The organism is Rummeliibacillus sp. POC4 (assembly GCF_003576525.1).
Taxonomy (GTDB): domain Bacteria; phylum Bacillota; class Bacilli; order Bacillales_A; family Planococcaceae; genus Rummeliibacillus.
This window is the reverse complement of the sequence record NZ_QWUA01000010.1, coordinates 1-88960: the sequence shown is the minus strand read 5'-3', so window position 1 is coordinate 88960 and position 88960 is coordinate 1. Positions and strand designations below refer to the sequence as shown.

Annotated in this window: 89 protein-coding genes, 4 pseudogenes and 2 other annotated features; of the genes and pseudogenes, 67 read left to right on the top strand and 26 right to left on the bottom strand. The window is 33.7% G+C overall.

Translation table 11 applies throughout. From position 1 onward, the window contains the following. The first annotated feature begins 421 nt into the window (after positions 1–421). A complete protein-coding gene (locus D1606_RS05620) occupies positions 422–1417 on the top strand; it encodes a tetratricopeptide repeat protein (RefSeq protein WP_119415040.1) in 996 nt (331 codons plus the stop codon). A 62-nt stretch (positions 1418–1479) separates the two neighbouring features. Here D1606_RS05620 and D1606_RS05615 read toward each other — a convergent pair whose 3' ends face one another. Together D1606_RS05615 and D1606_RS05610 are read right to left on the bottom strand one after the other, a co-directional pair. Continuing rightward, positions 1480–2508: a DUF4179 domain-containing protein gene (locus D1606_RS05615; protein WP_119415039.1), complete on the bottom strand. Its 1029-nt coding sequence runs from the start codon at positions 2506–2508 to the stop codon at positions 1480–1482. Continuing rightward, entirely contained in the window at positions 2505–3068 is a 564-nt protein-coding gene (locus D1606_RS05610) for a sigma-70 family RNA polymerase sigma factor (protein ID WP_119415038.1), read from the bottom strand. The genes D1606_RS05615 and D1606_RS05610 overlap by 4 nt, the downstream gene beginning before the upstream one ends. Positions 3069–3590: 522 nt before the next feature. Between D1606_RS05610 and D1606_RS05605 the strand changes: the two genes are divergently transcribed. Continuing rightward, a complete protein-coding gene (locus D1606_RS05605) occupies positions 3591–4100 on the top strand; it encodes a DUF4871 domain-containing protein (RefSeq protein WP_158582319.1) in 510 nt (169 codons plus the stop codon). A gap of 176 nt (positions 4101–4276) precedes the next feature. Continuing rightward, on the top strand, positions 4277–4675 hold the full coding sequence (locus D1606_RS05600) for a hypothetical protein (RefSeq protein ID WP_119415036.1): 399 nt from the start codon (positions 4277–4279) through the stop codon (positions 4673–4675). A 224-nt stretch (positions 4676–4899) separates the two neighbouring features. Here the strand turns inward: D1606_RS05600 and D1606_RS05595 are convergent, their stop codons facing one another. Then, the gene (locus D1606_RS05595) at positions 4900–8019 is read right to left on the bottom strand and encodes an MMPL family transporter (protein WP_119415035.1); all 3120 of its coding nucleotides are present in this window, start codon (positions 8017–8019) and stop codon (positions 4900–4902) included. 187 nt (positions 8020–8206) lie between these two features. On the opposite strand from D1606_RS05595, the gene D1606_RS05590 reads away from it, so the two are divergent. Further along, a complete protein-coding gene (locus D1606_RS05590; protein WP_119415034.1) occupies positions 8207–8782 on the top strand; it encodes a TetR/AcrR family transcriptional regulator in 576 nt (191 codons plus the stop codon). A 34-nt stretch (positions 8783–8816) separates the two neighbouring features. On the opposite strand, the gene D1606_RS05585 is transcribed toward D1606_RS05590, so the two are convergent. Then, the gene (locus tag D1606_RS05585) at positions 8817–9221 is read right to left on the bottom strand and encodes a GNAT family N-acetyltransferase (protein ID WP_233548026.1); all 405 of its coding nucleotides are present in this window, start codon (positions 9219–9221) and stop codon (positions 8817–8819) included. Between the two features lie 118 nt (positions 9222–9339). Between D1606_RS05585 and D1606_RS05580 the strand changes: the two genes are divergently transcribed. The 6 genes and pseudogenes from D1606_RS05580 to D1606_RS05555 form a co-directional block, all read left to right on the top strand. After that, complete coding sequence (locus tag D1606_RS05580; RefSeq protein ID WP_119415033.1) at positions 9340–9804, top strand: NUDIX hydrolase; 465 nt, start codon at positions 9340–9342, stop codon at positions 9802–9804. 479 nt (positions 9805–10283) lie between these two features. Further along, positions 10284–11135, top strand: a complete 852-nt coding sequence (locus tag D1606_RS05575; protein WP_119415032.1) for an ABC transporter ATP-binding protein — start codon at positions 10284–10286, stop codon at positions 11133–11135. Further along, a complete protein-coding gene (locus tag D1606_RS05570) occupies positions 11128–11859 on the top strand; it encodes an ABC transporter permease (protein ID WP_119415031.1) in 732 nt (243 codons plus the stop codon). Before D1606_RS05575 ends, D1606_RS05570 begins: the two co-directional genes overlap by 8 nt. A gap of 20 nt (positions 11860–11879) precedes the next feature. After that, the gene (locus tag D1606_RS05565) at positions 11880–12563 is read left to right on the top strand and encodes a response regulator transcription factor (protein ID WP_233548027.1); all 684 of its coding nucleotides are present in this window, start codon (positions 11880–11882) and stop codon (positions 12561–12563) included. 5 nt (positions 12564–12568) lie between these two features. Further along, complete coding sequence (locus D1606_RS05560) at positions 12569–13585, top strand: sensor histidine kinase (RefSeq protein WP_158582318.1); 1017 nt, start codon at positions 12569–12571, stop codon at positions 13583–13585. 189 nt (positions 13586–13774) lie between these two features. Next, positions 13775–13909: pseudogene (locus D1606_RS05555) on the top strand (helix-turn-helix domain-containing protein); the annotation flags it as partial. Between the two features lie 87 nt (positions 13910–13996). Here D1606_RS05555 and D1606_RS05550 read toward each other — a convergent pair. Further along, positions 13997–14311, bottom strand: coding sequence for a MazG nucleotide pyrophosphohydrolase domain-containing protein (locus D1606_RS05550; RefSeq protein WP_119415028.1), 315 nt, complete (start codon positions 14309–14311; stop codon positions 13997–13999). 58 nt (positions 14312–14369) lie between these two features. On the opposite strand from D1606_RS05550, the gene D1606_RS05545 reads away from it, so the two are divergent. Both D1606_RS05545 and D1606_RS05540 read left to right on the top strand, forming a co-directional pair. Further along, positions 14370–14930, top strand: a complete 561-nt coding sequence (locus tag D1606_RS05545; protein WP_119415027.1) for an LOG family protein — start codon at positions 14370–14372, stop codon at positions 14928–14930. Between the two features lie 352 nt (positions 14931–15282). Next, positions 15283–16521 carry an IS110 family RNA-guided transposase gene (locus D1606_RS05540; protein ID WP_119415026.1) on the top strand — a complete coding sequence of 413 codons (1239 nt, stop codon included), beginning with the start codon at positions 15283–15285 and terminating at the stop codon, positions 16519–16521. Between the two features lie 449 nt (positions 16522–16970). Here D1606_RS05540 and D1606_RS05535 read toward each other — a convergent pair. Together D1606_RS05535 and D1606_RS05530 are read right to left on the bottom strand one after the other, a co-directional pair. Then, a pseudogene (locus D1606_RS05535) lies at positions 16971–17483 on the bottom strand (DsbA family oxidoreductase); the annotation flags it as partial. 92 nt (positions 17484–17575) lie between these two features. Further along, on the bottom strand, positions 17576–18202 hold the full coding sequence (locus D1606_RS05530) for an FMN-dependent NADH-azoreductase (RefSeq protein ID WP_119415025.1): 627 nt from the start codon (positions 18200–18202) through the stop codon (positions 17576–17578). 222 nt (positions 18203–18424) lie between these two features. On the opposite strand from D1606_RS05530, the gene D1606_RS05525 reads away from it, so the two are divergent. The 9 genes from D1606_RS05525 (at position 18425) to D1606_RS05490 (ending at position 26499) form a co-directional block, all read left to right on the top strand. Then, positions 18425–19003 carry a TetR/AcrR family transcriptional regulator gene (locus D1606_RS05525; protein WP_119415024.1) on the top strand — a complete coding sequence of 193 codons (579 nt, stop codon included), beginning with the start codon at positions 18425–18427 and terminating at the stop codon, positions 19001–19003. Positions 19004–19341: 338 nt separating this feature from the next. Next, positions 19342–19722, top strand: a complete 381-nt coding sequence (locus D1606_RS05520; RefSeq protein ID WP_119415023.1) for a DUF2283 domain-containing protein — start codon at positions 19342–19344, stop codon at positions 19720–19722. A gap of 413 nt (positions 19723–20135) precedes the next feature. Then, positions 20136–20579, top strand: a complete 444-nt coding sequence (locus D1606_RS05515) for a MarR family winged helix-turn-helix transcriptional regulator (protein ID WP_119415022.1) — start codon at positions 20136–20138, stop codon at positions 20577–20579. 44 nt (positions 20580–20623) lie between these two features. Continuing rightward, on the top strand, positions 20624–21571 hold the full coding sequence (locus D1606_RS05510) for a ring-cleaving dioxygenase (RefSeq protein ID WP_119415021.1): 948 nt from the start codon (positions 20624–20626) through the stop codon (positions 21569–21571). 5 nt (positions 21572–21576) lie between these two features. Then, positions 21577–22635 (top strand): LLM class flavin-dependent oxidoreductase, encoded by a 1059-nt coding sequence (locus tag D1606_RS05505; RefSeq protein ID WP_119415020.1) that lies wholly within the window; start codon positions 21577–21579, stop codon positions 22633–22635. A gap of 195 nt (positions 22636–22830) precedes the next feature. Next, positions 22831–23085 (top strand) — a binding site (T-box leader). Positions 23086–23174: 89 nt separating this feature from the next. Beyond that, on the top strand, positions 23175–24542 hold the full coding sequence (locus D1606_RS05500; protein WP_233548025.1) for an amino acid permease: 1368 nt from the start codon (positions 23175–23177) through the stop codon (positions 24540–24542). A 203-nt stretch (positions 24543–24745) separates the two neighbouring features. Beyond that, complete coding sequence (locus tag D1606_RS18670) at positions 24746–24922, top strand: hypothetical protein (RefSeq protein WP_158582317.1); 177 nt, start codon at positions 24746–24748, stop codon at positions 24920–24922. 196 nt (positions 24923–25118) lie between these two features. Further along, entirely contained in the window at positions 25119–25652 is a 534-nt protein-coding gene (locus D1606_RS05495) for a tubby C-terminal domain-like protein (RefSeq protein ID WP_119415018.1), read from the top strand. A 178-nt stretch (positions 25653–25830) separates the two neighbouring features. After that, entirely contained in the window at positions 25831–26499 is a 669-nt protein-coding gene (locus D1606_RS05490) for a hypothetical protein (RefSeq protein WP_119415017.1), read from the top strand. Positions 26500–26530: 31 nt separating this feature from the next. On the opposite strand, the gene D1606_RS05485 is transcribed toward D1606_RS05490, so the two are convergent. The 3 genes from D1606_RS05485 to D1606_RS05475 form a co-directional block, all read right to left on the bottom strand. Further along, positions 26531–27826, bottom strand: coding sequence for an aminotransferase class I/II-fold pyridoxal phosphate-dependent enzyme (locus D1606_RS05485; RefSeq protein WP_119415016.1), 1296 nt, complete (start codon positions 27824–27826; stop codon positions 26531–26533). A gap of 155 nt (positions 27827–27981) precedes the next feature. Further along, a complete protein-coding gene (locus D1606_RS05480; protein WP_119415015.1) occupies positions 27982–28797 on the bottom strand; it encodes a lipid II flippase Amj family protein in 816 nt (271 codons plus the stop codon). Between the two features lie 19 nt (positions 28798–28816). Continuing rightward, entirely contained in the window at positions 28817–29179 is a 363-nt protein-coding gene (locus tag D1606_RS05475) for a hypothetical protein (RefSeq protein WP_119415014.1), read from the bottom strand. A 253-nt stretch (positions 29180–29432) separates the two neighbouring features. Between D1606_RS05475 and D1606_RS05470 the strand changes: the two genes are divergently transcribed. Both D1606_RS05470 and D1606_RS05465 read left to right on the top strand, forming a co-directional pair. Beyond that, the gene (locus D1606_RS05470; protein WP_119415013.1) at positions 29433–30041 is read left to right on the top strand and encodes a DUF3267 domain-containing protein; all 609 of its coding nucleotides are present in this window, start codon (positions 29433–29435) and stop codon (positions 30039–30041) included. Between the two features lie 77 nt (positions 30042–30118). Further along, on the top strand, positions 30119–30346 hold the full coding sequence (locus tag D1606_RS05465) for a DUF3923 family protein (RefSeq protein ID WP_119415012.1): 228 nt from the start codon (positions 30119–30121) through the stop codon (positions 30344–30346). A 440-nt stretch (positions 30347–30786) separates the two neighbouring features. On the opposite strand, the gene D1606_RS05460 is transcribed toward D1606_RS05465, so the two are convergent. The 5 genes from D1606_RS05460 to D1606_RS05440 form a co-directional block, all read right to left on the bottom strand. Then, a complete protein-coding gene (locus D1606_RS05460) occupies positions 30787–31185 on the bottom strand; it encodes a hypothetical protein (RefSeq protein ID WP_119415011.1) in 399 nt (132 codons plus the stop codon). Between the two features lie 196 nt (positions 31186–31381). Beyond that, the gene (locus D1606_RS05455) at positions 31382–32149 is read right to left on the bottom strand and encodes an ABC transporter permease (RefSeq protein ID WP_119415010.1); all 768 of its coding nucleotides are present in this window, start codon (positions 32147–32149) and stop codon (positions 31382–31384) included. A 1-nt stretch (position 32150) separates the two neighbouring features. Continuing rightward, entirely contained in the window at positions 32151–33059 is a 909-nt protein-coding gene (locus tag D1606_RS05450) for an ABC transporter ATP-binding protein (protein ID WP_119415009.1), read from the bottom strand. After that, positions 33056–33256, bottom strand: a complete 201-nt coding sequence (locus tag D1606_RS05445) for a PLD nuclease N-terminal domain-containing protein (protein ID WP_199670670.1) — start codon at positions 33254–33256, stop codon at positions 33056–33058. The genes D1606_RS05450 and D1606_RS05445 overlap by 4 nt, the downstream gene beginning before the upstream one ends. Before the next feature lies 1 nt (position 33257). Next, on the bottom strand, positions 33258–34370 hold the full coding sequence (locus tag D1606_RS05440) for a helix-turn-helix domain-containing protein (RefSeq protein ID WP_158582316.1): 1113 nt from the start codon (positions 34368–34370) through the stop codon (positions 33258–33260). A 181-nt stretch (positions 34371–34551) separates the two neighbouring features. On the opposite strand from D1606_RS05440, the gene D1606_RS05435 reads away from it, so the two are divergent. Both D1606_RS05435 and D1606_RS05430 read left to right on the top strand, forming a co-directional pair. Next, positions 34552–35094 (top strand): GNAT family N-acetyltransferase, encoded by a 543-nt coding sequence (locus tag D1606_RS05435; RefSeq protein ID WP_369973751.1) that lies wholly within the window; start codon positions 34552–34554, stop codon positions 35092–35094. 5 nt (positions 35095–35099) lie between these two features. Continuing rightward, a complete protein-coding gene (locus D1606_RS05430) occupies positions 35100–35813 on the top strand; it encodes a nucleotidyltransferase domain-containing protein (protein WP_119415006.1) in 714 nt (237 codons plus the stop codon). Between the two features lie 46 nt (positions 35814–35859). Here the strand turns inward: D1606_RS05430 and D1606_RS05425 are convergent, their stop codons facing one another. Continuing rightward, entirely contained in the window at positions 35860–36396 is a 537-nt protein-coding gene (locus D1606_RS05425; protein WP_119415005.1) for a helicase, read from the bottom strand. Positions 36397–36681: 285 nt separating this feature from the next. On the opposite strand from D1606_RS05425, the gene D1606_RS05420 reads away from it, so the two are divergent. The 6 genes from D1606_RS05420 to D1606_RS05390 all read left to right on the top strand — a co-directional run bounded on the left by D1606_RS05420 (position 36682) and on the right by D1606_RS05390 (position 40195). Beyond that, on the top strand, positions 36682–37062 hold the full coding sequence (locus D1606_RS05420) for a hypothetical protein (protein WP_119415004.1): 381 nt from the start codon (positions 36682–36684) through the stop codon (positions 37060–37062). 576 nt (positions 37063–37638) lie between these two features. After that, positions 37639–37905, top strand: coding sequence for a YesK family protein (locus D1606_RS05410; protein WP_119415002.1), 267 nt, complete (start codon positions 37639–37641; stop codon positions 37903–37905). 86 nt (positions 37906–37991) lie between these two features. Next, complete coding sequence (locus tag D1606_RS05405; RefSeq protein ID WP_233548024.1) at positions 37992–38411, top strand: PH domain-containing protein; 420 nt, start codon at positions 37992–37994, stop codon at positions 38409–38411. 80 nt (positions 38412–38491) lie between these two features. After that, positions 38492–39109 (top strand): VanZ family protein, encoded by a 618-nt coding sequence (locus D1606_RS05400; protein ID WP_119415001.1) that lies wholly within the window; start codon positions 38492–38494, stop codon positions 39107–39109. Between the two features lie 63 nt (positions 39110–39172). Continuing rightward, on the top strand, positions 39173–39673 hold the full coding sequence (locus tag D1606_RS05395) for a DNA-deoxyinosine glycosylase (protein ID WP_119415000.1): 501 nt from the start codon (positions 39173–39175) through the stop codon (positions 39671–39673). Between the two features lie 237 nt (positions 39674–39910). Then, positions 39911–40195, top strand: coding sequence for a DUF4183 domain-containing protein (locus D1606_RS05390; protein WP_119414999.1), 285 nt, complete (start codon positions 39911–39913; stop codon positions 40193–40195). A gap of 95 nt (positions 40196–40290) precedes the next feature. Here the strand turns inward: D1606_RS05390 and D1606_RS05385 are convergent, their stop codons facing one another. Beyond that, on the bottom strand, positions 40291–40671 hold the full coding sequence (locus tag D1606_RS05385) for a DUF4183 domain-containing protein (RefSeq protein WP_119414998.1): 381 nt from the start codon (positions 40669–40671) through the stop codon (positions 40291–40293). A gap of 427 nt (positions 40672–41098) precedes the next feature. On the opposite strand from D1606_RS05385, the gene D1606_RS05380 reads away from it, so the two are divergent. The 8 genes from D1606_RS05380 to D1606_RS05340 all read left to right on the top strand — a co-directional run bounded on the left by D1606_RS05380 (position 41099) and on the right by D1606_RS05340 (position 48809). Continuing rightward, a complete protein-coding gene (locus D1606_RS05380) occupies positions 41099–41956 on the top strand; it encodes a MurR/RpiR family transcriptional regulator (RefSeq protein WP_119414997.1) in 858 nt (285 codons plus the stop codon). After that, positions 41953–43095, top strand: coding sequence for a M20 peptidase aminoacylase family protein (locus D1606_RS05375; RefSeq protein WP_119414996.1), 1143 nt, complete (start codon positions 41953–41955; stop codon positions 43093–43095). Before D1606_RS05380 ends, D1606_RS05375 begins: the two co-directional genes overlap by 4 nt. Next, complete coding sequence (locus tag D1606_RS05370) at positions 43092–43913, top strand: GNAT family N-acetyltransferase (protein WP_119414995.1); 822 nt, start codon at positions 43092–43094, stop codon at positions 43911–43913. The genes D1606_RS05375 and D1606_RS05370 overlap by 4 nt, the downstream gene beginning before the upstream one ends. A 14-nt stretch (positions 43914–43927) precedes the next feature. After that, positions 43928–45058, top strand: a complete 1131-nt coding sequence (menC, locus tag D1606_RS05365) for an o-succinylbenzoate synthase (protein WP_119414994.1) — start codon at positions 43928–43930, stop codon at positions 45056–45058. Beyond that, positions 45055–46134, top strand: a complete 1080-nt coding sequence (locus tag D1606_RS05360; RefSeq protein ID WP_119414993.1) for a YkvI family membrane protein — start codon at positions 45055–45057, stop codon at positions 46132–46134. The genes menC and D1606_RS05360 overlap by 4 nt, the downstream gene beginning before the upstream one ends. A 275-nt stretch (positions 46135–46409) precedes the next feature. After that, positions 46410–46607 (top strand): DUF4177 domain-containing protein, encoded by a 198-nt coding sequence (locus D1606_RS05355; protein WP_119414992.1) that lies wholly within the window; start codon positions 46410–46412, stop codon positions 46605–46607. A gap of 184 nt (positions 46608–46791) precedes the next feature. After that, positions 46792–47562: a DODA-type extradiol aromatic ring-opening family dioxygenase gene (locus tag D1606_RS05350; protein ID WP_119414991.1), complete on the top strand. Its 771-nt coding sequence runs from the start codon at positions 46792–46794 to the stop codon at positions 47560–47562. Between the two features lie 656 nt (positions 47563–48218). Then, positions 48219–48809 (top strand): GNAT family N-acetyltransferase, encoded by a 591-nt coding sequence (locus tag D1606_RS05340; protein WP_119414989.1) that lies wholly within the window; start codon positions 48219–48221, stop codon positions 48807–48809. Positions 48810–48875: 66 nt separating this feature from the next. Here the strand turns inward: D1606_RS05340 and D1606_RS05335 are convergent, their stop codons facing one another. Beyond that, positions 48876–49325 carry a MarR family winged helix-turn-helix transcriptional regulator gene (locus tag D1606_RS05335; protein WP_119414988.1) on the bottom strand — a complete coding sequence of 150 codons (450 nt, stop codon included), beginning with the start codon at positions 49323–49325 and terminating at the stop codon, positions 48876–48878. Positions 49326–49532: 207 nt separating this feature from the next. Here D1606_RS05335 and D1606_RS05330 point away from each other — a divergent pair, with 207 nt between their 5' ends. The 3 genes from D1606_RS05330 (at position 49533) to D1606_RS05320 (ending at position 54327) form a co-directional block, all read left to right on the top strand. Continuing rightward, positions 49533–50375: an alpha/beta fold hydrolase gene (locus D1606_RS05330; protein ID WP_119414987.1), complete on the top strand. Its 843-nt coding sequence runs from the start codon at positions 49533–49535 to the stop codon at positions 50373–50375. 310 nt (positions 50376–50685) lie between these two features. Beyond that, complete coding sequence (locus D1606_RS05325) at positions 50686–52380, top strand: FAD-dependent oxidoreductase (protein WP_119414986.1); 1695 nt, start codon at positions 50686–50688, stop codon at positions 52378–52380. A 372-nt stretch (positions 52381–52752) separates the two neighbouring features. Beyond that, positions 52753–54327 (top strand): long-chain-fatty-acid--CoA ligase, encoded by a 1575-nt coding sequence (locus D1606_RS05320; protein ID WP_119414985.1) that lies wholly within the window; start codon positions 52753–52755, stop codon positions 54325–54327. 125 nt (positions 54328–54452) lie between these two features. Here the strand turns inward: D1606_RS05320 and D1606_RS05315 are convergent, their stop codons facing one another. Next, positions 54453–54989, bottom strand: a complete 537-nt coding sequence (locus D1606_RS05315) for a GNAT family N-acetyltransferase (protein ID WP_119414984.1) — start codon at positions 54987–54989, stop codon at positions 54453–54455. A 143-nt stretch (positions 54990–55132) separates the two neighbouring features. On the opposite strand from D1606_RS05315, the gene D1606_RS05310 reads away from it, so the two are divergent. The 3 genes from D1606_RS05310 to ade all read left to right on the top strand — a co-directional run bounded on the left by D1606_RS05310 (position 55133) and on the right by ade (position 58552). Beyond that, on the top strand, positions 55133–55669 hold the full coding sequence (locus D1606_RS05310) for an RNA polymerase sigma factor (RefSeq protein WP_119414983.1): 537 nt from the start codon (positions 55133–55135) through the stop codon (positions 55667–55669). Then, positions 55638–56642: a DUF4181 domain-containing protein gene (locus D1606_RS05305; protein ID WP_119414982.1), complete on the top strand. Its 1005-nt coding sequence runs from the start codon at positions 55638–55640 to the stop codon at positions 56640–56642. The genes D1606_RS05310 and D1606_RS05305 overlap by 32 nt, the downstream gene beginning before the upstream one ends. 161 nt (positions 56643–56803) lie before the next feature. Continuing rightward, entirely contained in the window at positions 56804–58552 is a 1749-nt protein-coding gene (gene ade / locus D1606_RS05300; RefSeq protein WP_119414981.1) for an adenine deaminase, read from the top strand. Positions 58553–58620: 68 nt separating this feature from the next. Here the strand turns inward: ade and D1606_RS05295 are convergent, their stop codons facing one another. Further along, a complete protein-coding gene (locus D1606_RS05295) occupies positions 58621–58977 on the bottom strand; it encodes a hypothetical protein (RefSeq protein ID WP_119414980.1) in 357 nt (118 codons plus the stop codon). 609 nt (positions 58978–59586) lie between these two features. On the opposite strand from D1606_RS05295, the gene D1606_RS05290 reads away from it, so the two are divergent. From D1606_RS05290 to D1606_RS05275, 4 genes are all read left to right on the top strand, one after another. Continuing rightward, positions 59587–60087: a hypothetical protein gene (locus D1606_RS05290; protein WP_119414979.1), complete on the top strand. Its 501-nt coding sequence runs from the start codon at positions 59587–59589 to the stop codon at positions 60085–60087. An 863-nt stretch (positions 60088–60950) separates the two neighbouring features. Beyond that, the gene (locus tag D1606_RS05285; protein WP_119414978.1) at positions 60951–62405 is read left to right on the top strand and encodes an FAD-binding oxidoreductase; all 1455 of its coding nucleotides are present in this window, start codon (positions 60951–60953) and stop codon (positions 62403–62405) included. A gap of 11 nt (positions 62406–62416) precedes the next feature. Next, positions 62417–62932 (top strand): hypothetical protein, encoded by a 516-nt coding sequence (locus D1606_RS05280; RefSeq protein ID WP_119414977.1) that lies wholly within the window; start codon positions 62417–62419, stop codon positions 62930–62932. An 88-nt stretch (positions 62933–63020) separates the two neighbouring features. Beyond that, positions 63021–63524 carry a DUF1648 domain-containing protein gene (locus D1606_RS05275; RefSeq protein WP_158582315.1) on the top strand — a complete coding sequence of 168 codons (504 nt, stop codon included), beginning with the start codon at positions 63021–63023 and terminating at the stop codon, positions 63522–63524. An 800-nt stretch (positions 63525–64324) separates the two neighbouring features. On the opposite strand, the gene D1606_RS19040 is transcribed toward D1606_RS05275, so the two are convergent. Both D1606_RS19040 and D1606_RS19035 read right to left on the bottom strand, forming a co-directional pair. Then, positions 64325–64474, bottom strand: coding sequence for a hypothetical protein (locus D1606_RS19040; RefSeq protein WP_164489589.1), 150 nt, complete (start codon positions 64472–64474; stop codon positions 64325–64327). 8 nt (positions 64475–64482) lie between these two features. Continuing rightward, positions 64483–64632: pseudogene (locus D1606_RS19035) on the bottom strand (sporulation protein); the annotation flags it as partial. Between the two features lie 168 nt (positions 64633–64800). On the opposite strand from D1606_RS19035, the gene D1606_RS05260 reads away from it, so the two are divergent. Further along, positions 64801–65379: a YitT family protein gene (locus tag D1606_RS05260; protein WP_119414974.1), complete on the top strand. Its 579-nt coding sequence runs from the start codon at positions 64801–64803 to the stop codon at positions 65377–65379. Here the strand turns inward: D1606_RS05260 and D1606_RS05255 are convergent, their stop codons facing one another. Next, a complete protein-coding gene (locus D1606_RS05255; protein WP_119414973.1) occupies positions 65380–65817 on the bottom strand; it encodes a Fur family transcriptional regulator in 438 nt (145 codons plus the stop codon). A 616-nt stretch (positions 65818–66433) separates the two neighbouring features. Between D1606_RS05255 and ssuE the strand changes: the two genes are divergently transcribed. The 11 genes and pseudogenes from ssuE (at position 66434) to D1606_RS05200 (ending at position 77928) form a co-directional block, all read left to right on the top strand. Continuing rightward, the gene (ssuE, locus tag D1606_RS05250; protein WP_119414972.1) at positions 66434–66943 is read left to right on the top strand and encodes an NADPH-dependent FMN reductase; all 510 of its coding nucleotides are present in this window, start codon (positions 66434–66436) and stop codon (positions 66941–66943) included. A 315-nt stretch (positions 66944–67258) separates the two neighbouring features. Beyond that, positions 67259–69382, top strand: coding sequence for a type IA DNA topoisomerase (locus tag D1606_RS05245; RefSeq protein WP_119414971.1), 2124 nt, complete (start codon positions 67259–67261; stop codon positions 69380–69382). 183 nt (positions 69383–69565) lie between these two features. Next, positions 69566–70177 carry a sporulation-specific diadenylate cyclase CdaS gene (gene cdaS / locus D1606_RS05240; protein WP_119414970.1) on the top strand — a complete coding sequence of 204 codons (612 nt, stop codon included), beginning with the start codon at positions 69566–69568 and terminating at the stop codon, positions 70175–70177. Between the two features lie 517 nt (positions 70178–70694). Beyond that, complete coding sequence (locus tag D1606_RS05235) at positions 70695–70874, top strand: hypothetical protein (RefSeq protein ID WP_119414969.1); 180 nt, start codon at positions 70695–70697, stop codon at positions 70872–70874. Positions 70875–70966: 92 nt separating this feature from the next. After that, positions 70967–71326, top strand: a pseudogene (locus D1606_RS05230) (ABC transporter permease); the annotation flags it as partial. A gap of 57 nt (positions 71327–71383) precedes the next feature. Further along, positions 71384–71597, top strand: a binding site (T-box leader). 40 nt (positions 71598–71637) lie between these two features. Next, a complete protein-coding gene (proB, locus tag D1606_RS05225) occupies positions 71638–72726 on the top strand; it encodes a glutamate 5-kinase (RefSeq protein WP_119414967.1) in 1089 nt (362 codons plus the stop codon). A gap of 12 nt (positions 72727–72738) precedes the next feature. Continuing rightward, positions 72739–73986 (top strand): glutamate-5-semialdehyde dehydrogenase, encoded by a 1248-nt coding sequence (locus tag D1606_RS05220; RefSeq protein ID WP_119414966.1) that lies wholly within the window; start codon positions 72739–72741, stop codon positions 73984–73986. A 94-nt stretch (positions 73987–74080) separates the two neighbouring features. Next, a complete protein-coding gene (locus tag D1606_RS05215; protein ID WP_119414965.1) occupies positions 74081–74527 on the top strand; it encodes an SRPBCC family protein in 447 nt (148 codons plus the stop codon). Between the two features lie 541 nt (positions 74528–75068). Further along, positions 75069–75593, top strand: coding sequence for a tubby C-terminal domain-like protein (locus D1606_RS05210; RefSeq protein ID WP_119414964.1), 525 nt, complete (start codon positions 75069–75071; stop codon positions 75591–75593). Positions 75594–76277: 684 nt separating this feature from the next. Continuing rightward, positions 76278–76709 (top strand): helical membrane plugin domain-containing protein, encoded by a 432-nt coding sequence (locus D1606_RS05205; RefSeq protein WP_119414963.1) that lies wholly within the window; start codon positions 76278–76280, stop codon positions 76707–76709. Positions 76710–76743: 34 nt separating this feature from the next. Next, on the top strand, positions 76744–77928 hold the full coding sequence (locus tag D1606_RS05200; RefSeq protein ID WP_119414962.1) for an NAD(P)/FAD-dependent oxidoreductase: 1185 nt from the start codon (positions 76744–76746) through the stop codon (positions 77926–77928). Between the two features lie 68 nt (positions 77929–77996). Here the strand turns inward: D1606_RS05200 and D1606_RS05195 are convergent, their stop codons facing one another. Further along, a complete protein-coding gene (locus D1606_RS05195) occupies positions 77997–79592 on the bottom strand; it encodes an FMN-binding glutamate synthase family protein (RefSeq protein WP_119414961.1) in 1596 nt (531 codons plus the stop codon). A 367-nt stretch (positions 79593–79959) separates the two neighbouring features. Here D1606_RS05195 and D1606_RS05190 point away from each other — a divergent pair, with 367 nt between their 5' ends. The 3 genes from D1606_RS05190 (at position 79960) to D1606_RS05180 (ending at position 82536) form a co-directional block, all read left to right on the top strand. Beyond that, a complete protein-coding gene (locus D1606_RS05190) occupies positions 79960–80331 on the top strand; it encodes a hypothetical protein (protein ID WP_119414960.1) in 372 nt (123 codons plus the stop codon). Beyond that, a complete protein-coding gene (locus tag D1606_RS05185) occupies positions 80328–80564 on the top strand; it encodes a hypothetical protein (RefSeq protein WP_119414959.1) in 237 nt (78 codons plus the stop codon). The genes D1606_RS05190 and D1606_RS05185 overlap by 4 nt, the downstream gene beginning before the upstream one ends. Before the next feature lie 289 nt (positions 80565–80853). Next, positions 80854–82536 (top strand): methyl-accepting chemotaxis protein, encoded by a 1683-nt coding sequence (locus D1606_RS05180; protein WP_119414958.1) that lies wholly within the window; start codon positions 80854–80856, stop codon positions 82534–82536. 141 nt (positions 82537–82677) lie between these two features. Here D1606_RS05180 and D1606_RS05175 read toward each other — a convergent pair whose 3' ends face one another. Beyond that, positions 82678–83808: a hypothetical protein gene (locus D1606_RS05175; protein WP_119414957.1), complete on the bottom strand. Its 1131-nt coding sequence runs from the start codon at positions 83806–83808 to the stop codon at positions 82678–82680. 281 nt (positions 83809–84089) lie between these two features. On the opposite strand from D1606_RS05175, the gene D1606_RS05170 reads away from it, so the two are divergent. Further along, entirely contained in the window at positions 84090–84896 is an 807-nt protein-coding gene (locus D1606_RS05170; RefSeq protein ID WP_119414956.1) for a P-loop NTPase family protein, read from the top strand. A 102-nt stretch (positions 84897–84998) separates the two neighbouring features. Here D1606_RS05170 and D1606_RS05165 read toward each other — a convergent pair whose 3' ends face one another. Beyond that, positions 84999–85793: an enoyl-CoA hydratase/isomerase family protein gene (locus D1606_RS05165; RefSeq protein ID WP_119414955.1), complete on the bottom strand. Its 795-nt coding sequence runs from the start codon at positions 85791–85793 to the stop codon at positions 84999–85001. A gap of 669 nt (positions 85794–86462) precedes the next feature. On the opposite strand from D1606_RS05165, the gene D1606_RS05160 reads away from it, so the two are divergent. Next, entirely contained in the window at positions 86463–87236 is a 774-nt protein-coding gene (locus D1606_RS05160) for an alpha/beta hydrolase (RefSeq protein WP_119414954.1), read from the top strand. A 295-nt stretch (positions 87237–87531) separates the two neighbouring features. Beyond that, positions 87532–88881, top strand: coding sequence for a sodium-dependent transporter (locus D1606_RS05155; protein WP_119414953.1), 1350 nt, complete (start codon positions 87532–87534; stop codon positions 88879–88881). The last annotated feature ends 79 nt before the right edge of the window (positions 88882–88960 follow it).

The following is an 88960-nucleotide window of genomic DNA, read 5'->3' as shown; positions in this document are numbered from 1 at the left end:
AATATTAGAATTTATTACAGAATCTTTTAAAAGGTCCACATTTAGGTTAAACTGTAGTTGGGTCATTATTAATTCCTCCACATTGTTTATCGTCGATGAAAACATTGTAACCAAGAGGGATTAATTTGACTCTTTTTCTTTTTACACAATTATATGGACTTAATCAAAGGAAGTGAGTTGTGCAAAAGGAAGCTTGAGTTGTGCAAAAGGGAGTTCGAGTTGTGCAAAAGGGAGCTTGAGTTGTGCAAAAGGGAGCTTGAGTTGTGCAAAAGGGAGTTCGAGTTGTGCAAAAGGGAGCTTGAGTTGTGCAAAAGACTCCAAGTTATGTTCAAGCTATCTCTAGTTTCTCAGCCAAATTCATTTACGAGATATGCTAAAATAAAGTATTCATTTAATCCGGTTTTAAAGGAAGTGCACTTTCATGGATATACAACAAAATCTTAATGAAAAAGGATATACAGAAGCAGCGAAGTTATTACATAAAATAACCAATCAAGAAAATGTGATTTCAAACATCTCTCAATTGATCCATTATTGTGAACAAGCAATCACTAACTGCTCAGATGATATCAGAATTCTACTTGAACAAGTTAAACATCTGTCTATATATGACCAGAATTTCTATCCTATTTTGCTTCGGGATGTGCAAACGATTTTACAAGAGTTGCTAAATCCTCAAATTGATCAAGCGACTATTTTTTTCGAACATGAGGAAATACAAGAAGCCATCTCCATTTATCAAAAAGCTATGAACGGAAATAGCGATGCCCAGCTTGAATTAGGTGAGTTCTATAAATCTTTAGATCATGCCGATTGGGCTTTTGTGTGGTATGAAGTGTCTGCTAAGGCAGGGAATATCGATGCAATTTATTGGGTAGGGAATTTTTATTATGATGGTACGGTTGTAGAAGAAAATTGGGAGAAAACTTTCGAATGTTATAAGGAAGCGGCTTTAAAAGGACATGCAGATGCGATGAATAACTATGCAGATATGTATTTTCGCGGTGAGTACGTTGAAAAGGATGACAAAAAAGCATTCGAATTATTTTCTATTGCGGCTGAACGTGGTGTTGCAGAATCAATGTATACACTCGGTTATATGTATGAAAATGGTGTCGGGGTTGAAAAAGATTTAGCAAAGTCAAACTATTGGTTCACACAATCAGCATTAGCGGGTGATGTATTTGCGGCCAACCGATTAGGAAATGCAGCCTTTCAAAACAATCAGGGAGAGGAAGCCATTCTCTGGTATCAAATAGCTGCTGACAAGCAAGATGTAGATGGTGAATTTAATCTTGGCTTTTGCTACGAATCGGGTATGGGGACACCTATCAATATGAAAAAAGCTAAGTATTGGTATCAAAGAGCAGCACTTCAAGGAGATGCAGAAGCGAAAAAGAAGCTGAAGGAGATATAAAAAAAGGCTAATAATGAAAAGAAGAATCCTATAAAGAATTTTTATGGATTCTTCTACTAAAATTATTTTAAATCAATTGTAACAGGGCTTATTTGTTTTGTTTCTCCTAATTTGCCAGAACCTTTTGAAAAATAAACTTTGGGTGTTAGTATTAATGATTTAGCGTTTGGATTTAGTGAATAAATGGTTACCTTGCGTTTATTAGAAGTACCATTTTCCATACTAACCCCACCATTACTATCAATTTCATAAGTGTTTCCAAGATTATCTTTTACTTCAACCATTTCTATAATAACAAACGGCCACTCTTTTAATATAGAATGATCAACATTAAATTCATACTGTAATACTGCAGTCAATTCTGTTTGTTTTAGTGATTTCATACTTAGAGTAATTCCGTCTTCTTGAATTGATTGGTTAAGTTTTATAGTATTTGCTACTAATTCACTTAAAGTAAATTCAAATTGCCAATTCCCTTCAAACTTTTTATTCGTCTCCATATTCTCAAATAGTGTAGGTTGCCATGAAACTTGTATTTCATCAAGACTTTTGCCTTTAAAATGTGGTGTAACCTTTTCAATTCCAGCATAAGTTGTATCATTTATCTTTCTAATATTAGAAATAGAACCGCTACTGTTAGCTTTTGGAATGTCTAACATGCCATCTACTCGGGGATTATCACCAAGTTCAGCTTCTGTTTGAATGGTATAGGTTAAAATAATATTTGTTCCATCATACACTGCTTTTTCAACAGAAACGTCTATTCCATTACTAGACTGTACTTGTTTCATATCTGTAGCTAATTCTGTATACGTATTAATGTTCGGAACCGAATCATCCTCAAAATATGTTAAAACACTTTGAATGAAAGGAATTTGATTTGCGAGAGCTGGGAGAGACATGAAGCTAACAGTAATTACACTGATTCCAAGTATAACAGCGGTAGCTAAGTGCCGAAGTTTGATGGATTTCTTAACTTTACTTTTAGATAATACATGTTCTTTTAAATCCTCTTTCTCTTCAGTTGATAAAGGAATCAGTTCAATTTGATCAATGTCAAAGTCAATCCAATCTCTATATTTTTTCTTCATATAAATCGCTCCCTAAGTATTGGATTTTTAGCTAACTTCTTCTTTCCACGGTATAAGCGATTTTCAACTGCAGAAATGGAAAGATTTAATGATTCAGCGATTTCTTGAGTTGTTAAGTAAAGAAAATATTTCATCATAAAAATCTCACGGTCAATATCTTTTAATGTACTTAGCGCAAGTAATAATGTATTTTTTTCATCCTTTTCTAAAAGAGAAATTTGAACATCTTCTGAAATGGACTGTTCCAAAATAAATTCATCGTTTTTCTCACGTTTTTGCAATTTCTCAAGCTGACGATAACGATCAATTGCTTTATGCTTAGTTATCATTGCAATCCACTTTTTAAAATCTTCGTAATTTCCTTCAAATAAATTTGCATTTTGCCAAACTGTTAAAAATACATCATTAACGCATTCATCTATTGCTTCTTTGCTAATATTAGATAAAATTTTATAACTAATTCCTTTTACTAGGGAAGAATATTCTTCTATGATAAATTCAAGTGCATCTTCTTTTTCTTTCTTTAGTCGATTGATAAAGTTTTTTGAATTACACTTCATTTGCATTCTCCTTCATTTTTTTGAAAAGCTTTTCACTAACTATATCGAAATGTAAAAGAGAAAACTCTCATTTATATTAAAAAATAACCCATCCTTGAGTTGAGAGCTCTCGCGGATGGGGGATTCTTATGTCACCTAATGGAAGCCAAATATGATTGACCGCTTGATGCACTAACATCGGCGGTGTTTTGATACTATTTATTTTTAGCTTACGTGAATATTTTTATTATTACAATATTTAACTATATTGCATGTGCAAAAATGAAGGGCTTCTGCTAAGAATTCATCAACATCGTTTACCTCCGAGAGTCTCCACAATTACTTAAAATTGAATCCACGTTTTTAATCTTATAATATTCCTTAATAATTGAAGGGAATTCCAGTTCGATATCGAAATTGTAATGAATGATATAGATATTATGACCATAGGTTAATATTGGAAGAATTATGTTGATAGGAAATCAACATAGTTTAAGTGTGCGGTTATATATGTTAGGAATAAATTTTTGCAAGGGGGCTTATATGAAAAAGATATTGGTGTTTTTATCAGTATTGCTACTATTAGTGGGGTGTTCAGAAAAGGAAACGAAAGAAAAAGAGGCAGTGAGCTCAAATCATTGGCAAGTGAGTCCAACATTCGATATTCCTATTGATTTTGGTGGTAAGAAAGGAAAATATGTTCTTCTTGGAAAAGAAGGTAGATTAGGTTTTTTAGTTGGATCGGGCAATGAAGATGATATTAAGATTGATCCCATTATTAAAGGAAAACCAAACAAATATATGTGGCACTTTTGGGGAAATGATGATGAATTTGATGGACCTTTGAAAATAATAGGGATCAATGAAAAAGGGGAAAAGCATAAAATAATACAAGCTGATAATAGTGTGAATGTAGGCATTAGTCCTTATAATGGTGCAACTACACATGTACCATCAACAATGGAGTTTCCTACAGCTGGGTTATGGAAGCTTGAGGTTTACATTGGTGAAAAATTATTCGGAGATATTGTGGTGAATGTTGAAGAGGGGTAAGTCTTTTAATATGGCTGTTTTCTAAAAGATTGTTGTTTTTAAAATAAATTATAGGAATAAATTTTTTCTACTAGAATTATAAATATACTTAAACTGTAATTAATACCTATTCCAAACTGTTAAAATGTAACTTTTATACGTCTAATTGGTGGTAGAGTGAACGTAGGGGTGGTTCTATGAAAAAATCTTTGTTCTTAATGTTATTAGTAAGTCTATTCATACTTTCTGCTTGTACTAATGGAAAAACGCAATCATTAGAATCGTTTTATAAGGACGCAAAAATTGAAAATGTAGATAAAGTTATTATTCAAGATGGTTCAACTGGTGCTTCTAAAACGATAACGAATCAAGAACAAATCGGTGAATTTCTAACGTTGATTAAAGAAATAGAATTTACGCCACAAGAAAATCAAGAAAAACGTAAAGGTTGGCGATATGGTATAACTCTTTTTGATGGCGAAAAAGAGTTTAAATTTACGCTTAATCAAATTGACAATACCTATTACGATTCAAATCCAGATATTCACCCCATTGTAGATAACTATTACAAACAGTTAGAAATTGTAGAAGAATAAAGCCTTTAATACATCTAAAGACCTCTAATATTGAGGCCTTTTCTTATGCACTTCTTAACTTTTCAACAGTTGTATAATTGGATTTTTGGCACGCTGAAATAAGCATTAGTTCTACACGTTTATCAACGAAAACATAACCATCCAGGATAATTTGAATCAACCATCGCAAAAGCAAAAGAATGGGCAGTCCCGTAAGTTTTCTACTTATGGGGCTGCCCTCATTTCTACGACCTTTTTATCTTTTTAAACCACTTCAAATTCCGAACACTACTCACAATCGATAATAATGATGGGATGAAGATTGGTAGCATGACAAAGCTTAATAGGAATAAGCCGATGATAACGGTTATGGCAATTTCGATTAGTGATATGACACCAGATGGAATGAGCGCTGCAAATGTTCCACCAAGGATAATGGCTGCGGAAATGACGACACTTCCGATATGACGAGCAGCATCGACGATCATTTCTCTTGGATTGCCAACTTGTTCTCTATAGCGCATCATTAAGAAAATACTATAATCCACACCGAGAGCGACAATCATGATAAAGCTAAAGAAAGGAACGTTCCAGCCTAATTCATCAACATGTAAAATTTTTATACTTAACAATTCACTCATACCAAGTGCAGTAAAATACGTTAATACTAATGAAGAAATAATTAAGATTGGTTTCAATACTGAACGGGTGATGATGATTAAAATGAGCCCTATACCGATTAGCATAATTGTTGCAGTTCGTGTAAAGTCGCCACTCGCAATTGCTTGAAGGTCAACATTTTGAGATGTTTTTCCAGCAAATGCGATTTTTGAATCACGTAGTTCACCATTTGTTGTGAAACCTTCAACAGCTTTTTCAATATGCTCAACGATGTTCATTGCTTCTTTCGTATATGGATTGACATCGAGGATGATATTCATTTGTGCAAATTTACGATCATCGGACATATACATATTTAATGATTTTTGGAAATCATCACTTTTTAACACGTCTTCTGGTATATAGAATTTTTCAGATGCATCAGACTTACTTAAATCTTTTAAATAGCCTTGTGCATCATGAAGTCCTGAGTTGATATCTTTCAATCCTTTTGAGCTTTTTGCAAGACCAGATTGAAGAACTTTCATTTGTTCTGATAAATCATTAAGTCCTGTTAACAGCTGCTTTTGACCATTATTAATAGTTGTTAAGCCTGATTCGAGTGCAGGTGTTTGACTTGCAATTTTACTTGATCCATCTGCAGCAGATTGTAAGCCATTTTTTAAAGTGGATGAACCAGCATATAGCTTGTTAACACCTGTTTGGAGTTGGGAGAAACCACTGTTTACTTGTGCTAAAGAGCTATTTGCTTTTTTGAATGACTGCATCGCACTATTATACTGTGGGGTCATCGCATTTAGCTTTTCAGAAAGTTGAGCGAGTTGTTTCTTGCCAGTAGAAGCTATTTTAAGCGTTGTTAGTACGTTCACATCATTGGCAAGCTCGGGTTTCGATTTGATCAAAGCCTGCATGGAGGCTTCAATTTGTTCGTATCCTTGTTTTGTACCATTTATCGCTTGACTCATACTTGCGAAAGAATTGCTATAGGAAGATAAACCTTGTTGTAATGCATTATAGGCATTCATCAGTTGTGGTATCGAATTTCCTAATGTGTTCATATTTTCTTTAAGTGATGCGAGACCATTTTCTAACGCCTGAGCGCCGTCTTTACCAGAGTTAATACCATTTGATAATTGGTTAACTGCGTTTCCTAGACTAGAAACTCCTTGTTTGACCTCGTTTGTTCCATTGATTAACGCTTGAACGTTTTCAGTACCACTACTATCTGCTTGACCAACTTGTTTCTCTGCAGAAGATAGTCCTTTATTGATTTTACTTACGCCCTCATTTGCATCCCCAAGCCCGTTGTGTAAATCTTTTGTTTGTTTTTGAATATACAAGTCTTTGATTTTTTCACCGGTTGGACGAGTAGCAGTCATGACTTTATCGACACCATCTATTTCTTTGATCTGTTCGGCCAACTCATCTAAGGATTGGAGCGATTTTGCATTATCTAATGCATTAGGTGATTTTATAACAAGTGTAGTTGGCGAAGAAAATCCAGGAGGAAAATGGTCTTCAATAACGTTAATACCTTGTTTGGATGTATATTTATCATCGAGTTCTAATAAGTCATCATAGCTTAATGAGATACTGTATGTGAGGATAAATGGTGCACATAAAATTGCGATGAATAGTAAGACGATAATGGGTCTCATCACCGATATTTTTGATAGGAATCCCCATATTTTACTGTTGCTATGGCCTTCAAATTTTTTGATCGGCCAGAACATTTTTTTGCCTAATAACACCATGAAAAATGGGTTTAATGTCATAAGGACAAGTACAAGGACTGCAACACCAATTGCCACTGCTGAACTTGCTTGGTACAAGACGAATTCAGCTAAAATAAGTGCAGTAAAGCCGATAAATACAGCAAGTGCACTAAACAGCACTGTATGTCCTGCCGTTTTATATGTTTCTTTAACTGCTGCTAGAACATTATCCTGTTTTACAAGTTCTTCCTTAAAACGTGTGAACAAAAGGATGTTATAGTCCGTTCCAATTCCAAATAAGATGACCACTAAAAAAACTTGAGTAAAGTTCGAGAATGGATAGTTAAACTGATCAACTAAATGAGCAATAATACCAAGTGATACTAAATAGGACACACCGACCGATAAAAGTGAAATAACAGGAACGATAGGAGAACGGAATACGAGAATTAAAACCGCTATAATGAAAATAACCGCGATTGCTTCGGTTTTCTTAATCCCATCTTGAGAAGATTGGATATAATCTTCCATTACCATCTTGTTCCCTGTAAGATACGTATCGATATTGTTGATTTTGACAAATTGATTAATATCCTTTGCTACTTCAGAAATCTTTTTATCATTTTGTTCGATAGAAAGTTGCGTTAAAATCGTTGTACCATCTTTTGAAACAAGCTGTTCTTTCGTTTGCTTATTATCTAGATGAGTTACGATATTTTGTATGTCGAGCTCTTTTTTGTGACTTTGTAAAGATTGTACGGCTGAACTTATTTCTTCTTGTTGTTGACTCGTCAATTTTTTGTCACTGCCAGAATTGAAAACAACAATAATCGAATATGTATCATTGTCTTCTCCAGCCATATCTTTTACCATTTCTTCGGCAACAGTACTCTGTTTACCAGCAGGAATTGTGATTTGGCCTTTTTCCCTGACGAGTTGGTCTAAATTAGGCATCGACAAAACGATCATGACAGTAACCATAATCCAAAGAAGGAATGATGCTGCACGCCAATTCATTAGTTTCTTCATTTGACTCCCTCTTTCAGTCTCTTTTTTATTTGCATTTTTACAAAATCGTACACGTGTGTACTTTTGCTCATAAAAAAAGTATACTTTTGTATGTAAAACTACACAATGTTCAAAAAACGTGATTATGTTTAACTTTGAACACAAATTAGGACATGTGTTCAATTTTGAAAAAAAGAGGTGAAAAAAATTGGCTGGAAAAGCAAAATACAAAAGTGCCATCCGTTCTAAAAAGATGATTCGTTATGCATTTATAGAACTAGCACTCGAAAAAGAGTTTGAGAAAATAACAGTCAAAAATATAGTAGAAAAAGCAGGTATTAGTAGGGGAACGTTTTATGCCCACTATGCCGATATCTATGCGGTTATTGATGAGATTGAAAATGAAACGATGGGAAATATCCTTGAGTATCTAAATGACTTTAAAGAGATTGATATTATAAAAAATCCTTTACCTTTTTTAAAAAAAGTAGCTAATTTTTTTGAACAAGATATAAAATTTTATCGTTTAGTTATTAATACACAAGGTGCACCAAATTTTATTTATAAATTAAAAGAAATCGTCATTGATAAAATATTAAATGGAATGAAAACACCAAAAGAAGTTCATAACGCAGAAGAATATAGAATGTATGTCTATCGTGTTCATCTGATGGTAGGAGCAATAACATCTATGTATCAAGATTGGTTTGCAGGAAAATTAGATGGAACATTAGATGAGTTAACAGAAGCATTCTGCAAAATTACCATCAAGGATTTTAGTTAGAAAGAGATAAATATTGCGAAATCTTTATAAATAATCATTTAAATTCACATAGAAATCTTTCGACACCAGGATACTTTTCGCCCAATGAAGTAATTTTAAATCCAAACTTTCTATAAAACTCCACTGCTTCTATGTCAGTTTCTGCAATGATAGATGTAAATGTATATTTTTCAATGAGATATTGAATCATTTTACGTCCTATCCCATTTCCTCTTTCTATTGGAGAAACAGCTATATGCTTAATTTCGCAACTATTATGGTCTATAGCTACTCCGATACAACCAATGATAATCCCTTCTCTCACAAAACCAAATAATTGTTGGTTGGGTGATTGAATGTACTTTGCATATACATTATCAACTTTGTCAATAGAAGTCGCATAAGATAACAACTTTTTTATAGAAGGGTGGGGGATTCTAACATTAATTTCTCTTATCATTTTTATCATCTCCAATATTTTGGCCTCTTTTTTTATATATTAATATTTTTTAGAATATTATGATAGAATTAAAGAATTACATTAGTTTTTACAATAAACCAGATTGGGGAATCAAAAAATGGATATCGTATTTAAAAGAGAACAGGGAATATTCAATTACCGAGTTGCTGGGGTTTTGATCAAAGATGGTCATGTATTAATACATAAAAACGTTGATGATTCCTTTTGGGCATTACCAGGTGGTAGAGTAAAAATCTCAGAAGAAGCACAGATTGGTTTGCAAAGGGAATTTCAAGAAGAGCTTGGTATAGACGTCCAAATAGAAAGATTACTATGGTCAGTTGAAAATTTCTTTGAATATAATGATACACATTTTCATGAAATCGGATTCTATTATCAAGTAACGGCCAATGATGATTATGAAGTGAATGCAAAGCCGTTTTATGGAATAGAAGGTGAAAGATTAATCTACAAATGGATCCCCATTTCTCAACTTGATAAAGTCAAAATATATCCAGAATTTTTAAAATCAGAAATAAAAGATACCCATAATTGCCCTAAACATATTGTTGTGCGATTATGATGTGGAAATTTGGAACATCTTAAAAGAACTTATTAAATTAATATAGCTTCAAAATCTATAGATAATGATTAGCGAATAATACTATACAAAAAGTCGCTTTCCTCACGTAAGGGAAAGCGACTTTTTAGATTGATTTCCCGGTCCTTGTTATTAAGTGTAAATGCAAATTCTTAATACTGCTTCGGAAAGAGATACTTAGTCTATCTTTTTAATTTACCAAAATCATAATGATTAATGTTTTTTTAATAATCATGAAATATAGTACAGATACAGTACAAATTAAAGGGGTGTAATTATGGAGAAAGTGTTCATATTGCTGGCAATTGTTTCATTTCTACTTTCAGTTTCCATTTTTATATTTGAAATAGTGAAAAATGGACTTAAAAACAGTAATTTCAAACCAGCATTAATATTATTCGTTGTTTATATCATCAGCATAATATCATTTTTAATTATATATAACAGCTAGGAGGGAAGAAATGATAACTTTGAAAAACGTTTCATTAGATATAAATGAAAATACTATTCTAAAAAGTATTAATCTTGAGTTGGAAAAAGGGAAAGTATATGGACTACTGGGACCAAATGGGGCAGGGAAAACTACTTTATTTAAAACATTATTAGATACAATTAAATATAAGGGTGACATTCTCAGAAACCCGGAAAATATAACAATAGGAAAGTTAATCGAATACCCTGCCTTTTACCCTAATTTAACCTGTATAGAAAACCTGAAATTACATGCATCATATGCTGATATTGAGCAGGATGATTCTAGCATAAATGAATTATTAAGGATAGTCGGATTAGTTGATGCTAAACAAAAGAAGTTTAAGGAATTATCCATGGGGATGAAACAACGATTAGGTGTGGCAAAAGCTCTAATGGGTAGTCCGGATTTATTACTGTTGGACGAACCTACTAATGGGTTAGACCCTATTGGAATGAAGGATATGCGGGATCTTGTAGAAAGGAATCTAAAAAACAAGGAAAGAGTAATATTAATCTCGAGTCATAACTTAAATGAAGTTTCTTTGATTACAGATACTTTGTTATTCATGAGAAACGGAGAAAAAATCTTGGAAATTGATAATGAAGAAAAAATATATATGTATGGAAAAGTACAGCACATAGAAAATAATATTAAAAAAGATATTACATTACTCGAAAACAGTAAAAAAGAAACCTATTTCATTGCAAGTGAAATTAAGTTTAATAATTTACTACGAGGTAAGGATTTTATATACAAAGATGTAGAAAAACTTACTCTAGAGGACTTATATATTAAGTTGATGTCTTCAGATTTAATTGAGGTGACAAGACATGCTTAAGTTAATTAAAAATGAATGGATTAAAATAAAAAGCGAAAAAGTAATTCTAGTTATTGTGGTGCTTAGTCTAATTCCATTACTAATGAACTTTGCTAACTTTGCCATAAATAATGGGGATATAAGCCTTGATAGTGGTTTTTACTTCACCTACTATAATCAGTATTTTATGATATTGCCGATCATTTCAAGTGTGTTAGTCTCCTTTGTTTTTTATATTGAATATAAGAACAAAACATATTTAGACTGGATAACTTATAATATTCCACGTTTTCAGTTACTTTTTTCCAAGGTCTTTGTATCCTTAATCATTATGTCAGCTATCTTTTTAATACAATTACTTATTTTATCTGTTTTTTATTTTTTTGTGGATGGTAAGATTAAAGATATACTGCATTTGATTTTTTCTTATACAACCCTGAACGTAATAGTTGTTACAACTATTATCTTAACATTCGCCGTAATTATTCAATTAACAAAAAATATAGTAGCAAGCATCTCTATTGGGATAGGAATCTCTTTATTGTCAATGATTCTAATGGCAGCACCTTTTTCATTTTTCATACCAACAGCATTCGGATATAGACTTGGATTGCATATAATTGATAATGAATTTTACTATGAAGGAGGTATGTCATCAATTATTATAGGTGTCGGGTTGTTTATTCTAATAAATTCCATTATGCTGATTATAAATTTAAGAATAATTTATATAAAGAAGCTATAAAGGGGGGAAGAAATTTGACCATGGAAGACACACTCCAAAAATTAAACATTTTTGTGCTTGAGGACGATCCCACTATATCAAAGTTCTTATATACATTTTTAAATAATTATTTTAATAAGGTTATTGTGAAAACGGATAATCGATTTAATTACTCGGATTTTGACAATATAGATATATTTTTATTGGACATAGAAATACCATTTGACAATGGGTATGATGTCTGCAAGCGGATTAAAACGATTTATCCTGAAAAACCTGTTATTTTTCTTACAGCCCATAGTCAAATTGATGACAAAATCAAAGGGTTAGAGTTAGGAGATGACTTCATACCTAAACCATTTGAACCGTTAGAACTTATTGCAAGGCTAAAAAACCTGCTGCAGGCTAGATATAGTAATCTTGTCTATTTAAACGATATAGTTATCAATAAACAAGCACATATAATTTTAAACAGTGAAACAAGAACTGAAATACCATTAAGCAAGACTGAAAAAAAATTATTCTTTTACCTATATGAAAACATTAATATTAGCTTGTCAAGGGAACAAATAATAAATCATGTGTGGGAAGGAAACGATCAAAGTAATCAAACAACTTCCTTAAACGTTTACATAAATAGTTTGAGAAATAAAGTGGATATTGAGGGCAAATTGATTGAAACCATCTATGGTTATGGTTATAAATTATCTGTACCAAAGGAATGATGTTATTGAATAAAAAGATATATCTTTTCACGCTTATCTCGATTTTGTTCTTCCCAATTGCTCTTATGATATCGAACTACATTGTATTTGGTATCCACCTATTACATGATTATATAAATGGAACAGATACTCCTTTCATAGCATATGAAAATTATATATACGTGTTCTCAATTTTTTCCGTTATGATTTTATTATATGTTGCATTTCTTTCAAAAATTATAATTAATATTTCATCTGAAATAAGCTTCCTTTCGCATTTTATTAGAGATATAGCCAAAGACCAAATGTATCCAGAACCTGTCAAAATTCAAATGTTAAAGAATATCGAAATGAAACACCTCGGTGAGTCAGTTAATATATTAATTAACAGTTTAAAATATAATCAAGATAAATATAAGGAATCGGAAGAACTAAGGAAAAGGTACTTAGATCAACTTGCACATGATATTAAAACACCACTATCTATAATAAAAATTAATTTATATTACCTACAAACGGGACAAAACATTAATGAAGCAATAAAAGAAATAAGTAAAAATACAGATACTATATCTACCCTAAGTGATCGGATCTATCATAAAAATTACTTGAACTCTGATTCAATAATCACCCACAGTTCACCGATTAACTTGGAAGAGTCCATAAATCAGTTTATGGAGAAGTGGAAGAACGCTTTAAATCATAAAAATATAACATATCTATCCAATATAGAACCTGAAATTATTTGGACATTGGATAAAGTATGGTTCGAAAGACTTTTCGATAATGTATTACAAAATGTTTTATATCATTCTGAAGCTGATCATTTAACAATAGAAGGTTCTAAAGAAGAAGGTAAGCAGAAGCTGATTATAACGGATAATGGTATAGGCTTTAACCCAATGAAAAAACTTCATCAATCAAGTCGAAAAGGATTGAATATTATTAATGAGGTTCCTAAGTTATTAAATCTCCACATTTCAATAGAGAGTAATGAATCGGGTACAAAAATTATACTTACTCATACCGATAATAGTAACTAATAAAAGGTTTTTTATAGTTACAGAAAAAGATGTAGTTGTACCACAAAACCAGCTAATAGTTGTCAAGATTTTTTAATAAAAGATGAATTGTAATATTAAGTGCAACACTTGTAAGTCAAAATAAAAGAAGCCCATAACGTCCTCGTGTAAAATGTTAGTTACCACACAAACATCTGAGGAGGAATCGTTATGAGCTATCAACATCTTACCATATCTGAGCGTTCAAAAATAGAAACTTATATTGAATTAGGATATTCAATTAGGGAAACTGCAAAATGCCTAAAAAGAAGTCCTTCTACAATTTCACGTGAATTAAAACGTCATGTAGGTACAATTCCTCTTCAAGAATCGCGCCCAATTGTGGAAGATTAAAAATACACCCAAATTCAGATTTAGGGATGTTATATATGTTTATTGATAGCGATTCGTCAATTTGTTTTTATGGATTTCCATAATTTCTGTTAAATTAATTTCGTACTTGTCTGCTAAAATAAATAAATTGTCCAATACATCACCAAGTTCTTCTTTCAAATTTGCGAGTTGCTCTTCTTTCGTCAACGTTTCTTCATCTTGGCGATCTCGACCGATTTCAATTGTACGAATGGCTCTAGATACTTCACCGACTTCTTCTGTTAAAAAATTTACACGTATAAATGCGTTTAATTCATACCAACCTCGCTTTTTATAAAATTCTGTAATCCATTTTTGATATTCTAAAATATTCAATGTAAACCACTCCTTTTTCTTCTATAATAACAATAGCATTATAAAGGAGGAAGGAAATTTGAACATTTCAGTTTATTGTGGCGCGAGTTTAGGTAATAACGAATTATATGTAGACGCAGCAAAATCACTTGGTAAATGGATTGCCGAAAGTGGTCATACGTTAGTGTATGGTGGAGGAAAGGCAGGGTTAATGGGTGTCATTGCTGATGAAGTGTTAGAACATAATGGAGAAGTAATCGGGATTATTCCAACTTTTTTAGTAGACAGAGAGCTAAGTCATCCAAATTTAACCCGATTAGAAATTGTGAACTCAATGTCTGAACGTAAAAATAAGATGATTGAATTAGGCAATTGTTATATTGCATTACCAGGTGGTCCAGGTACATTAGAAGAAATTTCAGAGGTTATTTCATGGGCGCGCATTGGTCAGCATCAAAACCCCTGTATTTTATTCAATGTAGCAGGCTATTACGATAAATTAAAGGATTTTTATCAGACAATGGTGACGAGTGAATTTTTAACAGAAGCGGACCAAGAGGCGATGTTATTTACAGATTCATTTATACAAATGGAACAGTACATAAAAGAGTTCACCCCCGTAACAGTTAGAACTTATTAATCATTTATAACTAGCCCATCTTTTAAAAAGATGGGCTTTAGCATTTCCAAACCATCCTTTGGGAAGATTACATAAAAAAATTTTATTCAACAATATGGCCCGATTGTAATATGAGGTTAGCCAGATTTTTCTGGTTGACCTTTTTCTTTTAGGTCTTATTATAACGGTAGTCGGGGTAGAACGTCTGGCCCGTGGGACTTGATCCCGTCCGCAAAACTGTTCACCCCCTACTTGTATAAACATGTTTCGAGCTGGTTGGGACAACGATCCCGTTTAACAAGCGAACCTATGACATTACAAGTAGCTTTAGGGGTTACCGACGAATTTAGTTAATTAAGGAGGAGATTTGATTATGAATCCAGTCGTAGGTCTGGATATTTCAAAAGGAGAAAGTCAGGTTCAAGCCTTTTTAGATAAGGGAAAACCATATCGTAAGAGCTTTAGTATTAAACATACTCTTGATGGTTTATATAGTTTATTAGAATTTCTAAGGGAAATAGAGAAACTAGCCGATGGTAAGCAACCTTCTGTTATTTTAGAATCTACAGGTCAATATCATATGCCTGTCATTCAATTTTTGGAGGAGCAACAATACGTCTATATTATAGTTAACCCACTTATCTCTCATAGAGCTAGAAGTACAAATTTACGCAAGGTAAAGACCGATGCCATTGATGCCTATCATCTATGTGAACTGTATTACAAGGAGGAGTTAGAACCATATAAAAAAAGAGGCATACAACTCTTAAATCTTCGTAATCTTACTAGACAACAAGAAACGGTATCAAGCACGGCTGCACAAACAAAATTACAGCTACAATCCATCTTAGATCAAGTATTTCCTGAATATAGAGGTGTCTTTGGGAATCTCTATTCAAAAATTTCGTTACAGATTCTATCAATCTTCCCAACCTCCAAAGAGGTTTTAAGTGTTAGTGAATCAGAACTTACTAATAAAATTGCGAAATTATGTACAACCCGTTCAGAAAAATGGGCAAAAGAAAAGGCAATTAAATTGAGAGAGGCTGCATTACGTAATCCATTTCAAAACAACTTGTATCAAAGCCATATCTTTAACCTAAGAATGTTTATTAACATTGTTCTTCAATATCAAGAGCATCTATCAAAGTTAGCAGCAGAAATAGATGCCCTCGCTAAAGAAATTGAAGAATATAAGATTATCCAGTCTATCCCTGGTGTTGGAGAAAAGATTGCGGCAACAATCATCTCTGAAATTGGAGAGATAGAACGGTTTAACCATCCTAAAAAGCTAGTAGCATTCGCTGGAATAGATCCTAGCGTATACTCTTCAGGGCGGTTTACTGCTTCAATAAATCGCATAACCAAAAGAGGTTCTAGCAGGTTAAGACAAGCGTTGTTTATGGCTGTACAATGCGGTATAAGAGATGCACGTAAGCAAAAAACAAGTGATGAAATAATCCCTAGAAATAAGAAATTAAGAGAGTTCTACGATAAAAAACGCGAAGAAGGAAAACCTTTTAGAGTAGCAATCATTGCATGTGCTAATAAGCTATTACATTGGATATATGCCCTACTAAAAAGGAAAGAAGTCTTCCAAAATGCGGTTTAAAAAGCATATCTAAGTATATTAAGAAAGACCTTCCATTTTTAAAGAGGAAGGCTTATTTGGTGTACCCTTTTTTAGTATATCATGGGTTTTTATTTTTTTATTAAAAAATCTTGACAACTATTAGCTGGTTTGTTTAAGTGTAATTATTCACAATCAATATCTCGTATCCTCATACTAATCAAATGTCAGGACGATACAATAAGCAAAGATTCACTACTTAGTGGTATATAATTTAGGAATTGAAAGGTTGATGGTAGTTTGCCATTTGTATTGTCATTTTAGAAAAAATCCCACCTCTTAATGTAAAGGGCTGGGATTATCTATGCTGAAACAACAAATGAAAGTAAAGAGCACCAGTTGTATATAGCACCCCAAAAAAGTAGTTTGTGAGTTTAACACTGGCTATTTATTCTGACTGTACGTTTATTTTCTTCCGTTATTCAATTGCTATTTTCTTCTTGCCAAATTTCGTTAAGAATGTCCAATAATGTTTCTACTGGCTGTGCGCCAGATATAGAATATTTTCGATTAATTACAAAAAATGGCGCTCCGGTTATTCCAAATTGTTGGGCTAAGGCTTCATCCGAACGCACATCGTTGGCATATTGGAATGGGTCATGGAGAATCGCCAGACACTCATTTCTATTCATGCCTACTGATTCAGCAATTTCCCCTAACGTATCAAGATTACTAATAAGTTTGGCATCCGTGTAATACGAATAGAACAATTTCTCTATTATTTCTTTATCCTTACCCACGGATTTGGCATATTGGGTTAAACGGTGAGCGTCGAAACTATTGGTTGGCCCTGAGTAGAAGGTAGCGCTTGGATTGAGTTCAAAGCTCCTATATTCAATCAATACATCTTCTCTATGAGCAAATTGCTCTAGTGCCACTTCCAACCGACGTTTTCCTATATAACAGAACGGACAAACATAATCTGACCATATCTCAATTTTCATTTTGTACTCCCTATTAACTGGTAAGACAGTTCTTTGATCTTTACGCTGGTTCATTAACCTTTACCCCTTCATCTTTGAAATTCGAAAAGTTTTTAGAAGTTCGCTGCTAATTTCTTAGTTTCTTCAAGTCCCGTTTCAATAATTTCAGAAGCCCGATCAGGAAACTCTGAATGACCTTCAATCACAAATTCTTCAACTGGAATTCCCATTAACAAATTAAAGATTGACTTGGTAGGTTTGACAGTCGATTCTAAAAATTGTTTATTTTCTTCGGAAAAGTTAGCACCACGAGCACTAAGCAACATTATCTTTTTCCCCGATGTAAGTCCAACAGGACCATTTGCAGTATACTTGAACGTTTTTCCTGATTGTGCAAGGTAATCGATATACGTAATTAGCGGCCCCGGTGCAGTAAGATTCCACATAGGAAAAGCTATCACTATTTTATCTGCCGCCAAGAATTGATTTAGATATTTATCGATAATCTTCACCATTTGATCTTCCTCTTTGCTTAGTGGCAGCCCTTTTGAAGTTTTAAACATTCCCATAATAGCATCATTCCCGAAGTAAGGGATATTTTCTTTGTATAAGTCAACTTCCGTGATGTTATCTGTTGGATTTTCCTTCTTGTATTCGTTCAAGAACGTTTCATACATTCGTACACTTACAGCTTGAACAGAAGGACGATCATTTGCTTTTATAAAAAGTACATTAGACATTTCTTAACTATCTCCATTGCTGTTAAATTTTTTGTTTTGTTTGGGTACTTGCAATAGTTTCTTAACAAGCCCAAATTTTTGCGATACTTCTATTTATTCAACACGTGTTGTAAAATAATTATATAAAGACTTCTGGATTAGCTCAACCAACAATTTTAGACCTTTATCGGATATACGACATTTCTAAGAAAATGTCGAGAAAATAAGAAATGGGGTTTTCTGATGGAGAAAACAAAGATAGATCCACGTATTATCCGCACACGCAAATTAATAATGGATGCATTTATTCAACTTTCAACTAAAAAAGACTTTAAAGATATTACCATTAAAGATATTACAAAAGAAGCTACAGTTAATCGTGCGACCTTTTATTATCACTTCATGGATAAATATGATTTATTAGAAAAGGTATTAAAAGAAAATTTGATGACAAATCTAATGGGTGAAATTAAAGAGTGTGTTCAATTGAATGAAGAAACAATTGTCAATGTTTTCTTATCTGTTACAAAATTTCTAATGTCTTTATCAACACAATGTGTAATTAGTTTTAAGTCTTTTAAAACGACAATTGAAACAATTATTAAAAACGAGCTAGAAGATATTTTTTATGAGATTTTATTAAAACAACAAACTAATAACAATGAGGAATCTTTAAGAATTGCATCTGTCATGTTAAGTTGGGGAATTTACGGGGCAGCGGTAGATTGGCAACACAAAAGCACGTTGTCCGCAGAAGAATATATAAAATTGGCTATCCCATATATTACTTCCGGAATGCAATCCCTTATTTCCGCAGAATAATCAAGTTAAATTAAAATACTGAATAACCTAGGACCCCGTTTCTAAAATCATATTTGGGAACAATTTTAATGTTTAACGTTGTAAAACCTACTCCTTATACAATAATCGGGCGCTAACCTTGAATAAGGATTAGGCTCATTTTTCATTTAAGGGCCATATCATTGTTGAATAAAATTTTATAGCAAAGTAGATATTATGAAGGTTTACACTTAAACTATTGGACAGAATAGTTTAAGAAAGTGAAAGGGGTATTCAAATGAGTTAAGCTAGTTACATTGGTTGTAATGTAGAAATCCCACTTAGTGGTGAATATAATGATTTAAGGTGGAAAAAGCGCAATGAACAACATCCTAAAAATAGATACAGAAGTAGAAATTGCATATATAAATATTTTATCTTCACGGTTAGCTGGTAGAATTATAGAAACTGAAGAACTTGAAGAAAATACAGATTTTGAATTTGATTTAGATGAGCAAAATAGGGTAAGAGGAATTGAAATTTTTGGTGACACATATGAAATTTTAAAAAATATGAGTAATATCGATAAATTCGAGTTAAAAGATGGAGAATATTATTGGGGTAAAGAACAATCTTGCAAAACATATGATATTTCCTATCAAGGAATTTTATTATACTTTAAAAATCCTGATTTCACTAATTTTATTGGCTTATCTATTATTGATACAAATAAATACCCAACTAAATGTTTGATTGGATAAAATGGTCAAGCCCCACTAAAATGGTCACTAAAACAATTCTGATAATACGCCCCAGTATGGAAAGAAATCAAAGAAGCAATATCCTAGTGGCAATGGCATTACCATTATAAAGGTGGTAAACATACGACCAATGATGATTACGAAGTGAATGCAAAGCCATTTACGGAATGGAAGATGAAAGATTAATTTACAAATGGATTGGATCCCCATTTCTCAACTTGGTAAAGTCGAACTATATCTGGAATTTTTAAAATCAGAAATAAAAGATATCATTAATTGTCCTAAGCAGTTGTTGTGAGGGGATGATTTCGCTTGTACATATTTATATAACTGAAACCGTTAAAGTCTGCTGTTGACACATTATCACTTGAGTAGTAAAGTGACATTAACAAAAGAGAAAGGAGGACAATAAAATGAAGAAGAATACACTTGAATCCCTTACTTGGTTGCGAATGACGCGTTTTGTGACCGAGAGTAATCATTTATCGAATGAGTTTTTAAAACGTTATGATTTAACAGCAGCACAGTTTGATGTATTGATTCAAATTCAAACTTATCAGCCGATTACACAATCAGAACTTGCTGAAAAGGTAACCGTTACGCAAGGTGGAATTTCTCGTATGTTGGCTCGACTAGAGAAGGATGGCTTGATAGAGCGCAAACAGGAATGGAAGATTAAAAAGATTTCATTGACTAAAAAGGGCGAGGACATATTAAATGTCGCAACACCCGAACAAGTCGAATTTCAGTCCTCCTTTTTCAACGAAGTATTAACAGAAGAAGAATTAAAAACACTATATCAACTAACTACAAAGTTACAAAAGCACACACATGAAAAAAATTTACAATCGAAGTAAATTTTTTTGCACTATCAATTGATTAATCAATTGAAGAGGGAGAGATGGACATGAAAGGACATCACCATATTTCAATGCTAACGAAAAACGGCAAAAAGAATAATCACTTTTATCAAAATATTCTAGGGCTACGACGTGTGAAAAAAACGGTCAATCAAGATGAACCATCCATGTATCACTTATTTTATGGCGATGAAATCGGAAGTCCTGGACTTGATCTTACATTTTTTGAAATGCCAGTTGCTGGCCGAACAATGCGAGGTACGAATGCAATCACGCAAATCGGGTTGTTGGTACCAAGTTATGAAAGCCTACAATATTGGAAAGTACGCTTTGAAGAACTAGAGGTAAAACATAGTGACATTACCACTTATATGGGTCAAGATGCATTGTTCTTTGAAGACCATGAAGATTTACGATTGGTTCTATTAAATAATAATGGAGCTAGAATTCCGGAAACATGGCAACCAGTCACATCTTCAGCAGTACCAGCAGAGCACCAAATTTTTGCTTTAGGTACAATCGAAATGACCGTTCGCTATTTAAACCAAACTGTGAATTTATTAAAAGATGTATTTGGCTTTACAGTCATTGAAAAAGAAGACACATTTGTACGACTTCAATTAATTAAAGGGGAACGAACAAGTGAGATTGTAGTAAAAGAACTCGATGCACCAAGGGAAAGACATGGACGAGGAAGTATTCATCATTTAGCACTTCGAGTTGAAGACCAAGCGGAACTTGAAATGTGGAACGAGAAGTTGAGCGATTATGGTCTACAAACTTCTGGGGTAATTGACCGCTTTTACTTTAAAAGCTTATATGTTCGTGACAAAAACGGTATCTTATTTGAACTAGCGACGGATGGTCCTGGATTTACTGCAGATTCAACAGTCGAAGAGTTAGGACAAAAACTAGATTTACCACCATTTTTAGAAGATGAACGTGAAATGATTGAAGCGAAACTAGAACCGCTTGATGAAAAGGAGTGAGTAGAATGGAACAATATCGTATCGATCCATCGAAAGGAATGGAATTTGGTTTATATTCATTAGGAGATCACGTCATGAATCCTCTAAATGGAGAACGTATTAGTGCAGAGCAACGTATTCAAGAAATCATCGAGGCTAGCAAATTAGCTGACGAAGCAGGTATCGATGTCTTTGCAGTAGGGGAAAGCCATCAAAAATATTTTACATCACAAGGACATACGGTCATCTTAGGGGCGATTGCTCAAGCAACAAAAAACATTAAAATTTCAAGCTCAGCATCTGTCATCAGTGTAGCAGACCCAGTTCGCACTTATGAAGACTTTTCAACAATCGATTTAATCTCACATGGTCGAGCCGAAATTGTTGCAGGCCGCGGCTCACGTGTTGGAGCATATGACTTGCTTGGATATGATTTAAATGACTATGAAGAATTATTTGAAGAAAAACTAAATCTATTAATACAATTAAACAAAGATCATCATATTACGTGGGAAGGTAAATTCCGTCCATCATTAAAAAATGCAGAAATTCTGCCTCAACCAAAAACTGGTTCTTTACCAATTTGGAGAGCAGTAGGAGGACCTCCACAAAGTGCGATAAAAGCAGGTTACGCCGGTATTCCAATGATGTTAACAACATTAGGCGGTCCAGCACAATCATTTAAAGTTTCCGTTGACGCATATCGAGAAGCTGCTGCACGAAGTGGATTTGATCCATCTGAGTTGCCAATTGCAACAGCATCATTATTCTATACGGCTGAAAATTCGCAAGATGCAGTAGATGCTATGCACCCACATCTAAATGCAGGTATGTATTATATCCGTGGTGCTGGCTATCCAAAATGGCAAGTAGAAGAAGGACCAGACCGCACGCAAGCATTGATGGTCGGAAGCCCACAACAAATTATTGAAAAAATGCTCTATCAATATGAATTATATGGCCATCAACGTTTCATGGCACAAATCGATTTTGGGGGCGTACCATTTGATAAAATCATGAAAAATATCGAACTAATCGCTACAGAAATCATGCCAGCTGTGAAGAAGTATACGAAAGTAAAATAGAATAATAAATAATTCAAGGCCTACCGACGATTTAAAAATAAATATTATGAAATTAGAAAAATACATCTATATATAAAGAAAATTATATTAAAATGATAGTTGCAGAAAAATTATATTGACAAAATTAAATAAAGGAATAAAATAAAGATAATTAATATTTGCAAAACAAAAACTTTTTAAGATAAAAGTATAAGAACAAAGGCTATGATAAGAAATAGTAGCAATCACGTAAGCAAACAGGGAGTTACCGGCAAATGAGAGGTGCATGCTGAAAGATTGTGAATTCATCTTGGAGCAGTGTACTGAAAAGAGAGTCTTAGTAGGCTACACCGGCTTAGCACCCGTAATCATGTGCTAAAGTATCGTCATCATTTGACCGTACTTACAGAGATAAGCAATTTGAGTTGCTTATGAATTAAAGGTGGTAACACGAGTTGAATCGTCCTTTTGGTTAATCCAAAAGGGCGTTTTTTTATTTTTTAATTTGTTTCTTAAAGAACTTGCGATATTAGAAATAATTTTAAGGAGGAGGAATCATGTTGAGTAAAGAACATCAAAAAAAGAAACTTCAACGGGGATTAGATAATAGACATATCCAGTTAATTGCTCTCGGGGGTTCTATTGGAGTTGGATTGTTTTATGGTTCAAGTGCAACTATTCAAATGGGAGGACCATCTATTTTACTCTCATATTTAATTGGAGGTTTAGTTATTTTCACCATTATGAGAGCGCTTGGGGAAATGGCTGTGGATGAACCAGTTTCAGGCTCTTTTAGTTCATATGCAAATCGCTATTTAGGGACCTTTGCTGGTTATTTAACTGGTTGGACTTATTGGTTTATGTGGGTTGTTGTTGGTATGGCGGAAATATCGGTAGTAGGTGTTTATGTGAACTACTGGTTCCCGGATACTCCAAATTGGTTGGTAGCACTTGTAGTACTGATCGTCTTTACAATGGTCAACCTTGCTAATGTAAAAGCATATGGAGAGTTTGAATTCTGGTTTGCACTGATTAAAGTTGTAGCCATTATCGGAATGATTCTCTTTGGGTTAGGAATTATCTTTTTTGGAATCGGGAACGGCGGACAGCCAATCGGAATTGATAATCTTTGGGCTCATGGGGGATTACTACCGAATGGTATCAACGGTATGATTATGTCATTTGTCCTTGTGATGTTTTCATTTGGCGGAGTAGAACTAGTTGGGATTACCGCAGGGGAAGCAAAAAATCCTCAACGCTCAATTCCGAAAGCCATCAACAATGTCATCTGGAGGATATTAATCTTTTATATTGGTGCATTAGGAATTATGATGATTTTATATCCTTGGGATAAGATAGGCACGAATGGCAGTCCGTTTGTATTGATTTTTGACAAAGTTGGAATTCCTGGCGCTGCGAATTTGATTAACTTCGTTGTTATTACAGCAGCGTTATCAGCTTTTAATAGCGGGTTATTTGCATCTGGAAGAATGCTTTACAATTTATCATTGCAAAATAACGGTCCTAAATTTTTTGGAAAGCTCAGCAAGAATGGCAGTCCAAGACGTGGAATCCTATTTTCTTCTTTATTTTTATTAGTCGCAGTATTTTTGAATTATGTTGTCCCTGAAAAAGTATTTATGTATATTTCAGCTGTTGCCACAGTTGCAGTTATTACTAGCTGGACAATTATTCTGCTTACACATTTAAAGTTCAGAAAATCAAAGTCAAAAGCAGAAATAGGGAAACTCGCATTTAAAATGCCATTATATCCAGTTTCAAGCTATTTAGCATTAGCATTTTTAGCCTTTGTCATTGTCTTAATGGGTTTTATAAAGGACATGCGAATAGCATTGATTGTAGCACCTATATGGTTTTTGATTCTCTATATAGGATTTAATATCAAAAAAAGAAATAATAATCGTTAATCTATTAAAAGGCGCTTTCCTGTAGTAAGGAAAGTGTCTTTTTCTTTGGAAAAGTTGATAAAGAAAGTGAAGTTTACTTTAAGTAGACTAATTATCCAAGGTATAGATTTAAAAGTGGTTCAATCTAGTTTTTCTATATATGGAAATTAAATGAATTTAGAGAGGATACTTGTTATAATAGATTTGATAGTTGGTACTCAAGGGTGGTTGGCTCACTCCGTCAATGGTTTGCAGACATCGTATGTTACGACATCGTCTACATTACCCACAAATTGTGGGACCGAGGGGGTGATGCCTTGACAGTTTTTGAATCATTAATGTTTGCGATTGCATTTGCAACGTTAGTCATTACAATTCTGTCATTTAATCATAAAAAATAACCCATCCTTGAGTTGAGCGCTCTGCGGGTTGGGTTATCTGATCCTTTACAGCCAATCCCCTTTAGGGAACCAACTATCTATTGACCGCTTGATACTTAACATCGGCGGTCCTTTTTTCAACTGTATGTTACTTTTTCCTTTATTATACGTGGATTTTGTTGTTATTTGCAAATTAAAAATGGAGGATGTTAGATTTATGTCTCAAATTCAGTTTGTAAGTCCTGCTTTGAAAAGATCTACAAAAGATTTTCCTATTCTAAATGAAAATAATGAAACAATCGGGTATATGCAAAGATTTTATACAGGAAAAGTCAGTCATATTTTAGACTATATTTTTACAGGTATGTTCTTAAATATAAGGGTATTAGACCTATCAAAAAATGTAATAGCTGAGGCAATAGAAAAAGTTGAACGAAAAGATTATGTGAAATTCACACGACAAAATTGGAACGTAAAAACAAAACACTACGGCACTTTAAAATTACTAGATAAAACAAAGATTAATACACATCCAAGGTATGAAATTTATATTAATAATGAACCATTTAAAATAAAGAAAGATTTTGGTGAACGAACAATGTATATACTAAATAGTTCGGACCAAACAATTGCTGAAGCAACCTTTGAAGAAATGATTCTTCCCAAAACTTATACAGTAAAAGTTATTAAACCAGCGATAGATATATATTTGATTGCTTGTTTATTTTATATACTTATTTTAAGAGATTAAAGGATGTCACGACACAATAAAAAGGAGTTGGCCTAGAATAATCAAAAGTAAACAAATTTTTTCTTACATCATCCGCAAATTAGCAGCGGCGGGCTTTTTAATCTTTTTCTTTTTCCTATTTGCATTCTTTGGTTCAGATATGTAAATGTATCAAACTGTTGAAGGGATTTCAAATAAAATGCTGTGGTTTTTTGCTTATGGCTATGGTATTTTGGCTTCCATTTTGATTGATTGGTTGATCAAGAAATATGCAGTAACAAAAATAAAAACTAAAATGGGATTGTATATAATTGCTGGATTTGGCATTTTTCTTATCTTAGGATTTATATTGAATATAATTTCTGGGAAACTATTTAATGTGGATTTAGCTTATGCTAATTTGGCAGGTATTGTCGGAGCGGTTTGTGCACTCATCTTTTTCCTAGGAACAGTTATTGTAAACTACTCAAAGATTTTTACATACATATTTGCATTCCTTATTCCTATTGGTTTATGCATCATCATGTCTAAAGATTATACGGTTAAAAAGAATTGGGAAAGTATTCAACATGAAAATTCATATGCCGCATCGTTTACATATTTTAACGGGAAATACGAAATTCCGATTGAGGCAAAGAAAGGTGAAACGATAAAAATCACGCAACAATTTCATGCCGAAAACGGTGGGGGACATGGCTTCCGTATAAAAGATGAAAATAATCGTTATGTGGGCATGCAAAGAATCGCTAAAGATCAATTTAAGTTCAAAGTTAAGAAGTCGGGCATTTATCGAGCTGTCGTAACTGGAGATGATGTTTCAGGGAGTTTCTATGTTCGTTGGGACATTACAAAGAAAAAAGCTGATTAGCATTTGCTAACCAGCTTTTTACTATGAGCCATTATGCTTCTATATCTTTAACGCCTTTATAGATTAGTTCGAATAGTTCTTCGATGCCTTCTTCTTCGATACAAGAGAAAGCTACACGTAAATCAGTACCACTTAAAGCAATTGTACCAACGCCGTATTCGTCTAAAAGGTGAAGACGTAGTTTGTCTGCGTCAACTGTTTTTAGTTTTAAGCACATAAAGTAACCTGAATTGAATGGGTAGTAATCCCAAGCATCATCAAATTTGCCGCTATCAAGAACTTCTTTTACTTTGTTTGCGCGACCTTTCATGATGTTGAATTTTTCTAGTTTTTGTTCTTTAAATTCAGGACTTTGAAGTGCATGTAATACGAAAGTTTGTGATGGGTGTGGGCCACTTGAAATTGTAGCACGAATGATACCTTTTGTTTTTTCTTCTAAAGCTGCTAGAAGTGCTTCGCTTGTACTTCCATAAGTGATGAAGCCAACACGGAATCCCCAAATATATTCTTCTTTTGTCGCACCATCAATTTTGACAGCAAGTACACGTTCATGTGCGTTGCTTAGTGCTCCAAATAATGATTCATGTAACGAATCTTCAAAGAATAATGAGTAGTACGCATCATCTGTAATCGCAACAACATTGATCCCAGCATCAGCAGCATCTGTGATCGCTTTTACAATTGCAGCGCCTTCTTCAGCACCTGGTGTGTAACCAGTAGGGTTGTTCGGGAAGTTTAACAAAACAATCGCTTTGCCTTTGTCTTTTTGACTAAGAATCGCTTCATAAAGAGCTTCTGCGTTGAATTTATTTTCTTCATTGTAAAGTGGATAAGTGACAGTATGTGCATGACGACGAATATCAAATACCATATCATAATTTTCCCAGTTTTTATCAGGAAGGATTAATGCATCCCCTTCATCTGCAAACAAATCAGCAGCGATACTTAAACCATGAGTTAACGCATTCGTAACAATTGGTGTACTAAATGTTTTACCTTCTAGTGATGGACTTTCGGCAAGCATTTTTTTACGCCATTCTTTACGTAATTGTGGTTTACCAGCTGGTGGAGCATATAGGTAAAGATCTTTTGGATCATATGCAGATAAAGTATCTTGAATCACTTTTAAATGCATAGGTTTGCCATTTTCTAATGCAGTACCAATTGTTGCATTATATTTTGTTGCCTTTTTACCAGCTTCTGCTGATTGACTTAAAATTCCTTCTTTTGGGAAATACAATTCTTTAGCTAATCCAGAAAGCATTTCATAAACGTAAGGATTTTCTTTTTGTATAGTTTCGTTTAATTCTTTTGCTAAACTATGCATGTTGTCTTCGCCTCATTTCGATATACTACGTATAATTATACATGATTCGTCTCAAAAATGAATTGATTTGATAACAATTATTGGAGGATTTTTAAATAATCACTGCAAGATGAAAAAATGCATCTTACTAATGAAAAAACTTGATGAGATTTGTACTACAATAACTTCACAAACCAAGCAACATAGTAGGCAGCGGGTAAAAATAAAACCTGAGCAACGATTGTACCTATAAATTTAGAACTAATCATCGTGAGTGAGTAACTTTTCAAGTAAACATAATTGACCTCTTTTTTCATCACTAAATCAGCTAAAACGGATGTTTTAGGATCGACAAACAAAGTCATTAAAATGGTAGCAATGCCATTGATAACCCCAGACGATAAAACCGCAGATTGCGCATAGTCTTTCGGAAGAAGTATGGATGCATAAATGGATGAAAGAACGCCAACCGTAAAGACTGCAGAAATAAGAATATTAAGTAAAAAGATACGCTTAGGGATCGTGTGTAAACTAATACCATCTAAATATGAGAAACGAGGCAACCTCACACATTTCACTATTTTCTTCAACCCATTTAGATTAAGTTGTTTACAAAACAATGAAAAAACGGAACCTCTTTCATTAGACAATTGGACAATTGCTCTTGAAAAAATATTGATAAATGTAGGGAAAAGTAAAATCCCGATTAATACACCAATTGAAGTCATACCTATTAAAATTCTAAACTGTCCTTCAATCACCTCTAGTTTATGTAATTTCGGTGCTTCTACAATTAGCTTCCCAGTTAAAGGTTGTTGAAACATTGTTGAAAACCTCGAAACAATCACCAAAGTACTAAATAAAGATAACGCAGTTGCTAACAATTTCACCCGCGCTCCTGAAATACGAGTAGCATAGGCTAAAGTCTCGATCGATGTGACGATTAATAGAAATACAGAAATGATCATTACTTTGCTTGAGATAAAATCCATACATACCTCCAAGATGTTTTTAAATAAAACGAAAGGAATTACAAAAAGTTCCTATTATGTTAGTTAGTTTATTTTTGTTTTGGGAGATGTGGAGGAGTTTAATCAATTGGATTGCTTTGGAAAGGTTTATTTCCATTTTAGAGTGGTTTATTTCTAAATTGGGTTGTTTTATTTCTATTTCGGGGACTTTTATTTCCAAAACAGGGCGGATTATTTCTTTTTTTTGCATCTTTATTTCTGATAGGAGATTTATTTCTAATTTGGAGCGTTTTATTTCCAAAATGGGGCAGTTTATTTCTTTTTGAAGGGGTTTTATTTCTCGATGAAGATTTATTTCCGAAATAGAGCGTTTTATTTCCAAAATGAGCATCTTTATTTCCATTTCGAGGTCTTTTATTTCCAAAATCAGACAGTTTATTTCTATTTGATGGGTGTTTATTTCTCGAAGAAGATTTATTTCCAAAATAGAGCGATTTATTTCTAAAAAGAAGCAGATTATTTCTTTTTGAAGGTAGTTTACTTCTACTGATCTATACTGTTATTGCTCGGAAGGGTAGATGCCAGAAAAGTGGTATACATGCGCACAATAAAATGTTAATATTCGGTTAATATGGAATATAGAGATGGGGGATTGAATGAAGATAGCTAGGAAATTACCCAAAAGTAATCCAAATCTACATTTGAATTTAATAGAAGATAATTGGATTCCGATGAAGGAGCCTAAAAATTTAACAAGTGCAACTTTATTATCTATTCCTTTAATGATTATTGCAGCAATTATCTCTATTTTTATATTAAACAGCGTTTCAAGTATTTCATTAAGCGAATTTGGGATAAAGTCGAATGGATATGCATTTACAATTAATTTTATTGATATTCTTTGGTTAGTTTTACTGTTAGTGATGCATGAATTGATTCACTTAATCTTCATACCGAATTTTATCAAATCAGAAAGAACATATGCAGGATTAACGGTGTTTGGGGGATTTGTATTTACAGAAGAAGAAATTTCGAAATCAAGATATATCATCATTACAATTGCTCCTTTCGTGATCATTTCGCTAATCTTACCGTTAGTTTTAAGCGTATTCGGACTATTAACTACTACATTAAAATTTTTAATCATACTAAACGCGTTAGGATCATCGGTAGATCTACTCAATCTTATTCTTGTAATCAAACAAGTACCCAAAAATGCCGTTTTAAAAAGTAATGGACCTTACACTTATTGGAGAAATAGATGATTCGTTATTAACAAGTATGAAATATTAAAAATAATATAACTTATGACAAATTCATATGTGAAATGGGTGAAGGTAATATGAAAAAGCAATGGATTTTTTGGTGGCTTGCCAATATTATTTGGATAATCCTTTTTGCAGTTGGATCAGCTGTAGTGTGGTTGAGAACTGTTGATGGTGCGGGAGTAACTCAAACAATTGAACTCAAACTTGTGGCATTCATAGTATTATTGAGTGCGTTTATAATACCATTCCTTTTTCAAATGGTATGGATGATTGTTAATTTGAAAAAGGGTAGGGAGAATTAAATCAGAAACTATTTGAAATGGTGACTTAAATTGTCCGGAACGTGGATTCAATTCAAAACTGCGTGGATTGAAGTCTCAAGTGCGTGGATTGAATGCCGAAATACGTGGATTGATCCCAACCTGCGTGGATTGAAAAGATCATTGAACGCGAGTAGTATCTACATTAAATCTGGTAAAACATGCCGCGGATAAAAGGAGTAATTTAGGCTACGTCGATTCGCTAAAACGGTGACTTAAAATGTCCGGAACGTGGATTCAATTCAAAACTGCGTGGATTGAATGCCAAAGTGCGTGGATTAAACCATGAAGTGCGTGGATTGAATCCCAAAATGCGTGGATTAAACCTTGAAACACGTGGATTGAATCCTAAAATGTACTATATAAACAGCAAATAAAAAAACTCAGTATTATTCTGAGTTTTTTGCATTAACAATTAAACTTTATTCATCCTCAACAGAGTCGCCACCATAATTTTCAGAGGTGAATTCCATAGTCGCCATATCTGTTACAATGTTTTCAAATTCCTCTGGAGCTACCCATTCATCTTGTTTAAAATCATTAAATGGTACAAGTTCCATATCCTCGTCATACTTTGAATTTACTTTTAGCACAATTTCTTCGTACTGTTTATAATATTCTTTCTTTTGCTCTTTGGTTAATTTTAAAGGGGCTACTGGTTCAACCTCTTTCTTAAAGGAATCGGGCAAAGTTTCAACTTCTACGATGTGTTCAGTATTTTTCTCTTTCTTTATGTCATCTTTCACCTGTTCTTGTTTGAAACTACATCCTGTTAAAAGGATCACTCCGAGTAACATCCCCACGTACAAAACCTTTTTCAAATCAACACCTCCATGTTAAATTATATTTCAACATAAATAGAACAATTTCCTTTTAAAATAAAAATTCAACTTCATATTAAAATACAAAAAAGAATCTCCTTCATTTCACTATGAAAGAGATTCTTTTTTATTATTACAATTATAAACCTCGCCAGTCTATATACTTTAAAGAGAAAAACCAGCAACTAAGGGTATATTAAATTAGCGATTTTTTATTAAAGATTCGAATCGTCAGAACTTGCAACACTATGATTAAACCAATCGAAATAACATAGATCCAATTAAAATCATCCACATCATTTACACCTTTTAAAATATTATTACCATCTGTAGCCAATCTTAAAAGGTTGAAGTCTTCTGCCTTAGGGAAGATGGAAACAATAAACCAGACACCCACAAATAATGCGGTCCAAAGGAGGTTACCATAAATCGATTTGAACAAGACGTTACCAAATAAGATTACCGCAATGAGTAAAAGACCAAATAACCATAAATTTCCCACGGCAAGAACTAAGTGGTCAGCATGTTCGTCTTTCCAATAATACCAAGTATAGAAATAGGTCACGCCAAAAGCGCCCCAATACATTACGGTCCAAACCAACATCGAGAAGATTGTTTTTACGAAAACAACTGTACTTCGTCGTAATCCTTTTGTCAGTAAAATGATTAAGGTACCTTCACTTCGTTCATGAATAATGGTTCCTGCAAATAGCAGAGCAATCACAAAAAGACCGATTTGTGAAAAGTTTTTGAAAAACTGTGCCCATGAATCGAGAGCTGAAGGGGCAGGGAAGCTATCAGCTACTTCTTTTGGAAGAAATTGCGACAAAATTTCTGGCATGAATTTAGCAGTTAAAGGACTCATGATGGCAAATATCATAAATACAGAAATAACGATTAAAAATTTATAAGTACGATTAAACTCCATTGTTTCTTTCTTAAATAATGCGAGAAAAGTATGCATCTTATCTACTCACCTCCAAGAAAATTTCATCCAAAGACGGTTGGACTATTTGAATAGAGGATGGGAATAAATGAAGGAATGTGCATTGCGTAAAAATTTGTTTCTGCATATCTTTTATATCAGTTGCTTCTATTAATAGTATATTTGATTGAATCCTTACGTTTTCAATCATTTCAGATTTCTCGACAAAATTTTGTGCTTGTTTTTCGTCATCAAATACAACTCGTATCTGTTGTTTACTGTGTGTTTTCATAATTTCTGAAAGGGACCCTGTTACAACAAACTTACCGTTATGTAACATGGCCACCTCATCGCAGATTTGCTCAGCATCATGCAAAATATGTGTAGATAAAATGACGGTTGTCTCTTTTTTAATCGATTTCAAAATATCCAATATTTCTTTCCGACCGATAGGGTCAAGTGCTGAAGTCGGTTCATCGCAAATAAGTAATTTTGGTTGGTGAATGAGCGCTTGTGCAATGCCAAGTCGTTGTTTCATACCGCGTGAAAATTGTTGGATCTTCTTTTTGTTTTTTTCTAATCCAACTAGTTTTAAATATTTTTCCGCGCGTTCTTTTAACGTCTTTTTCGGGATTCCTGTAATCTCTCCACATAATATTAAATATTCATAAGCGGTCATATAAGAATAGTAGGAAGGGACATCTGGTAAATAACCGATATGACGATTGGTAGGGGAATAGCCATATTTGACCTCTTCATCAAATAGTAGAATCTTGCCTTTAGTTATTGGCAGCAGCCCTAATATCATTTTCATCAAAGTTGTTTTTCCGGCGCCATTTTGACCAAGTAAACCAAATATTTTCCCTTCTTCTAATTGGAAGCTAATGTCGTCAATGACCAAATTGGAGCCGAATGATTTGGTTACATGATCTAAAGTTAAAATAGTCATTCATCTCTCCCTCTTCCAAATAAGAAGTATACGATTGGTCCAATAATCTGAATGAAAAGAACGATGACAATCCACATAGGTTTATTGCCAAAGCGATAGTGTGGGTGTTTTAAAACATGTACCAATGCAACAATCGCAAGTGTCCACTCTAAAATAGCGATTGGGATGATCAACGGTAGTGCTTCTTGAATTGACATATTAATCACATCCTAACGTGTGTTGTAAATTTGTAAGCATTAAACGTACTTCCTGTTTTTGCAGTAATGGCTTGAATACAGGATTATCTTGAATGGTCGAAATGAGGCTATGTTTAATCGATTGTTCATCTCGCGGAGCATTTGAACCTAAGTCAAATTCACGATCTACCCAACCATCGATTAAGTCAAAAAATTCATCACCATGTAGTGTAATAGGGAACTCAATCGATTGTGCAACTTTTACATATTTTTTGATCATCACGATTGCCTTTTCTTCACGATTTTGCATCATATATCCTTGTGCGGATGTTAGATAAAAGATAAGGGTACTATTGAAATGTAAGTGCCCCAAATCAAAAGCTTCAATAACCTTTTCTGTGCGTTCTACCATTTCATCGAATTTTCCGAGTTGAGTGCTATTCATCATCAAGTAATTTGACGCGATGGATACAATGCCAAGAATATATTGATACATACTAACTTGTAGTGTTTCTTTAGCTTTGTCAGCTTGTTGTAATTGCTGATAGGCATTTGCAACGATAATTTCGTTTCCGATATAAGGTTCAACACCATTACCAAGCAAATCCAACACCCTCTCAGGATTTTGTATCATCAGTTGACAGCTTGCTTCGATAGAACGAGCCTGAAAGGAAAGCCGTGCATTTTCAGCATATTCTTCAACACGTTGACAGAGGGTAATAATTTTTTGCATCACTGCATCTTTTAACTCACCAGCTGCCGGTTGATAATTTAGCAATATGACTGCCATTTGCAATAATAAAGGAAAACAAGAATAGTATTCATCAATTATATTTTTAATACGTGAATAGACTTCATCAAAAGATTTAGTTGCAAAGTCTTGAGATAGTTCAACATATAATTTTTGAATATTTTCCTTTGTCATCTGTGGTTTATAACCTAATAACTCATCAATCGTTAAGTTAAAATAAGTTGCGAGTTTAGGAAGTAGTAATATATCAGGATAACTTAAACCGGTTTCCCATTTTGAAACGGCAGCTTTTGAAACACCTACAAAATTAGCCACTTCGTCTTGTGTTAAGCCATTCGTCTTTCGTAAAGAAGCAATTGTATTAGCAAATTGTAAGTCTTTCATCATCTTCAACTCCTTTATGTTCAGTATATCCTAGAAGTACAGTAAAGACGATGGAGAAACAGTGTATTTTAGTTGAAAAAATCAACCGTTAGGAAACTTCGAAATTCACAAATAACTATTGTATAAATTCATTAAACTGATAAAATAGGTATAATTTAACTTTCTTAAGGGGGTATGTAATTTGACAATCGAAATAATTCATTCAAAAGTAATACTAAAAGAGATGAACGAAAAAGATTGGCGAGACGTACATAAATATGCTTCTCTACCAATTGTTTGTCAATATCAACCTTGGGGACCTAATACGGAAGAAGAGACACAAGATTTCGTCAAACAAGTATTATTGGACGCGACAGAAGAAGAGCGCTCTCGGTATGTCTTTTCAGTTATTGAACAAGAAAATGGAAAGATGATCGGCGCTGGGGAGATGAATATTCGTGATTTTAGGGTAGGGGAGATTGCTTACATCATTCATCCTGATTATTGGGGGAAGGGCATAGCTACGGAAGTCGCAAAACTTCTGTTACAATTTGGATTTGAAACGTTAAATCTTCATCGAATCTATGCAACCTGCGATCCACGAAATATCGGTTCTTCAAAAGTACTACAAAAAATTGGCATGATTCAAGAAGGTAGAATACGTGAAGACTTGCTTCTTAAAACAGGTTGGCGTGATTCATTGTTATATAGTATTTTGGAGCATGAATGGAACAGGGGGGAGTAACATGTATGCATCAATATAAACCAGTCGAAGCAGCTAGTTTGTTCATTGAAGAATTTTACCCACAATGTCAAGGTGCCATTCTTGCAGGAAGTGTAGTGAGAGGGGAAGCTACCGATACATCAGATTTAGATATTGTCATATTTGATAACAAAATAAGTGCGTCTTATAGAGAATCCCTTATCCAATTTGGATGGCCTATTGATGTATTTATACATAATTTAACGTCGTATAAAGCTTATTTTAATAGTGATATAGAAAGAGCACGTCCTTCCTTACCTAGTATGGTGGCCGAGGGCATTATTTTAAAAGATGAAGGGATCATCGAATCAATTAAAATAGAGGCGAAAAAGCTATTAAATAAAGGACCAGCTGAATGGTCAAAAGAAACGATCAATTTCAAACGCTATTTTTTAACAGATACGCTCGACGATTTCATCGGTTGTAAGAATCGAGCTGAGGAATTATTCATTGCAAATCATCTAGCTGAATTAGCAAGTGAATTCGTCTTACGAACAAATCGTCAATGGATCGGATCGTCAAAATGGATTGTTCGTGCATTAAAACAATATGATGAACTATTTGCCAGTCGCTTTGTAGATGCTTTCGATAATTATTATCGAACTGGTGAAAAAGAAAATGTTATAAAAATAGTACAAGAGATTTTAGTTCCTTTCGGTGGAACACTGTTTGAAGGGTTTTCGTTAGGGAAAGAGTACTGAATGTTGATGTAGATAGGCTAAGCTCAAACAACCGTTTGAGCTTTACTTATCGACAAAAGATAAAATGATCATGAGGGTTCCATATATGTAGTTGATCAGCTATGTAGCCTCGAAGCCAAAGCGTTCCATTAATTTTTCTTAGATAAAAGCCTTTTGGAAAATTATCGTTTTCTGTTAGAATCTCAGATGCTATTGTAATAGAACCTAAGGGAGCTTGCTTTCGCTTCAAAAGGTTTTCCGAATACTCTTCAGATTGATCTGTAAATGCTAGTCTTAAATAGGGTCCCAGTTCTATCGGACATAATTTTAAACCTAGTTCTGCTGCTCTTTTATAGAGCTTAGACGAAGTAGTCCCTTTAGGAAAGCCGAGGTTGCTAACTGTTAGTTCAACGGTATGGAGGCTATGTTTTATAGGAGAAGTTGTAAATCTTTCATCTGTTAATAGCTTTTCTCCATACTCGTTCATCAGAATAGAATTTTGCTTCAATTTTTGGATAAGCTCTGTTTTTGACAGCCCACCAACCTCTACTATTCTAGTGATGATTGGACAATCAGGATATATCTTTTTATTTTGACTATTCATTATTTTCACTCCCTAACCATGGATTAAAAAGAGACGATTTTAGATTCTGTTTTGACTCTTTATCCAATCATAATTGAAGCGGTTGTATGAATTCAAATCTAAGATTAATAGATTATCATTTTTATAATCTACAGATATCGATATTTATTAATTGAAGAAGTATAAAAATTATTAGACAAAACATTGAAACAAGTGATTCAAATTCATCTAAACTGCCATCATTATGCAATTGTGCTATTATAATATTGATGATATTGTAACAGTACAAGAAAGGTCGTAATAGAAATGGATTCAACCAATACAAATGTAGAATTGATCATACAACAAGGAGAAAACGTACTTTTAAGTATGAAAGACTTAAAAAATGCTGCCAATAAAAAAGGTAAAGTACGTTCAGATTTGTATGAAAGATATTGTGCTAATTTACATTCATATTATATATATACACTAATGGATCCTGAAATTGAAAATGCCCCTGAAGTGGTTGATTTTCAAGAAAAACTAAATCTTTTTAGAGATTACTTTAAGGAAGTAACCAAAGATTTTGAAAGTACAGTAGATACAAAAGGTGCAAATGAAGCCTATGACAACGTATTTCCTGCCTATAATGCAATGGTGTCAGCTCTAGGTTTTCCTGATAAACAAGTAACTGCGAAAAAATTCTAAACGATTTAAATTGTTAATCCTAATCCACAGACTGGTCTTAAATCCAGTCTGTGGATTTTTTAGTGTAAAAATTTGTAGAAGTAGCAACTGTGCAAGAGAATTACAAAGAAAAATAAAGTCCTTTTTAATAGAAGTATTAATTACAATAATTTGGAAATTCATACAATTTACATGATATAATAAGGGTGGATATTGTAAAATGGTATTGAATTATTATTACGATTATTTATTCTACAAAACACTGGTTTAAAATTGAGATTGTAAACAACACAAAAACAAACTGAAAAATCATAGAGGGGGAATTTATGAACTTTCTATCAAAGAAATTTTTAGGTAATTCCATTATCGTTTGGATAATAATTATTTTATTATGCCCAATAGGAATGTATACTGTCATACTAAAACACAACGCCCAAGGATTTTATTTATTAATTTTAATGGCTGTCTTAATCTTCATCTTTGAAGATATAATATTTAAACAAAGGAAAAAGTAATCCATTTTCTTACACATTTTTGCTTTTTGAAGGATATAACTATAGATAGATTCTATGAATATGGCAGGGGAGATGTGTAAAAATGGAAGGTTTCGGAATTTTTATTTATATTGCGTTAGGAGTAACTGCACTTTTGGTTGTTGCATCAATATTTTTAAAAAAATCAATTCCAGAGAAGAAAGATAAGTACCTTAGGATTGGTTTTTATGCGCTTCTGATAATAAGCATAGGTATTGTTATTATTAGCTTGTTTGTAGGAGGTTGGAGTGGTATGGGTTATGGATTTATTGGAGCCTCTATTCTCGTAGGAACAATAGTGGGTGGTATTGTAAATAGAGTTACAAAATAAAGGTAGCTTAATGATTTCAGCCGAATTTCTTGCAACCATTACAAACAAAGATATGTCGTTTTATTCGCATCTAATTATTAGGGAAGGTGGATTTTAATGTATTTTCCATCAAAAAAGATTTATGGATATATCCTATCAATTGGGGTTGTATAATTGCTTGTTTAACTCCCATTTTTATAGGAAGAGACTATGAAGCACTTTTTTTCACGATTCCTTTAGCAATCCTGTTAGCTTGGAGTTGGTTTACTACAGGATACACCGTAAATAGCGAATTACTAATCATCCGAAATGGTCCTATAAAAAAGAAAGTGCCAATAAAAGATATTAAAAAAATAACAAAAACAAAAAATCCGTTAGCATCTTCCGCACTTTCGATGGATAGGCTTGAAATCATTTATAGCTCTGAATTCGGAATGGCACTTGTTTCTCCTAAGGATAAACAAAAATTCGTATCTTTTCTAAAAAGTAAAAATCCACAAATTGAGGTTGATAACAGTATAAAGTAATGAGTGTTAGTGCTTTCGAAACATTATTTAGCAGCATAAGGTTTACAAACCACTAATTAAAAATATGGAGGAAATAGTAGATGTCTCTACATATTCTATACAATATTGTTCCTTGGGGATTTATATTATTACTACTTTATATATTTATAGATATATTTTTGGATTTCTTTAGGAAACCGAAGATGACTAATACGAAACGAATAATATTCTATAGTTTTTTATTTTATGTATTGAGCTTGATTCAAATAAAATTTGGAGGGATCACACTCCCGATACTAACCCAACCATATAATTTTCGCGTTACTGTTCCAGATGGATTGTTTGACGAGTATTATTTTATATATAAGAAGACAACAATGAATGTTCCTTCTGCTATTTTTTATAATTTACTTTTATTTATTCCTTTAGGTATTTATCTTTCAATTCTGTTCAAGTTAAATGGCTTAAAGCAAGTTGTACCTACTGTTATTCTAAGCTGTATTGCAATCGAAATTCTTCGTTTTGCTTTTGAATCGTTTGGATTAGTCTTGGCTTTAAATAATAACATGTTTATAAAAATCTTATTATTCAACATATTGGGCGGAATACTTGGATATTTATTGATGAGGGCTATATTTGACATGAAAAATCGTATATTTGCTATCGGACGTTTAAATAAAAGTGGGATATTGAGTATGAACTCGCCTGATTTATTTTGAGTGGTATGGAGCAGCAAGGGTATAATGGAGAATAATTATAATTAAAAGAGGGAAAAGAAAGCCATGAATATCCAAAATGTTTTACCACCTGTCATTGATGAATCTACAAAAGTTTTGATATTAGGTTCTATGCCAAGTCAATTATCGCTGCAAAAACAACAATATTACGGGAATCCGCGAAATCACTTTTGGCCCATTATCGGGAAAATCCTAAATTGTGAAATTCCATCAGATTATGATGAACGAATAAAACTTTTAAAAAAACACCATATCGGTCTTTGGGATACCATTCAATCTTGTGAAAGAGAAGGTAGCTCAGATGCTAGTATTCGAAATGTCATCCCGAATGACTTTAAGAATCTATTGTTAACATACTCGAATATTCGAATTATCCTATTTAATGGTGGCAAAGCCTATTCCGTTTTCAAGAAGTATATGGGACTCGAACTCTTACAGCAAATTGACAATGCAAAAATGCCTTCAACAAGTCCGATTCCCGGCAAAAACATTAAATCTTTTGATGAGAAAGTTGAAGAATGGCGGGTTATTGAAGAGTATTTATAAAGTAGTTCCAGCATTTGATGTTATTGATGTGACCGAAGGGTGAAGTATATGTAATACGGAGGATTTTCTTATAAAATAAATAAGATATTTAACCATTCCAAATTAAACTACGTGAATAATTTGTAGTACAAGGACTTTTTACATCTTCTAAAGACTATGAGTATTAAATCGACTATTCATATTTTGTATTAGATGTAACAAAAGAAGTCCTAGTTATTTGGAAAGGGGTGACTATTCATGGCTATCGTTAAACCGTTCATAGCGTCAAGAAAATTTATAAGTACAATTGGAGCAGGTACAGTTGCAACTAATGATGTAACATTTGCTAATACAGATTTTACTGATGATACTGGTGGTACTTCAACATTTCCCTCTTCACCGCCAATTGTAAATTTATATGTTAATGGTGTACTACAAACAAATGATACGTTAACAGGCATTTCAACTACTGCAGTAACAATTGTAGGCGGTGCTGTTCTTGACCCTGCCACTCCAATTACGCTAGAATTTGTTATTAATTAGTTTTTGAATCAAGTAAAAAAGACAAAAGGCTATTTTTAGTAGCTTTTTGTCTTTTTCAAATTCACTATAAAACTAAGTATAAAAAACGCCATTCTTTATGATGTACCACCAATTAGGATAAACTGAAGTGTTATCGGTACTCCTTCTTCGGGAGGTGTTGGGGTTAACAACGTTAATGATCCTTCTTGCACGAGATAAGCAGTTTGAGGTTGAATTATACCGTTAATAAACAAATTGATATAGGAAACTTCGAGAGGTGACAAAATTTGTGTTGTTCCGTAATCTGGCAAACCGTCACTGTTTGTATAGACAAGTTTCTGTCCATCAGAAAAAGTAAAGTATAATAAATTAGTTGTTTGTATTGGTACTGGAATTGATGGTCCTGGTGGGCCTTGAGGACCTCGTAATCCTTGAGGTCCACGAGGTCCAGGTGGTCCAGGTTTGCAAGAGTGAGAACGTTTTTTCTTTCTTGTCATTTTTTCCCTCCATTATTTCTTGTTTTTTTATAATACGTTTGTAAAAAAACAAGTGTGAGTTATTTTTTAGTACCATCCATTAAAATAATTAAGAATGGCGGGTTATTGAAGAATACATATCCTAAAGGTTACTTTGAAGACCTTTAGGGTATTTTTTTGCTCCTTTTGTATAAACAAAGTATTCTATTTCATCTGTTTTATAAGCTAATTTCTGTAGTTATACAGGTGTATTATTTGGATATTCTTGGTTTGATTTATTTAAATGGGATTGATCAATCATCATCTAATAAACATAATTAAATAAAATTTTCAGAAAAGTTATTGAATTTAAAAATTAAAAGTGCTATTGTTATATACAACAAATTGAAGTTAAAACTTCAAAAATATATAGAAATAAAGTATAAACTTCATTTTGGGGGTTATAAATATGTATCAACAATTGATACAAGAACATTTTGAACAGCTGTCAAAAGGGCAGAAAAAAGTAGCAAGTTATATTTTAGAATCACCACATGATGTCGCTTTAAAATCCGCTCAAGAAATTGGAGAAGCTGTTGGAGTTAGTGAAACAACTGTTATACGCTTTTGCTACGCGATTAAGTTGTCAGGTTATAGTGAATTGCAATCCATTATTCGAAGTTCATTTATGAAAAGCAAAAGTTCACTTGGTACCTACTTAGCAACAAAAAATAAAATTGAAGCAAATGGTAGCTTTCATGAAAAAGTCATGCAAAATGATGCGATGAAAATACAAGAAGTATCTGAATTGATCAATAAAGAATATTTTCAAGAGAGTTGTCAATCTTTACATAGTGCAAAAAAGATTTATGTACTTGGGCTTCGTTCATCTTATGCAGCTGCTCAATGGTTAGGTTTTACATTAAACCTTTTGCGACCAGATATTTATATGATTGAACCGCAGTCACAAGATATTATCCAACTACTCAGCCATATGAAAAAAGGCGAGGTATTGATTGTGTTATCTTTTCATCGTTACTACAAAGAGACAATCGATTTAACACGGATGATAAAGAACAAGGGCGTTACAATTATTGGTATATCTGATGCAATGACAGCACCACTTTATCGGTATGCTGATTACTACTTTCCTCTTGGATCAGCAGAAACGTCAACAATTGATATCATGCCAATCGTCATTTCTTTTTTGAATACATTAGTTTCAGGCATGACGATTCAAGCGCCAGAGCAATATGAGATGTATAAAGCGCAATATGATAGTGTTGATAGTAGCTTTTTATTTTTAGATGGAGATGATTTTAAATGAAACAATTACTAGAGGAAATAACTCCAACACTAAAAGATGTCTTTACATATCTACATAGCCATCCAGAAATAAGTTGGAAAGAACAAAATACAACGAATTATATTAAACAACTATTAGAGTCATATGGTTTTTCACCACATTTAATAGATGGATCAACTGGATTGTACGTAGAAATTGGGCATGGTAAACCGGTTATCGGACTTAGAACAGATATTGATGCACTTTGGCAAGAAGTAGATGGTGTCTTTAAGGCAAATCACTCTTGTGGGCATGATGGACATATGACCATGGCGATTGGGACATTGTTATTGCTTCAAAAATTACACAACCCAGAAAATGGAACAATCCGGGTCTTATTCCAACCTGCAGAAGAAAAAGGACAAGGTGCGCTACATCTAATCGACAAAGGTTTGGTTGATGACCTCGATTTCTTATTTGGTGTTCATGTCAGACCGATTGAGGAATTACAAGATGGCACATTTAGTCCAGCAATCTATCATGGTGCTGCAAGATTAATAACAGGTACGATTTACGGTAGAGAAGCACATGGTGCACGACCTCATCTTGGGAAAAATGCCATTGAGATTGGTGCATCTTTAGTAAATGCCTTGCAAAGTATTCACATCAATCCAATGATTCCATCATCAATAAAATTGACTAAATTCCATGCAGGTTCAGCAGCAAATATTATTCCTGGAAAAGCGGAATTTTCAATCGATGCTCGCTCTCAAAAAAACGATGGTATAACTGCATTGATGAAGGAATTTGAACATGCAATTGCCGGTGTCGAAAAACAATATGATATTAAAATTGACTATCAGATTGACGCTAATATAGCAGCCGCAGAAGTAGATAAGGATGCGATGCAACTAATGCGTAAAGCGATAGTTGAAACAGTTGGTGAAGCCAATACGAAACCACCCGTAGTAACAACAGGCGGTGAGGATTTCCACTTTTACACCTTGAAATGTACGAATATTAAAGCAACTATGCTTGGGCTAGGTTGCGGTTTACAACCAGGTTTACATCACCCGAATATGACATTTAATAGAGATGCACTATTTACGGGAGTTGAAATTTTAACACGTACTGTATTGAATGCAGTCACATATGCACAGGAAGAAGTGACACCAAAATGATTACGTATAAAGTATTAACAACAAATGAGGAAATGGAACTTGTACAACAACTAGAACATGCCGTTTGGGGTACATCTCCCATCCCAACACATCAAACACTTACAGCTGTAAAGCATGGAGGAACAGTAATTGGTGCATTTGATGGAGATAAAATTGTGGGTTTTAGCTATGGCTTTGCAGGTTTTGAAAATGGAAAAGTTTCGCTTTGTTCACATATGCTCGGTATTCTCCCAGAGTATCGAGAACTTGGAATAGGGGCAGAGCTAAAACAACAACAAAAACAACTCGCTGTGAAAATTGGGTATGAAAGAATGACATGGACGTATGATCCATTACAAACAAGGAATGCCTATTTAAACTTAACGAAATTACACGGCGTATGCGATACATACATTGAAGATTGCTATGGAAAGATGGATGATGGTTTGAACAAAGGTTTACCTTCAGACCGATTCCAAATCGATTGGTGGATCACAAGCGATTACGTCAATCAGTTTGTGAAAAAAGAATACGATAAACCGACTGTACTTGCGTCATGGGCATATAACGATCAGAATGTACCGTATTGTGATGATGAATATTTTCGGAAAATAACGAATTTTGATAAAGAGGCCTATCTAATACCTGTTCCTGCTGATATCAATCACTTAAAAGAACAAGATTTAAATGTCGCGATTGATTGGCGTATGAAAACTCGTAACATTTTTAAAACGTTATTCCGAAATGGATATACAGCGATTGAATTAGTAAAAACACAAGATAAACCAATTCACTATTATCTTCTTGTTCCAAAAACTAAATTAAATATCCCACAATAGAAAGGATTTTATAGATGAAAATTCAAAATATCACAATTCGACATTTAAAAATGAAAATGAAAGCACCTTTTACAACGAGCTTTGGAACATTTGTTAATAAGGAGTTTCTACTATTAGAAGCAACAGATGAATTAGGCAACAAAGGATGGGGAGAGTCGGTTGCATTTGATTCCCCTTGGTACAATGAAGAAACTTACAAAACAAATTGGATCATTCTAGAAGACTTTTTAATTCCACTAGTCAAAGGAAAAGAAATCGAACATCCAGATGAAATCAACGAATTATTTGCTTTCATTCGCAAAAATAATATGGCAAAAGCAGCTCTTGAGGGTGCTGTATGGGACTTATATGCAAAACGGACAGATCAAACATTAGCTTCAGCACTTGGAGGAGACAAGAAAGAAATCGAAGTCGGTATTAGTATCGGTATTCAAAAATCAGTTGAAAAATTACTTTCATTAATAGATGGATATGTAAAAGAAGGCTATAAACGTATCAAAGTGAAGATCAAACCAGGTTGGGATGTCGATGTCATTCGTGCGATTCGAGAAAGATTCCCGGATGTTCCATTAATGGCGGATGCGAATTCAGCATATAGCTTAGAAGATGCAGCGTTATTAAAGCAACTCGATGAATTTAATCTAACAATGATCGAACAGCCCCTTGCTTCTGACGATATTATCGATCATGCCACATTGCAAAAACAATTGAAAACACCTATTTGTTTAGACGAAAGTATCCATTCTTTAGAAGATGCACGCAAAGCTGTTGAACTAGGAAGTTGCGGCATTATTAATATTAAAATTGGTCGTGTCGGTGGATTAACAGAATCCAAAAAAATCCACGATTATTGTGAATCAAAAGGGATTCCTGTATGGTGTGGTGGAATGTTAGAGTCTGGTATTGGACGAGCTCATAATGTAGCGATTACAACACTTTCTAACTTTATCATGCCAGGCGATACGGCAGGTTCTGAACGTTATTGGGAACGTGACATTATCGATCCTGAAGTAATCGTTGAAAATGGTTATATTACAGTACCAGACGAACCTGGAATTGGATACGAGCCAAACCTTGAACGAATTGAAAAATTCACCGTCAACAAAAAAGTATATAACTTAGTAGACAAAGAGGTGGTTCGATGAAAAAGAGTTTTGAAATGGCCGGAGCATTTATCGGTGTCATTGTCGGTGCCGGCTTTGCTTCTGGACAAGAAATCTTGCAATTTTTCACTAGTTTCGGATGGTGGGGAGTTATAGGAACTGCAATTGCAACGGTATTGTTTGCGTTCTTAGGCATGAATTTAACTACATTAGGAAGTCGCTTACATGCGACTTCTCATAAAGAAGTTGTCTATCAAATTTGTGGGAAGTATTTAGGTGCAGCAGTTGATTTTGTCATCACGTTCTTCTTATTTGGAGTATCTGTTGTTATGTTTGCGGGAGCGGGTTCGATTTTTGAAAACCAATTCGGCATTCCGGCCATGTATGGTAGTTTAGCGATGTTAGTCGTAACAATATTAACACTGATGTTCAATGTTCAGAAGATTATCGCGATGATCAGTGCAATTACACCTTTCTTAATGGTATTGGTAGTCATTATTGCTGGTTATTCCATCTTTACAACGGATTTAACAGCTGGACAAATGGATCAGTTAGCAAAACAACAAAATTCAGGGTCGTCTAATTGGATTTTAGGGGCACTATTGTATGTATCCTACAATCTTGCAGCAGGTGCATCAATGCTTACTGTAATGGGGGGACTTGAAAAGGATGAGAAAATCGCAAAAAAAGGCGGAGTTTACGGTGGTATTGGATTAGGTATTCTTATTTTGCTTATAAATGTCGCAATATTCACAAAAATAAATCAAGTTGGTAGTTCGGATATGCCAATGCTTACACTTGCAACGAACATTTCACCGATTCTTGGTGTTCTCATGTCAATTGCTTTACTGGGAATGATTTATAACACAGCTGTAGGTATGCTTTATGCTTTTACTGTTCGTATCGTTCCAGCAGAAAGTAAACATTTCAATTGGGTAGTTTGGGTAATTGGTGTTGGTGGATTTGGTCTAAGTTTTGTAGGCTTTATCACTTTGGTGAGCACGGTATATCCAGCAATGGGGTACTTAGGTTTTGTTTTAATGATTGCCATTGTGATTGCATGGTTTGTGAATGTCAAACGTTCAAAAGCGAAATCATTAGTTGTAAAAGAAGCTTGATATTGAAAGAAATATTGTAGTGAAGCCTTCCAAATGGATAACTGGAAGGCTTTTTCTATAAAAAGAAAGCACTAAACAGCATATATAAGAATTTCTATTAACATCTTTTGTATTTGAAATGATAGACACATATGACAGTTTACGACTGTCAAAATTTATTGTGTAATCTTTATTCAACGAGGCAGGTTATATGAACAATGTTGCCTCTAAATGTTATTGAAACTTATTTCAATTGAAACCGTACAAATAATTATATTCAAAAGGAGGATAATAAAATGTTTGAATACAAGTTCGTCAAAATAGAGTTTAAAAAAATATCTGGTAATCCTAAAGAGGACTATCAAGAAGTAATTAAAAGTCACGCAGAACAGGGATGGCGTTTTGTTCAAATTTTCTCTCCTGACAGTGTAACTTCAGGAGTTGCAGTAGGTTCTTATTATGATTTAATCTTTGAAAGACCTGTACAAAAGTAAACTGAACAGAAAGATTGAAGGAAACTTACTAAATTTGGTTTCCTTTAATTTTTATGCGATTATCAACATTAAAATTTAACAGAGCCTAAATAAGATTTATAGACCTCCTGACTTCTGTTTTTACCTTGAAAAGATTATGATAACATTAGGTATTTATAGGGTTATAAAGAAAGGAAGTTTTCAAATGGTCCCAGCATTATTTATAGGACATGGTTCACCATACTTAGCAGTAACACAAAATGACTACTCAGCGTTTCTAAAGGATTTAGGAAAACACATTAAACCGAAAGCGATTGTCATCTTTAGTGCTCATTGGGAAAGTGAAACATTAGCAATCACCTATACAGATGATATTTTAGATACAGTGTATGATTACTACGGTTTTCCTGAAGAAATGTATCAGATTAAATACCCTGCGAAAGGCTCAAAAATAGTTGCAGAAATAGTGGAAGATCGTTTTGAAAAAGCTGGTATTGCAACTCGTCGTGAAGTAGAACGCGGTCTAGACCACGGTGTTTGGGTAGCGTTAAAACATATGTATCCAGAAGCAGATATTCCAGTCGTTGCGATTTCAGTTAACGCATTTTTATCACCAAAAGAGCAATACAAAATTGGAGAAGCATTAAAGGGACTTGACGAAGAAGACATTTTAGTAATTGGTAGTGGTACAACCGTTCATAATTTCCAATGGATGAACCCTCGTGCAACAAGTCCAGTAAAAGAAGCAGTCGATTTTGATAACTGGATTTTTGAACATGTAGAAAAAGGCGATATCGATACATTAGATCAGTATCGTTCACTTGCACCAAATGCTGCACTTGCCGTTCCGAGAGCAGAACATTTTGTGCCACTATTCATCGCAATGGGAAGCGCAAGCAACAAAACAACAAAACCAAATAAAATCAATCAATCCTATGAATTTGGTACAATGAGTAATATGTGTATAGAATTTTAGATATATTTTAAGAAGAGAGGGAATTGCCCTCTCTTTTTTTGACTTTTTAACCATAGCAGAAGGGAAATCCATAGTAAAAGCAGGAATGTTGATGATTGATAAAGAATATTTTATAGATTAGGTAGTACGACTGCCAAGATATAAGTTGGTAGGGAATTGTACTTAATGTTGTACATTTTTCACACACTCTTAATTGATTAATAATTGGTTATATTTGTGGGAAAGCGTGGTGAAGCAGAGCTGTTTATAAATAAATAGAATACATAAGTAGTAGTTCTATCTTGAAAGGAGGTTAATTTTTGTATAACTTTTTAGGTGATTTACTTCTTTTTGTTGGATTATATTTAATGCCAGTTCTATGTGTTGTCTTCTGTTTAAATCTAGTGAAAATACTAAAAAAGGTTAAGAACGATGAAAAAACTACTATTAATACTTTTTGGTTAACCGTATCTTTTCTTTTGATAATGTGGAGCATTACTAGAGTAGCGTATTAATTTCATTAAGGTATTCTAAGGTAGCTATCCCTAGTTCCACTAGCATTTACTCAATACTAAATACTTTTAGCAAAATATACTATATATGGTAGTTCCATTATGTTATAATAATTGGAAAAGATAGTAAAATAACAATGGCATTATAAAGATGGGAGAGTTAACTTGAAACAAGAAAACCTTTTAATGGTAGAGCATAGTCGAATGGAAAGTGAGCGTCTTATATTACGTCCGGTAGCGTTTGAAGATGCTGAAGATATGTATGAATATACATCTGATGAAGAAACAACACGTTACCTTTATGACCAACATAAAGATCTAAACCAAACAAAAAGTTTTATAGCAAACTATTTTATAAAAGAGCCAATCGGTAAATATGCAGTTTTGTTAAAAGAAGAAAACAATAAAATGATTGGTGCAATTGAGTTTAGAGTCCACGATTATAATAAGAGTGGAGAACTAGGTTATACATTAAATAGGCATTATTGGGGAAAAGGTTACATGACAGAAGCAGGAAAGTTAATACTCGATTTAGCGTTCAACATACTAGAGTTAGAAAGAGTATTTGCAGAATGTGATGTTAAAAATGAAGCTTCAGGAAAGCTGTTGCGTCGTTTAGGTATGACACATGAAGCTACTCTTCGTAAAAATCATATGATTAAAGGTGTCCTTACGGATAGTGAATATTATTCTATGTTAAAAGAAGAGTATATCAATTTACAAACAGGAAAAGATGAGGCATCGGTTATCAATTAAACATAATAAAATGCCAATCATACAAAAAATCCACTCCTACAGTCAGGAGTGGATTTTTCTATACCTCTATTTCTTGGAAGCCGTATTTAGCTGTTGTAGAAGTTGCTTTATTGTTACGTTTATTTCATTTAACTCTTCTTGCTTCATGCCAGAAGCTTCTAGCAAGGATTGAGGAATGCATGAGGCTTTTTCCTGTAGTGCTTGACCTGCATTCGTAATGTGGATGTTCATAATGCGTTCATCTTTTTTGTCACGATGACGCTCGACAAGACCAGCAGCTTCCATACGTTTAAGTAGAGGAGTCAGAGTACCGGTATCTAAACTTAGTACCTCTCCAAGTTCTTTAATCGTACTTTTCTGCTTCATCCATAAAGTGACCAAGACTAGATATTGAGGGTAAGTGAGTTGAAGTTCGTCTAAGTATGGACGGTAAAGTCGCAAAATTGCCCTTGAACAGGCATACAATGAGAAGCACAAGTGATCTTCTAATTTAAGATTATCCGCGTTTGTTTCCATAGTTATACCTCGTATACTTAATATTTTTTCATCTTTATTTTAACATACCTCTACAATAATAAAAAACATTTTGCAAAATTTAATTGTTGACAATACTTTATGGATAATATAAGATTAATTTACAAAATACATTTTGCACAATATAATTTTACGAAATACAATTATGCAAAATGAAATTTGTCAAATAATATATTGGAGGGATTTATAATGAGTAAAGTTACAGTTGGAATCGAAAATGGAGCACCTATCGAGCTACACTATGAGGATGTTGGCGCAGGAAAGCCAGTGGTATTAATTCATGGTTGGCCGCTTAGCGGAAGATCATGGGAAAAACAAATTCCCGCATTAGTTGAAGCTGGTTATCGTGTTATTACGTATGATCGTCGTGGATTTGGTCAGTCATCACAACCGTGGAATGGTTACGAGTACAATACATTTGCAAACGATTTGAATAAACTTCTCGTTCATTTAGACCTACAAGATGTTACACTAGTTGGATTTTCTATGGGTGGAGGCGAAGTCGCACGTTACATCGGCACTTACGGAACAGAGCGAATTGCAAAAGCAGTGTTAGCAGGGGCTGTTCCTCCATACCTTTACAAATCAGAAGATAATCCGGATGGTGGATTTGACGATGAAGTGATTAATGGGTTACAAGAAGGAGTTAAGACAGATCGCCTTGCGTTCTTAGAGACGTTTACAACTAACTTCTTCGCATCTGGAGACAGAACAGATTTAGTAAGCGAAGAATTCCGATTACACAATCGTGATATTGCAGCATTTGCTTCACCAAAAGGTACGCTCGACTGTATCGCGGCTTTCAGTAAAACAGATTTCCGAGACGACCTAGATAAATTTGATGTACCGACTTTGATTATTCATGGTGATTCCGATGCAATTGTTCCGCTAGAATTCAGTGGTCAAAAGGCACATGAAAGAATCCCTAATAGCCAACTTGTTGTCATAAAAGGTGGACCACATGGCTTGAACGCAACACATGCTGAACAATTTAACACAGCACTTGTACGGTTCTTAAAAACAGATTTATAATAGTTTCTATTCGTAAAGTAGATTAATATTTTATTAACTACTAGAATCCATTAAACATTTAAATAATTTAATGAGTGCACTTCACTTTATAAGCGTTTTATCATCAATTCTTTTCAGCCAATTCATAATAAGAATCTTATTCTGTTTAATTACAAAACCAGAATGAGATTCTTTTTTTTAGAAAATAAATGACTAAAAGAATAATTTGAAATTTAGAATAATTTATGACAGATACATATATTATATTGACAATATACCTAGTGGGGTATAAATTGAAGCAGAACTCGAAGTTTCAAAATGGGGGGTAAGTATAGTGAAAAAGATTTTAATCGTAGGTGGCGTAGCAGGCGGAGCTTCTACTGCTGCAAGAATTCGCCGTTTAGATGAACAAGCAGAAATTATTATGTTTGAAAGAGGACCACATGTTTCATTTTCAAATTGTTCGTTACCATTCCATTTGAGCGGAATTGTTGAAGATAGCAAAAGATTGATCTTAACGAATCCAACCGCTTTTAAAACAAAATATAATATTGAAGCACGTGTACAACAAGAAGTTGTTAATATTAATCGTGAAGTTAAAACAATTACAGTCAAAAATTTACTAACAGATGAACAATATGACGAAAGCTATGATTATTTAGTTTTATCACCGGGCGCGAGTCCAATCGTTCCAAATATTGAAGGAGTACATGCTCCTCATGTTTTTACTGTAAGAAACGTCAATGATATTGAACGTTTAAACCAATTTGTAAAAAATGATAATGTCAAAGATATTACAGTTGTTGGCGGAGGATTTATCGGAGTAGAAGTAGCGGAAAATCTACGCTTGGCAGGGAAGAATATAACTTTAGTACAATCAAATAATCAAATTATGACACCATTTGATTATGATATGGCACAAATTTTGCATAAAGAAATGATTGATAAAGGTGTTCAACTATTTGTTAATGATGCTCTCGCAAAAATCTCAGATGATTCTGTTGTATTAAATTCTGGCAGACAAGTGAAAGCCCAAGCAGTCGTTCTAGCGATTGGCGTTCGACCGGAAATTTCTTTAGCAAAAGATGCTGGACTAGAAATCGGTGAACTCGGGGGGATAAAAGTTAACCCTAATTATGTTACATCGGATCCATCCATCTATGCTGTAGGTGATGCAATTGAAGTTTATAATCGCTTGCTGCACAAGCAAACAAGACTTGCACTTGCAGGTCCAGCACAACGACAAGCACGTGCAGCTGCAAATCATATATACAATATACCAAATCAAAACACAGGTGTAATCGGTTCATCTAGTATTCAAATATTTGACTTGAACTGTGCCGTAACAGGTCTAAATGAAAAAACAGCAAAAGACGCTGGTTTTAACGTAAATAATGTGTACTTAATCGCACCAGATAAAGTTGGACTTATGCCAAATAGTAATCCATTACACTTCAAACTAGTATACGAAGTACCAACTGGAAGAATTTTAGGTGCACAAGCTATTGGTAAGGGGAATGCAGACAAGCGTATTGATGTCATTGCTACTTTAATAACAATGAATGGTACACTAGAAGATCTGAAAGAATTAGAATTATCTTACTCACCAATGTATAGCACAGCAAGAGATATCGTAAATCTTGCAGCGTTAGTTGGCTTAAACTTATTATATGGTCGATATAATCAAGTTGCGGTTTCACAAGTTCGCGAACTAATGGAGAAAAATGCATATTTTGTAGATGTTCGTGAAAAAAATGAATATGAAAATGGACATTTAAAAGGTTCAGTGAATATTCCATTAAGTGAACTTCGCGATCGTATGGATGAAATCCCAAAAGATGTTCCAGTTTATGTTCATTGTCGTTCAGGGCAACGTAGCTATAACGCTGTAATGGCATTGAAAAATTCTGGATTTAATAATATTTGGAATGTGTCAGGATCATTCCTAGGTATTTGTCTGTATGAATACTTCAATGATATTGCAACAGGACGTGAAAAAATCGTAACTGAATATAATTTTAAATAAAGGTATCTCTAGAGGAAGGATGATTTTTAGACTTCACTAAATTACCTTTTTGCTAGAAATAATTATTAGGCGACTTTTTGTTCAATTTTGAACGGAAAGCCGCCTTTTTTCTTTTCTCTTTTTCCTTTGGGAGTGTATCGTCTAGTGAAATAGACATTATCAGATATATTCTAAAAAAACTATTAGTTTATTCATAAAATTAGTAAATGGAACATAAATACTGATATATTGATATTTTATAAACTACTAGATTCATTTTATTTATAAATATCAAATAATTCTCTTTAAATCAATTAATATCTTAATTATGTACAAAAATATCTTAATAATGTAAAATTAATTTAATTCATTTTTACTAAGGGGTGTATAGGGATGAATGTACAAATGGTGCTAACAGATTTCTTAGACAGAGCAGTAGAATTATACGGGGATAAAGAAGCTATTTTTGATGAAAAGAGAGCTTTTACTTACGCTCAAATAAACGGACGAGTTAATCAGTTATCTCGCGGTCTACAGTCCCTTGGGGTGAAAAAGGCGGATAAGGTAGCCTATTTAGCTTCCAATACGATTGAAATGTATGAAGGTTTTTATGGAATCTATCAATTAGGGGCTATTATGGTTCCACTGAATATCCGTTTAAAGCCTGAAGATTACTTATTTATATTAAATCATAGTGAATCTAAGATTTTACTAGTGGATCAAGATTTGTATCATTTAATTGTTCCTATAAAAGATAAGTTAGAAACAGTCCAACAAATTATCGTTCACTATAAGGATGAAGAAACGCCTGAACTAGGGTATGATGAATGGCTTGGGAATTTTGATGATAGCCAGTTTAATCGTGTAGAACTAGATGAGGATGACGTTGCTAGTTTACTATATACAAGTGGAACAACAGGAGATCCTAAAGGGGTTATGTTGACACACCGTAACAACTACTTACATGCACTAACAGCTATGCATCATTTACGTGTTACAGATGAAGATGCCCTGTTACATGTGTTACCGATGTTCCATGTAAACGGTTGGGGATCGCCGTTTTACTACACAGCAAATGGTTCAACACAAGTGTTTTTAAGAAAAGCAACACCTGAGGCAATCTTTAATGTCATTGCAAAACATAATATTTCAATTATTCATATGGCTCCAACTGTATTGAATTCTCTAATTCAATACTATGATGAATATACACCACCACTTTCAGAGAAATTACGCATTATTGTTGCGGGCTCAGCTCCTCCAATGGCGTTTATTGAAAGAGTGGAAAAAGAGATTGGTTGGGAATTTATCCAAGTATATGGCATGACAGAGTCTTCACCTTTAAGTACCATTTCTCGTATTCTTCCACAATATAAAGACTTACCAGACCAAGAAAAATATCAGCTGAAAGCAAAAGGTGGCACTCAATTGATTGGTACGAAAGTGAAAGTTGTGGACGAGTATGGAGATGAGCTTCCGCATGATGGTGTATCTGTTGGTGAAATTGTTATAAGAGGACATGGCGTAATGAAGGGCTACTGGAAAAATGAGCAAGCGACCATCAACACACTTAAAGATGGATGGTTACACACAGGTGATGTCGGACATATCGATGAAAAAGGATATGTAGCGATTACAGATCGTAAAAAAGATATCATTATTAGTGGGGGTGAGAATATTTCTTCAATTGAGGTAGAAGGTGTGCTATATGACCATCCAGATATTTTAGAAGCAGCTGTCATTGCGATACCGCACGAAAAATGGGGTGAAACACCTCATGCATATGTTGTCTTAAAAGAAAACGCTACAGTAACAGAGCAAGATATTATCGATTTCTCTCGCTCTAAACTTGCACATTTCAAAGCAGTTACGGGTGTAACTTTTGTGGATGAGTTACCAAAAACAGCATCAGGAAAAATTCAAAAAGTGCATTTGAGAAAAACTCATCTAGAAAAATCGGAAGTGTAATATATAACGGGGGTGTCCTTAAAGGGAACCCCCTTTTTTAATGGCACGGTTAAAATTAGTTGATGATAGATAAAATAGCAGGTACAAATCAAAATCACATCATCTCTTCGCACATTTCAGAAAAATTATTTTTTATGATTCATTCTCCACTCGTCTTCTAAAATCCCCATTTCAATCAAGTTCCAATATTCATCTCCATTTTTTCTTGCATCTCTTAATAACCCTTCTTGAACAAATCCTACTTTTTCGTAACATCGAATGGCAGAGGCATTAAAGTCAAATACACCTAAAGTCACTTTGTGCAATTGCATTTCTTCAAAAGCAATTGCTAAGACAGCTTTCACCATTTCAGCACCAATGCCTTTTCCACGATACTGCGAAGAACCTACCAATACTTTGCCAATCCTAGCAGATTTATTCACTCTATCAACTCTCCCTAAAGAGATATGCCCAATCACTTGTTTTGTATCTTGGTCAATGACCTTAAAAATATATGTATCCGAATCCTCTTTGTTTGCATTTTGTAGATACTTTTCGAATTGTGAAACCGTTAAAGGATATTGGAAAGCAGGACCAGCCCATTGTAATGTAAATGAGGCCGATGGAATCCAGCTTATTAGTTGTTCTATATCAGAACGTTCAAAATATGCCAACTCAATCATTTGAAAACCTTCCTTCACTTTTATGATAAACTATCAGAATTTTATAAATGTAGTATATCATAGTAATTAAATAAAGATTTTTTTACAACTAAGTGATTCCTTTTCAAAGGTCACTCGTCTATAGCTGTGAAAGGGGGATTCAGATGCAGCAAAAACACTTTGAACATTTTTACGAACAATATAGTGATGCCATTTTTAAATACATATTTATGCTTGTTGGTAATAAAGAAACAGCTGAGGACTTTACACAAGAAACGTTTTATCGAGCGTATAAGCAATTCGAGACGTTTAAAGAGCAGGCATCTATTCAAACGTGGCTACGAAAAATTGCAAGAAATTTAGTTTATGATCATTACCGAAGAAAAAGAATTATTCAATTCATTCCGTTTCTCTCACAACATGAACAACAAGACACAAATTTGCTCCCAAGTGAAATCGTCGAGAAAGGGGAAGCAATCGTTGCAGTTTATCGTGCCCTCTCAAAACTTAAATTAGAATACAAGGAAGTTATCATCCTTAGAAAAATAGAGGGCCTTTCGATTAAAGAAACAGGGAATCTATTGGGATGGACAGAAGTAAAAGTAAAAAACGCAACAGCTCGTGCAATGCAAGCATTAAAAAAAGAATTGGAAGAGGGAGGGGAATTACATGGCGAAGGATTTAGATCAATTATTAAATGAGCTCTCCACAATTGAGCGAGATCCGAAACAAAAACAACAAAGTTTCCAAAAATTATCAAAGAGAATTCAACATCCTACACATAAACAATTTAACAAATGGAAACCTGCATTTGCACTTGTCATGCTAGTTTTTGTGTGCAGTATGTATTTTCTAACCTTACGATCAGAACCATCTACGCAAAATTCAGTAAGAGCAGAAAGTATGATGGAACTTTTAAAAAGTGATGCTATTCATTTCGGATCAATGGATATTTCAACCTCCCATTCATTAAAGTACACACCAACTGGAAATCCATTCCGTTATTTTGGTTTTGAAAAGGGAGTTGAACCATTTAGTAGAATTTATAATACAGAATATTTCCTTAAAACAGCAAAACCAATCAATAATATAGATTTAAAAATTCATGAAATTTCGATTAGAGATGTACGTGTTGAATATAATAACTGGAATAGCGGTAGTGAGGAAATATTATTTCTTAAATTTGCTTTTTTAGATAATACCGACAAACTTCTTTATGTAAAAGATATGAATCATAACCAATGGTATAAAATTGAAGGAGAACCTGCAGAGAAACTACAAAAACTAAAATATACATCGAATTATTTGGATTCTTGCGCTAGTATCATTTATTTTTATGCTGGAATTTACGTTTTATCTTTTTTGATCGGAGCCATTATCAAAGATAAATTTCCCATTATTAAACGGACACCTATCTATATAGATAAGAAACATAAGTATATCGATTGGTCTATTCGTTTTGGTTTTATCCTGATCATAGCAGGCTCTTTGTATTACTTCGGAGTGATTCCTATTGCCATGGTAGTAGTTTTGAGCTTTATCTATTGGGGAATCCAACTTTATATGGAGTTAAAACATCGGCCAGAGGCTAAACGACATTACCTCATTATCAATTTAATGATCCAAGCGACTGTAATTTTAATCGGAGCTATATGGTATGGCCTTTTTAGGTGACATTTTATGTGAATAATATGCTAAAAAGGCGATTCTTCTTTAAAAATTCTTCCATGGGTATGTTAAGTTAACTCTCTATGCCTATGTATTACTTTTTGTTCATACTAGGAAATTTGTGGTATAAATGTAGAAAGCAATATTTAGGTATAGGGGGTAATTGTATGAATGATGAGTTAATGAGAAAAAAAGAAAGAATATTAAGTTCCCAAAATAGCAAAAAAGCGGATTTCATCTTACGAAATGCAAAAGTTGCAGATGTCTTTAATCTTCAATGGCGAAAAGCGGATATAGTGGTGACGGATGGAATGATTGTTGCCATTGATGAAGATGGAATGTTCGAATCATATGACGAAGAAGATGCAAATGAGCATTACGTGATTCCAGGTCTGATTGATGGTCATATTCATATCGAATCCTCAATGTTACCACCGTCTGAATTTAGCAAAATTTTATTGCCTCATGGGATTACGACTGTAATAACAGATCCACATGAAATAGCGAATGTTGCAGGTGCTGAAGGGATTCAATATATGTTAGATGATGCCGAAAATGCAGAGATGGATATCAACGTAATGCTACCATCAAGCGTACCGGCTACTTCTTTTGAACATGCAGGGTCAACATTAAATGCACAAGATTTACAACCGTTTTTAGCGCATCCAAATGTGTTAGGGTTAGCTGAAGTGATGGATTTTCCTGCTGTATTACAAGGTCAAGAAGACATGCTTCAAAAAATTGCGCAAACAGAAGCTACAAGAAATATTGTCGATGGGCATGGATCAGGACTAAATGCAGGTCAAATTCGCGGATACCGAGTTGCAGGAATTCAAACGGATCATGAATGTGTGAACGCAGAAGAAGCATCAATTAGAATACAACAGGGGATGAATGTATTAATACGTGAAGGCTCTGCAGCAAAGAACTTACGCGATGTATTACCTGCTGTCAATTCTGCCAATGCAAGAAGATTCTTATTTTGCACAGATGATAAGCATCTAGATGAATTGATCGAAGAGGGTAGTATTAATCATTCGATAGCGCTAGCAATAGAAGAAGGGATGAAGCCACTTCAAGCAGTTCAGCTAGCAACGTTGAATGCAGCGGAATGCTATCGATTGTATCAAAAAGGTGCACTAGCAGAAGGGTATGTAGCGGATTTTATCGTGCTTGACGATTTAACAACTTGTAAGCCAAAATCAGTTTGGAAATACGGCAAGAAAGTAGCTGAGAATGGGAAACTTCTAGCTAGTCAAAATAAAACAAAAGATGTGCCACCATCTATTTTACAATCCGTTCATATTCCAAAGCTAACAGCGCAAGATTTGGCCATATCTTTTAAACATAGTAAACTCGCAAATATAATTGAAATTGAACCAAACCAAATCATCACCCATAAAAAAGTCGCTGAAGTGAAAGTAGAAAATGGGGAATTTGTTCCTTCAGTAGAAGATGATTATTTAAAACTTGCAGTGATTGAGCGTCATCATAATCTAGGAAATATTGGGCTTGGCATAGTTCATGGTTTTGGATTGGAAAAAGGCGCAGTTGCTACAACCGTTTCGCACGATTCCCACAATGCACTTGTATGCGGAACAAATGATGCAGATATGTTATTAGCATTAAACGAACTACAAAAAATGCAAGGGGGCTACATCGTTGTAGCAGATGGAAAAGTACTAAGTGCTTTACCGCTGCCAATTGCAGGACTTATGACAAACGAAAAGGCAAATGTAGCAGCTAAACACCTACATCATTTACATGAAGCGTTATTACAACTGAACCCTGATTTGAATTTCCATCTATTTTTAACATTATCATTTATCGCATTACCAGTCATACCATCATTAAAGCTGACAGATACGGGATTATTTGATGTAACCAGTTTTCAACATATCTCAATCGAAGCATAAACAACCAACATATAAAATAAAGAGCAGATTCCAAAAGAAATGGAATCTGCTTTTTTAATAAGGTAGTGCTATGCCTTTAAATCATTGAAAATGGTAAATATGAATAGTACACCTGATAAAGCAACTGCAACTGCGCCAGTGTAAACCCAATTTAAGGCAGGAGCAGGGCTAATCAGCAACACGCCCATTAAGAAAATGACTAGACCTATATTGAATAGCCAAAATTGAGCTTTAGCTAAATCTGTATTATCAGGGAAATTAAAATTGTTATAAATAAGCCCAATCACAGCACTCGACAACCATCCAAAAACGAGTATATGAAGATAAGCGACCCACTCATAGTTGGATGTAGCAATCATATAGATCCCTAAAGCAATTCCGAGTACAAAATATACAGATGAAACTCTAATCCAATTTAAAGACATAGGAAACACCTCCTTCTATCCTTATAAATATGCCAAGGAAAATGTAAGCGTTAGCATAAAAGCACAGGTATTGAGGGATTAACATCGAAATAAGAAAGGGATTTTATTTAATATATAGAATCATAATATTGAACAATAATTAAATTAAGATATAAGTTTTCAAATTCAAAGATATCTTGAAAGGGTGAAGTAAATAAAGTGTTCGAAATGCCAAAAAGAGAATGCAGATTATCTTACAAAATGTAAATATTGCGGTCATAGATTTATTTCATTAGATATTACAGAAAATGTATTATAATATTGTGAATGTGGTTGTCCTGTTCCAATAACAAATGGTAAAGGTTATTGTGTAAATTGTCAGGAAGAAGTAAATAGTTTTGAACTGTTTTAGAAATAAATTTATATAGGATAACTCTTAAAATCTGAGTGAATAATATCCATTGAGTAGAGTTTTTTGGTGAAGATGATAGAGATTAGAATGCTAGGATTAAAGTTTTACTTCCACTTCTCAACAGTTGGGAGCGAATGTTTGATTGACGATAATTTTCTGAAAGTTACGATACTCTAAGAGATTACCAATCTTTATTTTCCTAAGTGAGGGGTGAGATTGTGGTTCATAAGTTTTTTTATCCAATGTTGATTATTATAATCGGCGTTTTATGTGTTATTGTATTTTATTTAGGATTCGGAGGATCACGTGACGAAACTAGAAATGATTTTTATCATTTAAGATTATCAGGAGAAAGTCCGCATTGGGAGCTAAATGGTTACCAATTGGATTTGACTTCAGGGATTCTTAATTCAGGAAATGGTAAGCTTCGGTTTAAATCAAGTGGTAATGATTACACTACTAATTATTTTGCCTTTGAAATGAATGCTGTCATTAACAAAAAGGAAGAAACCCTGCAGAGCAAAGCAGTTACAGGAACCGAGAATTTTAAAAATGATATTGATACAGGAGCTGTCGAAGGATCACCACCAATAATGAAAGACGGAAAGTCCATAGAGTTTAAAGACATAGATAAACTATATGCAGTGATTTATTGGGAAGGAAAAAAGGATGGAAAAGTACACAAAGAAATTATAGATTTGTATGAGCGGGCCAAGTAAAACTTAGCAAACGGGCGTAATGTTGATGTAGAAAAAGAGAGTTTAATCCTTCAATTATTTTGGCTTTTACTCTATTTTTATTAACAGGTTCTTTGGGACCGCTAAACTTAACTAGCTCACAAGTATTGATTGTGCTTACTTGTACCATGATTACTACTATTCCATTAACAATGATTTATTTTGCACGAAGAATATAAAATATGAATTCTTAAAATGGACTGGGACAGATCAAAATTAGTACTTCCCAAATCCGAATAATTGAATTTATAGAATCGATTTCATAAAGCGTCTTTCTTTGAGAAAAACGATTCTTTGTTGATGACCATCATATAGAATGGTGTGTGTGGAGTGTAGGATGGCGATCCTCGAAAATGTATTCACATTTTCTTCGTGCGGTGTTAATTAGATGAAGCAAATTCAATGTCCTGCGGGAATAGCTTAAGCTGAAAGCCCCGACAGGAAAAATTCCTTTTGCCTATGCAAAAGGGATTTTCTGCGACGAGTAACCGCAGGAGCACACGATTTTTGACGAGGAGATTGAAGCCAAGCCCGCGGAAAGCGCCGTCCGGAACGGAACACAAAACTGAAATATACAAGAAATATATTTATTAAATGTTTGTCCTTTTGTACAAAATATTAAAAAAGAAAATCCGAACAATTGTGAAATACTAAATAGAATTTCATATAATTGTTTTAATTTTTCATTAGCTAAGGATCTTTTGTGTCAGACCCTTTTTATTTATTGATCAACTAAGTCATCTAATTCAAATGTCCTATTTACTAAATAATTGGAAATCTAACAATTTTTATATGATAAAATTTCCATAAAGATATTTTATAAAAAGCACCTATTGGAGGATTCTATGAAGCGAATTGTTAAGAGTCCATGGATTCTGTGTTTTCTTGTATTGATCATTGTTATTTTAGTAGCTTTCAATATTCCGATAGAAAAACGAAAATATGGACTTGCTCAAAGTGGAATGACGACAGATTATACAGGGCTTTTACCAGAACATGTCGACCGTGTTGTTAAAGCAACTAATCGTACGGATTTACAAAATATAGTGAAACAAGCCAATCTAGAGGGTAAACATATTTCAATCGCAGGTCTTCAACATTCACAAGGAGGACATACATATTATAAGGATGGCATTGTCATTGATATGCGAACCTTCAACAAAGTAATGGAGGTAAATAAACAAGAAAAAACGGTTCGAGTTGAAGCAGGGGCTAGTTGGGAAGATGTTCAAAAAGCGGTTCAACCATATGGCTTAGCACTTAAAGTAACTCAATCGCAATCGATTTTTACAATTGGTGGTTCTCTTTCGGTGAATGCACACGGCAGAGATATTCGTTTTGGCCCCATGGCAGATATGGTGAAAGAAATTACATTGTTGACGCCGAAAGGGGACATCAAGACTATTAGAAAAAATGATGCTTTAATGGGATATGTGCTAGGTGGCTACGGATTATTTGGCGTAATACTAGATGTCACACTCGATTTAACAGATAACGAACTGTATACCATTCATACAAACAAGATGAAAACGAGTGAATATGAATCGTATTTTAAGGATGTGCAAAGTAATGCTGAAATCGCCATGCATTATGCGAGAGTTAGTGTTGCACCAAGTTCATTTTTAGATGAAATGTATGCAATTGATTATTATAAAACGGGAAAATATGATCAAAAAACGAAGTTAAAAGAGGAAAGCTTTGTACATCTAACCAAGTATTCACTTGATATGGGGAGACAAGGTGGTTTTTTAGAGGACCTGTTTTGGAATACACAAAATCTTTATATGAAACAGATTGAAAACTCTCAAATAACCCGAAATAATGTAATGCGTTCTGAATCTACTTTTATGGAATTTACAAAGCCAGGAAAGGTAGAAGTATTACAAGAATTTTTTGTACCTGTTGGTGAATATGGTGAGTATATGAAAGATTTAAAACAATTTCTTCCTGCGAATGATGCGGATGATGATTTTAAAATTCATAATATAACCATTCGCTATGCGGCAAAAGATAAAACGACTTCTCTCAACTACGCAAAAGAGGATATGCTCGGTTTAGTGATTCTAATTCAGCATGGTCTTCAAGAAGATGATGTTCAAAATGCTAAAAAAATGATACAAAAATGGACCGATATCACTTTGACGCATGGAGGCACATATTATCTTCCGTATTATCCATATCAAACAAAGGAACAATTTAAAGAATCCTATACAAATTGGAAAGATTTTAAAGATGAAAAGCAAAAGCTCGATCCAAACGAAGTGTTCATAAACAATTTTTATCAAAATTATTTGAAGTAACGAGGTAAAGTATGAAAAGAAAATGGAATCGATTAATCCCATTAATCATTACAGTTGGCCAAGTAGTCGTTTTTCCATACTATGTGATTTGGCTCAAAGGAGTATCTCTTACATTTACGCTATTTGCATGGCTATTTGCGACGCATTCTTTTTCAGCTGCATGGGGCTATCGAACATTTCAAACCAAAAAGAACAAACAAAAATCACACATCTCATTCGTCTATTTTGGAATGGGATGTGCTTATTTGGTGGTAGGGCAGTTTAATATAGAAATGGATCTCTTACCTTACATAGCACTAATTTTACAAGTCTTATTAGGCTTTCTTCAAGGCTATTTCCGTGCTTGGCATGTTGAACAAGATAGCTATCATCTACATGCAGTAAACCACTATATATTAGTAGGATGGATCATGATTTCTTTATCCTTTATCAAAATTATCTCACCTGTTGTAATTATCTCCATGTTTGGATGGCTATTATGTGGGTGCGGATTGTTGAAGATGCTAGGCAAGAATGTTAGTAATTAGATTTAATCTATTTTTATACAAAAAAGGATTTTGCGGAAAAATGTGTAATAGTGATTAAAATACGTTCTAAAAGCTGGAGGCTGATAAAGTGGAGAAGAACAAGTTGAAAATCAATAGTCCAAAAATTGGAATCTATTTTAATATCGTCGCTATTCTATCATTTATAATCGCTTTAAGCTTCATTTTGATCAATTGGTCAACGTTACCAGACAAAGTACCGAGTCACTATAATCTTGCAGGGGAGCCTGATAAATGGAGCGATAGATGGTTTGTATTTGTTCCGTTAATGATAGGGATTTTCTTATGGTTTAGTCTACAAATAGTTGAGACGAGACCGCATCTTCATAATTACTCCGGTCTAACTGAAAAGAATAGGGAAGTACTTTTCAAAAATTCGATGTTATTAATGAATTTCATCAAAAATGAAATGTTAATCTATTTTTCTTTCTCTGCTATAAATGATATTTATGTCGCAAAAGGTAAAGGAAGTATAGTAGGGCCTTGGGACTTACTTATTTTTGGTGTAATGATTATTGGAACAATTATTATCTTCGTCGTACGTTCAGTACGTTTAAAGAAAGAAGTGTCTTAACATAAAAGCCCTGCTTTTCTTCCGGGCTTAGTACATCATTTTAATACATTAAAAAATAGCAATAAAATGCGAAATAAATATTGAAATGCAATATGCGTGAAGGGAATAGTGATTTTGAATAAAGGTAAACTGGCAACAATTTTAGGTATTTTATCTATATTGTCTGTGATAGTAAGTTTTATTTTATTAAATGCACTGAATACAGATATTTTCTTTAAAATGATTACTTTCAACATTTTATCAACTATAGGTTTTATACTTGCTGTAACCTCTTTAATTATGTCGATTTCGTCTAGATGTATAAGACTATTACTAATAGGGTTTGTCGGAATAACAGTAAATGCATTGGCTTTACTTTTTGGTTTTCTGTTATTTGTTATGGTAACAGGAATTTAAAGATGTTAAATATTTTAGATAGATAAATTACTGACTAAATAATATCAAATATAAGAAGATTTGATTGTCTTAGCACAGATAAGTTTATAAATATAGGGGCTGTTGTTGAAAAATAAGCTTCAACAAAGACCTAAAAGAAAAAGGTCAACCAGAAAAATCTGGCTAACCTTATATTACGATTGGGCGCTTTTATGGAGTAACGCTGTAGTAATTGATCAAAATTTTTAATAAAAAACAATATTAAAAAAGCTAAAGAAGCATCCATTTTGATTATCTTTTTTCAAAATGGATGCTTCTTATTAATCTTAAAGTAAGGATTTGCGAGGTGTTTTTTGTTCAAACTTTATTTTAAAGCTACACCATTATCTCAAAAAAGATTGATTTAATGGATGTATAGGGGGGAATCAAACATATTTAGTTATCAATTTTTGCAAAGTACCACGAAGAGTAGGTACATCTGATTTTCGAATGGTAAAACGTACAAATGATTCGTCCATCTCAAGTGCTTCGGATAGTAAACTACCTAACCCGCGTACTTTTCGATCAATTTGCATGATGCCCTCTCATCAATTTGTTGGTCTACATTTCCTCCACGAATTTGAACCTCACCATGAATAACCTCTCCACCTGTATAGTCGGCCTTCTCTAACTTTGTATCAACTGTTGCTGCACCAATACCTAAACTAGCTAATGCTTTATGTAACAAGGACATTTTAACTCCTCCTTCGTATGAATATACATAATTTACGAAAAATCCATAGAAAAGTTTCAGAATGGCATTGTTTTTTTAAATTATTTTATCTTCGCTTAGCTCGGTATATCATTTTTGTTCAGAAATACTCATAGCATAGATACATGTTCAGTTCTCGAGGAGGCTACTATGTTTTTATTTAAGAAAGGATTAATGGTTATAATAGGGAGTATATTCCTATCTCTAGGTATAAATTTATTTTTGGCTCCAAATAAAATATTAGATGGTGGATTTATCGGTTTATCTTTAATCTTGAACTATTTATTTAACTTAAAAATAGGATTAATGATTGTTATTCTGAGTTTACCAATGTTCATAGTGGCCTGGTTTAAAGAGAAAAAATATTTTTACAACAGCTTGCATGGGCTATTTATTTCATCCTTTTTCATCGATTATTTAAGGCCATTAAGATATCTATTACATTTGGACATACTGTACAGCTCCATTATTGGTGGTATATTTGTTGGTTTAGGTACTGGCTTAATGTTACGATTTGATATTAGTACATGCGGGACAGATCTATTAGCATTATTTTTAAGTAAACGATTTGGGATTAATGTTGGGATGATTATTCTATTTATAGATTCTTTTGTTATTTCATTAGGCGGATTACTAATATCAGGAGGTACTTTTTTATTTTCGATTTTTACCATTGCAGCTGGTGGGATTACAATTTCCCTTGTAAATAGACATGCAGCACATGCATAATTAGAAGCAATCTGCATGGCTGCATTGTTGACAAATTCCAAAAAGCATCAGTTCATGCGTATATACTTGATGTTTTGTAATTTGACTAGCAATACTTTCGATATCGATAAAGCTTGGGTAATTGAAATCTGTAGCTTTATGACAATGTGTACAGATGACATGATAATGCGATTGTAAATTTCCATCATACCTTGTGAGATTAGGGGTGATGGATATTTTTCGTATTAATTGTTTTTCTACAAACAATTCCAGATTTTCATTAATTTCTTTCAACGTTAAAGACGGAAAGTAAGTCTGCAAAGCAATTAAAATATCATTCGCAGTAGGATGACTCGTGTTATCTTGAAGAAAATTTAATATAGCTAACCGTTGTTCGGTAATTTTTAAATGTGACGCTTTTAAAATCTGTTCAACCTTACTTATTTTCGAAACGGACATTAAAATCCCCCCTAATTTTCTCTTCTTCAAAATCCATATTTCGTACTGTTTTTAACAGTATTAACAATATATTCGAGAGTGCTTCTAATTATTTCAGCGCATTGCTCTAATTCGTAAGAAGTTTATGCTAAACAATTTATCCATTAAAGATTAATTTACAGAAATTATAGAATATTTTTAAAAATAAAACCGATAATCCTTATAAAAATGGTTGACATTATAATTAACCTAAATTATTATAATAACAATAATTGAATATTAAAGCTCACAGCTCACTAGTCAACTAGAGGCTCCTTTATCTAATTTTGATAAAGGTGCCTTTTATTTTATGTTAGAGGATGTGAAAAGTGTGGCAAGAAAAATATTCGATTAGGAATTACAACGTCGAGGATTATTTAAAACCGAATATAAAGGCACGACATTACGTGAAAATCTTGGCTTGAAACGTCCAGTAAATCCATATACTCGACAAAAAATCACACAATAATTTTAATTTAATCCCTAGTTATTTTAGCGGAATTGTATGTGAAAGTGGTATATAGTGGAAATGTATAGTTTTGGATTTGAAATGTATAGCAATTTACGGGAGAACAGAAACATAGAGGAGGATTTTATCATGACAAAAACGGTTATTATTAATGGAGCGAATGCACGTACATCACGTGTAAATGCGATTCAACATTACATTCAAGAAAGTTTGGAAGAAGTAGAAGCGATTGAGGTGTTTGCATTACCAACAGAAGATTTAATCTCTGCAAATTTTGCAAGCGAAGCAATTAGAGAAGCAAATGCCAAAGTAGAACAGGCATATGTAGTCGTCGTATTAACACCCGTCTATAAAGCAGCCTATTCAGGAATTTTAAAAACATATTTAGACCTTATTCCGCAAAAGGGATTCGAAGAAAAGCATATTATCCCAATCGCGGTAGGGGGGACACCGCATCATTTATTAGCAATTGATTATGCAATAAAGCCAGTATTAACAGCATTAGGCGCTACAAGTATTTCACATGGTGTGTTTATTATAGATAAGCAAATCGAGCGAACAAAGCAAGGCTTTACAATTGAAGAAGATATTCAAACAAGAATTGAACAACAACTAATACGAAATAAAGTAACAGTTTAACAATCATGTTTTTACTATAGAAGCTCCGTCTCCTTATATAGGGAGGTGGAGTTTTTATTATTTATTGGTCCCAAGAGTCGAGTAATTCATAATTCCTTGCAAAAGGTACAGCATCCTAGTTAAAATGAAATAATCTAGTAGAACAAAAAATTATAAATAAGAGCATGTTTTGATTTTTTTCAAAGCATGCTCTTAGATTTGTCCTTATGTTAAACGTTAAAAGTAATTATAATAGTAATATAATATGAATTGACTTTTTTAACAGCATAAAAGAATACGATCCAATAATATAAGGAACAAAGGAGTGACTCTAATTTGACTAAGATATGTATACTTGCCGAAAAACCATCTCAGGCAAAGGCATATGCGGACGCATTTAAAGTAGCGAAGAAAACAAAAAACTACATAGAATTACAACCATCAGCTATATTTCCTCAAGGTGCAACGATTACTTGGGGGATTGGTCATTTAGTTGAATTAAAACAACCTGCGGATTATAAACCGGAATGGAAAAGATGGTCACTTAACCAATTACCGATGATTCCTGAAAAATACGAATTTCGTGTAGCAAAAGGGAAATGGGACCAATTTCAAGAAGTGAAAAGACTATTTAAAGAAGCCGACTTACTTATAAACGCATGCGATGTCGATCGGGAAGGTTCGAATATCTTTTATTCCATTTTACGTCAGACCGGTGTTCGAAATAAGCCAATTCAACGATTATGGATTAACTCCTTAGAAGTAGAAGAAATCCGAAAAGGCTTTACCAATTTAAGAGATAATCAGAAGGACTTGTTACTATATAGAGAAGCACAAACTAGACAGATTAGTGACTGGTTGGTAGGGATGAATGCAAGTCGTCTCTATACCATGTTACTGAAAGAAAAAGGTTTAAATGAAACAATGTCTATCGGAAGAGTGCAATCTCCCACAGTTTATATGATTTATAAACGACATATGGAAATTGAAAACTTTAAGCCAACGAATTTCTATGAGTTAACAGGCGATTTTTTAGCTGAAAAAGGACCTTATAAAGGGAAAGCTTCTGTGAAAAAAGATAAAAGAGAGGAAGCAGAAGCGATTCTAATGCAGGCAGGTATCAGAGAAGATGAGCCTCTACCTGGAACAATCAAAGATGTAAAAAAAGTTCGCAAAGCTATCAAACCACCAAAATTACATTCACTATCAACGTTACAAGCAAAGGCTAATAAAATTTGGAAATACAGTCCGGCGAAAGTATTAGAGATTGTACAATCATTGTATGAAAAGAAATTAGTATCTTATCCTCGTTCTGATTGTCAATTTATCACCGATGCTGAATTTGGCTATTTAGTCGAACGAATTCCTGCCTATCAAAAAATAATTGGACAACCATTTGAGGTTGCAAATGCTCGACCACAAAAACGATATGTAGATTCTTCAAAAGTAGAAGAGCACTATGCCATCATCCCAACAAAAACGATTCCGTCTGAGCAAAAAATAGCGGGATTACCACCAATGGAGCGGAACATCTATATCGAGATTGTCCGAAATACAATGGCCATGTTCCATCGAGATTATTTATATGAAGAAACAACGATTTTGACAGATGTTAAAAGTATTGAGTTTAAAACGACAGGTAAAGTGGAATTAGATAAAGGGTTCCAAGGTCTTTGGCCGGTTGCTACAAAAAAGAAAGAAGAACCTTTGTTACCGCCAGTTCAAATTCAAGATATTGTCGAATCTCATATTCATATTCATGAAGGAACTACACAACCTCCTAAACCTTATACCGAAGGGCAACTCGTGCAAATGATGAAAACATGCGGAAAACTCATCGAGGACGAGGGAGAAAGCGATATTTTAAAAGAAGTAGAAGGTCTTGGAACAGAAGCAACACGATCTGGCATTATTGAAACGATTAAAAGACATGGCTATATCGAAGTCGTGAAAAATATCGTCAACATTACAGATAAAGGAAGAGTGCTCTGTGAAACGATTGAAGGTTCACTACTATCAAGCCCTTCAATGACAGCAAAATGGGAAACATATTTGCGTAAAATCGGCAATGGCAATGGCTCTCAAGAAGCATTTTTAGGTAGCGTTTCGAAATTTCTACATCATTTAATCCAAGTTACACCAGAAAAAGTTGCAGGAACAAACATTCAAGCTGCAATCGAATCTGCACCATCTAACGAACCGATTGTTGAATGTCCGATTTGCCACCAAGGCAAAATAGTTGCAAGAAAATCCTTCTACGGTTGCTCAAATTACCGAGCTGGTTGTAAATTTACTGTATCAAAAACAATCGCAAGTAAAAAACTATCGCCAAATCAGGTAAAAGATCTTTGTCAAAATGGCGTGACAAAAGAGATGAAAGGATTTAAATCTAAAAAAGGCACAAGCTTTTCCGCAAAACTAAAATTAGACCAGGGGAAAGTGGTTTTTGATTTTAATTAGGACATGAAAATGTGGAACTAAGCTATAGGAATAATAATCTCTATTCAAGCCAAACTTTTAGTAATGGTCGATACATTGCAGAAAGTTGTCTACAGGATTAGAATTATTATTCCTTTATTTTTGTCTTACTATTCTTGGCTGATATTAAAGCCGTTGAAAAAACCTTGAAGGAGATGCTTGCTCATGAATAATTGTAATTGCGATTTTACACCGATGGAAAAATTGTTAAGGGACGATATTCAACAAGTCATTGCGGTGCTACAGAATAGTTTAAAAGAAATGGACAATGGAGATGAATTTTGTCTTCTCGGAAATTTTGAAAGTGTAAAAGATAAATTTAGTGAGATTGAAGTGAAAGCAGGTACCTTCTATTTAAACTGCTATTTAGCACCATTTACAGAAAAGTATACTGAAATATCTAGATGTGCACAAAATTTATCGAAAAAAAGACAAGGTGGATTAATCGTTATCCAACGGGAAGACTCACTCTCTTCACTTATACAACCGGGCATTCCAATAAACGCGGAACTAACACATTCCTTGTTGGAATCAATCTTTTATCCAGGAAACCCTTTACATGATGGTGCTGTATTAGTGAAACAAAATATAATAAAATCAGCAGCAAATGTACTTCCACTTACAAACCTATTTGTAGGTGATCAAAAACTAGGAACACGACATCGTGCAGCTATTGGTTTATCGGAAAAAAGTGATGCAATGGTCATCGTTATTTCTGAAGAAACTGGTAAGGTTTCTTTTGCATTGAAAGGTGAACTTTATCCGATTTCAATCTGATGGAGAAGCAGGTCTTTATTGATTTGCATCTCCAAGCAGAATGTACATCACTCAGGCCAAGATTCGCATCACTCAGAAAAAAATTTCAACTCAACTAAAATAAGCATGAACTAAGGAACTATGTATACTCAATCATCTTACTAGACAAAACCCTTAGAATATGCGATAATAATACATATGCTGATTAGCTAGTTTAGAAGGTATTGGCATTCTACTATTTGTTTTTAATCATACTTATTCACACTGGCGTGACTTTGGGGTCACAAGGACGTAAAAGAAGGTAGGGTTTACGTTGCTTAAGTTAGAAAGCTTTCCAGTGGAATTTTACCGCGGCAAGAAAGAAATTTTCTCGTAATATTCCCCGGATGATCGGGTTGAAATTAGATTTGATAAATTAGCTAACAATAATCCAAGGGGTAAGTTCTTTATAGAACTTACCCCTTGTCCAATTTTCTAATGATTTCCTCTAAGTATAGAAAAGAAAATAGAAGGCATTCTATATTTGGAGGTGAGCATTATGGCTAAGAAAAACAAAAAGAAAAATAAAGTAAACCGTGAAGAATATGGTGCTGGTTACGACCTGAGTCCAGATGATTTAGATGTAATTGGGCAGAATGATCAAGCTAAAGCAAAAAATGATAACGAAAATAAAGGCAAGCCAACTAATAAAGAAAACCCGTCAAAACTCAATCAATAAAACTACTAAGTCTTTAAGGGTATTTATTCATAAGAATTAAAAAGGGCTATCCCTCTAGTGGATTGTCCTTTTTTTATTCGAAAAAGCCTTTAGTAGGTTCTATCTGGCATGTACTGTTGATCAACCTATGCGTAGCTTTAGTAGCACTGTCACTTGGGATTTTACTTTCTAGTTTTGCATCCTCTGAATTTCAAATGGTCCAATTTATACCATTAGTAATTGTGCCACAAATCTTTTTTACAGGATTATTTCCAATGGATGGAATGGCTGATTGGTTGATCAATATTGGACGAATCATGCCATTGTATTATGCTTCGGATGCAATAACAGGAGTTATGTATAAAGGGTATGACCTACAAGATACTTGGATTGATTTGTCTGTGTTAATAGCTTTTGCATTTATATTTATTCTGTTAAACATTTGGTCATTGAAAAAATATCGAACACTTTAAGAAAATTAGTTAAATTTATTGACTTTCAAGATAATCTGATGCATCCTTATATGTAAATATAAAGCGAATTGAAGACTAGTATGTATGTCACTTTTGTAATAGAGAGCAGTGTTCACCGGCTGAAAGACATTGTAACAAAACCATACAGAACCTACTTCATAGCTCCTAGCAAAACTAGGCGCAGTCTCAAGCGTTATGAGGAATGAGTGGAATATCGATTTAGATATTCAACTAAGGTGGTACCACGAAGAGTTCCCTTTTCGTCCTTATTTTAAGGATGGAAAGGGTTTTTTTATTAGGAGGATTATACGATGGAAAAGAAACGAATCGTCGTAAAAATAGGAAGTAGCTCTCTGACAAATGCAAAAGGAGAGATTGATCAAGTAAAATTTCATGATCATATAAAAGCCATTGCAAAATTGAAAAAAGCAGGACACGAAGTCATCCTTGTTTCTTCAGGGGCAGTTGCTTGCGGATTTCGAAAACTAGGTTATTCTTCAAGACCCGTTACACTTAAAGGTAAGCAAGCTGCAGCAGCTGTTGGACAAAGTCTGCTTGTCCAATCTTATACTGAACAATTGAGTGATTATAACATTGTCACTGCTCAAATTTTATTGACAAGAACAGACTTTTCGAAAAAAGATCGTTACAAAAACGCATATGCAACACTTTCAGAATTGCTTGAACGTTCTGTATTACCAATTATCAACGAAAATGACACAGTCTCTATTAAAGAATTAACATTTGGTGACAATGACATGTTATCAGCTTTAGTAAGTGGGTTAGTACATGCAGATCAATTAATCATTTTAACGGATATTAACGGACTTTATAATGCAAATCCGAAAAAACATCCAGATGCAATTCGTATTAATCGATTAACCGAAATTACAGATGAACAGTTAGGCTTTGCGACTGCTGAGGGTTCAAAAGTTGGTACAGGTGGCATGCAATCGAAAATATTAGCGGCCAAAACAGCATATGATTTAGGCGTTAAAGTTTTTATAGGTAAAGGTACAGGGGAAGATAAACTATTGACCATTTTAAATGGCGATGGAGATGGCACATATATCGAAAAAGAAGAATTGCCTATTCTCAATAGTCAAAAACAATGGATTTCTAAATTTTCTGCAGTTGCTGGAAGAATTACGATTGATCAAGGCGCTGAAATAGCATTATTACAACATGGAAAAAGTCTGTTACCAGCAGGTGTTATTGATATGGATGGCGAATTTTCTACAGGGGATGTTGTTGAAGTCTATGGAATCAGTGGGTTACTCGGAAGAGGCGAAGTCCTATATTCCTCAGAACAACTAGAACATTCGATGGGGAAAAAGACTAGTGAAATAGATGGACCATCAATCGAAGTCATACATCGAGATCGATGGGTACGAAGTTAAGGAGGAATCTACATGTCAGAAGTCTTTGAAAAAGGTCAGTTAGCAAAACAAGCAAGTTTTGAAATGAACCAAAAATCAACAGAAGAAAAAAACCAAGCGCTACAGTTAATCGCAAAACAACTACAAAAAGATCAACAATTTATCATAAAAGAGAACGAAAAAGACATAGTATTCGGAAGGGGAAAAGGTCTTTCAAATTCTGTTTTAGATCGTATTTTATTGACAGAAGATCGTATCAAAGGAATGATTGACGGTATCCAATTAGTCGTTGGATTAGCTGATCCTGTTGGTGAAGTGTTGGAAGAAATCGAAAAAGAAAATGGTTTACATATCGAAAAAAGACGCGTTCCCCTTGGTGTCATCGGCATGATTTATGAAGCTCGACCTAACGTAACTATTGATGCAGCAACTTTAGCATTAAAAACAGGAAATGCGGTGATTTTACGCGGAAGCTCATCTGCCATTCATTCTAATCGTGCATTGATAGCCTCTATCCATAAAGCGTTAAGTGAATCTAATTTACCAATCAATGCAGTTCAATTAATCGAAAATACGAGTCATGAAGCGGCGGAGGAACTTTTCCATTTAAAACAATATATCGATGTACTAATCCCTCGAGGAGGAAAGAATTTAATCGATCTAGTAGTTTCAAGAGCTACCGTACCTGTCCTTGAAACAGGAGCAGGGAACTGTCACATCTTTATCGATGAAACAGCAGACCTTCAAATGGTTAAAGACATTGTCATCAATGCAAAAACACAAAGACCTTCCGTTTGTAACGCAGCTGAAAGCCTATTAATCCATAAAAACTGGTTTGCCCAAAATGGAGAAGAGCTAATAGATACTTTACTAAATGCCGAAATTACCATTTACGGTGATGAAACCATTCAACAAGTAAATCGTTCTATTAAACAAGCAACAGAAAGTGATTGGGGAACAGAATATCTAGCATTAGCACTTAGTGCGAAAATAGTACAGAATGTTGACGAAGCTATTAATCATATCAATAAATACGGAACGAAACATTCAGAAGCCATCATTACGGAGAATAACGACAATGCTGGTAAGTTCCAAACGGCAGTAGATGCAGCAGCTGTCTATCATAATGCATCCACTCGTTTTACAGATGGTTTTGAATTTGGTTATGGGGCTGAAATAGGTATTAGTACTCAAAAGCTCCATGCTAGAGGCCCAATGGGATTGCCAGCACTAACTTCTAGTAAGTATTTTATCTCAGGTAATGGGCAAATTCGCAATTAATTTGAGTATTTAGTCTGTTTATTAATACTATTTAAAAATAGTATGATAGTATAATGAATAGAACATCAATCTAAAGAGAAAGTAGTGAATAATAATGGCAACTGCATCACATTCGGTAGAAGTGAAAGTACCACAAAAAGAAGTATGGGATTTCGTAAGTAACATGGAAAAATGGGCGACTTTAGTACCTGGTTATCGCGAACATCAAATTATCAATGATCAACAATCTACATGGACATTTTCAGGAAATGTTGGTGTACTTAAAAAAGAAGTTAAAGTACAAATTGATATTACAGGCTGGGAAGAACCAAACAAAATCAGCTTTAATTTAACAGGTCTAACTGACAAATTTTCAGGAAATGGCTATTTTGAAGATAAAGCAATCGATGAAAATAAAACGGAAATGACAGGTCATTTAGAAGTGAAAGCAGGAGGACTTGCTGGCCCAGTTCTAAATCCTATTTTTTCTGCCGTTCTTCCAAAAGCAACAAGCATTCTTACAAATCGTGTTGCCAACAAAATTCAACTAGTTCACGCTTAAGCGAGATTATATAAGAGGATAGGACAAAATAATTTAGACCTTACTAGATAAGAACAATTGTATTTAATAAAATTGATTTTATTTAGAGTCTCTCTTTGAAAGAATAAGATTTTGCATTGACGATTATCATATAGAATAGTATGTGTGAAGTGGAGGATGGCGATCCTCGAAAATGTTTTCACATTTTCTTCGTGCGGTGTAATTTCGAGGAAGCCAATTCAATGTCCTGCGACGAAGCTAGCGAAGCGATGCAGGAGCACACGGTTTTTGACGAGGAGATTGAAGCCAAGCCCGCGGAAAGCGCCGTCCGGAACGGAACACAAAACTAAATATTACAACGGTATATTAATTAAAAGTTAAACCCCTTAAAAAGAAAATCCGAACAAATGTGAAACTGTAAATAGAATTTCACATTTTGATTCGGATTTTTTATTATCTAAAATTTTTTGTTCTATATTCTTTTGTTGTTAAAAAAATGGACTTGTCCTTCTATAATGTATATAGTTTTTAATAGAAAAGATTTCAGTGATAGGAGTTCCTTATGAAACGCTATTTATATACACATCCAAATACGATCAACGATACGCAAGCATTCACAGTTCGTAATGAGCAAGAACAAGCACTTTTTACTTGTCAAAGAGATTATGGTAATCGTGTGAAACAAGCATTAGATCGTCTTTTAGAAAATAAATACTTCTTGACTTATAAAGCATACGACAAGGATCAACAGCCTCTTTTTACATGTAAAAAGATTTCTAGGAAGGGCAAGATCCACTTCGAAGCTATAGATGAAAAAACGAAAGAAAAATATACAATTGGATATGATGGGTGGCAACGTTTAATACCTGATTTAGTGATTACTAACAATGACTTTGTGATGAAAATACATAAAGAAATGGAAGATTGGTCCACTTTTGAAGAAGATGACAGAGTGATTGCAAAATGGAAAGCATCTTTAGTAGATGACGTTTTTCAAATGGAACTTCAAATTAGTGAAGAAGCGAGAATCCAAAATCCAGCCTTTTATACTGTTATTTCTCAATGCGTTTTATACATTGGTGGATAAAATATTTCGAATAATCCATTTTAAAGAATAGAGAATCGTGAAAAAGACAACACTATATTTGTTAGATATTCTAGTGATAATTATGCTAAAATAATTCGATTTGCATCCTTTAAATGAATTATAACAATAGAGAATCAGAAATATTAGGTGTGCAAATGATATGCTCAGTGAATCGGTGAAACTAGTATTTACAGGCTTTCGGTGATTGAAGAATTACTTCAGAATCTTTAAGTCTAGTAAATCATTTTCCACATAAATACTATTAAATAATTTATTTTTTTGATATGATATTTATTGAAAATTTATAGTTTATTTTAATGTGATCACTGACGGAATCGAACAAATATTCGAATGACTATGTTTGAAAACTAATCTATTCAGATGTTTGTGTATTTTTTCACAAGAAACAATGGATTCTCTCAAAAGAAAGGTGTATTATTCATTTGTAGACTATAAAAGTGTTTTTAACCCACTGATTATAGGATAGAAGTAAAAGTTTTATCGTCGAAGGGGCAATGGTTTTGTCGAAAAACACTATAAAAAAGTGCAATATCGTATAAATTTAGTCTAACAAGATTAAAATTTCAAACTATTGTATTTCTGATGACGGTTAAAGATCGCTTCTTGTGATTATGTGTATTTGAAAAGAAGTAAGTAAAAAGTTATTGCAAAGGAGAATTGGATATGTCAGAAGTGACTAATCAATTACAAGCTGAAAAACCAGCTGTAAGCCAAGAAAAACTTGATGTATTGGATCAATTATTAAAACCTGAGGTACAAGAATCTATTACAGCTCTAGTTAACGAACTACCTAAGTTAACTGAAATGATGACAACTTTAACTAAAATTTATGATTTAGCACAATCATTATCAACTGATGAAGTGTTAAAAAATGATATCGTCGGTGCTGTAGGAGAAATTGCAACTCCAGTTGTAAATTCAGCTAAAAACTTAGCTGCTACTGCAATTGAAGCAAAAGATCGCGCTGAAGAAAGTACTGAAACAATTGGTCTGTTTGGTATGCTTCGATTACTAAAAGAACCACAAGTACAACAATTATTCCGTTTTGCGAATGCTTTTCTTCAAGTGAACGAAGAACATAAAAATTTAAAATAGTCATTACATCATTACTGATTATGGAGGCTTAACTATGTCAAAAAAAATCATCATTTTAGGCGCTGGTTACGGTGGTGTATTAACTGCTTTAACTTTCCGCAAGTATGCAACAAAAGAAGATGCAGAAGTTACTGTTGTCAACCAATTCCCAACTCACCAAATTATTACTGAGTTACACCGTTTAGCTGGTGGAACTATTAAAGAACAAGCTGTAGCATTCCCTCTAGAAAAAATCTTCAAAGGGAAAGAAATTGATCTTAAAATTGCAAAAGTTACAGAAATCTCACCAGATAACAAATTTGTTAAATTAGATGATGGATCATCTCTATCTTATGATGTCCTTGTAGTAGCTCTAGGAAGCCAAACTGGATACTTTGGTATCCCAGGACTAGAAGAAAACAGTATGGTACTTAAATCTGTTAACGATGCTAATCATATCAATGCACATATTGAGTCAAAAATTAAAGCATATGCTGAAACAAAAGACCCTGTAGACGGTACAATTGTAATCGGCGGTGGCGGTTTAACAGGTATTGAACTTGTTGGTGAAATCATCGACAACATGCCAAAAGTTGCAGCAAAATACGGCGTAGATTTCAACGAATTTAACGTTAAATTAGTAGAAGCTGGTCCAAAAATTCTACCAGTTCTACCAGATACACTTATCGAACGTGCAACTGAATCACTTTCAAAACGTGGTGTAGAATTCTTAACAGGTCTACCTGTAACAGCTGTAGATGGTAACAAAATCTCTCTTAAAGACGGCCAAGTAATCGAAGCAAATACATTTGTTTGGACTGGTGGCGTCGCTGCACTTCCTGTAGTTGCTGAATCTGGTTTAGAAGTAAACCGTGGTAAAGCTACAATCAACGAATACTTACAATCTACATCTCACGCTGACGTATTTGTAGTTGGGGATTCTTCAGTATTAATTCCTGAAGAAGGTGCTCGTCCATTATATGCACCAACAGCTCAAGTTGCATGGCAAATGGGTGAAACTGCAGGTTATAACCTATTCGCTCAACTTAAAGGTCAACCTATGAAAGTATTTAGTGCAGTAAACTCTGGTACTCTAGCTTCACTAGGACGTAAAGACGGTGTCGCAACAGTAGGTGCAAATAACACTGAACTTAAAGGTTTACCAGCATCATTGATGAAAGAAGCAAGTAACATCCGTTACTTATCACACATCAAAGCATTATACGGTTTAGCATACTAAGCCGCAACATATCAAAAACCGATTTCCATTAGGAAATCGGTTTTTTTTTAGAGTTAATCCATCATTCCCTAACTAATTTGTCGTTGAATATCCTTCAAAATCGTATCTAAAGATATAATAACACCCCTATCATCCTTGAACATGATATGTTCAGGCTTGAAGTGAACGGGGGAATCCAAGCCAGCAGCAGCTCCTAATCGGAATAGGCCTTTTCGAAGTGTTATTAAGTAATTGACAACTCTATATTTCTTTTCATCAATGACAAGGGCTTTTTGTAAGTCAGGATCAGTAGTAGTAACACCAACTGGACATGCATTAGAATTACATTTCATCGCTTGAATACATCCGATAGTAATCATGAAGCCTCTTGCTACATTGACGAGATCTGCACCCATTGCAATGGCAATAGCGATTCGGTCTGGTGTAAATAATTTACCGGAAGCAATAATCTTTACGCGATCTCTAACGCCATATTTCGTTAAAGTGGTATGGAGAATAGGCAAAGCAGACTTAATCGGTAATCCAACACTATCGATTAGTTCTTGATAGGAAGCACCTGTACCACCTTCACCACCATCAACTGTTATAAAATCAGGACCTTTTCCAGATTCCTTCATGTACTTCGCTAATTCTTTAATGCTGTCATTTCCACCTACAACAAGCTTCATACCAACTGGTTTGCCAGTAACTTTTCGAATCTTTTCGATAAATAATACCATGCTTTTAACATCATGAAATTGGTGGAAACGATTTGGACTGTCTACGGATTTATAAGGCTCTACTTTTCTTATTTCCGCAATTTCAGGTGAAACTTTTTCACCGTCAATATGTCCACCGCGGGTTTTTGCACCTTGAGCGAGTTTTATTTCAAATGCTTTGACTTGTGGGATCTCGCTTTTCCTTTTTAGCTCTTCCCAATCGACATCACCATCTTTGTCACGAATGCCGAATAAGCCAGGGCCAATTTGCATAATGATATCCACCCCACCTTTTAAATGATAGGGAGATAATCCACCTTCACCAGTATTCATCCAAGTCCCTTTTGCTAAAGCTAGTCCTTCTGATAATGTAGTCACAGCCCGATCCCCGAGAGAACCGTAACTCATTGCGGACATACCGACAAGGCTTTTGACGACAAATGGATGTTCAGTATTTGGTCCAATTGTAATAGCATCATCATCATGCAACAAATAAGCAGATGTTTCTTCTACTGACCATTTCTCATCTCTTTGAGTAAATAGGGGGTCTTTTAAGAGTAAATATCTTTTCGTTTTAACGCTAACATCTGGATCGTATTTCAGTTCTTCTGATAACTTCGGAAACATAGCATTACGAACATAGAATCCTTCTTCTTCATAATCACGTTTCGAACCAAAAGCGACTACTTCTCGCATATATTTTGCACCTTTTACGATATGCTCATAGTCTACTCTAGAAAAAGGTTTTCCTTCTAAATCTCCATTAAACCAATACTGCCGCATTTCTGGACCAATCTTTTCAAAAAAATAACGAATCCGACCTAGCATTGGATAATTTCTTAAAATCGCATGTCTTTTTTGATTGCGATCAAATATAAGTGTGTACAAAATAAGAAATATAATTGCTAATATAACAATTACAATACATGCAAATCCAATTATAATTAGACGATCTGCAATATTCATGCTATGAAAATCCTCCTTTTATCTTGCATTAACTGGCAGTGGCAGTAAGAGCACCCAGCGTTGCGAATCACTGCCTGTAAAGGTCTCACTAGTGAAACAAAAACATCAGTAGGGAAAAATACTTCAATGACAAAGCTTACAAACCCTCAGATGGAAGCTCTACTATAGTGATCGTCTTCTGTAGTGATATCTCTAATGTTGTCGAATATTAGATTGTTTATACAGTAGGAAGAATTTGATTCATGCTCTATATTTAAAGAAGTTATGTATGTCAAAATAGGCACACCATATTTAGAAATAAAAGTAACTATAACTAATGTACGATAAGTGCTCCTATGCTAAACTTATAGCAAAGGAGTGTTATGGATTGAATGCTATCAAGTTATTGAGTGGGATTTTAGGTGCCACTTTATTAATGTGTTTTGATTTCTTTAAAGTGTGGGAAATTTGGGGGTTCCTGCCGAATTGGGTTTGGATTGTAGTAGGCATTGGACTGTTAATGTTTAGTGTTTTCTCACCAGCTAGTAATGGTAAAATGGTGCATTTTTATATAGAAGTAGTCGTCATGACATACTTAGTCGCCTTAATCTTAGTTTTACCACTATTTGGTGGTGTATCTTCAGTAGGCTTTAATGCAAATGAGCCTTTTTTATGGATTGCTGTTTTATTGACGATATGGCAACTTAATTCTTATCGAAAACGAATAGTAAAACAACAAAAGGATGGGCAAAAGGCATGAGCCATCAAGTGATAATTGTAGATTATTCATTTCATGGAACAATTACTTGTTTTATCAAAATACAAGGTTTTGATGCAGAAAATAATATTCCTTTTGAAGGGGTAATACGCATGGTCGATGGGGTGCCTTATGGAGATTTAATCCGAGAAGGGACAAGTAATCTTTCTAAAGAAAGTATTCGCTATGTAAAGTTATATCTTGAAAAGAAATATATTGAGGGTTATTTTTCTTGAGAAAGTTAAAAAATGGAATTTCAAGTAGATGAAAGATAATTTTTATAAAATATCAAAAAATTAAAACAGTGACTACCTAGTATATATCAATTATACTAGGTAGTTTCGTCTATTAATGGAAAATAATCGATAATAACAAGTTATTTAGTAATATAATCTCATTACATTTTCTGGTATAATAATGCTATTATAGAAGTGTGTCATTAGATTCCCGAAATATTTTTCTAATATTATAACTCGAAGGAATTTTTTGATTTTTTAATCTATATTGGGGAGAGGGTATTCAATTATGTCTGTGCAAAAGAAAATTAGTATGGGTTTTATCATATTATTTGTGTACATAATGATTCTAGAATGTGTCAACTATAATCGAATGAGTAGTGTTTTAGAATCATTTAACGGGGTTATAAATGAAAATGTACAAAGTATTAAAGATGTTAGTGAGATTAAAGCGAATCTCTCAAGTGAAGGTTTGTATTTAAGAGGATTTATCATCGAGAATAGTGCATCGAATTCTCAAAAACTAGTTGGTTATCAAGATAAAATTACAAAACTCATTGATCAACTTCAAAAAAGTGAAAATTCAAAAACCCTAAAAGATTATACAAAATCAATGAGTGCAACAATGGCAAGTTATAATGAAACAGTAGATAAAATAATAGAATATAAAAATTCGGGAAATGATGAAGATGCAATACTAGAATTAAATAATGCTGAATCAGCTTATCAAAGCTTAATGATTAACATTAATGCAATTGAAAAATTCCAACAAAAAGAATTGGATGCTGCCAAAGCAGATGCTAGTCATGATGTATTAGTTGCAAATGTTATTTCGTTTATCATTTCTATTTTCGGAATGTTAACGGCACTTCTATTTATTAAACGTGTTAAAAGAATTGTTGTAAAACCATTATTGAAAGTTGTAGAAAGTGCGAAACAAATTGCATCCGGAGATTTAACGCATCCAGATATTCATATTAAGTCAAAAGATGAGTTGGGCACATTAGCAACATCATTTAATGAAATGAAAAAGAACTTACAAACGATTATTAATCGCATAGGGGAAAGTTCACAACAATTATCAGCTTCAATCGAAGAATTGTCAGCTTCTACTGAAGAAATCTCAAACGCTGCAGATGAAGTATCAAATAGTGTTGAACTAACTTCTAAAGGAGCAACGGATTCTGCAGAGATTGCTCAAGATGCAGCGAAAGCTATGCATGAAACTTCTGCTGGTGTTCAATTGATAGCTGAAAGTTCACAATCTATTTTCCAAGAAGCAAAGCAAGCTTCTGAACTTGCTGAAAATGGCGGTAAAATTTTAAATGTTGCTAAAGAACAAATTCAAGTTATTTCGGATACAACAAATCAAACAAATGAATTAATCACACGGTTAAAAAATCAAGCTAGTGAAATTCAAAAAATGACAAAAGCAATCACAGATATTTCGGAACAAACGAATCTTTTGGCATTAAATGCAGCCATTGAAGCCGCAAGAGCAGGAGAGCACGGTAAAGGATTTGCTGTCGTTGCGGATGAAGTACGAAAATTAGCTGAAGGATCAAAAAATTCAGCAGAACAAATTGTCAAACTGATTAGTACTATTCAAGAAGATACAGAAATTGTTGCAAAATCGGTATCAAGTAACTTAACGAATGTTCAAGAAGGCGTTTATATTATCACAAATGCAACAGATGCGTTTGGTCATATCTATGATTCAGTGGATAAAATGACAAATCGTTTAGAAGAAGTGACTTCAACTTCTGTACAACTGTCAGCAGCATCAGAAGAAGTTACAGCATCTGTTGAGGATATATCTAACCAATCTGTTCAATCAGCTGAATCTACAAATGCTATATCTGGATCAATCGAAGAACAAAATGCAACTCTACAAGAAATGTCTAGTGTTGTTCAAGAAATAAGTAAGAAAGCAGTCGATTTACAAGAACTTACGCAACAATTCAAAGTATAAATAAAGACTGCTTTAAATTGAAATAACGAAAATAACCGAAACGTTGGTATAACAGCGTTTCGGTTTTTTTTTTAGTTTTCATAGGGGGAGTTACTAAAATACTTTTATGTCTAATAAGATATCCTTATTTTGATACCACTACTATTGGATTTTTTCTTTGTAGACTGGTAGGTCGCTTATTTGAGTATAGGCATCTTCAGTTGTGTAATACAAAGTTAGTAACTGATTAAAATCGTATTCAGAGACATATTTTAGCTCTTCAGTTAGTTCACTTTCTCCTTCTTTTGCTTTATATCCATCGGCTAGTAAAGTTATCGTTTTATCTATCATTTTTTTCGTTTCTTTATCGACTGTTACGCCATTATCTATAAGATGTTCAATCAAGTTCTTATAGAAAGTTTGGAATCCTTGTTGTTCTATATCATTATTTATTAATGTTGCAATTTTTAATAAATCTAAATAAGAATCATCAAGAGTTGTTTGATGTGTCATTAAAAATGCTAAGTTATTCGGAACATAATTTTCATCTTCATCTTGAGGTTCAGTTAGAAAAAACATATCTCCTATCCCTTTCATATCTAAAAGTGCATCTAAATCTTCAGGAAAACGCTCAATTGACTCTAAATAAGCTACATTCATCGTAATAGCATTGTATTCCTCAACATTGATATCATCTGCATATGGACTCTTTTTAACTGCTTTTATGTTTTCCTCAAGTGTTTTGCCTTTCATTAGTAACAATTGACTCGCTTTATGTGCTGTCTTTTCGTTTAAAACATCCTCACTTCCACTTAGCGTTAAACCATAGATATTGGTCTTATTGACTTTAACGTTGTCAAACTTCTCTCCGTAATATTCTTTAAAGAATGGTACAGTACCAGATTTTAATTGAAGTAGCTTTTTCACGGATGCATAGATGTCTTTATCAGATAAATCTTGAGTACCTTCCGTTTTTTCTAATATCTTTGCAAAAGCTTTAATTTCTGCGTCAGTAGGTTCCGTACCCCAATTCAAAGCGATCGACTCTTTCAAGATGAATGTAATAGGATCAGAAGCATATTTAAAGTTTACTAGTTTAAATGCTTCTCTCATATCTTCAACGGAGTCAAAAGACTCTTTATTGAAAATGTTGATTTTGCTTTCTGTTTTTGATACCTCTGCTGTTTTATTTGTTTTTGTTTCTTCTTGAGTACAACCTGACAAGAGTATCGCCCCTGATGCTACAGGTATTAAGATAAGAGCTAAACCTTTACGCAAATTTTTACTATTCATTTGTGAAACCTCCTAAGTTCTTTTCCTGTAGATTTATCTATTATGTATCTAACAAACCTATATATAAATTATATACTTAAATTTAATAATCTCTACTTTTTCTGTAATTATTACCCATTCATTTTTGATGATAGGTTGTTGAGGTATGAGTTGAGCTATGTTGAGAATGAGAACTTTAAAACACTATAATTTGCAACAAAAATAAGAACCGTATAGACTGATAGAAAGACAGTGATTTTAATCAGAAATTTTTTACATACATAAGGGTAGGTGATTACACCTTGGAAATATACTCGTTAAGTGGTCCAAGTGGAACAGGAAAGAGTACAGCTGCGTTGTCGTTTGCGCATGATCATGACATAGCTGGCATTATTGATGATGGACTTTTTATCGTAAATGGTAAGAAGATAGCAGGTATATCAGCTAAATTTGAAAAAAGTTCACTTAGAGCAGTGAAGAGGGCTATTTTTTCAGATGATGATCATCTGAAAGAGGTACAAGATGCTATTAAAAACGAGCAACTTGATAAACTTTTACTATTAGGTACATCTGATAGAATGACTCATAAAATTGCACAGAGATTGGCTTTTGGGGAAATCCAGCATTATTATCATATTGAAGATTTAAAATCTACTGGCGAGATGAAATTAGCAAAGTTTATTCGTAAAACGGAAGGTAAGCATATTATGCCTATACCCGTTATAGAGGTTGAACAAAACCTAGTAAAACGAATTATTCAAAGGGGTTTTGAAATCTTTTCGCAAAAACGAGTCAAAATTGGTGAAACGACTATTGTTCAACCAGACTTTCATCAAGCCACCGGTCATGTAGATAAAGAAACTTTTGTACGAGCTATACAAGAGTCTTGTGAAATGGAAGAAATCGTTCATAAAGTTTTAAAAGTACAGTTTGAATTATTACCTGTACCCACTACATCCATTAGCATAGCTCTACAAGGCCCTATACATTTAAATCGAGCGCTTCAATTGAAAGAATTGCAACAAAAAGTGTTTCAAGCCTTTGATCAGGCGTTTGAATTAGAACTACAAACCATTAACTTAACCATTATTTCAGTCCATTATGGATAAAATAAAGAACCGACATAAAGAGTAAAAGGTGTGAACTATACTCTTTGCCGGTTCTTTTTTTAGCATAGAAGAATGATGATTTTATAAATATGCGAATTGAATTTAAGACAATCGTTTAAATTGTGGTGTTCTTTTTTCAACAAAAGCACGAACGCCTTCAGGAAAATCATTTCCATCTACAAACGGTGTAGATTTTTTCCAAAGTACAGGTGCAGAATCAATACATTCTTGAACGGACTTTTTCACTGCTAAAACAGAAGCAGGGGACATCGAAGCCACTAATTTACCAAGTCTAATTGCATAACGATCCAAGTCCTTTTCTAAAGTAACATAATTCAACATACCAACGCGATATGCTTCTTCTGTTTTCAATGTCTTTCCTGTAAATACTAAATCCTTTGTCATACTTGGACCAATAAGATTGACTAAACGTGCAGCAAACTTATTGTTTAAAGTAATGCCTAATTTTCCAACAGGTATCCCTAGTTTTGCTTTATCAGAACCGATGCGAATATCACAAGCAAGTGCTAATTCAAGGCCAGCTCCCATTGCAGGTCCATTGATCACTGCGATTGTTGGAAGTGGTAATCGTTCAATCGTAGAAATCGTTTTTTCCATATGAACAAATGCTTCTTCAGCTTTCTCTAAAGAAATCGAGTTAAATTCTTTAATATCAGAACCGGCAGTAAATTGTTGTCCATATCCTCTGATGATTAACACTTTATTTTTGGGATTTTCTAATGCCTTTAAAGCGATTCTTCGTAATTCATCCCACATTTTTGCCGTTAATGCATTTTTAGCTTGAGGACGTCGAATAGTTATAATCGCTAAGCCAGCAGTTTCTTGATAAACAATTTTCGCTTCTTCTTTTACTAATCTTGTTGTTAAAACTTTCATGCGTATCCTCCTATATAATTACTTATACCTATTATATAACAGAAAGTGCTGTTATAGTGAAAATTATTGACTTTAAAAATAAAATATTCAGATATAGTTTACGTAGAAGTATGTTAGAATCATGAAACTATTGACAAGGGATAATCAAAAATATGAACATTAGAAATCCTTTTAATATTTCTACTATATTATTGAAATGCTCCTATCTATTTGTATATAAGCCTTGTAGAAGCAGCATGCTTAAAATAAGTGCAATGATATAACGAATTATTTACTCGTACAATTCAAAAATTATTCGTATTTTTTAATGTGAATAATCTTATGAAAAATGACTCATTATTAATATGAATAATCACAAACTAACGATACGAAATTGAAATCATTTACTTTTAAAAATAAAAAATGGGTTTTAGTCCAAAATTTCTAAAAGCCCAGTATAACAACGTTTTAGTCATTATAATCATTACAAAAATGCATAATAGTTTATTAGATAATATAGTGTACATTATAAGTAAAAGGTGTTAGTCTGTATGTAATATAAAATGTGAACAAAAATTGAGCACCTGCAAATAAAATTTCAAATTTCTGAATTTTTTATTTGACAAATTATATTATCTATCTAGAGGGAAATGCTAAATTGGGTACTCAAAATAAAAAGGAGTTCAAAAAATGAAGCTATTACCACCGCAACCTTTTACATTAGAGGGAGATCACCGAGCTATTTTACTACTACATGGTTTTACAGGCAGTACAAAAGACGTCAAGAAATTAGGGCAATATTTAAATAAGCAAGGTTATACATGCCATGCGCCAATGTACCGTGGACATGGTGTAAGTCCAGAAGAAATATTAAAATATGGTGCAAAATATTGGTGGGAAGATGTTACTAGAGGATACCATCATTTAAAAGATTTAGGTTATGAAGAAATAGCGGTAGTTGGAATTTCATTAGGTGGTGTTTTTACATTAAAAGTAGGTGCAGAGTTCCCTGTAAAAGGGGTTGTCGCGATGTGCGCACCTATTAAAAGAAGAACAAAAGAAGGATTATTCGAACGTTTATATAATTATGCTAAAGTCTATAAACAGTTTGAAGGAAAAGATGAACAACAAATTGCTGAAGAATTAGAAGCATTAAAAGAATTACCACGTGAAGCAATTGTAGAAGTTCAAAAAATGATACAACATACTTCTGAAGAAATCGAAGAAATTCATGCACCAACACTTGTTTTACAAGGAGAACTCGATGATTCTATCTATCGAGAAAGTGCTCCATATATATATGAAACTGTTGAAACAGACGCCAAAGAGCTTATTTGGTATCATAATTCTGGCCACATTATTACTCTTGGCAAAGAACGTGAAAAAGTATTTGCAGATACATTACATTTCTTAGATGAGTTAGATTGGTCTGAAAATGTAAAAAAAAATAAACTCCATGCATAAAATTTGATTTATTTAAAAGAATAGGTATTCAATCCATAAAATTATGGTTTTCCAAGATTTTTCTAAAATCGCTCGTTATGAATATTCATAACGAGTTTTTTTAGATTATTCAAGTTAAATGAAAATTAAACCTATTAATTAACTAACTCATTTGATCTACTCTAAATCCTATTAAATGACTTAAATTTTTATGCAAAATAAGTATAAATTCATGTTAAAATATATATCGTAAAAGAACTCTTCAATCGTTTGGAATTGATGAGATGAGCTGAGTAGAGAATCGGAGGAATTTTTTTTGAACAAGAATAATAATCAGTGGTCAACAAAATTAGGTTTTATTTTGTCGTCCGCGGGAGCAGCGATTGGACTAGGAGCCATCTGGAAATTGCCTTATGTAACAGGGCAAAGTGGTGGCGGTGCGTTTTTCTTATTATTTGTATGTTTTACGATATTAATCGGTTTACCGATGTTAATCTCGGAATTTATCATAGGCCGTGGTACGAATCGGGAAGCTGTTAGTGCATATAAAGCCTTAGCGCCGAAATCGTTATGGACATGGATCGGTAAATTAGGTGTTATAGGTTGTTTTTTATTACTATCATTTTATAGCGTTGTAGGTGGTTGGATCTCTGTTTATACTGGTAAGGCATTACTGGGGAATGTTATTCAATCAGGACATGATCCAGCTGAATTGTTTGGAATGGTTACAGGAAATCCATGGATTACAATTGTAGGATTGTTATTCTTTACACTTTTCAACGTATTAGTTATTAGTTTAGGTGTTCAAAATGGTATCGAAAAAGCAAATAAAGTAATGATGCCACTATTATTTATCTTCTTTATCATTTTAGTAGTTCGTTCCTTAACGTTAGATGGGGCAATGGAAGGTGTTAAATTTTTCTTGTCACCAGACTTTTCTAAAATTACAGGTGAATCCATTTTATATGCATTAGGACAATCGTTCTTTGCATTAGCTGTTGGTTTTTCTTGTATGGTTACGTATAGTTCTTATTTAAAAAAAGATGAAAGTTTACCGTATTCAGCGGGTTCTGTTGTGATTATGAATATTTTCGTATCATTACTTGCAGGATTAGCTATATTCCCAGCAGTTTTTGCGTTTGACTTTAAACCGGAAGCAGGACCACCATTATTGTTTATGATTTTACCTGCTGTATTTGGAAAGTTACCGTTCGGTGAGTTATTCTTTGCAATCTTTTTATTGCTTTTCCTTTTCGCAACATTAACTTCATCTTTTAGTTTATATGAAATTATTGTAGCGGCATTGGTAGAAAAATGGCCAAATGCTAGACGGAAAATCGCATGGAGTATTGGTGTAATTGTTTTTCTTGCATCAATTCCAGCAGCATTATCTTCAAGTTCTTTGAGTGATATGACGATATTCGGAAAGAGTATTTTTGATGCGACAGATTATTTAGTAAGTAATATTCTGTTACCATTGGGGAATTTATTAATCGCTATTTTTATCATCCATAAGGTGGATAAAAATTTAGTGAAAAATGAGTTTCTACAAGGAAGCAATCTTTCAGGATTGTATTATAAAATATGGAGATTGTTGATGCTTATTGTCGTACCAATAGTTATCGCTGTGGTATTAATATATACAGCATCTCAATTTAACAGTTAACATAACAATAACAGGGCTTGTAGGATCAATTTGACCTATAGGCCTTTTTAAATGGATTTTAGCATTAGGTGCAAGAACT

Bases quoted from the DNA above. Each gene is read 5' to 3' on its own strand.
- D1606_RS05180 (WP_119414958.1), top strand. From the start codon at position 80,854: ATGTCTGTGCAAAAGAAAATTAGTATGGGTTTTATCATATTATTTGTG.
- D1606_RS05510 (WP_119415021.1), top strand. From the start codon at position 20,624: ATGGACATGAAAGGACATCACCATATTTCAATGCTAACGAAAAACGGC.
- D1606_RS05215 (WP_119414965.1), top strand. From the start codon at position 74,081: ATGGCAACTGCATCACATTCGGTAGAAGTGAAAGTACCACAAAAAGAA.
- D1606_RS05205 (WP_119414963.1), top strand. From the start codon at position 76,278: ATGTCAGAAGTGACTAATCAATTACAAGCTGAAAAACCAGCTGTAAGC.
- D1606_RS05185 (WP_119414959.1), top strand. From the start codon at position 80,328: ATGAGCCATCAAGTGATAATTGTAGATTATTCATTTCATGGAACAATT.
- D1606_RS05285 (WP_119414978.1), top strand. From the start codon at position 60,951: ATGAAGCGAATTGTTAAGAGTCCATGGATTCTGTGTTTTCTTGTATTG.
- D1606_RS05400 (WP_119415001.1), top strand. From the start codon at position 38,492: ATGTCTCTACATATTCTATACAATATTGTTCCTTGGGGATTTATATTA.
- D1606_RS05440 (WP_158582316.1), bottom strand. From the start codon at position 34,370: ATGAAAGACTTACAATTTGCTAATACAATTGCTTCTTTACGAAAGACG.
- D1606_RS05585 (WP_233548026.1), bottom strand. From the start codon at position 9,221: ATGATAAGAGAAATTAATGTTAGAATCCCCCACCCTTCTATAAAAAAG.
- D1606_RS05455 (WP_119415010.1), bottom strand. From the start codon at position 32,149: ATGCATACTTTTCTCGCATTATTTAAGAAAGAAACAATGGAGTTTAAT.
- D1606_RS05355 (WP_119414992.1), top strand. From the start codon at position 46,410: ATGTTTGAATACAAGTTCGTCAAAATAGAGTTTAAAAAAATATCTGGT.
- menC (WP_119414994.1), top strand. From the start codon at position 43,928: ATGAAAATTCAAAATATCACAATTCGACATTTAAAAATGAAAATGAAA.
- D1606_RS05310 (WP_119414983.1), top strand. From the start codon at position 55,133: ATGCAGCAAAAACACTTTGAACATTTTTACGAACAATATAGTGATGCC.
- D1606_RS05610 (WP_119415038.1), bottom strand. From the start codon at position 3,068: ATGAAGTGTAATTCAAAAAACTTTATCAATCGACTAAAGAAAGAAAAA.
- D1606_RS05235 (WP_119414969.1), top strand. From the start codon at position 70,695: ATGGCTAAGAAAAACAAAAAGAAAAATAAAGTAAACCGTGAAGAATAT.
- D1606_RS05200 (WP_119414962.1), top strand. From the start codon at position 76,744: ATGTCAAAAAAAATCATCATTTTAGGCGCTGGTTACGGTGGTGTATTA.
- D1606_RS05490 (WP_119415017.1), top strand. From the start codon at position 25,831: ATGCTGTGGTTTTTTGCTTATGGCTATGGTATTTTGGCTTCCATTTTG.
- D1606_RS05260 (WP_119414974.1), top strand. From the start codon at position 64,801: ATGTTTTTATTTAAGAAAGGATTAATGGTTATAATAGGGAGTATATTC.
- D1606_RS05385 (WP_119414998.1), bottom strand. From the start codon at position 40,671: ATGACAAGAAAGAAAAAACGTTCTCACTCTTGCAAACCTGGACCACCT.
- D1606_RS05480 (WP_119415015.1), bottom strand. From the start codon at position 28,797: ATGGATTTTATCTCAAGCAAAGTAATGATCATTTCTGTATTTCTATTA.
- D1606_RS05525 (WP_119415024.1), top strand. From the start codon at position 18,425: ATGGAGAAAACAAAGATAGATCCACGTATTATCCGCACACGCAAATTA.
- D1606_RS05395 (WP_119415000.1), top strand. From the start codon at position 39,173: ATGAATATCCAAAATGTTTTACCACCTGTCATTGATGAATCTACAAAA.
- D1606_RS05600 (WP_119415036.1), top strand. From the start codon at position 4,277: ATGAAAAAATCTTTGTTCTTAATGTTATTAGTAAGTCTATTCATACTT.
- D1606_RS05320 (WP_119414985.1), top strand. From the start codon at position 52,753: ATGAATGTACAAATGGTGCTAACAGATTTCTTAGACAGAGCAGTAGAA.
- D1606_RS19040 (WP_164489589.1), bottom strand. From the start codon at position 64,474: ATGCAAATTGATCGAAAAGTACGCGGGTTAGGTAGTTTACTATCCGAA.
- D1606_RS05295 (WP_119414980.1), bottom strand. From the start codon at position 58,977: ATGTCTTTAAATTGGATTAGAGTTTCATCTGTATATTTTGTACTCGGA.
- cdaS (WP_119414970.1), top strand. From the start codon at position 69,566: ATGAATAATTGTAATTGCGATTTTACACCGATGGAAAAATTGTTAAGG.
- D1606_RS05380 (WP_119414997.1), top strand. From the start codon at position 41,099: ATGTATCAACAATTGATACAAGAACATTTTGAACAGCTGTCAAAAGGG.
- D1606_RS05195 (WP_119414961.1), bottom strand. From the start codon at position 79,592: ATGAATATTGCAGATCGTCTAATTATAATTGGATTTGCATGTATTGTA.
- ssuE (WP_119414972.1), top strand. From the start codon at position 66,434: ATGACAAAAACGGTTATTATTAATGGAGCGAATGCACGTACATCACGT.
- D1606_RS05390 (WP_119414999.1), top strand. From the start codon at position 39,911: ATGGCTATCGTTAAACCGTTCATAGCGTCAAGAAAATTTATAAGTACA.
- D1606_RS05465 (WP_119415012.1), top strand. From the start codon at position 30,119: ATGAAAAAGCAATGGATTTTTTGGTGGCTTGCCAATATTATTTGGATA.
- D1606_RS05410 (WP_119415002.1), top strand. From the start codon at position 37,639: ATGGAAGGTTTCGGAATTTTTATTTATATTGCGTTAGGAGTAACTGCA.
- D1606_RS05570 (WP_119415031.1), top strand. From the start codon at position 11,128: ATGCTTAAGTTAATTAAAAATGAATGGATTAAAATAAAAAGCGAAAAA.
- D1606_RS05360 (WP_119414993.1), top strand. From the start codon at position 45,055: ATGAAAAAGAGTTTTGAAATGGCCGGAGCATTTATCGGTGTCATTGTC.
- D1606_RS05470 (WP_119415013.1), top strand. From the start codon at position 29,433: ATGAAGATAGCTAGGAAATTACCCAAAAGTAATCCAAATCTACATTTG.
- D1606_RS05620 (WP_119415040.1), top strand. From the start codon at position 422: ATGGATATACAACAAAATCTTAATGAAAAAGGATATACAGAAGCAGCG.
- D1606_RS05530 (WP_119415025.1), bottom strand. From the start codon at position 18,202: ATGTCTAATGTACTTTTTATAAAAGCAAATGATCGTCCTTCTGTTCAA.
- D1606_RS05375 (WP_119414996.1), top strand. From the start codon at position 41,953: ATGAAACAATTACTAGAGGAAATAACTCCAACACTAAAAGATGTCTTT.
- ade (WP_119414981.1), top strand. From the start codon at position 56,804: ATGAATGATGAGTTAATGAGAAAAAAAGAAAGAATATTAAGTTCCCAA.
- D1606_RS05370 (WP_119414995.1), top strand. From the start codon at position 43,092: ATGATTACGTATAAAGTATTAACAACAAATGAGGAAATGGAACTTGTA.
- D1606_RS05420 (WP_119415004.1), top strand. From the start codon at position 36,682: ATGGATTCAACCAATACAAATGTAGAATTGATCATACAACAAGGAGAA.
- D1606_RS05475 (WP_119415014.1), bottom strand. From the start codon at position 29,179: ATGGAAATAAAGATGCTCATTTTGGAAATAAAACGCTCTATTTCGGAA.
- D1606_RS05175 (WP_119414957.1), bottom strand. From the start codon at position 83,808: ATGAATAGTAAAAATTTGCGTAAAGGTTTAGCTCTTATCTTAATACCT.
- D1606_RS05280 (WP_119414977.1), top strand. From the start codon at position 62,417: ATGAAAAGAAAATGGAATCGATTAATCCCATTAATCATTACAGTTGGC.
- D1606_RS05315 (WP_119414984.1), bottom strand. From the start codon at position 54,989: ATGATTGAGTTGGCATATTTTGAACGTTCTGATATAGAACAACTAATA.
- D1606_RS05540 (WP_119415026.1), top strand. From the start codon at position 15,283: ATGAATCCAGTCGTAGGTCTGGATATTTCAAAAGGAGAAAGTCAGGTT.
- D1606_RS05515 (WP_119415022.1), top strand. From the start codon at position 20,136: ATGAAGAAGAATACACTTGAATCCCTTACTTGGTTGCGAATGACGCGT.
- D1606_RS05430 (WP_119415006.1), top strand. From the start codon at position 35,100: ATGCATCAATATAAACCAGTCGAAGCAGCTAGTTTGTTCATTGAAGAA.
- D1606_RS05335 (WP_119414988.1), bottom strand. From the start codon at position 49,325: ATGGAAACAAACGCGGATAATCTTAAATTAGAAGATCACTTGTGCTTC.
- D1606_RS05605 (WP_158582319.1), top strand. From the start codon at position 3,591: ATGAAAAAGATATTGGTGTTTTTATCAGTATTGCTACTATTAGTGGGG.
- D1606_RS05575 (WP_119415032.1), top strand. From the start codon at position 10,284: ATGATAACTTTGAAAAACGTTTCATTAGATATAAATGAAAATACTATT.
- D1606_RS05210 (WP_119414964.1), top strand. From the start codon at position 75,069: ATGAAACGCTATTTATATACACATCCAAATACGATCAACGATACGCAA.
- D1606_RS05255 (WP_119414973.1), bottom strand. From the start codon at position 65,817: ATGTCCGTTTCGAAAATAAGTAAGGTTGAACAGATTTTAAAAGCGTCA.
- D1606_RS05595 (WP_119415035.1), bottom strand. From the start codon at position 8,019: ATGAAGAAACTAATGAATTGGCGTGCAGCATCATTCCTTCTTTGGATT.
- D1606_RS05445 (WP_199670670.1), bottom strand. From the start codon at position 33,256: ATGTCAATTCAAGAAGCACTACCGTTGATCATCCCAATCGCTATTTTA.
- D1606_RS05485 (WP_119415016.1), bottom strand. From the start codon at position 27,826: ATGCATAGTTTAGCAAAAGAATTAAACGAAACTATACAAAAAGAAAAT.
- D1606_RS05425 (WP_119415005.1), bottom strand. From the start codon at position 36,396: ATGAATAGTCAAAATAAAAAGATATATCCTGATTGTCCAATCATCACT.
- D1606_RS05450 (WP_119415009.1), bottom strand. From the start codon at position 33,059: ATGACTATTTTAACTTTAGATCATGTAACCAAATCATTCGGCTCCAAT.
- D1606_RS05220 (WP_119414966.1), top strand. From the start codon at position 72,739: ATGTCAGAAGTCTTTGAAAAAGGTCAGTTAGCAAAACAAGCAAGTTTT.
- D1606_RS05580 (WP_119415033.1), top strand. From the start codon at position 9,340: ATGGATATCGTATTTAAAAGAGAACAGGGAATATTCAATTACCGAGTT.
- D1606_RS05165 (WP_119414955.1), bottom strand. From the start codon at position 85,793: ATGAAAGTTTTAACAACAAGATTAGTAAAAGAAGAAGCGAAAATTGTT.
- D1606_RS05615 (WP_119415039.1), bottom strand. From the start codon at position 2,508: ATGAAGAAAAAATATAGAGATTGGATTGACTTTGACATTGATCAAATT.
- D1606_RS05520 (WP_119415023.1), top strand. From the start codon at position 19,342: ATGAACAACATCCTAAAAATAGATACAGAAGTAGAAATTGCATATATA.
- D1606_RS05160 (WP_119414954.1), top strand. From the start codon at position 86,463: ATGAAGCTATTACCACCGCAACCTTTTACATTAGAGGGAGATCACCGA.
- proB (WP_119414967.1), top strand. From the start codon at position 71,638: ATGGAAAAGAAACGAATCGTCGTAAAAATAGGAAGTAGCTCTCTGACA.
- D1606_RS05495 (WP_119415018.1), top strand. From the start codon at position 25,119: ATGTCTCAAATTCAGTTTGTAAGTCCTGCTTTGAAAAGATCTACAAAA.
- D1606_RS05565 (WP_233548027.1), top strand. From the start codon at position 11,880: ATGGAAGACACACTCCAAAAATTAAACATTTTTGTGCTTGAGGACGAT.
- D1606_RS05505 (WP_119415020.1), top strand. From the start codon at position 21,577: ATGGAACAATATCGTATCGATCCATCGAAAGGAATGGAATTTGGTTTA.
- D1606_RS05350 (WP_119414991.1), top strand. From the start codon at position 46,792: ATGGTCCCAGCATTATTTATAGGACATGGTTCACCATACTTAGCAGTA.
- D1606_RS05330 (WP_119414987.1), top strand. From the start codon at position 49,533: ATGAGTAAAGTTACAGTTGGAATCGAAAATGGAGCACCTATCGAGCTA.
- D1606_RS05305 (WP_119414982.1), top strand. From the start codon at position 55,638: ATGGCGAAGGATTTAGATCAATTATTAAATGAGCTCTCCACAATTGAG.